General features: G+C 41.2%; 62 protein-coding genes and 1 pseudogene. 56 read left to right on the top strand and 7 right to left on the bottom strand.

The genetic code is table 11. The features are described 5' to 3' along the window. The 12 genes from J2T13_RS18490 to argH all read left to right on the top strand — a co-directional run. Positions 1–315 (top strand): reverse transcriptase domain-containing protein (locus tag J2T13_RS18490; protein ID WP_429373841.1); only part of this gene is annotated, 315 nt, incomplete at its 5' end. Positions 316–655: 340 nt separating this feature from the next. Continuing rightward, positions 656–1,216, top strand: a complete 561-nt coding sequence (gene hpf, locus J2T13_RS18485) for a ribosome hibernation-promoting factor, HPF/YfiA family (RefSeq protein WP_429373840.1) — start codon at positions 656–658, stop codon at positions 1,214–1,216. A 275-nt stretch (positions 1,217–1,491) separates the two neighbouring features. Next, positions 1,492–3,993 carry a preprotein translocase subunit SecA gene (secA, locus tag J2T13_RS18480; protein WP_429373839.1) on the top strand — a complete coding sequence of 834 codons (2,502 nt, stop codon included), beginning with the start codon at positions 1,492–1,494 and terminating at the stop codon, positions 3,991–3,993. Between the two features lie 192 nt (positions 3,994–4,185). Further along, a protein-coding gene (gene prfB / locus J2T13_RS18475; RefSeq protein ID WP_429373838.1) for a peptide chain release factor 2 occupies positions 4,186–5,299 on the top strand; the annotation gives its coding sequence in 2 pieces (ribosomal slippage) (positions 4,186–4,257 and positions 4,259–5,299; 1,113 coding nt in all). Between the two features lie 122 nt (positions 5,300–5,421). Continuing rightward, positions 5,422–6,312: a YitT family protein gene (locus J2T13_RS18470; protein WP_429373844.1), complete on the top strand. Its 891-nt coding sequence runs from the start codon at positions 5,422–5,424 to the stop codon at positions 6,310–6,312. Positions 6,313–6,432: 120 nt separating this feature from the next. Then, entirely contained in the window at positions 6,433–7,488 is a 1,056-nt protein-coding gene (gene argC / locus J2T13_RS18465) for an N-acetyl-gamma-glutamyl-phosphate reductase (protein ID WP_429373837.1), read from the top strand. Positions 7,489–7,508: 20 nt separating this feature from the next. After that, complete coding sequence (argJ, locus tag J2T13_RS18460; RefSeq protein WP_429373836.1) at positions 7,509–8,735, top strand: bifunctional glutamate N-acetyltransferase/amino-acid acetyltransferase ArgJ; 1,227 nt, start codon at positions 7,509–7,511, stop codon at positions 8,733–8,735. A gap of 35 nt (positions 8,736–8,770) precedes the next feature. Continuing rightward, positions 8,771–9,613 carry an acetylglutamate kinase gene (gene argB, locus J2T13_RS18455; protein WP_429373835.1) on the top strand — a complete coding sequence of 281 codons (843 nt, stop codon included), beginning with the start codon at positions 8,771–8,773 and terminating at the stop codon, positions 9,611–9,613. A gap of 77 nt (positions 9,614–9,690) precedes the next feature. Beyond that, a complete protein-coding gene (locus tag J2T13_RS18450; protein ID WP_429373834.1) occupies positions 9,691–10,890 on the top strand; it encodes an acetylornithine transaminase in 1,200 nt (399 codons plus the stop codon). A 258-nt stretch (positions 10,891–11,148) separates the two neighbouring features. Continuing rightward, the gene (argF, locus tag J2T13_RS18445) at positions 11,149–12,108 is read left to right on the top strand and encodes an ornithine carbamoyltransferase (protein ID WP_429373833.1); all 960 of its coding nucleotides are present in this window, start codon (positions 11,149–11,151) and stop codon (positions 12,106–12,108) included. Positions 12,109–12,489: 381 nt separating this feature from the next. Then, positions 12,490–13,728: an argininosuccinate synthase gene (locus J2T13_RS18440; RefSeq protein ID WP_429373832.1), complete on the top strand. Its 1,239-nt coding sequence runs from the start codon at positions 12,490–12,492 to the stop codon at positions 13,726–13,728. A gap of 87 nt (positions 13,729–13,815) precedes the next feature. Beyond that, positions 13,816–15,228 carry an argininosuccinate lyase gene (argH, locus tag J2T13_RS18435; RefSeq protein WP_429373831.1) on the top strand — a complete coding sequence of 471 codons (1,413 nt, stop codon included), beginning with the start codon at positions 13,816–13,818 and terminating at the stop codon, positions 15,226–15,228. Positions 15,229–15,354: 126 nt separating this feature from the next. Here the strand turns inward: argH and J2T13_RS18430 are convergent, their stop codons facing one another. Next, the gene (locus J2T13_RS18430) at positions 15,355–16,800 is read right to left on the bottom strand and encodes a VanW family protein (protein ID WP_429373830.1); all 1,446 of its coding nucleotides are present in this window, start codon (positions 16,798–16,800) and stop codon (positions 15,355–15,357) included. A gap of 255 nt (positions 16,801–17,055) precedes the next feature. On the opposite strand from J2T13_RS18430, the gene ftsE reads away from it, so the two are divergent. The 5 genes from ftsE to J2T13_RS18405 all read left to right on the top strand — a co-directional run bounded on the left by ftsE (position 17,056) and on the right by J2T13_RS18405 (position 23,023). Continuing rightward, entirely contained in the window at positions 17,056–17,742 is a 687-nt protein-coding gene (gene ftsE, locus J2T13_RS18425) for a cell division ATP-binding protein FtsE (RefSeq protein ID WP_429373829.1), read from the top strand. Next, complete coding sequence (gene ftsX, locus J2T13_RS18420; RefSeq protein ID WP_429373828.1) at positions 17,732–18,649, top strand: permease-like cell division protein FtsX; 918 nt, start codon at positions 17,732–17,734, stop codon at positions 18,647–18,649. The genes ftsE and ftsX overlap by 11 nt, the downstream gene beginning before the upstream one ends. Before the next feature lie 77 nt (positions 18,650–18,726). After that, positions 18,727–20,052, top strand: a complete 1,326-nt coding sequence (locus tag J2T13_RS18415; RefSeq protein WP_429373827.1) for a murein hydrolase activator EnvC family protein — start codon at positions 18,727–18,729, stop codon at positions 20,050–20,052. A 117-nt stretch (positions 20,053–20,169) separates the two neighbouring features. Further along, positions 20,170–21,636 (top strand): S41 family peptidase, encoded by a 1,467-nt coding sequence (locus tag J2T13_RS18410; protein WP_429373826.1) that lies wholly within the window; start codon positions 20,170–20,172, stop codon positions 21,634–21,636. A gap of 52 nt (positions 21,637–21,688) precedes the next feature. Continuing rightward, positions 21,689–23,023 (top strand): PDZ domain-containing protein, encoded by a 1,335-nt coding sequence (locus tag J2T13_RS18405; RefSeq protein ID WP_429373825.1) that lies wholly within the window; start codon positions 21,689–21,691, stop codon positions 23,021–23,023. Positions 23,024–23,031: 8 nt separating this feature from the next. On the opposite strand, the gene J2T13_RS18400 is transcribed toward J2T13_RS18405, so the two are convergent. Together J2T13_RS18400 and J2T13_RS18395 are read right to left on the bottom strand one after the other, a co-directional pair. Next, a complete protein-coding gene (locus J2T13_RS18400; RefSeq protein ID WP_429373843.1) occupies positions 23,032–23,700 on the bottom strand; it encodes a response regulator transcription factor in 669 nt (222 codons plus the stop codon). Positions 23,701–23,718: 18 nt separating this feature from the next. After that, entirely contained in the window at positions 23,719–24,714 is a 996-nt protein-coding gene (locus J2T13_RS18395; RefSeq protein WP_429373824.1) for a sensor histidine kinase, read from the bottom strand. 344 nt (positions 24,715–25,058) lie between these two features. On the opposite strand from J2T13_RS18395, the gene J2T13_RS18390 reads away from it, so the two are divergent. From J2T13_RS18390 to J2T13_RS18380, 3 genes are read left to right on the top strand one after another with little or no spacing between them, the layout of a single operon-like run. After that, positions 25,059–26,000: an ABC transporter ATP-binding protein gene (locus J2T13_RS18390; protein ID WP_429373823.1), complete on the top strand. Its 942-nt coding sequence runs from the start codon at positions 25,059–25,061 to the stop codon at positions 25,998–26,000. 18 nt (positions 26,001–26,018) lie between these two features. Continuing rightward, positions 26,019–27,203: an ABC transporter permease gene (locus J2T13_RS18385; RefSeq protein WP_429373822.1), complete on the top strand. Its 1,185-nt coding sequence runs from the start codon at positions 26,019–26,021 to the stop codon at positions 27,201–27,203. Further along, positions 27,196–28,353: an ABC transporter permease gene (locus J2T13_RS18380; RefSeq protein WP_429373821.1), complete on the top strand. Its 1,158-nt coding sequence runs from the start codon at positions 27,196–27,198 to the stop codon at positions 28,351–28,353. Before J2T13_RS18385 ends, J2T13_RS18380 begins: the two co-directional genes overlap by 8 nt. Positions 28,354–28,491: 138 nt before the next feature. On the opposite strand, the gene J2T13_RS18375 is transcribed toward J2T13_RS18380, so the two are convergent. After that, entirely contained in the window at positions 28,492–29,364 is an 873-nt protein-coding gene (locus J2T13_RS18375; RefSeq protein WP_429373820.1) for a flagellar motor protein MotB, read from the bottom strand. Beyond that, complete coding sequence (locus J2T13_RS18370) at positions 29,348–30,142, bottom strand: flagellar motor protein (protein WP_429373819.1); 795 nt, start codon at positions 30,140–30,142, stop codon at positions 29,348–29,350. The genes J2T13_RS18375 and J2T13_RS18370 overlap by 17 nt, the downstream gene beginning before the upstream one ends. A gap of 175 nt (positions 30,143–30,317) precedes the next feature. On the opposite strand from J2T13_RS18370, the gene uvrB reads away from it, so the two are divergent. From uvrB to galU, 7 genes are all read left to right on the top strand, one after another. Then, a complete protein-coding gene (gene uvrB, locus J2T13_RS18365) occupies positions 30,318–32,309 on the top strand; it encodes an excinuclease ABC subunit UvrB (protein WP_429373818.1) in 1,992 nt (663 codons plus the stop codon). A 110-nt stretch (positions 32,310–32,419) separates the two neighbouring features. Further along, complete coding sequence (gene uvrA / locus J2T13_RS18360; RefSeq protein ID WP_429373817.1) at positions 32,420–35,290, top strand: excinuclease ABC subunit UvrA; 2,871 nt, start codon at positions 32,420–32,422, stop codon at positions 35,288–35,290. A gap of 356 nt (positions 35,291–35,646) precedes the next feature. Next, complete coding sequence (locus tag J2T13_RS18355) at positions 35,647–35,865, top strand: hypothetical protein (protein ID WP_429373816.1); 219 nt, start codon at positions 35,647–35,649, stop codon at positions 35,863–35,865. Positions 35,866–36,197: 332 nt separating this feature from the next. Continuing rightward, entirely contained in the window at positions 36,198–37,295 is a 1,098-nt protein-coding gene (locus J2T13_RS18350; protein WP_429373815.1) for a S1C family serine protease, read from the top strand. Next, positions 37,292–39,223, top strand: a complete 1,932-nt coding sequence (locus tag J2T13_RS18345; protein ID WP_429373814.1) for a stalk domain-containing protein — start codon at positions 37,292–37,294, stop codon at positions 39,221–39,223. Before J2T13_RS18350 ends, J2T13_RS18345 begins: the two co-directional genes overlap by 4 nt. A 156-nt stretch (positions 39,224–39,379) precedes the next feature. Continuing rightward, positions 39,380–41,896, top strand: a complete 2,517-nt coding sequence (locus J2T13_RS18340; protein ID WP_429373813.1) for a DUF3656 domain-containing U32 family peptidase — start codon at positions 39,380–39,382, stop codon at positions 41,894–41,896. A 267-nt stretch (positions 41,897–42,163) separates the two neighbouring features. Then, complete coding sequence (gene galU, locus J2T13_RS18335) at positions 42,164–43,054, top strand: UTP--glucose-1-phosphate uridylyltransferase GalU (protein ID WP_429373812.1); 891 nt, start codon at positions 42,164–42,166, stop codon at positions 43,052–43,054. A gap of 114 nt (positions 43,055–43,168) precedes the next feature. Here the strand turns inward: galU and J2T13_RS18330 are convergent, their stop codons facing one another. Then, a complete protein-coding gene (locus tag J2T13_RS18330) occupies positions 43,169–45,634 on the bottom strand; it encodes an O-antigen ligase family protein (RefSeq protein WP_429373811.1) in 2,466 nt (821 codons plus the stop codon). Between the two features lie 125 nt (positions 45,635–45,759). Between J2T13_RS18330 and J2T13_RS18325 the strand changes: the two genes are divergently transcribed. The 25 genes and pseudogenes from J2T13_RS18325 (at position 45,760) to ligA (ending at position 80,117) form a co-directional block, all read left to right on the top strand. Beyond that, positions 45,760–47,124: an ABC transporter permease gene (locus tag J2T13_RS18325; protein ID WP_429373810.1), complete on the top strand. Its 1,365-nt coding sequence runs from the start codon at positions 45,760–45,762 to the stop codon at positions 47,122–47,124. A 21-nt stretch (positions 47,125–47,145) separates the two neighbouring features. Beyond that, positions 47,146–48,369, top strand: a complete 1,224-nt coding sequence (locus J2T13_RS18320; RefSeq protein WP_429373809.1) for an ABC transporter ATP-binding protein — start codon at positions 47,146–47,148, stop codon at positions 48,367–48,369. A 29-nt stretch (positions 48,370–48,398) separates the two neighbouring features. Beyond that, positions 48,399–51,419 carry a glycosyltransferase gene (locus tag J2T13_RS18315; protein ID WP_429373808.1) on the top strand — a complete coding sequence of 1,007 codons (3,021 nt, stop codon included), beginning with the start codon at positions 48,399–48,401 and terminating at the stop codon, positions 51,417–51,419. Between the two features lie 5 nt (positions 51,420–51,424). After that, positions 51,425–52,690 carry a hypothetical protein gene (locus J2T13_RS18310; RefSeq protein WP_429373807.1) on the top strand — a complete coding sequence of 422 codons (1,266 nt, stop codon included), beginning with the start codon at positions 51,425–51,427 and terminating at the stop codon, positions 52,688–52,690. 271 nt (positions 52,691–52,961) lie between these two features. Then, the gene (locus tag J2T13_RS18305; protein WP_429373806.1) at positions 52,962–54,593 is read left to right on the top strand and encodes a hypothetical protein; all 1,632 of its coding nucleotides are present in this window, start codon (positions 52,962–52,964) and stop codon (positions 54,591–54,593) included. A gap of 134 nt (positions 54,594–54,727) precedes the next feature. Further along, positions 54,728–56,288 (top strand): annotated as a pseudogene (locus tag J2T13_RS18300) (IS3 family transposase). 248 nt (positions 56,289–56,536) lie between these two features. After that, positions 56,537–59,182 (top strand): LamG-like jellyroll fold domain-containing protein, encoded by a 2,646-nt coding sequence (locus tag J2T13_RS18295; RefSeq protein WP_429373805.1) that lies wholly within the window; start codon positions 56,537–56,539, stop codon positions 59,180–59,182. Positions 59,183–59,211: 29 nt separating this feature from the next. Continuing rightward, complete coding sequence (locus J2T13_RS18290) at positions 59,212–59,595, top strand: GtrA family protein (RefSeq protein ID WP_429373804.1); 384 nt, start codon at positions 59,212–59,214, stop codon at positions 59,593–59,595. Positions 59,596–59,606: 11 nt separating this feature from the next. After that, complete coding sequence (gene rfbH, locus J2T13_RS18285; protein ID WP_429373803.1) at positions 59,607–61,166, top strand: lipopolysaccharide biosynthesis protein RfbH; 1,560 nt, start codon at positions 59,607–59,609, stop codon at positions 61,164–61,166. A 19-nt stretch (positions 61,167–61,185) separates the two neighbouring features. Further along, entirely contained in the window at positions 61,186–61,983 is a 798-nt protein-coding gene (gene rfbF, locus J2T13_RS18280; protein ID WP_429373802.1) for a glucose-1-phosphate cytidylyltransferase, read from the top strand. Next, a complete protein-coding gene (gene rfbG, locus J2T13_RS18275) occupies positions 61,980–63,050 on the top strand; it encodes a CDP-glucose 4,6-dehydratase (protein WP_429373801.1) in 1,071 nt (356 codons plus the stop codon). Before rfbF ends, rfbG begins: the two co-directional genes overlap by 4 nt. Before the next feature lie 15 nt (positions 63,051–63,065). Then, on the top strand, positions 63,066–64,832 hold the full coding sequence (locus J2T13_RS18270; RefSeq protein ID WP_429373800.1) for a thiamine pyrophosphate-binding protein: 1,767 nt from the start codon (positions 63,066–63,068) through the stop codon (positions 64,830–64,832). 15 nt (positions 64,833–64,847) lie between these two features. Next, a complete protein-coding gene (locus tag J2T13_RS18265; protein ID WP_429373799.1) occupies positions 64,848–65,801 on the top strand; it encodes an NAD-dependent epimerase/dehydratase family protein in 954 nt (317 codons plus the stop codon). Next, complete coding sequence (locus J2T13_RS18260) at positions 65,794–66,789, top strand: glycosyltransferase (RefSeq protein WP_429373798.1); 996 nt, start codon at positions 65,794–65,796, stop codon at positions 66,787–66,789. Before J2T13_RS18265 ends, J2T13_RS18260 begins: the two co-directional genes overlap by 8 nt. Positions 66,790–66,807: 18 nt before the next feature. Then, positions 66,808–67,551 (top strand): sugar phosphate nucleotidyltransferase, encoded by a 744-nt coding sequence (locus J2T13_RS18255; RefSeq protein WP_429373797.1) that lies wholly within the window; start codon positions 66,808–66,810, stop codon positions 67,549–67,551. Positions 67,552–67,572: 21 nt separating this feature from the next. Next, positions 67,573–68,121: a dTDP-4-dehydrorhamnose 3,5-epimerase gene (gene rfbC / locus J2T13_RS18250; protein ID WP_429373796.1), complete on the top strand. Its 549-nt coding sequence runs from the start codon at positions 67,573–67,575 to the stop codon at positions 68,119–68,121. 15 nt (positions 68,122–68,136) lie between these two features. Next, on the top strand, positions 68,137–69,159 hold the full coding sequence (gene rfbB, locus J2T13_RS18245; RefSeq protein ID WP_429373795.1) for a dTDP-glucose 4,6-dehydratase: 1,023 nt from the start codon (positions 68,137–68,139) through the stop codon (positions 69,157–69,159). After that, on the top strand, positions 69,156–70,028 hold the full coding sequence (gene rfbD, locus J2T13_RS18240; RefSeq protein WP_429373794.1) for a dTDP-4-dehydrorhamnose reductase: 873 nt from the start codon (positions 69,156–69,158) through the stop codon (positions 70,026–70,028). The genes rfbB and rfbD overlap by 4 nt, the downstream gene beginning before the upstream one ends. 90 nt (positions 70,029–70,118) lie before the next feature. Next, positions 70,119–71,075, top strand: a complete 957-nt coding sequence (locus J2T13_RS18235; RefSeq protein WP_429373793.1) for a glycosyltransferase family 2 protein — start codon at positions 70,119–70,121, stop codon at positions 71,073–71,075. Positions 71,076–71,263: 188 nt separating this feature from the next. Further along, on the top strand, positions 71,264–72,181 hold the full coding sequence (locus tag J2T13_RS18230) for a glycosyltransferase family 2 protein (RefSeq protein ID WP_429373792.1): 918 nt from the start codon (positions 71,264–71,266) through the stop codon (positions 72,179–72,181). Continuing rightward, positions 72,178–73,584: an undecaprenyl-phosphate glucose phosphotransferase gene (locus J2T13_RS18225; RefSeq protein ID WP_429373791.1), complete on the top strand. Its 1,407-nt coding sequence runs from the start codon at positions 72,178–72,180 to the stop codon at positions 73,582–73,584. The genes J2T13_RS18230 and J2T13_RS18225 overlap by 4 nt, the downstream gene beginning before the upstream one ends. Before the next feature lie 117 nt (positions 73,585–73,701). Then, positions 73,702–74,580, top strand: a complete 879-nt coding sequence (locus J2T13_RS18220) for a phosphatidylinositol-specific phospholipase C/glycerophosphodiester phosphodiesterase family protein (RefSeq protein WP_429373790.1) — start codon at positions 73,702–73,704, stop codon at positions 74,578–74,580. A 289-nt stretch (positions 74,581–74,869) separates the two neighbouring features. Beyond that, positions 74,870–75,547, top strand: coding sequence for a heptaprenylglyceryl phosphate synthase (locus J2T13_RS18215; protein WP_429373842.1), 678 nt, complete (start codon positions 74,870–74,872; stop codon positions 75,545–75,547). Positions 75,548–75,731: 184 nt separating this feature from the next. After that, positions 75,732–78,053 (top strand): DNA helicase PcrA, encoded by a 2,322-nt coding sequence (gene pcrA / locus J2T13_RS18210; protein WP_429373789.1) that lies wholly within the window; start codon positions 75,732–75,734, stop codon positions 78,051–78,053. A 51-nt stretch (positions 78,054–78,104) separates the two neighbouring features. Continuing rightward, positions 78,105–80,117: an NAD-dependent DNA ligase LigA gene (gene ligA, locus J2T13_RS18205; protein ID WP_429373788.1), complete on the top strand. Its 2,013-nt coding sequence runs from the start codon at positions 78,105–78,107 to the stop codon at positions 80,115–80,117. A 55-nt stretch (positions 80,118–80,172) separates the two neighbouring features. Here the strand turns inward: ligA and J2T13_RS18200 are convergent, their stop codons facing one another. Beyond that, positions 80,173–81,429 (bottom strand): molybdopterin-dependent oxidoreductase, encoded by a 1,257-nt coding sequence (locus J2T13_RS18200; RefSeq protein ID WP_429373787.1) that lies wholly within the window; start codon positions 81,427–81,429, stop codon positions 80,173–80,175. Between the two features lie 252 nt (positions 81,430–81,681). Here J2T13_RS18200 and J2T13_RS18195 point away from each other — a divergent pair, with 252 nt between their 5' ends. Genes J2T13_RS18195 through J2T13_RS18180 form a run of 4 tightly spaced genes read left to right on the top strand, consistent with a single transcriptional unit; the run spans position 81,682 to position 85,287 of the window. Beyond that, positions 81,682–82,641, top strand: coding sequence for a metal ABC transporter solute-binding protein, Zn/Mn family (locus tag J2T13_RS18195; protein WP_429373786.1), 960 nt, complete (start codon positions 81,682–81,684; stop codon positions 82,639–82,641). A gap of 19 nt (positions 82,642–82,660) precedes the next feature. Next, complete coding sequence (locus J2T13_RS18190; RefSeq protein WP_429373785.1) at positions 82,661–83,455, top strand: metal ABC transporter ATP-binding protein; 795 nt, start codon at positions 82,661–82,663, stop codon at positions 83,453–83,455. Between the two features lie 6 nt (positions 83,456–83,461). Next, complete coding sequence (locus tag J2T13_RS18185) at positions 83,462–84,415, top strand: metal ABC transporter permease (RefSeq protein WP_429373784.1); 954 nt, start codon at positions 83,462–83,464, stop codon at positions 84,413–84,415. Beyond that, positions 84,415–85,287, top strand: a complete 873-nt coding sequence (locus J2T13_RS18180; protein ID WP_429373783.1) for a metal ABC transporter permease — start codon at positions 84,415–84,417, stop codon at positions 85,285–85,287. Before J2T13_RS18185 ends, J2T13_RS18180 begins: the two co-directional genes overlap by 1 nt. The last annotated feature ends 503 nt before the right edge of the window (positions 85,288–85,790 follow it).

Genomic DNA, 85,790 nt, shown 5'->3' with positions numbered 1-85,790 from the left:
GGGAAGTACCATCCCGAGCCTGTAAGACGGCAGTACATTCCGAAGAAGGATGGAAAACAACGCCCACTCGGCATTCCTACCATACGTGATCGAGTCATGCAAATGGCAACAAAGCTCATAATTGAACCCATCTTCGAAGCTGATTTTCAAGGATCCTCCTTTGGTTTTCGACCGAGGCGAAGTGCTAAGCAGGCGCTAGATCGTATCCTACAGTCAGTTAAGACTAGCCAAGTTAGATTGGTATATTTTACAACGATTAACACGATGGTACGCCAAGAAGAGACAACGAAGAAGATGGATGAGCTCATTTCATGAAGTGAAGTTTATAGCCAAACAGTGTGGATTAAAAACACTATTGTAATCTGCATGCGCATGAAAGAAGAACATCGGAAAGCCGTATGAAGGAAAACTTCACGTACGGTTTGATGAGGAGGGGCTGAAATAATATTCAGTCCTTCACTCTAGCAAATGTTTCTTTTGACCTAGGATTGGTTAAGAGTCATAATACCCTAGTCGATATTCTCTAAATAAGGCATTAAATAAGCTGAGATTAGGGCGAACTGTACAAGCTTTATCATTTTAACGTTTGCAAAATTGCCTTTTTACTTAGCGATAACAAATGTGATATAATGGAATTGCAAAGGAGGAGTGCCCTATGAATTTCAATATTCGAGGTCAACAGATTGATGTGACAGAAGCTTTGAGGGATTATGCAGAGAAGAAGCTCAATCGACTTGAAAAGTATTTCGATTCACCCCTTACCTCAGATGGTTTAGTAACGTTAGGTACAATTCGAGGTTTGCACACGGTGGAGGTAACGATTCCATTGCCAGGAGTAATGCTTCGTGCAGAAGACCGCAGTGAAGATATGTATGCATCTCTTGATGCTGTGGTGGACAAGTTGGAGCGCCAGATTCGTAAACATAAGACAAAGATTAACCGTAAGTTTCGCCAAGAAGGTAGCTTGAAGACTTTGTTTGTTGAAGGTTCAGCAGTTAATGGTGGAGTAGCGACGGGTGAGTATGAAGAAGATCTTGAATTAGAAGTAGTACGTACAAAGCGTTTCTTCTTGAAGCCTATGGATGTGGAAGAAGCGATTCTACAAATGAATATGATTGGTCATACTTTCTTCGTATTCTCTAATATTGATAGTAAAGAAGTAAATGTAGTCTATAAACGTGATGATGGTAAGTATGGTCTAATTGAGCAAGATTAATCATATGCTCACATTAAATTTAAATGTAGAAATTCATATTTTTGTAAACAATGATGTTCATGAGCCTCTATCCGTGCAACGGATAGGGCTCTTTGCGCGTATATATAGAAGGACTGTAATGCGAATACGATGAAAATGGAAACATGTTGTGTTGCGGCATCTGTTGCAAACTGTTACAATTTATGCAAAACCATAATCATTGAATCAATTTCATTATTAACCCTTGGAGTTATGAAGTTGGTTCTACCATCTGTTTTGCACGAAAGGGGTTAATCATGTTAGGACTTGTAAAGAAGATTTTCGGAGATGTTAATGAACGTGATGTCAAACGTCTAATGAAGACGGTTGATGTAATCAACCAAATGGAACCGGAGTTTGTGAAACTCTCGGAAGAGCAATTGAAAGCGAAGACGGATGAGTTCCGTGCTCGCCTGGAGAAGGGTGAGACACCAGAGGATATCCTACCAGAAGCATTTTCTACGGTACGTGAGGCATCCAAACGTACTCTCGGCATGCGCCACTTTGATGTTCAATTAGTTGGAGGTATAGCACTTCACGAAGGCAGAATTGCTGAGATGAAGACAGGTGAAGGTAAAACCCTAGTAGGTACTCTTCCTGTATACCTGAACGCGCTTCTAGGACAAGGTGTGCATGTGGTTACAGTCAATGATTATCTAGCACAACGCGATAGTCAGCAAATGGGTACCATTTACGAATATTTAGGCCTGACGGTTGGGGTTAACCTGAACGGTATGGATCATGCAGATAAACAAGCGGCTTATGCCTGCGATATAACTTATGGTACGAACAATGAGTTTGGCTTTGACTATTTGCGCGATAATATGGTGCTTTATAAAGAACAAATGGTACAGCGCCCTCTTTATTTCTGCATTATTGATGAAGTCGACTCTATTCTAGTTGATGAAGCACGTACGCCGTTGATCATCTCGGGGCAAGCTCAGAAGTCTACTGAGATGTACTACGCCGCAGATCGCTTTGTGAAGCGTCTAGTAGCCGAAGAAGATTACAACGTAGATATTAAGGTTAAATCAGTAGCTCTTACCGAGAAAGGCGTAACGAAAGCGGAACGTGCCTTCGGAATCGAGAACTTATATGATCATGAGAATGTGACGCTTAACCATCATCTCGTACAGGCGTTGAAGGCGAATGTTATTATGCGCCTTGATGTAGATTACGTGGTGGCGGAAGAAGAAGTCATGATCGTAGATGAATTCACAGGTCGTCTGATGGCAGGCCGTCGTTATAGTGATGGTCTACACCAAGCGATTGAAGCCAAGGAAGGCATTGAAGTTCAGAATGAGAGTATGACGCTCGCGACGATTACTTTCCAGAACTATTTCCGTATGTATCGCAAGCTGGCAGGAATGACAGGTACAGCGAAGACAGAGGAAGAAGAGTTCAAGAAGATTTATGGCTTGGAAGTTCTACAAGTTCCTACGAATAAAGTGAACCAACGTGATGATATGCCTGATGTGGTATACAAGAGCGAGAAGGGCAAATTCACGGCAGTTGTCGAAGAGATTGTTGAACGCCATAAGAAGAATCAACCGGTATTGGTAGGTACCATATCGATTGAGAACTCTGAGCTTGTATCTGAAATGTTGAAACGCAAAGGCGTGAAGCATCAGGTGCTAAATGCGAAGTATCATGCTGAAGAAGCTGAGATTATCTCGGGTGCAGGTCAGGCGGGTGCAGTGACCATTGCAACGAACATGGCTGGACGTGGTACTGATATTCTACTTGGTGAAGGAGTCCTTGAAGTAGGAGGTCTTCATATTATGGGTACAGAGCGCCATGAGTCACGCCGTATCGATAACCAGCTCCGTGGACGTGCAGGTCGTCAAGGGGATCCCGGTTCTACTCAATTCTATCTATCCTTAGGTGATGAATTGATGAAGCGTTTTGGTGCAGATAATGTTCTGGCTATGATGGATCGTCTAGGGTTCGAAGAAGATCAACCGATTGAGAGTAAGATGATCTCGCGTGCTGTAGAATCAGCCCAAAAACGTGTAGAAGGTAATAACTTCGATGTACGTAAGAATGTGCTTCAGTATGATGATGTGATGAACCAGCAGCGTGAGATTATTTATAAACAACGTCGTGAAATTATGGAATCTGAGGATATTAAAGATATCGTAATGGAAATGATCAAGCCAGTGATTAAGCGTGTCGTAGCAGCACACTGTGTGGATGATATTCCAGAGAACTGGGAGCTTCAAGAAGTAGCTGATTACGTGAATAGTAAGCTATTAGATGAAGATGCCGTGACACGTGATGATCTCTGGAACAAGGAACCAGAGGAGATTGTCGAGTATATCTATGGTCGTGTCGTAACGAAATATGATGGGCGTGAAGAGCGCATTGGTCCTGAGCTTGTACGTGAGTTCGAGAAAGTTATCGTGCTCCGTTCTGTTGATAGCAAATGGATGGATCATATTGATGCTATGGATCAGCTTCGTCAAGGTATTCACCTACGTGCATACGGTGGAACAGACCCGTTGCGTGAATATCAATTTGAAGGTTTTGAAATGTTTAATGAGATGACTGCTAACATTCAAGAAGAAGTCTCGACTTATGTAATGAAGGCACAGATTGAAGGTAATCAAGAGCGCCAACCTGTCATTGAGGAGAGCAAGATCTCCACGAATGGTGAACCTGTGGAGAAGAATCCAGTCCATGTTGGGCAACAGATTGGACGTAATGATCCATGTCCTTGTGGTAGCGGTAAGAAGTTCAAACAATGTCATGGGGAATAATTTCTAAATCTTCTTGTATAAAGGTTGCTTTCTAAACATACGGTAAATGAACTCCCTTGACCCTGAGGAGGTGAGAGATCCCTACACATTCTTAATTAGAGAATGAATGGGTCCTCAATCCCTTCAAGGTTAAGGGAGTTTATGTCGAATGAGTTCAACATTATGTAGTTGATAACGAGGTGGATGATAAATATGATCGATGCAAGTATAAAGCATGATCTACATGAGATTAGTAGTAAATTAACCAACCTTAGGGGGTCTCTTTGACTTAGATCTGAAACAGGAAATGATCTTGAACTTTGAAGAGAAGATGGCGGTACCTAATTTCTGGGACGATACAGAGAAGGCGCAAAGCCTGATTGCAGAACTGAATGCTGTCAAATCTTCTATAGATGAGTATGAGAAGTTACAACTGGAGTATGATGATGTAGCGATGATGGTTGAACTGGCGGATGAAGAGGAAGATGAATCGCTCGTTGATGAAATTGTTCAGACTGTGAAGGCTATTATGAAGAGGCTTAACGATTTCGAGCTTGGGTTATTGTTAAGTGGCCCCTATGATAAGTCTAATGCCATTCTGGAGCTTCATCCAGGTGCTGGGGGTACGGAGTCTCAGGATTGGGGCGAAATGTTGCTCAGGATGTATACACGTTGGGCGGAGAAGAATGGCTTCAAGGTGGAGACAATGGACTATCTTGCAGGTGATGAGGCTGGAATTAAGAGTGTAACCTTGCTGATCAAGGGATTTAATGCTTATGGCTACCTCAAGGCTGAGAAGGGCGTACATCGTCTAGTCCGGATATCACCGTTCGATTCATCGGGACGACGTCATACCTCTTTTGTCTCCTGTGATGTGGTACCAGAGATTACAGAGGATACAGAGGTTGAGATTCGTACAGAGGATTTGAAGATTGATACTTACCGTGCTACGGGAGCCGGGGGACAGCATATCAATACAACAGATTCAGCCGTACGGATCACACATATTCCTTCAGGAGTTGTGGTGACGAGTCAGGCTGAACGTTCTCAGATCAAGAATAGAAACTGGGCGATGACAGCCCTTCGTTCGAAGCTTGTTGAGCGTAAGTTAGAAGAACAAGCCAAGGAGCTAGCAGAGATTCGTGGTGAACAATCTGACATTGCATGGGGCAGCCAGATTCGTTCTTACGTGTTCCATCCCTATAGTATGGTAAAGGATCACCGCACATCAGTAGAGACAGGTAACATTGGCGCTGTGATGGATGGGGATCTGAATGCTTTTATCGATGGATATCTGCGCAGCCAGCTTAAAGTGGAAAGTGAATAATATATTAGGTATTCCTACACGCTATACGTGTAGGAATTTTTTGTGAGATATAAGGTAGTAAAAAGGAATGGAATTGTCCTTAAGGTTCGTTACCTTAGAAATGAAAGGGGAGCATCATGACAATGGCACAAGGTACACATAATCGGAGGTCAAAAACAATATTACCTATAAATGGACCCGTGAGGCATGTAATGGATACGCTGTTTATTATCATAGGTTCATTTATTATAGCCCTGGGATTTAATTTATTCTTTCTACCCAATGGGATAGCTTCTGGAGGGGTATCAGGGATTTCGGTCCTTATTGAAGCACTATGGCCGGGCTTCGAACCGGCTTACATACAGTGGGGACTTAATATACCTTTATTTATTGTGGGATTTCTACTGCTTGGTAAGAACTACGGTATTCGCTCCTTGCTAGGAAGCGTTCTTCTACCGTTATTTGTCCTAATGACAAAGGACTGGCCCATTCCTACGGCTAACCCTTTACTTGCCTCCATCTATGGAGGAATTGGTGTAGGACTGGGAATTGGACTTGTATATCGTGGTCGTGGTTCTACAGGTGGACTTACGATTATGGCACAAGTAATTCAGAAAATCACGGGACTCAGTTTCTCACTATGTGTGGTGATCCTAGATGGAACGGTTATCGTCTTGGCAGCATTTGTGATGTCGATGGAGCAGGCGCTGTATGCCTTAGTAGGATTATATGTGACTGGCAAAGTAATTGATGCATTGGAACTAGGATTCAATTATGCGAAGGTCGCTTACATTATCTCAGATCATATAGAGCCCATTAGTGAGGCCATTCTAAAAGATTTAGATAGAGGACTTACGAAGCTAAATGGGCGTGGAGGTTACACGGGGGATGATCGTACGGTTCTGATGGTAGTCGTTGGACAGAATGAGGTCACGAGATTGAAGACATTAGTAAAGTCTGTCGACCCAGGTGCCTTTGTCGTTATTAGTAATGCGCATGAGGTACTTGGTGAAGGGTTTAGTCGGCAGGTGTAAATAACAGAGGATTAAGAATTGGGCCCTAAAGTTGTTGTATTTATATGAATAAAGACGTATAATAATACATAATTATTAGAGGGTTTCGATTGATGTGGATCAGAGAGGGGTCACGGGGAAATGGCAGTGGATACAAAGGTACGGGTGGCAATCGTAGGTTCTACAGGTTATGGAGGCGTCGAGTTAATTCGCTTGCTTCAGGGTCATCCTAATGTGGTCATTACCTCCGTAATTTCATCTTCTAATGCAGGTGTAGCAGCATCGGAGGGATTCCCTCATCTAACGGGGATTATGGTACAGAATTTGGACGGAGTAGATGTACAGGAAATGGCACTTAAGGCTGACGTAGTATTTATGGCCACACCTGCAGGGGTAAGTACCGCATTAGTTCCCCAATTACTTGAGGTAGGGCTGAAGGTGATTGATCTATCCGGTGATTTCAGATTAAAGGATGGGGCTACGTATGAAGAATGGTATAAACGACCTGCAGCAGACGCAGCGTTGCTCCAACAGGCTGTATACGGTTTAAGTGAAGTATATGGAGCGGAAGTCGTAGGTCAAGATCTTATTTCGAATCCAGGATGCTATCCAACGGCAACATTGCTTGGGCTTATTCCAGCAATATCGGCGGGTTGGATTGATCCTTCCAGTATTATTATAGATGCTAAATCAGGTGTTTCAGGAGCAGGCCGAGGTACAAGTCTGATGGTCCATTATGCAGAGATTAATGAGAATCTCAAAGCATATAAATTAAATAAGCATCAGCATATTCCTGAAATTGAACAGGTGCTGAGCCAAGTGGCAGGAGAGAAGGTTACAGTAACCTTTTCTACGCATTTAACACCCATGACGAGGGGAATTATGAGTACAATGTATGCCAATATAGTGGGGGATTATACAGAGGATGATTTCATTGCGCTGTATCGTCAGTATTATGAGGGACGTTCTTTCGTACGTGTTCGTGATCAGGGGATTTATCCAGCAACGAAAGAAGTGTCTGGTTCTAACTACTGTGATATCGGATTCGCGGCAGATGCAAGGACAGGAAGGGTTACAATCGTTTCTGTGATTGATAATGTAGTCAAGGGTGCTTCTGGCCAAGCGATACAAAATTTGAATCTGATGATGGGATGGGAGGAAAATCTCGGCTTGCGTTACACACCCGTGTACCCATAAGAGCAGGGAAATAACATATCATGGACAAGAGAACTTATACCGTCATTGAAGGCGGATCTATTATAACACCGCAAGGTTTTCGCTCAGGTGGAATACATTGCGGATTGAAAAAAACAGAGCGTTATGATCTCGGTGCGATTGTGTGCGAGGTAGAAGCAACGGCTGCAGCCGTGTATACGACAAGTGCATTTCAAGCGGCACCTTTGAAAGTGACGCGTGAAAGTCTCGCAGACGGTAAGCTACGAGCTATCATCGTGAATAGCGGCAACGCTAATGCCTGTACAGGGCAGCAAGGAGAAGCTGATGCCTATGCAATGCGGGCAACCGCTGCTCGCTCCCTTGGTGTTGCGGAGCAAGATGTGGCTGTCGCGTCAACCGGTGTGATCGGCGAATTGCTCAAGATGGACTGTGTAACATCAGGGATTGAAGCATTGCCACCTAGACTTAGCGGAACTGAAAGTGGTGCAGATGATTTCTCTCAATCGATCCTTACTACGGATTTAGTGAAGAAGGAAGCTTGTGTATCCGTAGTCGTTGATGGTAAGGAAATTACGATTGCAGGAGCAGCGAAGGGATCAGGAATGATTCATCCCAATATGGCTACGATGCTTGCCTTCATGACGACTGATGCTAAGATCGATCAGGCTTCATTGCAACAATTAATGCGCCAAGCGACAGATCTAACATTTAATATGATTACAGTCGATGGGGATACGAGTACGAATGATATGTTAGTCACGATGGCAAGTGGTCTAGCGGGTAATGAGACGCTACATGCGTCTCATGCGGATTGGGATATTTTTGCCAAGGCATTTACTTATGTCTGTCAGAGTCTAGCTAAAGCCATTGCTCGTGATGGCGAGGGTGCTACGAAGTTAGTAGAGGTACTCGTGACAGGTGCAATAAGTGAACCTTCCGCGCGCGCGATTGCCAAGACGGTTGTAGGCTCTAGTCTAGTGAAGTCGGCAGTATTTGGAGCAGATGCCAACTGGGGACGAATTATTGCTGCTGTAGGGCGGGCTGGAGAGCCAGTTAATCCAGATAACGTAGATATAAGATTAGGAGATATAACAATGCTAAGAGAATCACGTCCGATTGCTTTCGATGAGGATGAGGCATTGGTATATTTGAAAGGTGATACGGTACGAATATTCGTAGACTTGCATAACGGAGAAGGTCAAGCAACTGCATGGGGCTGTGATTTAACATATGACTATGTACGGATTAATGCCGCATACCGGACGTAAAGTGTTAACACTGTAATAAGGGGGAGAGCTTGCTTATGGGAACGGGAATAGAGAATCAACAAGAGAAGGGTCATCATGAGGTTGTGAGCCGAGGTAACTTTGTGATGAAGTGTGGTGGAAGTACACTTGCAGCTCTGCCTGATTCTTTCTTTGATGATTTAAGACAATTGCAGCAGAATGGGCTGCAACCTGTCATCGTTCATGGTGGAGGCCCTGCAATCTCAAATAACCTATCTAAGCTCGGAATCGAGAGCGAGTTCGTAAATGGTCTTCGTAAGACGACCGAGGATGTGCTTGATGTCGTGGAAATGGTCCTAGCGGGTAGCATTAACAAGCAGATTGTGCGACGAATTCAGAATGTAGGCGGTCGTGCACTGGGTCTTTCGGGAGTGGATGGTTCACTCATTCAGGCGAAACCTGTTGCGAATAGTATTGAAGTTGGTTTTGTGGGTGATGTGACGTATGTAGAGTCTAGTATTATTGAAGGTGTACTTCATATGGGCTATATTCCAGTTATTGCACCCATTGGCATTGATGACGTAGGACAACGATATAACATCAATGCAGATACAGCTGCTGGCGCTGTGGCATCTCACTTAGGCGTAAGTCGTATGATCGTCGTAACGGATGTACCGGGTATTATGAAGACCGTGAATGGTGAGTTGGTTGTGCTTGGCTCAATCACCGTACAGGAGATTGAAGAGATGATTGCTACAGGTGAAATCTACGGGGGAATGATCCCCAAAGTACGTGCCGCTATGAGTTGTATCCACGGGAATGTGCAAGAAGTGGTCATTGTTGACGGAAGTACCCCGCAAGTTCTTAGTCGTGTAATGCAGGGAGATGTACTTGGAACTCGAATTATAAAGGAAATATAAAAGTGATTAAGACCCTAAATACAAAGTCAGGTCATGATTACGATGGCTGAGTTTGTTCATAGACTGGAGTGAAAAGAATGAGTAATAGTAATGAAGTGCAAAGTTCCTTATTTCCAACGTATGCTAGATATCCAATTAGTCTAGTCAAAGGTCAAGGAAGCTGGTTGTGGGATGATCAAGGAAATAAGTATTTAGACTTCATGAGTGGGCTAGCAGTAACAAATCTTGGTCATGCACCTGAGAAGGTAAAAGAAAAGTTGAAATTGCAGCTTGATGAATTGTGGCATGTATCTAACCTTTTTCAAATTCCGAATCAAGAGAAGGCCGCTGCCTTGCTGACAGCTAATTCATGCGCAGATGCGGTGTTCTTTTGCAATAGTGGTGCCGAAGCGAACGAAGCAGCCATTAAATTATCTCGTCGCTATCATCAGAAGGTCAAAGGGTCAGATCGGTATGAGGTCATTACATTCGAGCAATCTTTCCATGGGCGTACGTTAGCTACATTAACAGCGACAGGTCAGGCTAAGGTGAAAGAAGGGTTCTTGCCTCTTCCTGCAGGCTTTATAACAGTACCATTGCACGATCTAGAAGCTTTGAAGGCAGCGATTAGTGATCATACAGCAGCGATTATGATTGAAATGGTATTGGCTGAAGGTGGTGTGCATCCAGTCCAACCTGAGTTCATCAAGGCTGTAGCTGCATTATGTAAGGAGCAAGGGATACTACTTATTGTAGATGAAGTTCAGACAGGGATGGGGCGTACCGGTAAATGGTTTGCTCACGAGCACTACGGTATCGAACCCGATATCTTTACCGTTGCCAAAGGAATTGCTAGCGGATTCCCAGCGGGTGCTATGCTCGGCAAGGAGTATCTACGCGAAGCATTCACCCCGGGAAGTCATGCAACAACTTTCGGTGGAACACCTATTGCAACTGCTGCCATTATTGCTACAATTGAAACGATGCTTGAAGACCGTCTTCCTGAGCGTGCGGCGACGATCAGTCAATATTTAATGAGTCAGCTGAATGAGAAGTTAGCAGGTATACCGTTTGTAAATGAAATACGTGGATTAGGGTTGATCGTAGGCATCGAATGCCAAGAGCCAGTCAATGAAATCGTGTTAGAGGGTCAGAAGCGGGGACTATTATTCGTAACAGCAGGGCCCAATGTCATTCGTTTGCTTCCGAACCTATACGTAACCGAGGAAGAAATCGACCAAGCACTTGAAATTTTAGTAGGTCTTATTCACGATCATACAGCGGTGAAGAAGGCTTAAGAAGGATTAGTAATAGTTATTATGGTGATCTTAGATAATGGACTATACAGATTGTAGCTTCGAAACCGGAATCGTTCTGTAGAAGCGTAGCGTTCGCCTACAAGTTTTCCTTTGGAAAGCTACTTCGAAAGCATACGCTTTGTCTCCGGATTACTACCCTATGGGGTAGTAAAATCAAAGAAATCTGGAGACAACAGCGATCGTAAGAATGATCCGCCTGCGTAGCGGTCTCGATCCAATAAGGAGGACAATTATATCATGGTGCAGAATGAAACATTGGAGACAACAATCAATCTCAAGGGTCGTGACTTCATCGAATTGGATGATTTCACATCTGAGGAGATTCAATATTTGATCGATTTAGCAATCGAAATTAAGCGTAAACAGAAGAACGGTGAGGTATACCAACCGCTTTTGGGCAAGACGATTGGACTTATTTTTGAGAAGTCTTCGACACGCACACGGGTATCCTTTGAAGTTGGAGCGTTTCAATTAGGAGCTCATGCACTCTTTTTAAGTAAAAATGATATTCAGCTAGGTCGTGGGGAAATTATTAGCGATACAGCACAAGTGTTGTCACGTTATCTAGATGGTATTATGATTAGAACGTTTGGTCATGAGAATGTGATCGACTTAGCTCGCTATGCGACCGTCCCTGTTATTAACGGATTGAGCGATTTGGCACATCCGTGTCAAGTTCTTGCGGACTATCAGACCATATATGAGCACAAAGGTAAGCTAAAGGGTCTGAAGCTGGCATATATCGGTGATGGCAACAATATGGCACATTCCTTGATGATTGGTGGAGCTAAGCTGGGTGTAGATGTATATGTGGCAACTCCTAAAGGCTATGAGCCTGATGCTACAGTAGTCAAGGATTGTCTTGAAATTGCCGCTCAGACGGGTGCGAAGATAGTGGTTACGCAAAGTGCTGAGGAAGCAGTGAAAGATGCAGATGTGATCTATACTGATGTGTGGGCGAGTATGGGCTTTGAAGAGGAGCAGAAAATCCGTGAAGCGGCTTTTGCAAACTATCAAGTGAATGAGCAACTGGTGAAAGGTGCTAAGAGTGATTATCTCTTCTTGCACTGTCTACCTGCACACCGCGGTGAAGAAGTAAGTGAAGGTGTGATTGATGGAGGCCATTCTGTTATATTTGATCAAGCAGAGAATCGTCTGCATGCACAGAAGGCATTGATGGCTGCTTTGATGGGATAAGAGATCCATAGTATAGTAATCACAGGGTCGGGGGCGGACCTGACCCAAATTGGGTTGAGGTTAGAGAATAGGACTCTAAATTAGGTTCAATGCAATAATCAGTGTTTGACGTATTTAGGATTCACCCAAACGGACACAGAAGCCCTTATTTGTGAGTTTTAGGGTCGATTAGCTTTTTAACGGACTCAGAAGCTCTTATTTACTCATAATTGGCCTAAAACACATAGAATGATGTGAAATAAGGTCTGTGGTGTCCGTAGGGATCCAGAATCAGGGTAATTACAGTAAATAAGGTCTCTGGTGTCCGTTCAATCGATGTCAAGCACTGATTTTGTTGTTGAGTCGAAATTATATGAAGACACATTGAAGGGAAGTTATAGCATGGCTAAGGAAAAAATTGTACTGGCCTATTCTGGGGGATTGGATACATCGATCATTCTGAAATGGCTTAAAGAAACATACGACGCGGAGATTATTGCTTTTACAGCAGATGTGGGTCAAAAGGAAGAATTGGATGGTTTGGAGGAGAAAGCTCTTGCTACAGGTGCTTCCAAAGTATACATTGATGATCTGCGTGACGAATTCGCTAACGATTTCATTTATCCGATGTTCCAATCGGGTGCTTTGTATGAAGGTCAATACCTACTAGGCACAAGTATTGCACGTCCGCTGATCGCGAAGCGTATGGTGGATATCGCACGCGCGGAAGGTGCTACTATGATTGCTCACGGAGCAACAGGTAAAGGGAATGACCAAGTTCGCTTCGAGCTTGGTGTAGCTGCACTTGCCCCTGATATTAAGGTCATTGCTCCATGGCGTCTGGAAGAATTCCGTAATGATTTCCCAGGACGTGCGGAGATGATTGCTTTTGCTGAGAAACATGATATCCCCGTAACGGCTTCCGCAGCGAAGTCATATTCAATGGACCGTAATTTACTTCATATCAGCTATGAGAGTGGCGTGCTTGAGGACCCTTGGTTTGACGCAAGCACACCTGAGAATAAAGACATGTTCCTACTGAGTGTGTCCCCTGAGGATGCCCCAGACGAAGCGGAATATTTAGAACTGGAATTTGCACAGGGAGATTGTGTAGCTCTGAACGGGGAGAAACTAACACCACTTCAAGTGATGGAGAAGTTAAATGAGCTTGGTGGCAAGCATGGTATTGGCCGTGTGGATATGGTGGAGAACCGTTTCGTAGGCATGAAGAGCCGCGGGATCTATGAGACACCGGGTGGATCAATTCTATTCACGGCTCACCGCAAAATGGAGTCGATCACGATGGACCGTGAGGTTATGAACCTGCGTGATAGCTTAATCACTCGTTATAGTACACTTGTGTATAATGGCTTCTGGTTTGCACCAGAACGTCTTACACTTCAAGCGTTAGTTAAAGAGAGTCAGAGTAACGTAACAGGCACGGTGCGTGTTAAACTGTACAAAGGAAACATCATTGGAGCTGGCGTGAAGAGCCCAGTTAGCTTATATAATCCAGAAATCGCGACGATGGAAGCCGATCCAACACAGGCTTACGATCAAGGGGATGCAACAGGTTTTATTCATTTAAATGCTTTGCGCCTTAAAGTAGCAGCTGGAGTACAACAACAAAACAAATCATAACGGAGCTAAAGGGCAAGCTTTAGGACCGTTCCTTATCAATTCAGAGAAGGAACGGTTTTACGCTGTCACAAGAAGGGAGAGATCACAATGAGTAAACTTTGGGGAGGACGCTTTACGAAGCAGACCAACCATTTAGTAGAAGAATATACAGCGTCAATCGGCTTCGATCAGGCACTTGCAGAGGAAGATATTCAAGGTAGTCTAGCGCATGTCACGATGTTGGGTAAGTGTGGTATTCTTCCGCAGGAGGATGTCGCTACAATTAAAGCGGGTCTTGAAAAGGTACTGCACAAAATTAATCAAGGTGAGATTGAATTCTCCGTTTCTGATGAAGACATCCACATGAATATTGAGAAGAATCTCATTGATGAGATTGGACCTGTAGGGGGCAAGTTGCATACAGGTCGTAGTCGGAATGACCAAGTGGCTACGGATATGCACCTTTACCTACGCAAGCGCGTGGTGGAACTGGTAAGCATGTTACATACCTTACAGGTAGCTCTAATTGGACAGGCTAAAGATAACTTGGATACGATTGTTCCAGGGTATACTCATCTTCAGCGTGCACAGCCGATTCTGTTCTCACACCATCTTATGGCCTATGTATCCATGTTCCAACGTGATGCGGAGCGGGTCATGGATAGTTATAAGCGCATTAATGTACTACCATTAGGCGCAGGGGCATTAGCGGGAACAACCTTCCCAATCGATCGCCATTTTGTGGCAGAGCAGCTTCAGTTCGATAAGGTGTATGAGAATAGTCTGGATGCGGTCAGCGATCGTGATTTCATTCTGGAATTTCTGGCAGATGCCTCTATTATCATGATGCACTTGTCCCGTCTCTCTGAGGAATTAGTGTTGTGGAGTAGTACGGAGTTCAATTTCATTGAACTTGATGATGCTTTCTGTACGGGGAGTAGCATTATGCCACAGAAGAAAAACCCAGATGTACCAGAGCTTGTACGGGGTAAAACAGGTCGGGTATACGGTAACCTAATGGGGCTCTTAACCGTATTGAAATCATTGCCGTTGGCTTACAATAAGGATATGCAGGAAGATAAAGAAGGCATGTTCGATACCGTAGCTACACTTGAAGGAGCACTTCAGTTATTTGCGCCAATGATCTCTACAATGAAGGTTAACAAAGGACGCATGCGTGAAGCTGTGAACAAGGACTTCTCAAACGCTACGGATATTGCTGATTTCCTTGTGGGTAAGGGTCTTCCTTTCCGTCAAGCACATGAGGTTATTGGTAAAACGGTTCTATATTGTATTCAGAACAATAAATATCTATTAGATTTAAGCTTGGATGAATTCATGCAATTCTCACCGCTGTTTGACGACAGCATCTATGGTGTTCTTCAGCCAGAGACGGTCGTTAATGCGCGTAATGTATATGGAGGAACAGCAACGGGTCAAGTGACAGCGGCAATCTCACGAAGTGAGGAAACGTTGCAAGTGACAGAACAATGGGTGAATGAGCACGGCATCCAGATCTAAACAGCTTATCCAATGATATATGGGGTGTGAAAAGCAGTCACTGATGATGGACCCTATTCTGCCACCACAAAATTAAACAAGGATTAACCGGCATTCCTTATGGGAGTGCCGGTTTTTTTACTTTTCTTACAGATCAGGTCCGCGTACCCCATCTTCAACAATGGATTTCGCTGGAGGTGAGGGAGCCATACCTTTATTGTTAACATCAGGATGAACCGCGATGAGGCGGCTCTGTGGTCGATAGGTATCGCGGGAGATTCTTTTCTTATCGACAACGACACCCTTAACCTTTTTGACTTGAAAGGTTTCGACAATATATCCTGTCTTGCCATCCTGGAGTACTTCCTGACTACCAACAGCTAAAGTCGCGTTCTGCACATATTTGTTCGAGGCGGGTAAAGTTTCTACTGTGATAGATTCGATTAAATATTGGGTATCCTCACGGAACGTTCCATAAAATTTGACTGTGAGCATGTTCTCCTGAACCGTTGCATGAATGAGTAAATATTTGCCTGTATTATTCTTGAAGCGAAAATTAATAGAGCCACTAGCAAATGTCGCATCTTGGCCTAAAGGTAAATAACTGACGGGAATAGAATGGTTACGGCGTTCTACAATCTCCATTCCCGTAAGGATAGCAGCATGATAGATCGTACTCGATACTTGGCAGATTCCGCCTCCAATACCGGGTGCCAATTTCCCATTGATAATTACGGGGGCTTCCTGAAACCCGTACTTGGTTTCCGCTTGCTTGATCACTTTGCTATAGTCGAATTCTTCGCCTGGTTTAATGATCATGCCGTTCACCGCTTGTGCCGCTGAATTCACATTGAATATTCTTCCAGGACTACTTGAGAAGAGACTTGTGGAAAACTCAGTGATTTTACGTTCAATACCTTCCTTCTTCAAGCTATTTACCGTTACGATGGGTCTTTTAATGATTACGGGCAGCTGAAGGGTAAGAGGTGACGCTGTTATCTGTGCGTTCGTAATTAAGGTGAAGTCCTTAGGTATAATCGAGGTTAAGTTTCTTAATAGCTTATTCCAATCTAGACGGCTCGCTGATATTTCAGGTGTATAAATGATCTGATCTTTTTCCGATATACGGCGTGATGCATCGATGATAGGCCCAAAATATTGTTTTTCCCAAGCAGGATTGAGCTTTGACTTTAGTAGTCCAGTATCTAAGTGCGATGTAATCGTCCAGTTAGGCTGGAAATTCCAACGATTCGAGATGCGTGCAAGCCAACTTCCTTCCTGTAGCTGCGCAATGGCCTCTCGGAAGGTATCTGCTTCATATCGTACTCCAGCTTCTGATAGCGTGAATACTAGGTCGGGGATGTTCTGATGTTCTGCTTCATATCGTACAGGGAGATGCTCTAGTTGCGTTAACTTGTTATTGAGTTGTTTGAGTACGTCATCAGTTTGCATGCCACCTACATGCCACCCTGCCACCTGAACGCCTTTGGGGATGGTGGGTTGGTTCACATAGAGATGGAACCACCCGAAGAGTAGTGACCCGATCAGCAGGATTGTAGCGGTAGCAATGAGGCTTAAGTGTATTTTTTTCAAATGAAGTTCCCACCTTTTTCTGCTTATATTTCTGTAATAAATGGTTGCGGTCTTTGAAGGATGAATGTTAAATCTGTTTCATTTGGGTGTACCTTTTCATGTATATGTGTAAGAAATAGAAAACTTTCGGGTACTCAAAAGGTAACAAATTTGTTACAATACTAAATAGTGTGAAAAAAATTTACTTTTTTAAAGGTATATTGAGGTAACATGTCGAAATTATATTGGCTAATTATGTAATTAGGAAGTGATAATGTGATTGAAATGCAGGATGTATGGAAGACATATAAGAATGGAACACATGCGCTTCAGGGCGTTTCAGTAAAGATCGACCGTAACGAGTTTGTCTATGTTGTTGGGCCATCTGGCGCAGGTAAATCGACATTTATGAAACTTATTTATAGAGAAGAGGTTCCGACGAAGGGTCAAATATCCGTGAATGGATTCAATATCGGAAAGCTGAAGCAGCGCAAAATCCCCTATGTAAGGCGGAATATAGGTGTTGTATTTCAGGATTTTCGGTTATTACCACGAATGACAGCCTACGAGAATGTGGCTTTTGCAATGGAAGTTATTGAGGCTCCCAAGAAATTGGTGAAGAAGCGAGTTATGGAAGTACTTGATTTAGTTGGACTTAAGAGCAAAGCGGGCCGTGAACCTGACCAGCTCTCAGGTGGAGAGCAGCAAAGAATTGCGATTGCGAGAGCCATCGTGAACAATCCAGCTGTGATTATAGCGGACGAGCCTACAGGAAACCTTGACCCTGAGACGTCATGGGGGATCATGCAGTTGCTTGATGAGATTAACTTTCGGGGTACAACCATTGTTATGGCTACCCACAATAAAGATATCGTGAACCGAATGCGGAAACGCGTTATCGCCATTGAACAGGGGAACATCGTTAGAGATCAGTTGAGAGGAGATTACGGGTATGAGTTTTAGCACCTTCTTGCGGCATCTGCGAGAAGGATGCAAGAACGTATTCCGTAACGGATGGATGTCTATCGCGTCTATCACCTCGATCGTCGTATCTCTTTTTGTATTGGGTGTATTTATTCTACTAGTGCTCAACGTTAATCAATTAGCAGATGAAGCAGATAGTCAGGTACAGATTAGTGCATACCTGAACTTGGATGTAGATGAAAAAATGCGCGAAACCATTAAGAAAGAAATTGGACAAATGCCAGAGGTTAGTAAAATCGAAATCATTCTTAAAGAGCAGGGGCTGAAGGAATTCAGTGCAAGCCTAGGAGAAGATGGTGAAGCTCTTCTTGAAGGATTCGATAAAGATAACAATCCATTGCCTGATCGAATTAAAATAGAGGTCATTGAACCTACAACGGTTCCGCATGTGGCGGAGAAGATAGAGGCTTTAAATGAACTGCATGCAGAGCAACCGATTCTGAAGGTGAAGTTTGGTGAAGGTACGATAGAAACACTGTTCAAAATAACACGTGCTGTACGTAATGTAGGTTTTATATTTGTTGCAGGACTTGGACTGATGTCCATGTTTCTGATTTCTAACACTATTCGAGTGACTATTCTGGCCCGCCGCCGTGAGATCGGCATTATGAAGCTGGTCGGAGCGACCAATTATTTCATTCGCTGGCCATTTTTTATAGAAGGAGCCCTCATAGGTTTTCTAGGTTCAGCAGTTACGATTGGGCTGTTATTCCTTGGTTATAGTCAGTTGACGGGAGCCATTAGCGGAGATATTGCATTTACAGGCTTGAAATTACTTCCTTTGGCGCAAATTTGGCCGTTATTTGGTGGCTTATTGTTATCATTAGGGGTATTGATAGGGATTTGGGGAAGCACCGTCTCGATTCGTAAATTTTTGAAGGTATAACTGAAACATCACGGATTAGTTCAGCTGACGTTGACGACATACACGTAAGAAATTTGGAAAAGGATGGGGAATGGAATTTGAAGAAAATTGCTTCTTTAATAGCCGCCATGATAATGGTAACTATGATATTTCAACCGAATGATGGGTATGCCAAACAAAAAACGGTACAGGAAGTCGAACATGAACTGAACGTTCTACAGCAGCAAGCTAAGAAAACGGCTGCGGAACAAAAGAAAGTGGCAGCTCAGAAAGAAAAAGCGCAACACTATAAGAATAAAACTACGAACAATTTGGAATATGTATTAGAACAGATTACTATAGTTAGCAATAAGCTTAAGAAAACATCAATGGAAATTGAAGATACGAAAGAAAAGCTAACTACCGCAACAACTGAACTGAAGGCGGCTGAAGAGCGTATAGTCTCACGTGAGACTATGATTGAATCTCGTGTAAGACTGATGTATACAGACGGGGCAGTCTCTTATGTGGAAGTGTTATTGTCATCTAGTAGCTTTTCGGATTTCTTAGATCGTGCGGATACGCTAAAAACAATTGTGGACCAGGATCAGAGTTTACTGGATGAGCACAAGAAGGATAAAGCGCTAGTGGTCGATAAGAAGAAGGAACTTGAATTACAGTATGTTAAGGCGGAAGGACTCTATTCGGAAATGGAGAGCCAAAAGAGTATACTGGATGATAAGGAACAGGAGAAGGAAGAGTTGATTGCTATGTATGATGAACAAATACAAGAATCAGATGAACTCAATGAAGAGCAAGAACTGAAGCTAGTGACACTTGCGACTCAGCGTTCGGCTCTTCTGCAAGAGAAGAACAAACTAGTGGCAGCCGAAGAAGCTGCACGTGTGAAAGCTGCGAAAGAAGCGGCTGCCAAGAGAGAAGCGGCTGCCAGAGAGGCTGCAGCTAGGGAAGCAGCCTCTAAAGCCTCAAGGTCAACGACTAGTGGCAATTCTTCAACAGCAAATTCATCCGCTAATTTTATTGGGAATGGCGGTCCGTTACTTTTACCTGTAGGTAATTCTCGAGTTTCCTCTGGATTTGGTCCTCGGACGCATCCTGTGACAGGACAAGTAGGTAAGATGCATACAGGGATAGATTTCGCAGTACCGCAAGGAACGTCTGTATACGCTGCGGAGTCAGGAACAGTCATCATGGCAGAATGGTTCAGTGGATATGGGAATGCTGTTATTATTGATCATGGTGGCGGTATGTGGACATTGTATGGTCACCTTCGTAATGGCGGGTTTAATGTTAAGGAAGGGGATCGTGTCAACCGTGGAGATAAAATTGCGGAATCAGGATCAACGGGACAGAGTACAGGTCCTCATTTACACTTTGAAGTTCGTATCAATGGAAGCACTGTGAATCCTGCACCTTATCTATAAGCAACTAAATTCGTTATAGGTGCGCATAAATATTCCAACCCAGCCCAACATATACTAGTATAGTTATGAATGTTCTAACCCGATTTACCCTCATAAGAAAAGGCGGTGGAAATAACTGTGTTAAAAAAACGAACAGCTGCACTCCTTGTGGTAATCGCCTTGATCTGTGGTAGTGTGCTAACCGTCTTCCTTACGGGCTCAAGCTTTGCAGGACAAGCTACAAGCGGAGAAGGTATACTTGCCAGCATCAGCTCTGGGGGCTTGAAGCAGGAGGAGTCTAAGAAGCTAGGAGCTGCATTAGACCTCATTCAAGCCAATTATTATAAGGATATTGATCGGACTAAACTAGTGGATGGTGCCATCAATGGTATGATGCAATCACTGGAAGATCCGTATTCCACTTATATGGGACAAGAAACAGCGAAGCAATTCGAAGAAAGCATTGAAGGTTCATTTAGTGGCATTGGTGCTGAAGTTTCCTCTCAGGATGGTTATGTGGTCGTTGTATCTCCAATTAAAGGATCACCTGCAGAGAAAGCGGGTATCCATGCTAAGGATATCTTGTTATCGGTGAATGGGGAGTCGCTTAAAGGACTTGATTTAAATGAGGCTGTGGCAAAGATCCGGGGTCCAAAAGGATCGAAAGCAACGGTCGAAGTGAAACGTGAAGGTGTATCAGAGACGATTGAATTTGCTATCGTTCGTGATGATGTGGATCTTGAGACGGTCAATGCGCATTTGGAGAAGAATGGTGTAGGGGTCATCGAGATTACTCAGTTCTCCCTCAATACAGCAGAGCGCTTCAAGACAGAGTTAACAAAGCTTGAGAAGCAAGGAATAAAGGGACTTGTGATAGACGTTCGGAATAACCCAGGTGGCGTTCTATCTGTCGTTATTGACATCGCAGAACAGTTCGTGCCGAAAGGTGAACTGATTGTTCAAGTTGAAGACAAGAAGGGTAAGCGTGATAAGAGCTTGTCGAGTGGATCAACGAAGTCTTATCCTGTAACCCTGTTAATGAATAAAGGGAGTGCCAGCGCATCTGAGATTCTGGCAGGAGCACTGCAACAATCTGCAGGCGTTATACTGATGGGTGAGAATTCATTCGGTAAGGGTACGGTTCAGACGAGCTTTGATAAGCAGATGGGCGATGGTAGTCTGCTTAAGATCACAATTGCTAAGTGGTTAACACCAGATGGTACTTGGATTCATGAGAAGGGGATTAAACCTGATGTAGCGGTATCTCAACCGGATTACTTCTCCGTGGCCCCCATTAATAAAGAGAAAGACTTGAAATTTAACATGAATAATAGTGATGTGAAAAGTGCTCAAGTCATGTTAGATGGTCTTGGATATAAGCCGGGTCGTAAAGATGGTTATTTCGACAAAGGTACAGAGGAAGCCGTGAAGGGCTTCCAAACGAAAGAGAAGATTAAGGCAACGGGTATTATCGATGCTAAGACGGGGACGGCACTAGAAGCGGCCCTGATTGTACGCATTCAAGACCCACTGTATGACACCCAAATGAAGCAAGGGATTGCAGAGATTCAGAAGGAATTAAAGGCTTCTGCGTCGAACAAGTAAGAAGGCTGAACGTTAGCCTTCTTTTTTTCTATGAGAGGAGCGTGATTGAATCTTGAGTGTAGCTTTGGAAATGTTGTGGAAAGTGACGGACGGATGGCTACAATTATTAATTCAGCCGTTTTATTATATTTCAATCCTTTTTGTTATGTTGTTCTATCGTCGTCAGGTAGGGTTGGAGCGAAAGATGTTTCATGTAAGGATGCATAGCTGGGGGTTACAAACTTGGCGAACCGTTATTGGAGGTCTGGCTGGAGCAGTCGGAGTTTCACTCGTTATGGCATTTGTAGGTATTAACTTAACCCAAGCCGGAGTGATCTGCATTTGGGTTGTAAGTCTACTATTGGTATTATTACGAGTACGTTATTTATGTTTTGCGTATTCGGCAGGACTGCTAGGTATCGTGCAATTTATCATTCATTTCTTTCCTTCATGGGAGCCTATTGGATGGTTGGGATTGTCCGTGGATACAGTAAGATCACTTGATATACCGGCATTGTTAACATTGGCAGCAATTCTTCATCTGGCTGAAGCTATACTTGTGAAGGTACAGGGAGCTAGCTTAGCAAGCCCATTATATATTGAAAGTAAGCGTGGAAAGATTGTAGGGGGATATGAGATGCGGGCCTTCTGGCCACTACCCTTATTTCTACTCATTCCAGCGCAGACCTCAGGTTCCGTGTTACCGTGGACACCTCTGTTGGGAGGAGAGGGTTGGAGTGGCGGATTTAGCTTAATGGTATTACCTATTGTTATCGGATTTGGTGAGATGACACAGAGTATGTTAACACGTGAGAAAGCATCCGTTACAAGCAAGAGGTTAATACTGTATTCTGTAATCTTACTGACGTTGAGTTTGCTCTCAGCATGGTGGAGCCCGCTTATGATCGTTGCAGCGTTGGCTAGTATATTGTTACACGAGGCATTATCATGGTTCAGTCGTTATCAGGAGCAACAGCGAAACTCACTCTTCGTCCACCCTCCGCAGGGGCTACGAGTTCTCTTCATTGTGGCAGATAGTCCTGCACAGGATCTTGGTATTCTCCCTGGAGAAACGATATTGAAAGTGAACGGTGTGGTTCTCCGCACAACAGAGCAACTACATACGGCACTGCGTATGAATTCTGCCTTTTGTAAAATAGAAGTACAGAACTTGGCTGGGCAGAGTAAATATTTACAGCGCGCTATCTATGCAGGAGATCATCACCAATTGGGTGTTATTCTAGCCCCAGATCAGGCTTTAACGACTGTGGCAAGCTTGAGACCCGTTAGCATTTATCAGATTATCGGTATGAAGTTAAATACTCGCCGTCGTTCCGATCCGGTGGAATATAATCCACCTCCATTGGTAGAGCCGAAGAAAGAGCGGGAATCTACTTTTAAATTATAGGCGCAGGATTAATCATTAGGATGTTTAAGATAAAGTATAGCAATCTGTGTACGATCTCTAAGTTCCAGTTTACTCAAAATGTCCGTTATATAGTTCTTTACTGTACCTTCGCTCAGAAATAATTTCTGGGCGATTTCTTTATTTGATAATCCTTCGGATATGTAGCTTATGATGCTCATTTCTGTTGTGGTCAACCCGTAACGAATCCATCTTTCCGTATTAGGACGATTAGAGATGGGTTGAACGGTTGGTTCCGGTGGTCGGAGAAAGGTGGTAAGTTTACGAGCTATATCAGGATGAATGAGCATGTCCCCATCATGGATGGTTTTGATTCCTTGTATGATGCGATCGGGGGCGATATTCTTCAGTAGGTATCCGCTGGCGCCATTCTGTAACGCTTGAATAATAAACTCATCATCATCGAAGGTAGTTAGCATAAGCACACGGGTACCGGGGAATTGCCTCTTGATCTCTTTAGTTCCTTCTACTCCATCACAGACAGGCATACGAATGTCCATTAATATAACGTTGACTTGTAACCCCGCCTGCATCATCTCGACAGCCTCTAAGCCATGGCTTGCTGTTCCTACGACTTCAATGTCTGAATCTATTGATAGTAACATTTTGAGACTTTCACGAATAAAAGCATCATCATCCACAATAAGTAAAGAAATCATTGCTTTCACCACTCTTTTCTATAATAATTCATGATTTCGGTAAACAGGTAGCTTCGTTATAACCGTAAATGGATGTTCCCATTGAATATGTATGTCTCCCCCTCTAAGTTTAGTTCGCTCCTGCATTCCCTTCAGTCCCATCCCCTGCTGTCGATGACTCGTTGAAGGTATTGTGACGATCTCTCCATTATTGCTAACAGACATAGATACTTCATGATCGTCGAATACCAATAATATCTTTACTGAAGTAGCAAGGCCGTGTCGAAGGGCGTTGGTAAGCGCTTCTTGAGCATTTTTATAGAGTACAAGTTGAATGCTTGGGTAGAGTGGAAAGGGAACACCTTCACAGATGAGGCTTGTATGAATGCCTGTTTCGCGGCCTATGTTTTCTAGAAGTCGATCTAGGGCATATTCTTCAGTTAAGGAGGTAGCGGGCCTCATCTGTTTGACGGTGTTACGCATATCGTCCATACTAGCGGCCACTTGATCTCTAATTTGAAGCATGAGCTCTATGCCGCGCGTAGTATCCGTAGGAAGGGTATGAATAGCCGCTTCCATCATCATTTTAACCCTGATCAGTCTATGGCCAATATCATCATGAAGTTGTCTGGATATCCGATTCCGTTCTCCAGATAGGGCCGCTGCCTCTACCTGTTGATTGAATTGTACAAGTCGAGTTCGATTCTCATCAAGTTCGTAGTATTGCTCACGAAGCTCATCGTAGAGTTGAATCATCTCTTCGCGGCTATCTGCGATGTGCTGTAAATATAATAACAAGAGGGAGGTAATCAAGAAGATTGCGTTGACGCTGAATGTCCACTCAGGCTGCCCAAAGCCTAGAGCTAGGTTTAATAACAACAAATGAAGACCCAGCATAACGAAACGAAGTATGCGACCTGGCATTGTAATATAGGAGCAAAGTGAAGATAACGATATAAATAACATGATGTTGCCATAGCGAGTACATAACCATGTGGAGAATAGAATCTCTAAGAAGAACAATGCTCTCATCATAGGAGGATAATGTACAAATCTACTCAACACGGCGAGACTCAAAAATAAGAGGAAGAATAGTGTATAAACGCCGTAATTTTCATAGGAGTATATATAGATAGAGAGACAAGCAGGAATGACAATTAAGCTGTAGCGCAACATATTTAGATGAGTAGACAAGGCATATGACATCCTTTGATTACAACAGGATTTGGCTTACTTCGCTTCATTATAACACAGGGGTGAAGGGGTTCAGCAGGTGACTTTGGTCACCTTCTATTCATGACTTTTTGTACCTTACTTCCCACAGTATTTCACTTACAATGAGGACAAAGGAAAAAGGATGAAAGGGAGGATGAATACTTATGGCATTCGTAGAATTGAACAATGTAGTGAAGCGATATGGCAGTAAAGTACCTGTAGATCATTTGAACTTAAATATACAGATTGGGGAGATATTTGGGCTATTAGGCCCCAACGGTGCAGGTAAGAGTACAACCATAAATATGATGTGTGGACTTATGAAGATTGATCAAGGAGATATACTGGTAGATGGAATTTCTGTGAAAGAAAGACCTTTGGAAGTGAAGCGACGCATTGGACTTGTTCCGCAAGATTTGGCGCTGTATGAGTCGATGTCAGCATCAGATAATGTTTCTTTTTTTGCGAAATTATATGGCCTGAGAGGGAAGTTACTACAAGAGAGAGTGGAAGAAGCGCTGGAGTTCGTCGGCCTGCAGGACCGAGCTAAGGAGAAGCCTGCTACATTCTCTGGTGGGATGAAAAGAAGGCTTAATATCGCATGTGCCATTATGCATCATCCAAAGTTGATTATTATGGACGAACCCACGGTCGGTATTGATCCGCAGTCACGGAATCATATTCTAGAGTCGGTACGGACGTTAAATAAGATGGGATCGACGATTATTTATACCAGTCATTACATGGAAGAGGTAGCGGCTATTAGTGACCGTGTGGCTATCATGGACCAAGGACATGTTATCGCATGTGGGACACAACAGGAGTTACGTGACCGTGTGTCGAGTGAAGAGAAGATTGTCATTAAGGCCGCACTTATTGAACCGACTGTCATTGATGAGCTACAACTTCATCCTCGCTTCTCTAAAGTTTCATTAAATGAAGAGAAGGATACGTTAGAACTTTATGTAGCGTCCTCTCAGCATGACTTACAGGATATTCTTTTTATATGTGCCAAACATGAGGTAGCCATTCAATCGCTAGTGTGTGAGAAGTCTGATCTTGAGACTCTTTTTCTAAATTTGACGGGACGTACACTACGTGATTAGAGGGGAGATCGACAGGTTATGAATATTTGGATTATTGCGATGTGCGAATTAAGAAGAATGCTCAGGGCGCGAGCGGTACTTCTGAATCTATTTGTGCTACCTTTGATTTTGATTTTTATTCTAGGGTCTGCACTGGCGTCTTTCTTTCATAATGATAAAGGGGACATTACGCCCGATCCGGTTAGGGTAGCTATTGTCGGAAATGAGGTAGATGGACCGATATCTACAGCGTTTAATACTTTTATAAGCTCCCCTGAACTATCAACGATAATCATACAGAAGCAAGTAAGTAGCAAGGCCGCTGCAGAGAAATTATTACGCGCTGGAGAAGCTGACTATGCCGTTATTATTCCTACGGATTTCAACGACGAGATAATAAAGGGTCAGGAAGCAAAGCTTGAGCTAATGCTCGGAAACGATCGCGTGAACAATTTAGTGGCTGGCACCATATTCGACTCGTTCTTAGATGCAATTAATCATCAACAGGCGTTAGCAGGTACACTAGGAGAATATGTACCGAAGCAAGAGCAAGCAACGGAGGCTAGCTCTACAACAAGTAGTCCGACATACGTTAATATTGGGAAGTTGACTAATAACAGTACATCCTATTCTGCGTCGCAGTATTATGCAGGAGCCATGATGATCATGTTTCTCTTGTATGCAGGGGGTACTGCAAGCGAAAGCCTATTTAATGAAAAGGACAATCGCACGCTCTATCGATTACAATCGCTGCCCATTTCCGCATCTCACATTTTCTTAGGGAAAATGTTGGGTAGCAGCATGGTAGCTATTGTTCAAGCAGGGGTCATCATCACCGTATCTTCACTAGTATACGGCGTAGATTGGGGTAGTAATCCGCTATTATTAACCATCGTATGTATTCTGTTAGTCTTCATATCTATGGCCATAGCATGTTTAGTAGCGTTAAGTGTTAAGACGAGCGCAAGTGCGAATAGTATCATGCAGGTTCTTATTATAGGGATGACCTTCCTCAGTGGGGGATTCACACCCATTCCGGGGGAGTTTATTCAGAAGCTAGGACAATTCACCGTTAACCATTGGGGAATACAAGGTATTCTTCGCATCATGTTACATTCAGATCCATCTGAGATTGTTCCAAGTATCCTTGCGCTAACTAGTATATGTGCTGCCTTGGTAGCCGCTACTTTTGTTGTCTATCGAAAGGTGGGTTATCATGAATAGCTTAACGATTGCATGGCATATGACTCGACGTATTATAGGTACCCGCAAAAAATTCATGGGTTTTATTATTTTACCCTGTATTGTTGTATCCTTAGCAGTAGCTTTACTAGGTGGAGAAAGCGCGCTGAGCGTGGATATTTCTTATGTTAATCTGGATACGGGTCCTGCAGGTCAACATCTTCTGGATGAGTTATCTAGAAATAATGACTATGTACTGAAACTAGAGAGTGGAGAGGAAGAGCTCAAGGAAGCCGTTATACAGCAAAAGGCAACGTTGGGGCTAATTATTCCTGCTAATTTTAGTGATGATTTACTTCAGGGTAATCCTAAGCAAGTCAATATGTTTCAATTGTCAGCGAATGAAGCCACTTACACGGTAAAGAGTATTATAAATGCCATGATGACTCAGTTAACGGAGACGGCCACAATCATTGCCAATCAACCATCCCCTACTGGAAGTGTCTTGGAGCTTTTCGAACAAAACCTGAATGAAGTTAGTAAGCATAAAGTTGGAGCAGAGCGAATTGATTATAACTTATATGCCAAGCCTGGATTAAATAATGTGACAGGTTTTACGTTGATGTTCATGATGGGGCTTGTGACGAGTACAGTTAAAATGATTCTGGATGATCGCAAGCATCGAACGATGGCACGAGTGTTTACTGCACCTGTGCGCTCCTATGAGATTGCACTTGGGAATATGATGGGCAGTTTCTTTGTAGGCGTTCTACAAATTTTAGTCATTCTAAGCCTAAGTCGCTGGGTACTAAAGTACGATTATGAAGTGCCCTTCTTTACCCACTTCCTAATTCTAGCTGCATTCATGTTTGTGGCAATGGGTATCGCTAGTGCAGTTGCTGGATTAATTCGTAATCCTGATCAAGCAGCTATGCTCAACGCCATGATTATTACGCCGACGTGCATGCTGGGTGGATGTTTCTGGCCATTGTCGTTCATGCCTGACTATATGCAGAAGATTGCGAACTTCATTCCTCAGAAGTGGGCGATTGAAGCTGTTGAAAGAATTTCCGCGGGAGGTCATTTGACTGATATTTGGCTACCACTTTCTATACTAGGTCTGATGGCCATTATTTTATTAGCAATCGGGTCAGTAATTCTAAGACCAAGTGAAGCGGGTAAGGCGATGTAAGCTTCTTAAAGAATAGGGTTAATCGAAAAGAAAGGCTGTCTCCTGAGCAAAAATGCTCGGGGGACAGCCTTTCTCGGCTATTTGGGTATATGCTGCGTATCTAATGACCTAATACTAAGGCTGTCATAGCAGATTCGGTTATTCCTCTTGTAATTGACGAAGCACGATGATTTCGACACGTCGATTAGTTTGGCGACCAAGTTCTGTGGAATTATCTCCGACAGGGCGAGTATCCGCATATCCTGCATATTGAAATCCATCTGGACTAAGCTTCTCTTTATCAAGGAAAAATCTTAGAATGGATAAGGCGCGGTCACCGGATAATTCCCAATTATCTCGATACTTAGGAGAGTGAATAATTGGCATGTTATCTGTATGACCTTCAATACTCACCGTTGTGTCTAAATCGTGGAACAGACTAGCTAGCTTAGATAGAGCAGGTTCAGAGCCAGCCTTAAGATCTGCCTTACCTGTATCGAAGACGAATCGATCACTAAGTGTAATGGAGATCCCTTGCGGTTTATCTGCTATGAATATTTGATCTCCAAGTGCATTATCTGAGACATATTTGGAGATGACAGACATTAAACTTTGTAACTCTTGTTCCTGTTCTCGAAAGGCTTGTTCACGTTCGGTCAACTCTTTAGGTCCATCTGAAACTGCGGAATCTTCTGAATCTGCAGAATTTCCTGAGTTGGATGGCTCTTGTTTGGTTATAGGTGTGGTGTTCTGGTTCGGCTCTACATCTGGGTTCTTGTGGGTATACTTGTCCGCAGTGCCTGTTAGCCCGGATCCTTGTTCTAGAATGGAGTCGCCAGATTTAAATGTTAACTGTAACGACTCATTCACACTGTCGAATTTTTCTGTATCTAGATGGCTCATGGCGTACATCATGACAAAAAAGATTAGCAGTAGCGTAATTAAATCTGCATATGTAATGAGCCAGCGATCGCGGTTATTCTCATTATTACTAGCTCTACGCCGAGCTTGGCGATCAGATATTTTTCTCATCAAAATCCCCCTTGAATAGAGGCATAGGCTGGACTTCCATAGAAACAAAGGAGCCTAACTTTTTGCGTACAATGAGGGGATGATCTCCATTCTGAATAGAGAGTATTCCATGAAGCAGCGACTCCATATTTTGAATTTCATCGGCACTTCGGGATTTAATTTTGGAAGCAATGGGCAAAAAGATAATATTGGCACTAGCAACACCATACAGGGTAGCAGTAAACGCTATGGCAATGGAGGGCCCGAGATCTGTAGGGGTTGAAAGATTACCAAGGACGTGGATTAATCCCATAACGGTCCCAATAATACCCATAGTCGGGGCATAGCCACCCGCAGCTTCAAAAATTTTGGCATATCCCTCATGTTTCTGTTCTACTGCGTTAATATCCATCTCTAAAATTTGCTTAACGACCTCGGGGTCGGTTCCATCAACGACCATTTGAATCCCTTCACGAAGAAATGGATCGGGATGATTCTGAGACTTGCGTTCTAAGGCGAGGACGCCACTTCGTCTCGCTGTAGTAGCCATATCAACAACATCCTCGACAAGTTGATTCATATCGGCAGTATGGCGACTGAAGGCAAATTGTAAGGCATGTGGAACGGTCTTGAGTCTAGCCGCTGTGAAGCTGATAATAACGGCGGCGAATGTACCACCAAATACGATGAGTGCTGCTGTTTTTTGGAATAAACCTGTAACTTGTCCTCCTTCCCATAAAAAACCTCCTATAAGGGCTCCAAGCCCTGCTAGGATACCAATAAGGGTTGTGATATCCATTCTTGTGAATCACTCCGATCTATATATAAACTTAGGGTTTGCATCGAATATCTGATCCGAGTATAATGGAGGGGAACAGACATTCTTATATATATTATTTTTTCCCAATGAATTAGATATCGGGAAAGTTCGACATATACTTTACTATTTTAGATGATAAGGGTGAGATTGGGCAATGAGCGATATTGTGATGAGCAATAAATTATTTGAGATCGAGTCGGAATTCTCTCCTCAAGGCGACCAGCCCAATGCGATAGCTGAACTGGTGAAGGGAATTACTGAAGGGAAGAAAGAGCAGACGTTGTTAGGGGCTACAGGGACAGGAAAGACGTTTACCATTGCGCAGGTGATTGCCAAGTTGAATCGACCAACATTAGTTATTGCACATAATAAGACGTTGGCTGCACAGTTAGCTAGTGAGTTTAAAGAGTTCTTTCCTAACAACTCCGTTGATTATTTCGTTAGTTACTACGATTATTATCAACCTGAGGCTTACATTCCTTCTTCTGATACCTTTATTGAGAAGGACTCAAGCATTAATGATGAGATCGATAAGCTTCGTCACTCAGCAACGAGTTCTCTATTTGAGCGGCGTGATGTCATTATCGTTGCTAGTGTATCTTGTATTTATGGTTTAGGATCACCACGTGAGTATTCTGATTTATTATTATCCCTGCGGGTAGGGATGGAGAAGCCACGAAGTGAGATTCTGTCAAGGTTGGTTGATATTCAGTATCAGCGTAATGATATTAGTTTCACACGGGGTACATTTCGAGTACGTGGCGATGTTATAGAAATTTTCCCAGCCTCTAAAGGCGAGCATGCTGTTCGGGTTGAGTTATTCGGTGATGAGGTCGAGAGAATAACAGAAATTGATGTTCTTACAGGAGAATTAGTTGGCGAACGTGATCATATAGCGATCTTTCCTGCTTCTCACTTCGTAACGAAGGAAGAGTCAATGAAACTGGCGCTCGTCAACATTGAGCGTGAGCTAGAAGAACGACTAGCTGTGATGCGTTCCGAAGGGAAACTCTTAGAAGCTCAAAGACTAGAACAGCGCACACGCTATGATATTGAAATGATGAATGAGGTCGGATTCTGCTCAGGAATCGAGAACTACTCGGGACCGTTAACGTTCCGGGAACCAGGCGCGACTCCTTATACGTTGATGGACTATTTTCCAGATGATATGTTGATTGTCGTTGATGAATCACATGTGACACTTCCTCAGATTCGGGGGATGTACAATGGTGACCGGGCACGGAAGACGGTTCTTGTAGAGCATGGTTTTCGTTTACCTTCAGCGTTAGACAATCGGCCACTGAGATTCGAGGAGTTCGAAGATAAGGTGAAGCAAATTGTCTATGTATCAGCAACCCCAGGACCTTATGAGTTAGAGCATTGTCCAACCATGGTGCAGCAAATTATTCGTCCTACGGGGCTACTTGATCCTATTATTGAAGTTCGTCCCACGAAGGGTCAGATTGATGATCTCATCCATGAAATTGGACTAAGGATTGAACGCGATGAGCGCGTCCTTGTTACAACGCTCACGAAGAAGATGTCGGAGGATTTAACCGATTATTTGAAGGAGATTGGTATTAAGGTCAGATATCTACACTCCGATATTAAGACGTTGGAGCGAATATCTATTCTAAGGGATCTTCGGCTAGGTACGTTTCATGTGCTTGTGGGTATTAACCTATTAAGAGAAGGTCTAGATTTACCTGAGGTATCTCTTGTTGCTATTCTAGACGCTGATAAGGAAGGGTTCTTGCGCTCAGAGCGCTCCTTAATTCAGACAAGTGGACGTGCTGCGCGCAATTCGGAAGGTCGAGTGATTATGTACGGTGACCGAATAACGGATTCTATGAATAAAGCGATATCTGAGACGGCTCGCAGACGTGTTATACAGGAAGCTTACAATGTGAAGCATGGAATTACACCACAAAGTATCCGTAAGAAAATACGCGATGTCATTGAGGCTACGAAAGTAGCTGAATCTAAAGTGGATTATCTGACAGGCGCTATGGAGAAGATGTCGAAGAAAGATCGACAATCACTCATCAAGCGGCTTGAGGTAGAAATGAAGGAAGCTGCGAAGAGCTTACAGTTCGAACGAGCGGCTGAGTTACGGGATGCCTTGATGGAATTGAAAGCAGAATGATTTTAGACTCTAATATATAATCAGTATTTGCTGAAAATAGGAACTAGAAATATAATCTATGCCGATCATAGATCGTAGCGGTATCAAGACTCTAAGGAGATGATTGTAAGTTGGCGATAGACAGCATTATTATCAAGGGCGCCAGAGCCCACAATTTGAAGAATATTGATATTACGATTCCAAGAGACCGATTTGTAGTATTGACAGGACTCAGCGGTTCAGGTAAATCTTCACTCGCATTTGATACGATTTATGCGGAAGGTCAGCGTCGATATGTGGAGTCACTATCTGCTTACGCTCGTCAATTCCTAGGGCAGATGGAGAAGCCAGATGTGGATTCTATTGAAGGATTATCACCAGCGATATCGATTGATCAGAAGACCACCAGTCGTAATCCGCGGTCTACAGTAGGAACAGTAACAGAAGTATACGATTACTTACGTTTATTGTTCGCTCGGGTAGGGCATCCACATTGTCCAGAGCATGGAACAGAAATTACTTCTCAGACGGTTGAGCAAATGGTGGATCGGATTATGCAGTATCCGGAGAAGACACGGATGCAATTGCTGGCTCCTGTTATTTCGGGTCGTAAGGGTGAACATAAGACAGTTTTTGCAGATATTAGTAAGCAAGGGTTCGTTCGCGTTCGGGTCGATGGAGAATTACGTGATTTATCAGAGAACATTGAGTTGGAGAAGAATAAGAAACATACCATTGAAGTTGTTGTAGATCGTATTGTTATCAAAGAAGATGTGGAATCGAGATTAGCGGATTCAATTGAAATAGCCCTAAAGATCTCTGGCGGTCAATTATTAGTAGATGTTATGGAACAGGAAGAGCTTCGTTTTAGCTCGAACTTCGCTTGTCCGATTTGTGGATTTAGCATAGAGGAGCTATCACCACGGATGTTCTCTTTTAACAGTCCATTTGGTGCTTGCCCTGAATGTGATGGTCTGGGTGTGAAAATGATTGTCGATCAAGATCTGTTGGTTCCTGATATGGATAAATCGATTGAAGAGGGCGCGTTCCTAGCCTGGACGGGTAGTACATCGAATTATTATCCTCAATTTCTGCAATCGGTTTGTGAACATTTCAAGATTCCTCGGAATGTACCTGTAAGTCAACTTAGTTCAGAACACATGAACAAGATATTACATGGGACAGGAGACCAGAAAATTCGCTTTCGTTATGAGAATGATTTCGGACAGCGTAAAGAAGCTCTTGTAGTGTTTGAAGGAATCATTCCAAATCTAGAGCGTAGATATCGGGATACAGCTTCAGACGGTATTCGTGAATTTATTGAAGGATTCATGAGCGCTAAACCATGTGAAGTATGTAAGGGTCATCGTCTTAAGAAAGAGACACTAGCGGTGACAATCAATGATCATAACATCGCGCATGTCACTAGCCTGTCCATTGGTGAAGCCATGCAGTTGTTCGATGGTCTTGTGTTGAGTGAGCGGGAACGTACCATAGCTAATATGATCCTCAAGGAGATTAATAGCCGGTTAGGTTTCCTGGTCAATGTCGGCTTAGACTATCTCTCCTTAAGTCGTGCAGCAGGCACATTATCAGGAGGCGAGGCCCAGCGTATTCGTCTTGCTACGCAGATTGGCTCTAGCTTGATGGGTGTATTGTACATTCTGGATGAGCCAAGTATTGGGTTACATCAGCGTGATAATGATCGATTGATCTCTACACTTCAGCATATGCGAGATTTAGGCAATACGTTGATTGTGGTGGAACATGATGAGGATACGATGATGGCAGCAGATTATATTATCGATATTGGTCCAGGGGCGGGAATCCACGGTGGTGAAATTATCGCACAGGGAACACCTCAAGAAATTATGGATAGTCCGAATTCTTTAACAGGACAGTACTTAAGTGGCCGTAAGTTTATTCCAGTTAGCTCTAAGCGGAGAAAACCAGATAATCGCTGGTTGGAGATCAAAGGTGCCCAAGAGAATAACCTTAAGAATATTAATGTCAAAATTCCAATAGGTGTATTCACTGCAGTTACAGGTGTATCGGGTTCAGGAAAATCAACGCTTATTAACGAAATTCTATATAAAAAGCTTGCACGTGAGTTAAATAGAGCTGTTAAATTACGTCCCGGTAAACATAAAGAAATTAAGGGACTAGAACACCTGGAGAAGGTCATTGATATCGATCAATCCCCGATTGGACGTACACCACGTTCTAATCCAGCCACGTATACAGGTGTGTTTGATGATATAAGAGATATCTATGCTCAGACGAATGAAGCTAAGATTCGTGGCTACAAGAAGGGGCGGTTCAGTTTTAATGTTAAAGGGGGCCGTTGTGAAGCTTGCCGCGGTGACGGAATTATTAAGATTGAGATGCATTTCCTCCCAGATGTATACGTTCCGTGTGAAGTGTGCAAAGGCAAGCGATACAATCGTGAGACATTAGAAGTGAAGTATAAGAATAAAAGTATATCAGATGTGTTGGAGATGACAATTGAAGATGCTACTGAATTCTTCAAGAACATTCCACGGATCCATCGTAAAATAGAAACATTACTCGATGTGGGATTGGGGTATGTCCATATGGGTCAACCTGCAACAACACTCTCCGGTGGTGAAGCACAACGTGTGAAGCTAGCCTCAGAGCTTTATCGTCGTAGCACAGGCAAGACAATGTATATACTCGATGAGCCGACGACAGGTCTGCATGTAGACGATATTTCCAGATTACTTACGGTCTTGCACCGACTAGTCGATGCAGGGGATTCTGTCCTTGTGATCGAGCATAATCTGGATGTCATCAAGACAGCGGACTACTTGATTGACCTAGGCCCTGAAGGTGGTAATGGTGGTGGGACAATTATTGCTACAGGTACACCAGAGCAGATTATCAAGGTTGAAGAATCATATACAGGTAAATATCTGAAGCCGGTCCTTGAACGAGACACGGCACGTAGTCAAGCGCTTGAGGCACTTGAAGTGCATAGCTAAATTTTTAAACGCTCCACTAGCTTTCACACGAGTACCTCAACATAGGTATCGGGAAAAGCGAGTATGGTCCATAAATTGATTTGCCATCCAGATAAGGATGGCAAATTAATTTTTATATGCCTTATAAGGTAGTCTCTAAATCGTGACTAGTGTTTACTGAGTTTGAGTTGCAATAAACGAAATCACTCAAATCAATGAGTAAAATCACTATATCGGTTCAATATCAAGCTGTTTAGAAGAAGTTTTTGCGACAAATTTGTTTTTTTCGCACATAAATGCTTGCATAAGGCCGTAGTCGAGGATAACATATATATAGATGTAATATCACGTAAGGTTCTATAGGGGAGGTTCAATTTATGTTTTTAGCAGAAGCAGAGACAGTAGCGGTAGAAACAACATCCAACTTTAATACGTTTGATATTTTTATGATTGCGTTTACGGTGCTTATTTTGATTGGATTGATTCGTTTGTTAGCGGAACCTATCAAGAACAAATTCGCGATTGGATTCACTGTCGTTAGTCTTTTGGTATTTCTGTACTCGGATTACGCTATGATTTTAGGTTGGCTAAGCTAGATTAAACGATTATCAATGAATTAGGAATACATATAAAGACACCTTACTGCGGGGCAGTTAAAGGGGTCTTTTTTGTTATGCACAAATAGAATTCTATACTGATTGAAGCGAAGAGAGCCATTCATCCGTGCAGCAGTAATCGATCAACACTATACATCTGCCTAGTACTGATTTAATTGTTGAGTCATATTAAAATTAACAAATATAGGGCTTTCAGCAATTGCCCAATTATATGAGGGTGTGATACATTTGGACTAATCCTTATACAACATAGAGATAGAATACATAGCTTAAAAGATAAGGAGTACATAGAGAGGCTTGGGTGAGGATGAATGAGTAGGATGGGGAAAAGGATTGTCGTTGTGCTGTTGTGTAGTCTTATGTTGACGAGTGGGGCAACCGCGGTTGAGGCGAAATCTAAAGTAACGACAACAACAGTTAAAAGTAAAGATATAACAATCATTGATCCAGTACCCCAGATTGTAAAGGACATATCACCTTCCGTCGTAGGTATAATTGGGAAAGTGACAAATGGTAGTCAGAATGGTAGTCAGAATGATAGTGCAGATCGATATAATTTAGCACATGGTACAGGAGTCATTATGAAGTCCAATGGATGGATTGTAACTAACGCTCATGTTATCGAAGGTCTGAGTAATCCAGTGGTTGTTACTTCGGATGGAGAAACTTACAGAATAACAGATACTCGTGTAGATGTAGTCAGTGATATAGCGCTAATCAAAATCAATGCGAAGTCGCTTAAAGTGGCGAAGTTTGCCAAATCAGCTCAAGATACGCAGGTAGGGGAAAAGGTGATTGCTATCGGAACTCCAATCTCTTTCTCACTACGAAATTCTGCAACGGTAGGTATTGTGAGTGGACTGAATCGTGCTATAAATGCTTCATACAGATTGCTTCAGACGGATACAGCTATCAATCCCGGTAATAGTGGGGGACCCCTTGTCAATATGAAGGGAGAGGTAATTGGAATTAACTCCATGAAATTCGCAGCGGTTGGTGTTGAGAATATGGGTTTCTCCATCCCATCAGAGACGGTTCAATATATCACGAGTCAGTTGTTAAAGCACGGGGAAGTGAAACGGGCAAGTCTTGGATTGGAACTGAAGGAGAGCTTTTCAGCTATTGTTGGCATGCCAACGGATGATCCTCTGACGATAACTAAAGTGCTATTACCACAAGCTATAAAAGCAGGAATTCAAGAGGGTGATTACCTGTATAGCATCGATGGAGTTACGGTAACTTCCGTGGTTGATATTAACGAGCTTTTTAAGAAATATGTGTCTGGACAAACGGTTAAGCTGCTGATGCAAAGTGATGGAGATATCGTCATTCGTAAGCTGGTATTAAGTAGCAGGGATCTAATCCTTGATGAAGTAGAGGAAGTTGTAACCGCTGGAGTTGAAATATGATAGAGATGAGAGGACGTAGAGAGTTGAGAATATTACGTACATGGGTGTGTGGTGTGCTAAGTCTCTTAGTATTAATGACGAGCATGGTACTTCCCGTATTTGCGGATCAGAGTGACATGCAAGAGTTGAAGCTAAGAGTAGGAAGTAGCAAGGCAAGTATTAACGGTGAGCAATTATCTATAGCCATACCCTATACCTATCATGGAGTTGCAATGGTGCCCGTAGGTGTCTTCAAAAAAGCCTTTGGAAGTCAGGTTAAATTAGAGAAAGCAAACGTCGTAAAGGTGTTATACGGACCGCACACGGTAAGTATGACCATTGACGAGAAGATTGCCTGGATAGATGGTAAAAAGTTTAAACTCACAGCGGCTCCAACGATCGTGTCTGGAACATTAATGGTGCCACTTCGCTTAGTTGCACAGGGAATCGGTGCGAAGGTGAGCAGTCATGCGGATGGGACGCTAGTGATTAGTCTTGCGGCTAAGGAAGACAAGGCCGACTCGGAAGCAACAGGAATTGATAGTGATGAAGACAAGACGAAAGTCGGAAATAGTTACTACGAATGGACAATAGATTACCCTGCCGAGCTTATTGTGGGTTCAGCTGGGGAATTTGAGAATATTGCTACATTTAGCGATGTAGAGGAAGCATATTATGTTGAGGTGCATGCAGACAAGCAGGATGTGGAACTTCAAGCAGATGAGTTACTTCAACTATTAGTCGAAGGGACTAGGGATACAGGAGAAATCATTTTGGACCGCGAGTCGTTCCCAAATGCTAAAATTCCTTACGCTAGTATTATTATTAAAGATAGTGATGATATCCTATGGGAATGTCGAGCCTATTATCACAATGAACGGCTATATGAAGTATATCTTGCTGATTTGGATGCGAGCCACTATAAGGATTTAAGTAAGTATTCAGCATTTCTAAATTCCTTCCAACCCGAGTTTAATAAGCATGATATAACCGTTAAGGATCTCTCAAGCGTGGTTGATGGGATGCGCGAAGTTTATAACAACGATTACGGTATTTCTCTAAACGTACCGGCCGATTGGAGTATGAACAATTCGAGCATGTACTATTCAAGTGAAGAGGGAAGTTATCTGAAGTTAAATGTGACATCTGTTCCTAAAGGTTCTACGCTTGAGGAATGGAGCGCACAGATGAAGAAGTGGATGGAAGAGACTTTTGTCTCTGAATCTTATAAGGTAGTTGATACTTATCCCATGGAGTTGTCGGGTGACGAGGCCCTAGTCAACGAGGTGAAGTATAATTACGGAGATGGTTGGGTAACGGAGTATGAAGTGATGCTGCAGAAGGATGGGTACCGTTACTATGTGGAATATTCGGTATCTGATGATCAGACTGCTGATCTCGCTAAGTTCAAGGACATTATTAAGTCCATTGAGATAGAGTATGAGGTCGTAACGGAAACCTTCGGACGGATGGAGGAGGATCCTTATCTGATCAATAAGTTGAAGACGACTACGAAGAGCTCCAAGGCTTTTCAGTATAAAATCAATATTCCGCAGTACTGGATGGCTTACGAAGATCAATTCGAAATTTCACCTGTAGAATATGAGTTTACGGGTGGACGATTTATAATTACAGCAGAGAAGAACAGTTCGGTTGAAGCTGCTGTTAGCAAGCTTAAAACTTATTATAATGAAGCAATGAAGGACCAGAAAGATTTGAAAGTCCAAAGTATTGAGAATACGACGTTCGCAGGTGTACCTGCTACAATGATTAAATTACATCAGAGTATGAATGGAATTCCGTATACAGGAAGCCAAGTTATTTTTGGTACTCAGGGTGTGACATATACCATTACAACTTCGCTGAATGATTCGAATGCAACAGAACTACAGAAGAGTATACTTGAAGCTACATTGAAGTCTTTTGTATTGAATAAGCAGTTTAATTAGGTTGTAAGAGCAGTCCCTAGGGGCTGCTCTTTGTTGTTATCAGACAGTTGTAATCATTGGGAAAGGTAGAAGCTTGGTATGATATTTGGTACAATGAGTAGAATGGATTAAAAGTCCACCGTCCTAAGGGATGGTTTGGGAGGATATAGATAATAGATGAAGAGTCAAGGATTACAAAGGGGAGACGTTGAACTACTGGCGCCAGCCGGAGATTGGGACTGTATGCGTGCAGCGGTGGCGAATGGTGCGGATGCTGTCTTCTTCGGTGTGGAGAAGTTTAACGCTCGAGCACGTGCGAACAATTTCCGTATGGATGAACTGCCTGAGATTATGGCGTTTCTGCATAGTTATGGTGTTAAGGGGTTCCTGACGTTCAATATTCTTGTGTTTGAGAATGAGTTGAGTGATGCCAAAGAACTGGTCGATGCGTGTATTGACGGCGGAGTAGATGCGATTATTGTACAGGATTTGGGACTTGTCAAAATGGTGCGTGAAATTTCACCAGATTTCCCGATCCACGGTTCAACGCAAATGACGATTACTTCACCAGAAGCGGTGGAGTTTACGAAGCCATGGGAACTTGAACGGGTAGTACTTGGCCGTGAGAACAACTTAAAGCAGATTAAGAAAATTGGGGATCAAGCTAAACTGCCTATGGAAGTATTTGTTCATGGAGCGCTATGTGTCTCTTACTCGGGCCAATGCTTAACTTCGGAAGTATGGGGCGGACGTTCAGCGAATCGAGGGGAATGTGCACAAGCTTGCCGTTTGCCGTATGACTTGATGGTTGATGGTGTGCAAAAACCTATGGGCGATGTTACTTATCTACTATCTCCGAAGGATTTAGCAGCGATTGATATTATGCCGGAGCTGATTGAAGCAGGTGTGACCTCTTTCAAAATCGAAGGACGTTTAAAGACTCCTGAATATGTTGCCAATGTGGTCAGCAAGTATCGCAAAGCGATTGATCGTTATTTCGAAGGTGATTCTACGCCTCCAAGTAAGGAAGAAATAAGAGAACTTGAGCAAAGTTTCTCTCGTGGTCTTACCCATGGTTTCCTTGATGGTACGAACAATAAGAAGCTTGTGGATGGGACGTTCCCGAAAAGTCGTGGAGTATATCTAGGACGGGTAGAGCAGATCTTGCGAGATGGCGTAGTCTGCCGTATTGATGCACCCTTGAAGAAGGGTGACGGCATTGTGTTCGACGCTGGCGATCCAACGCAGAAGGAACAAGGCGGCCGCGTCTACGATATCCGTCGTAAAGGTGTGAAGCTAGAAGGTGAAGCGGGCGAGGGCTGGATCATTGATATCATCCCAGGGCGCAATGATGTTAATCTACAGAGATTGAACATCGGTGACCGCGTCTGGAAGACCAATGACCCTGCACTGGATAGACGGCTTCGTCAAACGTTCGAGACAGAGAAACCTTACCGGGTATTCCCAGTTCATGTGAAAGCTGTAGGCCATCTTGGCGGCCTGCTGACAACATGGTGGACTGATGTTCAGAAGGGGACAACAGTTCGTGTGGATTCGGAGATGGAGCTGGAAGCTGCGCAGAAGCGGCCGATGGATTATGCTCTGCTGGAAGAACAATTCGGCCGCCTAGGCGGAACGGTATTCCAGCTTGAGCAGCTTGACGTCCAACTGCAAGGGGACGTCATTGTCCCTATGCGTGAGCTGAACAGCATCCGCCGCCGTGCGGTGGAATTGCTCGCAGGCGAGCGTCCGAAGCCGCCGGTATACGTGAAGCGTGCGGCTTCGGTGTATGGCGATGCTACGCGAAGCGCATCGCAGCCCGTACAGCGCGGCCAAGCGGAGCTGACCGTGCTGTGCCGCAGCCTGCCGCAGGTGCAGGCTGCTCTCGAAGCAGGCGTAGGAATGATCTACGCTGACTTCGAGTTCATTAAGCAGTTCCCAGCAGCGGTGGAAGCCGTTCGTGCAGCGGGTAAGAAGATTGCGTTAGCAACGCCACGTATTCACATGCCAGGAGAGAATGGATACCATAACAACATTCTGCGCTTACAGCCAGATGCTGTGCTAGTACGTAATACAGGGGCGTTGTATTTCTATCTACGTCATCGTCAGGAACAACCCGATGCCTACCATCCAGAGATCATTGGTGATTTCTCTCTGAATATTGCCAACCACAAGACGGCAGATCTCTTCATTGAATCCGGATGTGATATGATCACGCCATCCTATGACCTGAACATTCAGCAAATGGTGGATATGTTGGGGAGGGCTAACTCGACCAAGATGGAGATCGTTATCCATCAGCATATGCCAATGTTCCATACCGAACACTGCGTATATTGTACCTTCCTTAGTGAAGGCACAGACTTCACGAACTGTGGACGTCCTTGTGAAGAACACCATGTATCCTTACAAGACCGTATTGGGATGTCACATCCCGTTCGTGTAGACGAAGGTTGCCGGAACACGGTCTATAACGCGGTTGAACAATCGGGTGCTGAATATTTGGCTAACTTTATGGAGCTTGGTGTAGCCAAATACCGTATCGAATTCCTTGAGGAAACCGAAGATCAGGTGCATGAAGTGATAGATCTTTACAAACGTGCATTGCTTGGAGAAATCAGTGGAACGCAAGTATGGCGGACCCTAAAGGCTACGAATCAGCTCGGTGTAACTCGTGGGCAGTTAGTGAAATAAAAACATGTTGTCGACTTTTTGAATTCGTACTAATAAAGGTTGGTTCATCCTATGATTAGGGTGAATCAACCTTTTTATTATGCTGAGAGTTAACTTTTAATAAAGATGGCAACGTGGTTATATATCCCAATACATTGACTTGTGTTATATTGCATAGAAAGCATGATGTCACTTGAGGGAGCTCTATTGTTGATAATAAATTATCTTGTCATCTGGATGGACTACTTATAAATGAAAATAGATTAGTAGAGATTAAGGAGGTTTCTCATGAAAATTCGTAAAGCCATTATTCCGGCTGCGGGATTAGGAACACGATTCTTACCTGCCACCAAGGCTATGCCTAAGGAAATGCTACCGATCGTGGACAAGCCCACTATTCAATATATTGTTGAGGAAGCTGTTGCCTCAGGCATTGAAGACATTATTATCGTCACGGGAAAAGGAAAACGAGCAATCGAGGATCATTTCGATACCTCCTTCGAACTTGAATATAATCTGTCCGTTCAATCCAAGTGGCAGTTACTCAACGAGGTTCGCAAATCGTCCGAAATGGCCGACATTCATTACATAAGGCAACAAGAACCCAAGGGACTGGGTCATGCGATCTGGTGTGCTCGGAAGTTTATTGGTAATGAGCCCTTTGCAGTGTTGTTAGGAGACGATATTGTGGAATCTGAGGTTCCCTGTCTTAAGCAAATGATGAATGTGTATGAGCAGTACCGTTCTTCCATTGTGGGGGTACAACCCGTTCCATGGGATGAAGTGTCCAGGTACGGTATTGTGGATGGTACATCTTTGGAGGAACGGGTCTACAGAGCTAATCGGCTCATGGAGAAACCGAAGCAAGAGGATGCACCCTCTAACCTAGCGATATTAGGGAGATATATTCTCACGCCACGTATCTTTGATTTACTAGGCGAGCAAGGTGCTGGGGTGAATGGTGAAATTCAGCTCACGGATGCCATTTCTAGACTCGGAGAGATAGAGAGAATACTCGCTTATAACTTCGAGGGTCAGCGGCATGATGTAGGGGAGAAACTAGGCTTTATTGAGACCTCGATTCACTATGCATTGCAACATGAGGAGTTAAGGGAAGAGTTGCTGAAGTATATGAAGGAAACGATTCATCAAATGGAGCACGCACATAGTAAAAGCTAGTTTCGTGGAGACGACTCGAGTGCGTTCGGTGTTGTCCATTCTCTATAGCAAAGGCTACCCTCCTGTTTACAGGAGGGTAGCCTTTTTAGTAGATTTAAATGGCAGCTATCAGATCTAAAAGTCTATCTTTATGAGAGCTTCAATCTGCTCTTTCTCAGTAGGATCAATCTGCAGCAGACGATCCAATACGGCTTGATCATTCAACCCCTGTTTCATCATAGCGGCTACATACCAATGTGCAATCTCTCGGTTGACTGGCTCTGTTAAGTCTTCCACTAAACCAATGTTAAGGGTCTGTGCAGCCTTCTCGGGCTGATTCATGAAGAAATGCATTTTACCCGTGTTTAGAATCATCTCCGGCGTATTTGCAAAGGCTGCCCCAGCCATTTGTCCTTCAGGAAGAGTAGTAAGGTGTACAAGACCTGCTTGAACCTTATCGAAGGCCTGTATTCCTGCTGTAAAGTATTTATCCCTAGAAGCTATATCCTGCTTGCCAAGGGCGTCGTAACCTAGTTTGAATCCTTGGGAGATAATACGTTCATACCATGCAATATCCCAATTGAAGTTCTCAGAATTAGTTACTAAGAGGTCGAATGCTTGCGCTTGTTCGCCTTTTAATTGATGCAGAGCGATTAAGCGGTTGATCATAGTCTTGTTATAGGGTTCGTATTTAAGTCCCTCAACTAATAAAGTATACGCTGAGTTATAGTGATCTTCGTTATGTGATTGTAAGTAGACTTGTTGATAAAGTGAAGATAATAATAGTAACGATTCAGGATGATTCTTACGAATGTCCAGAGCTTTCTCCAGTGGTGCCTTAATTTCCTCGAAAGACGTACTCGTCTGAACTACTTTCCTTCCCTCTAGTCCAGCGTTGCTGGCTTGAACATATCGGAGTGAAGTGAATAGCACTACCACGGCACATATTCCGATAACCAGACTATATAGGGTACTAACGCCACTACCACGTAAGCGTAATGCTTGGAAACGAACGGGTTTACTCTCCATAACAGAAGCCATACCCCCGAGTCCAAGGTACACGAGAATGCCAATAAACATATAACTCATATTAAAGTCTAGAAGACTATGCAATAGAATAGACATCACGAGTATGAGATATAAGAAATGAGACTCCCGACCTTCTTCATTCTCTCTCATATAACTCCGAATATACTTATAGAAAATGAAGATCAAGAATGACATGAAGACGATAAATCCAAGGATACCGACCTCTACTAAATACTGTAGAAAGAAGTTATGTGCTTGTCGACTCGTATAAGGATTGTTCTGATACTTCTCATACAACTCAGCCCAGGCCCCACCACCCGCACCTAGTACAGGATAGTCTTTAACAACTTTCATAGCATCTTTATAGAATGTGATCCGTTCAAGGACACTGTGCTGTTGAAAGTTAATATTCTCTAGACGCGTACTCATATTGTCAGGGAGAATGTTACGTACACTCGTGCCGATGAAGAGAAAAGCAAGAACACCTATCACGACCACGGAACCTAAGGGAATCCACAGGCTCGAAGCTTTGCGATCCGACCAAGTTTGAAGACTGCGCACTAGAAGAGGAGCAATATACTTTTGAATAGCCCATGCTAGTAGTGCAACAACAATAGATGCCGCAAGTAAAGTTCCCCATGCTTTAGCAGCTACGCCGCCTTCGTACGTTGTATTCAACTGTAATCCAAGATCAGTTACCGTTTTGGAGATTAACAAGGAGGCCACTCCGGCTATACCGCAGTAGACTAGCCAGAGGATCTGTTTGGCTGGCTTCAAGAATAATAGTAGAAGCACGAACACGACGGGAAGCATAATCAGTCCCCCACGTGAGAGCGTAAGCAGAATCGATACAATAATAGGGACTAACATAAATCCATGAAAAGCTTGTCCAACCCATTTCTTAGATCGAATCAGAGCAAATATGGCGACGAATAGAAAGGCCATCAGAAAGGCAGCGTATGTGTTGGCATACTGAAACACCGATGTCAGACGCAGACCGTTAGAGTCCGTCATGACAGCGTCCGTATACTTACCGTTCATCATCCCATTAGAAAACCACACTACGAGTTTCCCTGCGAACTTCCCTTGTCCAAACCAATTGAGAAAACCGAAGCCTATAATTAGATAGGAAATAGTTATAATCGCAATTTGGATTACTTTATTAGCAAACTTATCACGTAGTAAGAATAAGCCCACGATGAACATGATCGCGTATGAAGACATAATGATGACCATATTCATTGCATAAGAATGAGAGGCAGCATTGAAGAGTGCGAGTACATATGTAATAGGAAGTAACAACACATAGATAGCCATCCAATTTCGTTGATCTTCAAATGTAATACTCTTGTAGAAGTTTGCAATCCAGATCAATAGAATCACACAGGCAATAGCGGATGCCCAGAACAACGGCTTCTCAAATTGAAGGATCTGTCCGTTAAATAACGCCACTTGAAATGGCGACCATGCTAAATATAGAATGATAGAGGCTAGTAATACCCATGATAATAAAGGTGTTTTAGCGACACCACTCGACCTATTAGGCTGTTTACCGTATACTTGTTTAGACAAAGTTTTCAATCTCCTTTAAGTGTAGATACGAGATATTTTAACATAGGGGCTAGAAATAAAACAGAACACCATGCATTACTTAGGTGAAATTCCCGGGTTTGCTATTGGAATGAAGGAGTATTTAAATGAAATTCAAAAAAACAATACTTGCTGTGATAGGACTTATGCTAGTAGTTCTTTTCTTTAATATGTTTATATCCTATCAAAAAAGTGAATCTAAACTAAGTCTTCAATTCCAATTGAATTCCGATAAAATTGATGATTACCAGTTGTTTTATATTACAATGGAAGGCCAGGATTGGACTGAGGAACAATCTTTTCATCAAGCTTATGAGACATTAGGAGCTTGGCAGACTATTCAATACACCTTACCCAAGAATGTGCATTCTCTTAGATTAGATTTGGGTAATCAAAAGGCGCAAGTTAGTATTAAAGACGTTCAGTTAATAGGAAACTCCAAAATAAGAATTTCTCTTAACGAAATCATGAATAAGCAACATGAAGTGAAGGTAATAAGCCAGAGGGACCAACAATTGGAATTAGATGTAACTGAAAAAGATCCATATCTAGTGTTAGATATAAAACCACGGATTGATGCATCATTAGAAGGTAGTAGCATTCTCAATAATATTTTCCTATCACTTGCTAGCATTTTAACTACTCTAGTAAGTTTATATATTATAAATTCCGCAAAAGACATATATAGATTTTTAAAAGAGATATATAAAGGAAGAAGGTTAATTTTCAGTCTAGCTAAAAATGACTTTAAAACTAAATACGCTTCTTCCTACCTGGGGATAGTGTGGGGGTTCATACAGCCGCTGCTTACCATTATTACATATTGGTTTGTATTTCAGGTGGGATTACGAAGCGGTAGTGTATCGGATGTCCCCTTTATATTATGGTTTATAGTCGCAATAATCCCGTGGTTCTTCTTCTCTGAAGCCTTATCAAGTGCCACAAATGTGTATTCTGAATACAGTTATCTTGTGAAGAAAGTTGTATTTAAAATTGAATTGTTACCCGTAGTTAAGATTACATCTGTCTTATTCGTGCATTTATTTTTTATTGTATTTATATTTGTGATGTACACTGGATATGGATACAATCCGAATATTTATAATATTCAACTGATCTATTATTTGATCTGTACAATTGCACTTGCCTTTTCGGTTTCATTATTGACATCTGCTATTGTGCTATTTTTTAAGGATTTAAATCAAATCATCATAATAATTCTGCAAATTGGATTTTGGTTCACGCCAATCGGATGGCCATATACCATGCTTTCTGATTTTTGGAGTACTATTTTTAAATTAAATCCAATGTTCTATATTGTGGAGGGCTATAGAGATACTTTCATTAGGCAGGTAGTCTTTGTAGATCACCCATATTATACGTTATACTTTTGGATGTTTTGTGTAACTACACTTGTGATTGGAATTAAAAGTTTCAATAAGTTGAAACCTCATTTTGCAGATGTAATATAAGTTGAAAAGGTGGAGTAGAGTTTGGATGAGATAATCGAAATTCAAGATGTTGTGAAGTCGTATAAACTATACGATAAACCCTTAGACCGTCTAAAAGAAGTGATCTCTCCAACTCATAAAACGTATCATAAGGAGTTCAAAGCTCTTAACGGCATTTCATTTAAGGTGGAGAAGGGCGATGCACTTGGGATTCTAGGGAAGAATGGATCAGGGAAATCAACCTTATTAAAAATAATAACTGGGGTCTTATCTCCGACAAGTGGGACTATTCAAGTAAAGGGTAAAATATCAGCCATATTGGAGCTAGGAGCAGGATTTAATCCGGAGTATAGTGGCAAAGAAAATGTATATCTAAATGGTCTAATGATGGGGTTTACCCGTGAAGAAATCGATATTAAAATGGACAGCATTATTGAATTTGCAGATATCGGTGAATTTATTGAACAACCTGTTAAAATTTACTCCAGTGGTATGTTTGCCAGGTTAGCTTTTGCAGTTTCTATAAATGTAGAGCCGGATATACTGATCGTAGATGAAGCCCTTGCTGTGGGTGATGTGCGATTCCAAACGAAATGTATTGATAAAATGAAGGAATTAAAGAGCAAAGGAACAACAATATTGTTTGTATCCCACGCAACGGAACAGGTAAAGAGGTTCTGCAATAAAGCAGTATGGCTTAAGGATGGCGTAGTACAAGCTTCAGGTGAATCATCTGAAGTTGCTGATCTATATGAAGATTTCATGAAATATAATACAGATCTTACTGTGAATACTGAACTTTCAACTGAACAGAACCAACCTGAAATCTCACAACCAGAGGATTTTGTCAAACCTAATAACCCCGATATACTATCATCAATTACAAAAGTGAACCTGAATAGCAATAACTTAAAAACCTTTGATGAACTAGAAGTTGAAGTGGAATATGAAGTCTATGAAAATGTTATAGATGACTTATTATTGGGTGTTGCGATATATACGCCAGATCGCCAATATATATTCGGACCTAATACGCACTTAGAGAAGATTGATATTCCGAATAGATTAGGTAGACATAGAGTGAAATATATTATTTCTAGCCTATCGTTACTTAGTGGAACCTTCTGCATCGATGTGGGGTTATTTAACAATGAAGGTATAGTATGTCTTGATTATAAGCAAGAAGTAAGTGTTTTCAAGATCTCAAACAAGTATTTTTCTGAAGGTCTTTTATATATGGAGCATAAATGGAAAATAATTAACTAAAAAATATAATTAAAATGGAGAGTTGTAAAATGATTGTGCCATTTGACCAATATCAAAGATATAAACATGCCTCAGAATTAATCGATGCTGTACGTGAAAGCAACAGTACATATTCAATTTTAGAAGTTGGGGCAAATGAACATAAAAATTTGGAGAGGTTTCTACCGAATGACAAAATAACATATCTGGATATTGTTGTTCCAGACAAATTCAAAGGAGATTCAGCTTATATTCAGGGGGATGCAACAGAAATGCCCCTAGCTAATGAACAGTTTGATTTTATTATTTCTCTTGATGTATTTGAACATATACCTCAATCGAAACGAATTAGTTTTCTGGATGAATTAAGAAGAGTCTCTCGATTTGGATTTATTTTAGCAGCGCCATTTAATACTGAAGGTGTATCGGAGTCGGAAAATAGAGCTAACACATATTTCAAGACTTTATACGGTTATGAGTATCCATGGCTAGAAGAACACGTTACAAACGGACTTCCAGATAAGGATGTAGTTTCCGAATATTTTAAAAGTAAAGATTGGAATCACTATAACTTTTCTCATGGGTCGCTCGAAATTTGGGAGAAGATGACTAAATTACACTTTCTGGCTGCAGGAAGGGAGGCTCTTTATGATTTTAGATTTACTATAGATGAATATTATAATAATCACATTTATAGTAGCGATTATAATGGTTCGTGCTATAGGAATTTCTTTTTTGTTACGAAGCCCAATAAATCTGAGATGATTGAGCAGGTTGCAAGATTAATAACTCAAAGGGAAAAATATGAGATTGGCCAATCTAGAATTGATGAATTGAATAGTCTGGAAAGGGATATTAATAACCTTAGTAGTTTTCAACTTATCAATACTGAAATTAATCATAAGAATAATAAACTAGAAGAAAAGAAGTCTGAATTAGAAAGATTAGAGCTAAAAATCAAAGAAAGTAGTGCGCAACTTGAACTTGAAGACAAAAATCTACAATTACAACAAAAAAATGGTGAAATAGTAGGATATATTCAATTGGTTGAAAATTTAACTCGAATAAATGAGGACCTTCAATCTCAAATTAATGAAATGGCTAAAATTCATGGTGAACTTGAAGTTGATAATGAAATATTAAATCAAAATATGCTTCAATTAGATATCTGTGTGACTGAACAACTAGAATATATTCATAAACTAGAGCATGTTTCTCAAGAATTAAGATTGAAAAACCGAATGAAAAAAGTAGTTCCTAAGAAAATTAGAATATATCTGAAAAGGAATAAGGCTATATTTCAAGCATTGAAAAAAAACCCGGCATTAGCTAAGAAAACAATTAGAGAAATAAGAAAAAATGGATTTCGAGCTGCAAATAATAAAATACACTCTAAAATGACCTCAACTGAAGCAACTTCTTCATATAAGGAAGAAAACTTTAATTATTTAAATGTTGAACAAATTAAATCTGAAATTGCAGAATTAGCTTACAAACCACTAGTATCAATCGTGATGCCAGTCTATAATGTTGATCCAATATGGTTGAAACTCGCAATTAAGTCGGTAGAAGAGCAAATATATGAATCATGGGAGCTATGTATTGTAGATGATTGTTCCACAAGCGAACATACGAGATCCTTCCTCAGAAAAATCGATAATCCAAAAATTATATTGAAAATGTTGGAAACAAATCAAGGCATATCTGGAGCTACTAATGAGGCAGTTTCATTGGCTAATGGTGAATATATCGCATTGTTAGATAATGATGACGAAATTACCAAAGATGCTATATTTGAAGTTGTAAAGGCTATTAATGAATCCGATGCAGATATTCTATATTCGGACGAAGATAAAATAGATACCGAAGGAAACAGAAAGTATCCTTTTCATAAACCGGATTGGTCACCTGACCTATTAAGATCGCAAATGTATATTGGTCATTTTCTTGTATTTAAAAAGACACTATTTAATTCAATTGGTGGATTTAGAAAAGAGTTTGATGGAAGCCAAGACTATGATTTGATGTTGAGATTAAGCGAAATAGCAAAACGAATTCATCACATACCCAAAGTACTATACTCTTGGAGAGAGTTAGAAACATCAACAGCATTAAACCCTCATTCTAAGCCCTATGCTCATCATGCCGGATTAAAGGCTTTAAATGAACATTTAATAAGGGTGTTCGGGGAAGGAAACGCTCATGCGGATGAGAGCGAATATTTATTTGTCTTTGATAGCAGATACAATGTTGGCTCCAATAAAGCAAGTATTATTATTCCTACAAAGGATCATATTGAGTTATTGGAAGCTTGTGTTACTAGTATATTAGAGAAAACAGATTATGATAATTACGAAATTATTATAATCAATAATAACTCTATTGAAGAAAAGACCTTTAAATGGTTTGACTCACAACGTGATAATCCAAAAATAAAGATTGTTGATGCAAACTATGATTTTAACTGGTCCAAACTTAATAATCATGGAATTAGAGAAGCTACAGGGGATGTGTTTGTATTTCTGAATAATGATACACAAGTGATTAGTAAGGATTGGCTGTTAAGGTTATTAGAGAAAGCAATTCGTTCTGATGTTGGAACGGTCGGGGGATTATTGCTATATGAAGATAACACTATACAGCATGCTGGAGTAGTTATCGGTTTGGGAGGATGGGCAGATCATATCTTTAAGGGAATGCAGCCTAATCATTACGGATCACCCTTTGTTTCTCCAATGCTAACAAGAAATGTTATTGCCTCAACAGGAGCGTGCTTAGCAATCTCTAAGAATACAATTAACAAAATCGGTATGTTCAATGAAGACTTTATAATTTGCGGAAGTGATGTTGAAATATCACTGAGGGCAATACAAAATGGACTTTACAATATATATGATCCATACGTTGTGCTTTGTCATCTAGAATCAAAATCTCGGGATTCATATATCCCACCTATTGATTTTGAAATGTCTCAATTGCATTATGGCCCCTACTTGAAAAAGGGTGATCCATATTTTAATAAAAATTTAGACTTAAATAGTCTCAAACCTATGCTACGTCAAGGAGATTAAATGATATGTCGAAGTTTATTGATTTTGTGATTCGGAAAGCTAGAGGTAGTAATACCCTTAAGAGAGCATACAAATCAACGGTTAGTTCATATTTGAATACACACGTTAGTGAAATAACGCCGTTTAATCCAATACACTCCTCTTTAGAAGGAAAGCGGATTAATTTGTTGGTCCCATCGATCAATAAGGAACACGTGTTCGGCGGGATATCTACAGCAATACATTTTTATGACGAATTAGTGTTAGCTAGTGAAGGGTATGCTCGTCGTATTATCACAACCGATGCATCTCCTGAGAGTGATGATGTAAATAATTTCCGAGATTATACCTTAGTAACTTCAGAAATAGATGAAGATTATCCTTCACAAATTGTTCCTTTTAATGATAGATACAACAAAACAATCCCGGTGGGAAAAGAGGATATTTTCATTGCTACATCTTGGTGGTCTGCATACTTCGCTCAAAGGATTGTGAAATGGCAGTCTGAATATTATAAACAAGATATCAAGAAAGTTATCTATTTCATTCAGGATTTTGAACCGGGGTTTTATCCCTGGTCAAGCCAATACTCCCTCGCGGAGAGTACCTATAAGTATAGAGGCCCACAAATTGCGATATTTAATTCGAGTTTGTTAATGGACTTTATTGTAAATCAGGGCTATTCCTTTACAGAGAAGTATTTTTTTGAACCAAGATTAAATACGTCTCTAAAAGAGAAATTAGTTCCTGTTATAGACATGAATAAACAAAAAAAAATATTGATTTATGGTCGTCCATCTGTGCCACGAAATGCGTTCACATTAATTATTGAAGCACTAAGAGCTTGGGTGTGGATTCATCCGAATGCGTCAGAGTGGGAAATCATTTCTGCAGGAGAGAATCATAATGACATCGATATCGGTAATGGAGTAACGATAAAATCTAAAGGGAAAATGTCTTTAGACGAGTATGCTGAAGAGTTAAAGTCAAGCTCAGTGGGACTTTCATTAATGATTTCACCACATCCCAGTTACCCGCCATTGGAGATGGCTCACTTCGGTGTCATGGTATTAACCAATAACTATGCTAATAAAGATTTGTCTGAGTTACATAGTAACATTATCTCACTAGAAGATATTAGTACTGATGTAATTGCAAATGCTCTCTCAGATTTATGTGGAAAATATGAACTAGATCACAATATTGGAACAAGAAGCTTATCATCCATGGAGAGTTATATGACTAATGAGAAGCAGTTTGATTTTATTGATGAAATAATTCAAAAACTATAAAGAATCTAAAGAGTTATAACTTCAATAAATATCGGGTAACACCTTTCTTGCTGAGCATAGTATTTTCTACTTCAACTAAGGTTTGTTTTATATTTTGTTGAGTTTAATAATAATTCAAAAGAATTGTAGTATATATTAAGCACTTTAGGTAAAAGGGGTTCTTTGGAATATGGGGAAATTAGCTGATCTATTCAAGAAGAATAGGAGCACCGTGCTTATTTTTGTGTTCAGTTTTTTATTGATTGTATTATATGGGAGAAGTACTAGTTTTATGGATGAAGCAGATAATATGTTAGGAGCGCTATCTGTTTCACAAGGGAATGATATTTATAAGGGTTTTTTTTCACAACATACTCCTTTTGTATATTACTTTATGTCAATATTCGCAATAATAGGTGTGCATGATTATGAAGCTTTTAGACTTTGTATGAGTTTTGTGATATTCGGTCTATGGGTGTTTATGTATCTTCGTTATTCTAAGTATTTTAATCCATTTGTTTTTAAAATTTTCGTTCTCTTGTATGCATTAACTATTAATATAACCTGGGCACACATGATATTAAGTGATGTCTTTTATGGTTTTTCACTTTTGTTTTTATTTTTAGAAACATTAATTTTCGTTAGAACGAATTCTTTAACAATAAAAAGTATGGTTATTATTTCTATAAGTGTGTTTGTTTCTGTTATGTCTGCATTTGTGAGTGTTTATTCTATATTTGCATTGTTATTTTCATTATTTATATACGAGGTTTTTAAAAGAACAATAATAAAAAATATAAAGGTTTATATGAAGCTTATCGGATTTATGACTGTGCCTTTCATTATTTTGTTTCTATGGTATTGGGGTACTGATAATTTGTATAATTTTTATTTTCAGGCATATAAGTTAAATAGGGTACACTATAGTAATTATACTGGGATTGGTAATAGTGTTATTGGTCTTTTCAAAGTGACATTTACTGCGTGGATTGATCATATAACATATTATTTAACAGTACTGTCAAAGGAAAGTTTATTCAGTAGTTTATTAGTCCTTTTTAACTTACTATTTTGTTACTATCACTTTAAAAGGGATAAAGCACTTTCAATAATAATCTTTATTTTTTTAGCATTTACGGGTATAAGAGGCTATATAGGATTCCATGCAATTCCATATTATATGGTAACCTTCTTTAATTGTTCTTTTATAATTAGTGAATACTTGAGGAATAAAGAAAATAATATCATGGAAGGGTATAAGAGAAGTCTTCTTAAAATATGTATTTTCTTATTAGTGATATGCTCATTAAATAGTTATCTTCCGAATGTGGGTAGTAACCTCACAAAACCAAAAGGAACAATGGCTGCGTACTATTATGATGACTATATAAATAAATTAACTAAAAAGAGTGATAAAATATGGATATCAAATTTATCGCCACAAACATATATTAATACTAATAGGATGCCTGCGTTAAGAACCTATATTTTAGTTCCTTGGTTTATGGATGCTTTTAAAAATGAAATTATGGAAGATATAATCATTACTAGACCTAAACTAGTCATTTTTGAAAAGGAGAGTGATGTATGGGGACATAAATATTCTATTTTTGCAAAGGACATTTTGGATTATCTGAACGTTGAATATAAACCTCTAAATGAAAACGATAATATTGAAAGGAATATATACATTAGAAATGATTTTTATAAAGAAGCAAATGAAATATTATGGCCGAATTCCACTGGGGTAGAGAATGGAATGCTGGTTACAAACGGAATAAATATTTATTTAATAGAAGACAATACCAAGAGACACATAACAACCCCAGAGGTTTTTGAAAGATTAGGATATGATTGGAGTAAGGTTGTTGAAAAAGATGATGAATCACTAAAGTTGGTAAAGACAGGTGCTCCTATTGAATGAAACAATTTCATTCGAGTGTGAATTGGAGAACACGTAGACAATGGAGATTGTAGTAGCCCCCCTGTGTCATAATAGTTGTCGTACCTCTCAATAGAATGTATTGTAATTAAAAGAGAGAATGAGGTGGAGCGACAATGGCTAGATATAGTAACGAACTCAAACAACAGATTATGCTGCGGATGATGCCCCCAAATAATGAATCGGTAAATCAGATCGCGAGGGACAGTGGACTATCAGAAGGCACCCTATATAAGTGGCAAAAGGAAGCCCGATCCAACGGATTTGTTATACCTGGTGGCGAAAAGGAGTCGGAGAAGTGGAGTGCCCGAGATAAGTTTGCCATTGTGGTAGAGACATCCACGTTAAGTGAGATTGAGTTGTCCGAGTACTGCCGTGCGAAAGGATTGTTTGTCGAGCAAGTAGAAGCCTGGCGTGACGCGTGTATGCAAGCCAACGGAGGCGTTGCCGAACAAGCAACAAGACTGGAAAAGGAACTACGTAACAAAGAACGGGAGAACAAGAATCTTGCCCGTGAATTAAAAAGAAAAGATGCCGCATTAGCCGAAACCGCAGCCCTACTGGTGTTGCGAAAAAAGGCCCGAGAGATCTGGGGGGACCCCGAGGAAGAATGATTCCTGCCTCAGATCGTCAAGTTGCTATGACACTCATTGGGGAAGCTGTACGAGCAGGAGCACGGGAACGGCTGGCGTGTCAGGAGCTTGCCATTACTCAACGAACGTTACAGCGCTGGCGCAGTGACCGATCCCCGCTGGAAGATCAACGACCCCATGCGATCAAGCGAGCACCTTCGCATAAGCTAAGTGAACCCAAGGTCCAGCAGATCGTTGAAGTGATTAACCAAGCCGAGTTTAAGAGTTTACCACCGAGTCAGATTGTGCCAAGACTTGCAGATCAAGGCATCTATCTCGGTTCAGAGTCTACCTTTTATCGCGTCATGCACAAACATGGGCAACAGCAACATCGTGGAGGTAGCCAGAAACCCAGCTCCAAGCCCATTACGAGTCACTGTGCTACCAAACCCAATGAAGTATGGATGTGGGATATTAGCTGGCTACAGGGTCCGGTCAAGGGAATGTTTTATTATCTCTATCTCTCCTAGATTTATATAGTCGCAAAATTGTAGGTTGGGAGATTTGGGATGAGGAATCTTCTGAATATGCAAGCCAGCTCATGCGCAGAACCGTACTGAGTGAGCAATGTTCCGTGCGAAAAAGTCCTCTTATTTTACATTCGGACAATGGTAGCCCGATGAAAGGCGCAACTCTACTTGAAACCTTATACAGTCTAGGTATTATCCCATCCCGAAGTAGACCGCGAGTAAGCAACGACAATCCGTATGCGGAGTCTATTTTCAGAACGTGTAAATACCGACCGAACTACCCTCTTAAGGGATTTGGTTCGAGGGATGAAGCTCGGGAATGGACCTTACGATTTGTCCGTTGGTACAACTCGGAGCATCGCCACAGTGGATTGAACTTCTTGCCCCCGAATCAAAGACATATGGGTCTTTCCGAGGAGATCTTTGAGAAGAGAAAGCAGGTCTATGAGGCAGCAAAAGCGAAAAATCCTAGCCGTTGGTCTGGAAATACGCGCAACTGGAAACTGGATAAGCAGGTATGGCTCAATCCCGAAAAAGATGGGGTTATGGATACCGATGAGGAGCAATCCAGATAACTACATAAATTGTATGGAATCACGACAACTGTCTTGACAACTACCGTAGCTCAGAGAATTCATTAAAGAGAACTATTTGAAGTCAGTGTAGGATGTTCAAAATGTCTCACGATTCAATCGATATTCATTCGGGGTCGAATCGTGAGACTGCTCAGATACCCCATTATTCCTTCGGGCAAGCTTTAAATGGGTTCTAGGCAGAAGGCTTTACAGATTATGACAGAATCAATACTAAGGAGTATACTAGCATGTACAATGAACGGAAATTATTTATAGCTTCTTTTTTTACTGTGCTTTTCTCAGTTGTTTTTATTTATTTAATAGGGATATCAATTAATCAAGATATTCCGAGTAGTGTATTATCTAACATTAAATTATTGTTTTCAGTAGATTCAGATTCGTTTTCACCAGAACCAGGAGAAAGAAAGATATTCATTTTATCTGTACTTTGCTTACCAATAATAATCAGTTTATTTTATTTGATCATTAACAAGTTTCTAATAAGATTTCCAATACTTTCATCGAGAATATTGTATTACATTGTCTACTCGTTAGCTAATATAATGATAATTTATTTTATTTTTCTATACTTTAAGCAAAGTGACAATGCTTTTTTTGTTAGTGATTTCTTTATAATGGAAAATCCAATATTATTTGTCGCAGTGGTCCTTTTTATTGGATTGGTAGGATATTATATTAAAAAGATGGTTTACATAGATGAAAATTTCGTCAATGGATTTAATAAAATTACTACAGTAATTATAAACTCATTAGTTTCATTTTTAATTATTTTTGTTGGGTTTTCAAATGTATATTCAATATATTCGCTCACAGATTCAGCAGAATATACAAGTCATTTTAATGCAGTATTCCATTCTATGGCTTTAGTTCATATGGGAGAGAGTATTTTAGTGGATATTACAAATCAATATGGGTTATACCCCCATATATTAGAACCTATATTTAAGGTAATTGGGTTAAATGTCTTTAGTTTCACATTAATTATGAGTATGCTAGTATCTCTTTCTTTATATTTTTTATATAAGGTTCTAGATAAATTAATTACTAATAAGATATATTCTTTATTAGCGTTTTCATTTGTTTTATTTTATGGTTACGTTCATTTCAAAATTGTGAATCCCGACTCATATTTTCAATATTATCCAATAAGGACCCTTTTCCCCACGTTATTAATGTATTATTCGCTTAAATATTTTGAAAGTAAGAGTTACTTTAAGTACTACCTATTTACATTTATATCATCTATAGCTCTATTATGGAATTTAGATTCAGGACTAATTGTCTTTATAACTTGGATATTGGTACAGTTGTTTGATGAAGCACTAAATTGGAAAGGTTGGATTTTATTTGCAAAAAATTGTTTCAAACATTTAGTAGTGTCAATAGGTGCACTTATTAGTATCCTATTAATATTCACTTTGTATATTTATCTTAGGTCAGGAACTATACCAAATTTAATTGAATTCTTTAATTATCAAATTTATTTTTATGGGTATGGATTCTTCATGTTGCCTATGAAGATGATACATCCTTGGAATTTGGTTGCACTCATATATATTCTTGGACTCTTGTTTTCTCTGAATGCTGTCGTAAGAAAAGAGAATACCTTATTAGTAAGAGTGATTTTTCTATTGTCTATTCTGGGGGTAGGGTTGTTTAGCTATTATCAAGGTAGAAGCCATGATAATGTTTTAACACTAGTATGGTATCCAGCATTGATGCTACTAGTATTATATATATACATGTTATATTGTAAAGTTCAAAAAAAGATTGTTGAAGGTGAAAGTAGAAATTGGATGCAACAAATTGTTTTGTTAAGTCTAATATTATGTACTGTGTCTTCATTATTTGCTCTTGCTAAAAGTAGTACGACAATCTATCAGTTAATAGAAGAGCGTTGGTCATCGACATTCGAAAAAGGGGATTCTCCCATTATATCAGGTGCAGACTTTATAAGAGAAAACACAACTGAAGGAGAAGAGACTTTAATATTATCATACCACTCAGGGGTAGATTACTTGTATTCAAAAACTATCCCAGTAATTGATGTTCCGGGGATGTCTGAAATGTTTCTAAATAACGAATACAATAAAATCAATGAAGAAATAGTGAATAGTTCATTGCAAAAGGTCTTCGTAGATAGAAACTTCATAAGCAATACACAGCTAAATTTTAAATCGAATGCAAAGATTCTAACTTTGTTATATGAAAATTTTAGGATTGTAGATAGAAGTGATGCTGATAATGTATTGATGTTTAGTCGAAGATCTAACAATTCACAAGAATCAAACCTAACATTGTTACCTAATCTTCAAAGCAATCAGCATTACCTTATCCAAGATAGCATTTTCGTGGTTGAATCTTTAAGTAATCGTTTTGTGGGTATTAAGGAAAACTTACCCCCTGTTATTTTAAGTCAAGAGTTTTCTATTGAAGTTACATTGAAACCCAATCGTATTCAGAATCAATATTCAGCTGTGATTGGAAACCATCCTGGAGTTGGATTTCAAGGCTTCGTAATTCAACAAGAAAATGAGAATCAAAATGTGTATACTTTCACCTATGGAAATGGAATTCAATGGTCGGCACCATCGAAGTTCCCATTAGAAGCAGGTGAATGGAACTACTTGACAGTTGTATTCAATAAAGGGGCTATTAAAATATACAATAATAGTGAGTTGATATCAGCAACGATCGGATCAACACTGGATCATATTGAAAATAGCAAGATGCCATTATCAATAGGTAACTGGATAAGTATGGATAGGGGGTTTAATGGTGACATTAGTGAATTCAAAATAAGTGACATTGTCTTGACCGATCAAGATATATTAGATAATTGGAAGGCGATGAAAGCACAATTACCAAAATAGTATTAAATAAATCAGAATATTGGTGATCTATGAAGAATCAATCGATAAAATTTATTATAGTAGGCGTATTAAATACCATTGTGGGTTTCCTTGTATACGCTGGATACATTCATTTCATTCGCAACAATTACTTAGAAGCGCTTATTTGTTCACATGTTATTGGTGTTGCTCATAGTTATCTATGGAATAATAGGTGGACTTTTCAACAAAGAAAGTATAATGCAAGAAGTGCTGTGAAATTTGTGTCGATATATGTTGTCACTTTTTTTGTTAATTTGTTTCTATTGGCGATATTAGTTGATACAATAGAACTGGATAAATTAATCGCTCAGGCGATAGCTCTATTCTTAACTACGTTAGTGAGCTTTTTTGGTCATAAATACTGGAGTTTTAAAGCCTCCAAAAATTCATAAGGGGTGTAGTAATGTTGAAGCAAGGGAATATTGTAATAGTACAAAAAACACAAGAATATGCATTGATTTGCGGTACGGAAGCGAATCTGATTCAAGCTTATACTCTGTCTAGTCTCAGCCCTGAAACATTTCAAGAGAAATATCACTTTGCTATCAATTATTCGGATTTGAAAGAACCCTTCTATTTAGATATTCGAGATAAATTTAGTGTAACACCTGATAAGGTGAAGTTTTTCACTGAAATTAACAAGGATGAATATGAGAAAATAGTGAGACTGGATATTTTGTCGAAAGTCGAAAACTATTATGAATTGTTCCATTCAGATAGAAACAAAAATTTCGACAAGGATAGCTCTTCTGTTGTTTACGGTGGAAGAGTATTTGATGAAAGAGAAATGAGAAATCTAGTAGATTCGTCTTTAGATTTTTGGTTAACGGCAGGACGATATCATAAGCAGTTTGAGAAGGATTATGCAGAGTTTCTAGGCGTACGATATGCGCTGTTAACTAACTCAGGATCATCAGCTAACTTGTTGGCTTTCTCTGCTCTAACTTCTCCTAAACTGAAAGAGAGACGAGTAATGCCTGGCGATGAAGTAATTACAGTAGCTGCAGGTTTTCCTACGACTGTAGCTCCAATTATTCAGAACGGGGCTATCCCGGTCTTTATTGATGTAGAGTTAGGTACATATAACATCATGGTGGATCGAATTGAAGATGCTATTACACCAAAGACTAAAGCTATTATGGTGGCTCACACGATGGGTAATCCCTTTGAATTGGATAAAGTAATGGCTCTAGCTAATAAATATAATCTATGGTTAATTGAAGACAACTGTGATGCATTAGGATCAACCTTTAATGGACAATTGACTGGAACTCATGGACATATCGGAACATCGAGCTTTTATCCTCCACATCACATGACTATGGGTGAAGGTGGAGCTGTTTATACAAATAATGCCTTATTAAAAACGATTGTAGAATCTTTCCGTGATTGGGGGAGAGATTGCTGGTGCCCTTCCGGATGCGACAATACGTGTAATAAGCGTTTTGGTTGGGAACTGGGCTCTTTGCCGTACGGTTATGACCATAAATATACATATTCACATATAGGATACAATTTAAGGGTTACAGATATGCAAGCAGCTGTTGGCGTTGAGCAATTAAAGAAAGTCCCTGCTTTTACTCAAGCTAGAAAAGATAACTTCAACCGTTTATATCATGGGTTAAAAGATTTAGATCAATACTTTATCTTGCCAAGGGCAACCGTAAATTCGGATCCAAGTTGGTTTGGATTTATATTGACGGTACGTGATGGTGTCAAATTTACTAAGAATGAAATTGTCAGTTTTCTTGAAGCTAACCGAATTCAAACACGTATGCTTTTTGCAGGGAATCTGATTCGTCAACCTGCATATCAGGATGCGAATTACCGAATTCATGGAGACTTAACGAATACGGATAAAATTCTACATGATACTTTCCTAGTTGGAGTCTATCCTGGTCTAACAAACGAAATGATTGACTATGTCATTGAAAAGATCAGACAATTTGTTCTTACAAAATAGCTAACTAGGAGGTTCTCTTATGAAAGTAGTTATCCTTGCAGGTGGGTATGGAACTCGAATCAGCGAAGAATCACATCTTAGACCGAAGCCAATGATTGAAATTGGAGGAAAGCCGATTTTGTGGCATATTATGAAGCAATACTCACAGTATGGTTTCAATGACTTTATTATATGTTTAGGCTACAAAGGATTCTTTATTAAAGAGTATTTTGCACATTATTTTCTACACGAATCAGACGTGACCTTTGATTTCAAAAAAGACAATCAACTGGTTACGCATCATCATACTGCTGAGCCTTGGAAAGTGACTCTCGTAAATACTGGAGTAGAAACGATGACAGGTGGTAGAGTGAAAAGGATTCAAAATTATATAGGGAATGAACCATTCATGATGACTTACGGTGACGGTGTTTCTGATGTCAACATAGCAGAACTTGTTGACAATCATAAACTTCATGGTAGATTGGCCACGGTTACTACGGTACAGCCTAGCGGAAGATTTGGAGCATTGGATATTACAGCGAGTAATGAGGTTAAGGGTTTTCAAGAGAAGCCGAAAGGTGATGGATCTTGGATTAACGCAGGTTTCTTTGTTTTACAACCAGAAGTCTTCAACTATATCTCGGATGATAGTACGATATTTGAGAAGGATCCTTTAGAAGGACTAGCACGTGATGGTGAATTAATGTGCCACAGACATCAAGGATTTTGGCAACCTATGGATACATTAAGAGATAAGAATCATTTAGAGGAACTTTGGAAATCAGGGGAGGCTCCTTGGAAGACTTGGGATAGGGAGTCGGTGATTTTGAAATGATAGAGAAGTCATTTTGGAAAGATAAAAGGGTCTTTTTAACTGGGCATACAGGTTTTAAGGGTTCATGGCTCTGCCTTTGGTTATCCTCAATGGGTGCTAAAGTTACTGGTTACTCACTCGAACCATCTACACAACCAAGTTTATATGAACTATGTCAAATACAAAGTTTAATCCATAGAAGTATTATAGCTGACATAAGAGAGAAGGAAACACTCCAAGCGGCCATGCTAGAATCACAACCTGAAATTGTTATTCATATGGCTGCTCAACCCCTTGTGCGAGAATCTTATAAGAATCCTGTAGATACCTATTCGATAAACGTTATGGGAACAGTGAACCTTTTTGAAGCAGTGAGAGCATGTGAAAGTGTTGTAGCTGTTGTTAATGTGACGACTGACAAATGCTATGATAATAAGGAATGGGCTTGGGGTTATAGAGAAAATGAACCACTCGGAGGATATGATCCTTACTCAAGTAGCAAGGCGTGTTCTGAATTGGTTACAAGTGCCTACCGAAATTCTTTTTTTAATGAACTGAATGATGGACGGTCTGTGGCCGTTGCCTCAGCTAGAGCGGGTAATGTCATCGGAGGTGGGGATTGGGCAGCAGATCGCCTTATTCCTGACTGTGTTAGATCTATAGTATCCGGGGAATTGATTAAGTTAAGAAATCCATATTCGATTAGGCCGTGGCAACATGTTCTGGAACCATTAGGTGGGTACCTACTGCTAGCTCAGAAACTTTATGAGAATGGATCGGAATATGCGAGTGCATGGAATTTCGGGCCAAACGATGAAGATGCTAAACCTGTTGAATGGATTGTGAAATCAATGTGCCAAAAGTGGGGCGCAGGAGTGAATTATGAAATAGACAAAGATCCACAACCACACGAAGCTCAATATCTTAAACTAGATTGTTCAAAGGCTAAGAATGAGTTGAATTGGAACCCTAGATGGAATTTAGAACAGGCTATTGATAGGATTATCGAATTCACTCTAGGATTTCAAAAGAATGAAAATCTGCGAGAAATTTGTTTTAAGCAAATCGATCAATATCAAATATCATAGTTAGGAGATTACAAAATGAAGCTTTCGGATTATGTAATAGATTGTATACAAAAAGAAGGCGTCTCCCATGTATTTGAATTCATAGGCGGAGCAATCGTTCATCTATTGGATTCTATCTCTTCTAGAGATGATATTGAATGTATATCTGTTCGACATGAACAAGCAGGAGCGTTTGCGGCAGAAGCATATGCAAGAATGAATGGGAAACTTGGTGTAGCTATGGCTACAAGTGGGCCAGGAGCATTAAATTTAGTGACAGGCATTGGAAGTTGCTATTTTGATTCAGTACCGTGTCTATTTATTACAGGGCAGGTAAATACGTATGAATATAAGTTTGATAGACCTATTCGCCAAATAGGTTTCCAAGAGACGGATATTATAAGCGTGGCTAAATCTTTGACCAAGTATGCAGAATTAGTGACAGATCCTTTGAAAATTAGATATCACATGGAAAAAGCCATTTATATAGCGCAATCTGGACGTCCAGGTCCTGTTCTCTTAGACATTCCAATGAATATTCAACGAGCAGACATCGATGTTGAGAATTTGGAAAGTTTCTTTGATAGTTCAGAGTATCTTGATAGTGTAACCAATTACTCTGTTGAAGAAGAAAAGGCTAATAATATAATTCACTTGTTGGAAAGTGCACAAAGACCACTAGTTTTGGCGGGTGGTGGTATTAGGGTTGGGAATGCAGTTGAAGAATTAAATGAATTTTTGAACAAGACAGGGATTCCAGTGGTTAGTTCCTTAATGGGATTAGATGTAATAGCCCATAATAATCCACAATATTGCGGCTTGATCGGTTCTTATGGAAATCGTTATAGCAATATTACATTAGCAAATTGTGATTTATTGATCATATTAGGTTCTAGATTGGATAGTAGACAAACAGGAACTAGACCTGATACTTTCGCTAGAGCTGCAACAAAAATACATGTTGATGTCGATGCGCTTGAGCTTAATAGTAAAGTTCAGGTAGATATTTCATTTCAATCCGATTTAAAGGGATTTTTGGTTGGTATGAATGAAAGGTTAGAGGATTATGTGAAGCCAGATATTAGTCAATGGTTCGAAAAAATCGATAATCTAAAAGGAAAATATCCAACCTATTCATTCACTCCGAAGAATCAGGAAATTGAACCAAATCGGTTTATCCATTTGCTTTCTTCTAAAAGCGAACAAATTGGAACCATATGTCTAGATGTCGGACAACATCAAATGTGGGCTTCTCAATCATTCAGACTTTCTGAGACTCAAAGATTATTAAATTCAGGCGGAATGGGTGCAATGGGATTTTCATTGCCAGCAGCGATCGGTGCTGCGTTAGCTTCTGATAAAGATGTATTAGTTATTGCTGGTGATGGTGGGATTCAATTAAATATACAAGAACTTGATACTATAACTAGGTTGAATTTACCTATAAAGATCGTTGTCCTAAACAATAGTTCTTTAGGAATGGTTAGACAATTTCAAGATTTGTACATGGATGGCAGACAACAATCTACGGTTAATAAGAATCCGTCGTTTATTAATATTTTCAATGCGTACGAAATACCTTCTTTCCAAATGGTTTCTATGGATGATACAGATCAGTTAGATCAATTTTTGAATGTTACTGGACCCGCATTTTTAGAAGTGAAATTAGAAAAAAATACAGAGGTTCACCCTAAGTTGGTTGTTAATAGACCTATTGAAGATATGTTCCCCTACTTGGGACGCGAAGAATTGAAACAAAATATGTTGATAGATCTTGTTGAAGAAATGGAAATTCCAAAATAAAGGAGCTCTAGGATCATGTTGAATAGTTCCGTGAGAAAGATAGCTATATTAGGAGCTACAGGACACATAGCGAAAAATTTGATCTTAGGACTATGTCATACCAATGAATTTGAGATATACCTATATGCTAGAACTCAAGGGAAGTTAGTTTCTTTCCTATCAGAATTTAATTTGTTAAATAATGTTAAGATAGTGGAGTTCGAAGATTTGAATAGTTTTTATTACGATGTAATAATTAATTGTGTTGGTATGGGTAATCCAAATGAGTTATTGGAGAACCCATTTAAGGTGTTTCAGGTCACGGAAGAATACGATAATTTTGTACTGAACTATTTGTATAATTCTAAAGAAACGTTGTCCATTAATTTAAGCAGCGGAGCAGCATATGGAACGAATTTCTTGGAGCCTGCTTCAAATTCGAAATGTTTGAATTTAGACTTGAATAACTTAACAACCAAGGATTACTATGGAATCAGTAAGTTGAATATGGAAGCTAAGCATCGTAGTTTAGTAAACAATTCCATTATAGATCTACGTGTGTTTAGTTTTTTTAGTTGTCATATCGATCTTCAATCTAGGTTTTTGTTAACCGATATTATCAAATGTGTGACGTCAGGGGAAGTGTTGGAAACATCGTCTGATAATATAATCCGTGACTATGTTCATCCTAATGATTTTGTGGATTTGGTAGAATTGTGTATAAAGAAACATTTTATTAATGAAGTGTTTGACGTTTACTCGCTGAAGCCTATTTCTAAATTTGAGATTTTGGATTACTTTACATCAAATCACGGACTGAAAATTAATATCAAGTCTAATGGGAGTGTTCATTCTGTAACGGGTTCTAAAAGTAATTATTATTCTTTGAAGAAAAATGCTCAACACATCGGATATTCTCCTAAGTATAATTCACTTCAAAGTATATCTGATGGGTATAATTCATTGAAAATGAGGAAGTTAAATGAGTAAAATTAGTATTGTTACTCCTTGTTATAATGAGGAGGAAAATGTCGCAGAACTATATCGACAAGTGAAAGAAATAATTGAGAATCTTGGAGCATATGATTATGAACATATTTTTATAGATAATGCTTCAAAGGACAATACCGTTCCTATCTTAAAAGGAATCGCGGCTAAAGATAAGAATATTAAGATTATAGTCAATTCACGGAACTTTGGACATATTCGTTCTCCTTACCATGCATTACTTCAAGCCGATGGTGATGCAGTTATTTTGTTAGTTGCAGATCTACAAGATCCACCTGAGATGATTAAGGATTTCATTAAAAAGTGGGAAGAAGGATATAAAGTTGTTCTGGGTGTGAAAACGCAAAGCCAAGAGAGCCCAGCCATGTTTGCAATTCGGAAGATGTATTATAACTTTATTAATCGTGTTTCAGATATTGAACTGACGAAGAATAATACTGGATTTGGATTATATGATAAACAAATAATAGAAATTCTCAAGGAAATCAACGACCCTTATCCATATTTCAGGGGTTTAATCTCTGACATCGGGTTTGAAAGTTATAAGATTGAGTACGTGCAACCTGTTAGAAAAAGAGGGATCACCAAGAATAATTTTTATACGTTATATGATATAGCTATGCTAGGTATTACTAATCATTCTAAGATTCCGTTAAGATTAGCAGCAATGCTTGGATTCTTGATGTCGGCAGTTAGTCTGCTAGTGGCTTTAGGATATTTGGTGGCAAAAGTTATCTTTTGGAACTCATTTTTATTAGGAACAGCTCCACTTATCATCGGGCTATTTTTGTTTTCTTCAGTGCAATTATTCTTTATTGGAATAATTGGAGAGTACATAGGGTCTATTCATACGCAGATTCTGAAAAGACCGCTTGTTGTTGAGAAGGAGCGTATTAATTTTAGTGCCACTACGGAGAGCTCGAGCGCTTTAGTAAACAAGAGGGATCAGGTTTATAGTAATCAAATTTGAGTAGTAAGGAGGTATTTTATGAAAGGCATAATCCTAGCAGGCGGAACAGGCTCACGTCTATATCCATTAACGAAAGTAACGAATAAGCATCTTCTTCCCGTAGGTAAATATCCGATGATTTTTCACTCGGTCTATAAACTTAAGCAAGCTGGTATTAATGACATTCTAATCGTGACAGGAAAAGACCACATGGGTGACGTTGTTAATCTTCTGGGCAGCGGCAGAGATATGGGAGTATCCTTTACCTATAAGGTGCAGGATGAAGCTGGAGGTATTGCACAAGCACTTGATCTAGCTGAACATTTCGTTGGGGAAGATCAGATGGTCGTGATCTTAGGAGACAATGTATTTGAAGACGATATATATCCTTATGTGCAGAACTTCCAACAGCAGAAGAGTGGCGCGAAAATACTAATCCAAGAAGTACAAGATCCTAAGCGATTTGGAGTGCCTGAACTTCAAGGAGAATGCATTATTTCTATTGATGAGAAACCAGAGCATCCGAAGTCTAATTATGCGGTAACAGGAATTTATATGTTCGATAATAATGTGTTTGATATTGTGAAGACTTTAAAACCATCTAACCGTGGCGAGTTGGAAATCACAGACGTTAATAATGCATATATCAATCGTAATGAGCTTACCTTTGATATTCTGCAAGGATGGTGGACGGATGCTGGTACTCATGCTTCATTAGCACGAGCTAACGAATTGTCGCAGGACTTGAACTTTGGAGAAGCATTCGGCAAATTAAAACTATAAAGACAGGGAGGAACTCTACGTATGAAAGTCACTCCTCTTAAATTACAGGGTGCGAGTTTAATAGAACCAGCTGTCCATGGTGATAGCCGTGGTTATTTCATGGAAAGCTATAATGATGCTCTATTACAACAACAGGGAATTAATTATAACTTTATTCAAGATAATCAGTCTCTCTCCGCAGAACCAGGGGTTCTACGTGGACTTCACTACCAACTTAATCCGAAGGCTCAAACGAAGCTGCTTCGTGTACTCTCTGGAGCAATTTACGATGTAATCGTGGATATTCGTCGGCATTCACCAACCTTCGGTCAATGGGTGGGAGTCATTTTAAGCGAACATAATCACCGTCAACTATTAGTACCCAAGGGTTTCGCACATGGTTTTTGTACGTTGGTCCCGAATACACAAGTATTCTATAAAGTGGACGAGTATTATTCCCCAGAGAACGATAGAGGAATACTTTGGAACGATCCAGCGCTTGGTATTGATTGGCCTACATCAAGTCCGATTCTTTCGGACAAAGATCAACGCCATCCGCTACTTCAAGATGCGGAACTTAATTTTGAGTAGGGGGCAAACCTTTAAATGAAACTTCTTGTTACCGGTGGTGCGGGATTTATCGGTAGTAATTTCGTTATCTATATGTTGCAGCAGCATCCGAATTACCAAATTGTAAATGTGGACGCATTGACATACGCAGGGAATCTGGAGAATCTTAAGTCTGTTGAGAATCATCCGAATTATTCCTTTGTAAAGGCGGACATTACAGATGGTCAGGCCATTGACCAAATATTTCAACAAGGTATAGATGTGGTTGTGAACTTTGCAGCGGAGTCGCATGTAGACCGAAGTATTCTCGAGCCAGAAGTCTTTGTAAAGACCAATGTGTTGGGTACACAGGTATTGCTTGATGCTTCTAAGAAATATGGCGTAACGAAGTATGTGCAAGTATCTACGGATGAAGTGTATGGTTCGCTTGGCGAGACGGGTCTCTTCATGGAGAGTACGCCTTTAGAGCCGAATAGTCCGTATTCCGCTAGTAAAGCGGGTGGAGATTTATTAGTTCGGGCGTATCATGAGACATTCGGACTGCCTGTGAACATCACTCGTTGTTCTAATAACTATGGACCGTACCAATTTCCTGAGAAGCTTATTCCATTAATTATTTCTCGTGCATTGAGTGATCAGGCTTTACCGATATATGGTGATGGACTAAATATCCGTGACTGGCTTTATGTAGAAGACCACTGTAGTGCGATTGATCTTGTTATTCATCAAGGACGTGTGGGTGAAGTGTACAATATTGGGGGAAACAATGAGCGGACGAATCTCCATATTGTAAAGACGATTCTACAAGAGTTGAATAAACCAGAATCTCTCATCACCTACGTGGAGGATCGATTAGGGCATGATCGTCGCTACGGAATAGATCCAACGAAGCTTACACAAGAGTTAGGCTGGAAGCCGAAGCATAATTTCGAGACTGGAATTAAAGAGACGATCCAATGGTATCTGAATCATAAAGATTGGTGGACACGTATTCAATCGGGAGAGTACCAACAGTATCAGATCACACAGTATGGAGAGCGCCTAGGGGATTCTCTATGAAGGCACTTGTAACAGGCGCTACGGGTCAATTGGGAACGGATGTCGTCAATATACTGCGTAGCAAGGGTCATGATGTGCTTGCGTGTGATCGGAACGAGCTGGATATTACGGATCAGACACAATGCCAAGATGTGGTTAGTCAATATCGGCCAGATGTGGTTATCCACTGTGCGGCATATACAGCGGTTGATCTGGCTGAGACAGATATAGACGGTGCTTACAAAGTGAACGCTGTAGGCACGAGAAATATAGCGGTGGCAGCAGAAAGCATTGGGGCGAAACTGATTTATATCAGTACGGATTATGTCTTTGATGGTACTAGTAAAGAACCGTATCAAGAGTATGATAATACGAATCCCCAAAGTATATACGGCAAGTCTAAGCGTGCAGGAGAAGTATTGGTGCAGAGCCTTTCCTCAAAGTATTTCATCGTACGCACATCGTGGGTATATGGTATTCATGGGAATAACTTTGTTAAAACTATGCTACGTCTAGGTCAAGACAAGCCTTCTCTAAGAGTTGTACATGACCAGAAAGGCTCTCCAACCTATACGGTTGATCTGGCCAACTTCCTATTAGAGCTTATGCAGACGGAAAAGTACGGTGTTTACCACGCATCTAATAGTGGTGCGTGTACATGGTATGAGTTTACACAGGCTATCTTTGAAGAGGCTCGTTCGTTGGGAATTAACATTATTGCTCAGCCAGAACCTTGTACGACAGTTGAATTTCCGCGTCCGGCTCACCGTCCAGCTAATTCGGTCATGGAACACTTATCCATCCGAGGTAACGGTTTTCAGGACTTACGGCCATGGAGGGCAGGACTTACAGACTTCTTACAGCAATGGAGTGTAATTGAAATTAAATAGATATGCCAATGAATCCCTCGATCTCTTCCCAATTGATCGGGGGATTCAGTTATAATAGTAAGTAAAACTAATTATAAAGGATAGGCTCCCATGAATAGTTCTGTTAGTGTACATATCGTAACTTATAATAGTGCTAAAGATATCTCTACATGCTTACAAGCATTACAAGTACAAACTTATCCTATACAGCAAATAATCGTGATTGATAATGCTTCATCTGATGATACGATACAGCAAGTGAAAACTCACTCCCATCTGTTATGTGACATTATTGAACTTTTGGAGAATGAAGTTAACGTTGGTTTTGCTCCTGCTCATAATCAAGCTATATTATTATCTTCGACTGACTATGTACTTGTGCTGAATCCAGATGTGACATTACATCCTGATTATATCAAGCTCCTGATTGAGCAGATGGAGAAGCAATCCGACATAGGAAGTGCGACTGGTAAATTACTGCTCAGTTCTAATCCAGACGTCGTAGATAGCACAGGCCTAATTATGAATAAGCATTATCGGGCTTTCGACCGTGGAGCGGGGGAACTCGCTATGCAGTGGAGTGAATCTGGAGAAGTATTTGGCGTGTCTGGAGCGGCTGCACTCTACTCTCGAAATATGATTGAGGATATCAGCATACATGATGAATTCTTCGATAGTGATTTCTTTGCATATAAAGAGGATGTAGATGTCGCATGGCGTGCACAACTACTAGGATGGAAGTCTTATTATCTAGCAGAAGCGATTGGGTATCATGCTAGAGGATGGAAGCAAGGAGGGCGGTATAGTCAGCCTCTTTTCATACGAAGGGCATCATACATCAATCGTTATAAAATGATGTACAAGAACATGGAACGCTCTAGCAGCATAGTGAAATCCATTATACGTATCATACCTTATGAAATCGCTAGTAATGGATATTTTCTACTACGTGAACCAAAAGTGCTCGGGTCTTGGTTAGGTTTCTTCAAGCAGTTACCTCAATTGAGAACGAAACGTAAAGATATTCTGTCCAAGAGTCTGTCCAAGAGACAAGCGCCCCTTGAGTGAAGTAAGGGCGCTTGTCTCTGTCTCATTAATATTGAGACTATATCCTCCGCATATTCCCTCTTTCTCAACACATAACGATAGTAGTTTTGTATTAATATCTGTAATTCTATTGCTTATTTCTCCTACATTACGTCCCTTATGTTATAATGTCGATAGATTACTATATTTGTCAGGAAGTGCTATTCATAATGGATTTAAGTATTCTTATTGTTAATTACAATACATGCAAGCTGACGCTGGACTGCCTGCAGTCCGTATTTGCTTCGAATACAGGTTATACCTTTGAAGTGATTGTCGTAGACAATCATTCTATCGATTCATCTATCGACAGAATCTCGGAAGAGTTTCCTCAAGTGACACTAATCGCTAATCAAGACAATACAGGATTCGCTAAAGCGAACAACCAAGGGATGGCGATTGCAAAGGGACGTTATACGCTACTTCTGAATTCAGATACGATCGTGCAGGGAGATACGCTACAGACGATGATCTCCTTCATGGATGAGAATCCTACTGTAGGAGCATCAGGGTGCAAAGTGATTCTGCCAGATGGATCGCTCGACAAGGCGTGCAAACGAGGTTTTCCGACACCGTCTGCATCTTTTTATTATGCCTTTGGTTTTAGTAAATTCTTTCCCGATCGTCCGAAGTTTAATCAATATCAGCTTGGACATCTGGATCCGGATGAGGAATATCCCGTGGACTGTTTGGTGGGGGCCTTCATGATGGTTCGACGAGATACCATCGCGCAGGTGGGCGGTCTTGATGAGACCTTTTTCATGTATGGGGAAGATATAGATTGGTGTTATCGCATGAAGCAAGCAGGCTGGGGTATACATTACTATCCTCGCACATTCATTATTCACTATAAAGGTGGCAGTGCCCGCCGTAGGCCTACACGAATTATTTATGAGTTCCACCGGGCCATGGCTGTCTTCCATCGCAAACATTACAGAAAACAATACCATTGGATGACTAACGGAACCATATATATAGGTATAGGGCTGAAATTCACATTAGCGTTGCTGAAGAATAAGCTTCGAACTCGTCAGCCAGAACAACTACCCAAACCAGCAGCAGATCATCAGGTAGAGGTGAATTCATGATCCGCAGAAGTCAGGGTTTTTTAACCCAACTGTACATAGCTACCGATTTAATTGTTATTCAATGTTCTTTCTTAATAGCATGGTGGCTGAAATTCGAAAGTGGCTGGATTCCATATGAGAAGCCGCTGCCAATTCAGACGTATACGTTATGGAGTATGGTGTATGGAGGTATAGCTATTCTATCAGGTATTGTTCTGACGTTGTACTCACCCAAGCGAAAGAAACGATTCTCCGATGAATTTGTCAAAATATTTCAAGTGCATCTCATCAGTATGTTCATGTTACTTAGTGTGATGTTTATATTTAAAGAGGTTGATATTTCTCGGGTGTATCTAGCGATCTATCTAGGGTTTAATATCTCATTGATCATACTTTATCGTTATGCCCTTAAAATCTCACTTAAGCACTTTCGTCAAAAAGGCTACAACCGACAGTTCGTATTGATCGTGGGAGCGGGTACCCTAGGCAAAAGATTCTACAACAATCTGAGGCAGTATCCTGAATTAGGTTATGAGGTCGTCGGCTTTTTAGACGATAATCAGGAATGGGATAATGCAGATGAACAGAATTTTAAGCCCATTCTCGGAAAGTTGGATAATCTTGAAGACATCCTTAGTCAAGAACTCATAGATGAAGTTGTTCTAGCTCTACCGCTTGACGCACATTCAAAGTATACGAATATTATCGTACTGTGTGAAAAAGCTGGTGTACGAACACTTATCATACCGGATTTCTTTGACTACTTACCCGCTCGTCCATACTTCGACAACTTTGCGGGTATGCCTATGATTAACGTGAGAGATATCCCACTGGATGTCGCTGGGAATCGTATATTCAAAAGGTTGTTCGATATCGTATTCTCGTTATTTGCTATTATCATAACTTCACCTGTCATGCTGTTTGTGATATTAGGGGTCAAGTTAACGTCTTCGGGTCCTGTTATATTCAAGCAAGAACGTGTGGGGCTTAATCGCCGCCCCTTTATGATGTTTAAATTTCGCTCCATGAATATACAACCAGAAGGAGCAGTGGATACAGGCTGGACCGTAGAGAACGATCCACGACGTACTCGTTTTGGTTCATTTATACGATCAACAAGTCTAGATGAACTACCGCAATTTTTCAATGTGTTGTTTGGACATATGAGCGTGGTAGGGCCTAGACCTGAAAGACCTTACTTTGTCGAGCAATTTCGTGAGGCTATTCCTAAATATATGGTTAAGCATCATGTACGACCAGGGATTACAGGCTTAGCCCAGAGCGAGGGTCTACGCGGTGATACATCGATAGAGGACCGTATTAGTCATGATATTTTCTATATTGAGAATTGGTCTATTCTATTAGATGTTAGAATTATTCTGAAAACCATTCGGAATGGAATTAGTAATAAGAATGCATATTAAAACTTAAATATTCCCATCCCAATGAATACCTCGTTTTGTCCCAGACAAAACGGGGTATTAGTATTTAATACAAACTCAAGAATCGTTGTATTCTACTTACTAAGGATGTGTCCCCCTATGAAACGAATCATCGCTCTCCTATTATTAATAGGAATTGCAAGTGGATTAATGGTTATATCGAATAGAGAAACTAGTAGCGCCCCCAGTAGTTTCTCCGACTATAAGCTTATATCGCATGCCATGGGAGGCATACAGGAGCAGGCGTATACGAATTCATATGAAGCATTTATTGCGAATTACGAACAAGGAAATCGAATTTTTGAAGTGGATCTTCTCTTCACGGATGATGGTCATCTCGTAGCGCGCCATGAATGGTCGCAGTATATGACAGAGCTATTAGAACAGGATGAGCAACTACCTGACGCGCGCCAAGCCGCCCAACTTTCATATCAGGAATTTAAGGATAGTGAAATATTGGGGAAATATAAGGCGCTGGACTGGGATGATATTCTGGATCTGATGGAGAAGTATCCCGACATCTATATAGTGACGGATACGAAGGAACAAGAGGCGTCTGGATTATTGAAACAATTCAAGGTGTTGGTAGAGGAAGCAGAGAAGCATAACCCATTGTTATTACAGCGTATTATTCCCCAGATCTATAATCAGCCCATGCTGGATACCGTGACAAGTGTATATGATTTTCACTCCATTATTTACACGTTATATGAATCGAAAGATAGTGATCAAGAGGTGATAGATTTTGCCAAAAAACATGATCGTATCCGTGCCATAACGATGCCGGAGCATCGTGTAACAGATACCTTTATTGCTGGGCTCGACAATGCAGGATTGGACACTTATGTGCATACGATTAACGATACAGAACAAATGGAGAAATACGAGAAGATGGGTGTACACGGATTCTATACAGATGATCTGGCAGAGAGAGAGGTATCCTCAACCCAACCATGGTATGTATTAGGAGCTAAATGAATTTTTGATGAAGTCTATTCCTTCATACATAAAATAAGTGTAATATTTTCACGGTTGTCTTAGTCATGGTTATCATATATCCCATATTCGCCTATAAGACCTGCTCTCCAGAGAGTTCAGGTCTTTTCTTCATCGATAAACGAGCTGTGCTTTGGGACAACATTCGTTTACCTTGACTTTTCCAAATGTTCGCATATCATACGAACAAAAATTGACACTGCTCCCTTGCTGTCATAGACTAGATTTAGAGCTTTATGATGTGACGTGGAGGGTTGAAGATTTGAAACAAATGATGAAAGCCTGGAAGCATGTATTTAAGCTTGATCCAGACCGTGAGATCGATGATCAGAATCTGGATGCGATATGTCTGTCGGGAACGGACGCGATTATGGTAGGTGGCTCGACAGGTGTAACTTTTGAGAACACGGTAGATCTTTTGTCGCGTATACGGCGTTATGAATTGCCTTGTGTACAAGAGGTATCGGATATGGAATCCATCGTGCCTGGATTTGATCTATATATGATCCCGATGGTATTGAATAGTTCCGATCCAGCTTGGATTGTAGGTCATCAACAGCAAGCGATTGATCGTTATGGCTATATGATTCCATGGGAGCTTCTTGTAACGGAAGGTTATATTGTGCTGAATCCAGATTCGGCTGTGGCGCGGCTTACAGATGCAAATACGTCGCTAGATATTTCTGGTGCAGTAGCCTATGCGCAGATTGCGGATAAGCTGATGTCGTTGCCGATTGTCTATTTGGAATATAGCGGGATGTTTGGCGATATGGAGCTTGTTAGAACGGTGAAAAATAAGCTCAATCAGGCGCAGCTCGTATACGGTGGTGGAATTACAGATTATGCTAAGGCTAAGCAAGCAGCAGCTGTCAGCGATACGATCATCGTGGGCAATATTGTTTACGAGGACTTAGAGCAAGCTTTACTAACCGTATCTGCGGTGCATTAGCAGCCAACGCACAGTTCTGACCAACGCACTGTTGACGCACTATAAACGCTTTAAAATGCACTATAAACGATCTATAAACACACTATACACGCATATGAACGCTTTATGAACGCACAATAAGCACTCTATTAAAGCACTTAATTATTTATAACATGAACCTATATTTGGAAGGAGCATAACCTCGATGCAACCGATTGACATATATGAAGCAATCTCAAAACTCAATCCACCGCAGCAACAGGCTGTTGAAGCAACGGACAAGCCTTTATTGATTATGGCAGGAGCGGGAAGTGGTAAGACAAGGGTATTAACACATCGGATTGCATACTTGATTGCAACACGCAAAGCTCCACCGTGGGCTATTTTGGCGATTACCTTTACGAACAAAGCAGCAAGAGAAATGCAAGAACGCGTATCGAAGTTAGTGGGAAGAGAAGGAAGAGATATTTGGGTGTCAACCTTTCACTCGATGTGTGTACGTATTCTGCGTAAAGATATCGAGAGAATTGGATTCTCATCCAGCTTCTCCATTCTAGATTCTACGGACCAACTTTCCGTTATCCGTGGTTGTATGAAGGAACTAAATATCGATACTAAGAAATTTGAGCCTAAAGCGATCCAAGCCCTCGTGAGCTCAGCTAAGAATGAATTGCTTACCCCTGCGGAGTACGAGCAGAAGTCTGGCGATTATTTCGAGGAATTAGCAGCTAAGGTGTATCGAATGTATCAGAGAAGACTGAAGAACAATAACTCTCTCGATTTTGATGACTTGATCATGACTACGATTCAACTATTTAAAGAAGTCCCAGAAGTGCTCGATTTCTATCAAAAGAAATTCCAATATGTTCATGTCGATGAATATCAGGATACGAACAAAGCCCAATATATGCTTTGTAAGATGTTGGCTGAAGGCCATCACCGCATTTGTGTCGTTGGGGATAGTGATCAGTCGATCTATCGCTGGCGTGGAGCAGATATTAGTAATATTCTTAACTTTGAAGAGGATTACCCTGAGGCGCGCACGATCTACTTGGAACAGAACTATCGTTCGACCTCGAATATCCTGAATGCGGCTAATGAAGTGATTAGTTTGAATACAGGACGTAAACCGAAGAAGCTGTGGACAGATAAAGGCGAAGGCCCGAAGATCAAAGTGTATCGTGCGGATTCCGAACATGATGAAGGGTATTTCGTAACCTCAGAGATTACTAAGAATGTGAAGAATGGTCAGTCCTATCAGAAGCATGCCATTCTGTATCGTACGAATGCTCAGTCCCGGGTTATAGAGGAAATTCTGATCAAGTCAGATATTCCCTATCAGATTGTAGGAGGAATTAAGTTCTACGATCGTAAAGAGATCAAGGATCTGCTCGGTTATTTGAAGCTGCTATCTAATCCAGACGATGACATTAGTTTAACTAGAATTATTAACGTCCCGAAGAGAGCTATTGGGGATACGACAGTAGCCAAGCTAGCGGCAGCCGCTTCCGAGAAGGGAACTTCTATCTTCCGTGTACTACAGTTTGTAGATGACCTTGGTTTTGCTGGCCGGACACGTAACGCACTCGTTGGTTTTTACGATATGATTGCTTCTTTACATCAAATGGTCGAATATTTGTCTGTTACCGAATTAACGGAGAAAATACTTGAACTATCAGAATATCGTCGTGAACTTGAGAATGAAAAAACACTTGAATCTCGTTCGAGATTGGAGAATATTGAGGAATTCCTGTCTGTAACGATGGAATTTGAGAAGAACAATGAGGATAAGTCGCTTGTTTCCTTTTTGACAGATTTAGCGTTGATTGCAGATATCGATAAAGTGAATGATGATCCTGAGGAAGAGACCGATGCTGTTATTCTCATGACGATGCATAGTGCCAAAGGACTTGAATTTCCGGTCGTGTTCATTGTGGGGATGGAGGAAGGTGTATTTCCACACAGCCGTGCTTTTATGGACAATGAAGAGCTGGAGGAAGAACGTCGCCTTGCTTATGTTGGGATTACACGTGCGGAGCAACAACTGTTCCTTTCCTGTGCTAAGATGCGAACCTTATTTGGACGGACAACAGCGAATGCACCTTCGCGCTTCCTAGAAGAAATCCCAGAAGAGTTGAAGGAAGACACCGTAATGGAGAATGACCGCTATAAACGAGGCACGAATGGCGGAGGTTCATACGGAGGACGTGGTCTAGGTAGTGGTGGAGGAAGTAACTTTGGACGTAGTGCATCGAATTCATCTCTAAGCGGATCGACCGCTTCAGCGGCAAAGGGTAAAGTCACAGTCACCACATCTACGCCACAACGAGTGGTGGAAGCAGGAAGTGCATCGGATCCAGCCACACTCAAAGCAGGAGATAAAGTATCTCATGGCAAATGGGGCATCGGCGTCATTGTCTCGATCAAAGGAAGTGGCAACGATACGGAGCTCCAGATCGCATTTCCAGCCCCTGTAGGTGTGAAACGTCTGTTAGCTGGCTTTGCCCCAATTACTAAAGTAGAGTAAGTCGTGAATACAACGATAACGGATTAAATTGAATAGTGGAGGATGGCCTGTATGGATTCTATGCATACCATGGAGCAGCTCGTAGGCGAACTTAACAAGTATAATTACCATTACTATACGATGGACAAGCCGCTGGTAAGCGATAAAGAGTACGATGTACTGTACGATCAATTAGTTCAGTTGGAGAAGGAAAGTGGGATCATTCTACCTGATTCCCCAACCCAACGGGTGGGCGGCGAATTGCTCAAAGGCTTCGAACCCCACCGTCATCTTGCGCCGCTCTGGAGTCTAGATAAGGCGCAGAATATAGAACAACTTCGTGTGTGGCATACGCGAGCAGAGAAACTGGTTGCCGACTATAACGTTAAGAATCCAGATAGTCCTCTTCCGAATCTACGTTATGCGGTAGAACTGAAATTCGACGGATTGACGCTTAACTTAACTTACAAAGATGGTTCGCTTGTACAAGCGGCTACACGTGGAAACGGAACTGTAGGCGAAGGGATCCTGGCTCAGGTGAGAACCATTAAGTCGGTACCGCTAACGATTCCGTTTAAGGAAGGCACCGTTGAGGTGCAGGGCGAGGGTATCATGAACTTGTCGGTACTCAGTGATTATAATGCCAGAGCGGCAGAGCCGCTGAAGAATGCGCGTAATGCGGCTGCTGGAGCTCTACGCAACCTGAATCCCAAGGCGACGGCAGATAGACGGCTAAGTGCTTTCTTCTATAATGTAGGCTATGCCAATCGTATTGATTTTGCAGATCACCAAGAGATGATGGATTTTCTGCGTGACAATCGCTTTAAGGTTAATCCTTTTATCACCTATTTCGAACAGTTCGACGATGTGACAGAGGAATTGGCCAGCATTGTCGAACGCCGAGCAGGTCTGGATTATTTAATCGATGGGGCTGTTATCAAAATTGTTGATATTCCTACGCGAGAAGCCCTGGGATATACAGATAAATTTCCACGTTGGGCGGTAGCCTACAAGTTTGAAGCAGAAGAGACGACGACAGTTCTTGAGTCGGTATCCTGGGAAGTAGGTCGGACAGGTAAAATCACCCCAGTAGCCAGAGTGGAAGCTGTAGAACTCGCCGGAGTAACCGTACAGAACTGTACTCTGAACAATATTGGAGATATTGAGCGGAAGAATCTGAAATATGCATTAGGTGCACGTGTATTTATTAGAAGATCTAACGATGTTATCCCTGAAATCCTCGGTAAAGTAACAGAGGAGAATGATGGAGAAGAGATCGTCTTTCCTTCAGCATGTCCGTCATGTGGGTTTCCATTAGAGCAGAAGGGGGCTCATCTCTTCTGTAACAATCGACTTGAGTGTAAGCCACAATTGATTGGGCGTATTACACACTTTGCCTCTCGTGATGCGATGGATATTGATACTTTTAGTGTCATGACAGCAGAGCTACTGCATAATGAACTTCAGGTTAAAGAACCTGCTGATCTTTATACTTTAGCTTTTGACGACCTAGTGCAACTAGATCGGTTTGGTGAGAAGAAAGCGAAGAACTTATTGCAGGCATTGGAGAAGAGTAAGGGACGTGATCTTGCATCTTTCCTGTTCGCGCTGGGCATTCCGAATACAGGAAAAGCCACGACGCGTATGTTGGCTGATCATTACCGAGATTTACACGCTGTCATGGCAGCGACTGTAGACGAGTTAGTGGCTTTGCCAGATGTAGGTGGCATTGTAGCCGAAAGTATCGTGAACTTTTTCGCGGATCCGTTCATGCGGACGGGTATTGAGCGAATGTTGGCCTTAGGTGTAGAGGCGAAAGCCCCTGAAGCGCCACGTGTGATTTCCACAGACTCTTTCTTCAGTGGGAAGACGGTCGTACTAACGGGAACATTACACCAACTTACGCGTGATGAAGCTGCAGATCGGATTGAGGCACTTGGCGGAAAAGTGAGCGGTAGCGTATCTTCCAAGACCCATCTTGTCGTTGCGGGTGAGAAGGCAGGAAGCAAGCTAACGAAAGCGAAGCAACTTGGTATACAAGTGATTGAGGATGAGGATGAATTCATCCGGTTACTTGAATCTTAGGTTCACCTCTATTATAAAAGCAGCAGCCCAGATTATAAGGGCTGCTGCTTTTTTTTTAATAGTTCATTTTATTTGTCTTGGCTACCCAAGCATCTGTATCATAACCTCGTTCTTCCCAATAACCAATATGATCCCCTTGGATGAGTTCTATGCGATTCAACCATTTCACAGATTTGTAAGCATACATCCGTGGCACGATCAATCGAACAGGGCCTCCAAGATCACTTGGGATTGGCTTGCCATCATGTAGAACAGCGACCAGCACATCATCCATCTCAGCTTGTTTTAACGTGAGTGAGTCGGTATAGACATCATCACCAGAATAGAACTTTACGGTTGTGGCTTCAGATTTCACCCCCGCTTCTTTCAGTAACGTCCTGCGAGGAATACCTTCCCAAGTATTGTTATATACAGACCAACCCGTCACACAGTGGAAATCACTAACTTGTACGGTGCGGCTGAGTGTAACGAACTCTTCCCAATTCCACAGTGATGAACGATCCACTAAGCCATCTAGTGTGAAGAACCAATTACTATTATCAAAAGAGGGAATAGGTGTAACCGTATAGACTCTAAAGGAATTTTGGGCACCCCCACCAATAGGCGGTAAAGAATCGGCGGCTGGGGTTGGTGCAGGAAGGAGCCGGTTGGCATCCTGATTGATTAAATCCTCTGTCGTTGAACCGGAGAAGCTCAAGCTGCGACCGAACCATTTTACAAATGATGGACCTAATGTCACAACAATGCCCACGCCAATGGCAGAACGAAGGAATTCACGTCTCGTATAGAAAGGTTGTGGTGAGCCAGGAATAGATTGTTGTTCTGTGGCTTTTCCTGTTTTTATCGTTCGCCTATGGGGTTGTTTGAGCCACTGCGTACGCGTTATAGAGTGATAGATAATATAAGGTAGTCCTATCCAAGTTAGTAAATCATGTACGATAAGTGCAGGATTAGCCCACATCGGTCCAAGTATTCGGAACTGCCATAGCACCACACCTGAGATGAACCAGCCTACTAATAAGGAGAGCACGAGGATGACGTTAAATTTTTGCCACGGTTTACCTTTGAGTTGCCGCCAATGCTTGTTAACAAGAAATAAGTAATACACGACAGGAATAAGGAGAATGAGTCCCACGACGATATGAAGCCATTTCAGCCATACACGCCCTTCACCAAGCAGCTCTCTCCAGAACCCACCGAGTAGTATTAATCCACTAAAGGCTAGTACGGCAACAATAATCGCATTCCAATAATGAATGGAGGAGAGTTTGCGACCGAATCCTTTTCTTAACTGCGTAAGCCATTGTCTCAACCCAAATCCCCCTTCAAGGTGATTCACCCCATTAGTTCAGAGATATTTGTCTCTATTATACCTTTTCATAGGTTTCTTTTAAAATAGCGCAGGTTCATCCTAAAAAAATTTTAGGCGAAGTGGGTAAAGGGGTTGCAATTTGTGTTGTTATGCCATAAAATTTGCACTAGGGAAACATTATTGGTTCGTACTAAAAATAAGTCTCTAATAAAACATAGTTAGTCCTATGAAAAATAAAAAGGAGCTGAAAAAATGAATGTAAGAGTTAACCGTGGTCCATTCGTTCGAGGGTTGATGACCCTATCTATGTTATGTATGTTGTTTGTGCTTGCAGGCTGCGGATCAGAAGACAATGAAGCGGGAGCCAAGGAAGGTAAAATTAAAATCACAGCTACGATCGGAATGATTAGTGACATCGTGCGTGAAATTGGAGGCGAGCATGTCGAAGTCACAGGACTCATGGGCCCTGGTGTTGATCCCCATCTCTACAAAGCATCTCAAGGTGATATTCGTAAGCTAGACCAAGCGGACATTGTATTCTACAACGGACTGCATCTAGAAGGTAAGATGACGGATATATTGGAGAAAATGGGTGCTAAAAAAACAGTTGTCGCGGTCTCTGAGGACATTGATAAATCGAAGTTACGCTCAGGTAAAGATACAGGTGGGACAGAATATGATCCTCATATCTGGTTCGATGTGAAATTGTGGATGCAAGCATCTCAGAAGGTCGTAGATACGTTAAAAGAGTCAGACCCGGATCATGCGGATGATTACACTTTGAATGGTGAAGCGTACTTAGCCCAGCTCACAGCATTAGATCAAGAGGTCCGAGAATCCATTAATGAAATTCCGGAAGCGACGCGAGTACTTGTAACCGCCCACGATGCTTTTGGATACTATGGTGAAGCCTACAATATTAAGGTGATGGGCCTTCAAGGAATAAGTACAGCAGCGGAGTACGGCTCTAAAGATGTAAGTGTGTTACGCGATTTCCTTATCGATAATAAAATCAAAGCCGTTTTCGTAGAATCAAGCATTCCACCTAAATCAATGGAGGCCATTATTGCTGGGGCTTTAGAGAAGGGACATCAGGTACGGATCGGTGGTGAATTGTATTCTGATGCGATGGGGGCAGAGGGCAGTGAGTCGGATCATTACATCGGAATGATTCGGCATAATACCAAAGTCATTGCGGAAGCACTGAAATAACGAAGAGGAGGAATCTCTCATGGGAAAAGTGTTGAATAAAGCGGATAGATTTATAGATGCGCCGCTTGAGGTCCAAGGATTGACGGTTGCTTACCATAAGAAAGCCGTGTTAGAACAAGTCTCTTTTTCTGTTACACAAGGAAGTCTGATTGGACTAATTGGCCCTAATGGTGCAGGTAAATCCACCTTACTTAAGGCCATCCTTGGTCTCGTTCCTACAGTATCTGGTCAGGTCAAAATATACGGCAAGTCCTATAAGGAACAGCGTAAACGAATAGGATACGTGCCTCAACGTGAGTCTGTGGATTGGGATTTTCCTACAAATGCACTGGATGTGGTGATGATGGGCAGATACGGACATCTGGGGTGGATTCGCAGACCGGGTAATAAGGAGCGAGAAATGGCCCTCGATTGCCTTCATAAAGTAGGCATGGGCGAATATGCCAATCGGCAGATTAGTCAACTATCAGGTGGCCAGCAACAACGCGTATTTCTAGCAAGAGCACTTGTTCAGGATGCAGACTTATACTTCATGGATGAGCCGTTTGCAGGTGTAGATGCGACGACGGAAAAGGCTATTATTGTCCTTTTGGAACAATTGAAAAAAGAAGGCAAAACGGTGCTAGTCGTCCATCATGATCTTTCAACAGTTCAAGAGTATTTTGACCATGTCTTATTATTAAATGGTGAGTTAGTGGCTTCAGGTCCTGTCCAAGAGGTATTTACGCCAGACTTACTTCAGCAGACATACGGAGGACGGATCGCTGTCCTTCAGGGTAGTGGGGACTCGGTCCTACTTAAGAACGGTGGGTGATCAACAATGATGAATAGTCTAATCGAATTTTGGCAGGATCCTAATAGTCGTTGGATTATGTTCGGTTGTATGTTGCTTGGACTGAGCAACGGGGTCATTGGGTCGTTCTCCTACCTACGTAAACAAAGCTTGCTTGGTGATACATTGGCTCATGCTGCTTTGCCGGGTATCTGTATCGCATTCTTGCTTACAGGAACTAAATCCATCGGATTATTTCTAGTGGGTGCATTAGTGGCGGGGGTCATTGCTACCTTTGGCATCCAATGGATTACGAAGTATTCACGGATTAAGCAAGATACTGCAATGGGAATTGTCCTTTCCTTCTTCTTCGGCATAGGTATTCTTTTGTTGACCAAAATCCAGCACAGTGGCAGTGGGAGCCAAAGTGGTCTAGACAAATACTTATTTGGTCAGGCAGCCTCTATGGTTGCGGAAGATGTGTACCTGATGATGGGTGTTTCTATCTTACTAATCATTATCTGCTACTTCCTATTTAAAGAATTCAAGCTCATTAGCTTTGATGCCGGTTTTGCTAGGGGGATGGGACTACCTGTGGGTGTATTAGAGCAGATGCTATTATTTCTGACCGTCGTTGCCGTTGTTGTTGGGATTCAAGCTGTAGGTGTCGTTCTAGTCGCAGCATTATTAATTACACCTGCAGTAACGGCTCGCTTTTGGACGGATCGTCTAAGTGTTATGGTGATCCTCTCAGGAATTATTGGCGCTTTGAGCGGAGTTATGGGTACTTACTTCAGTTCTACAGTCTCTAATTTACCTACAGGTCCAGTCGCGGTGTTAGTTGCGTCAGTGTTGTTTCTATTCTCTGCATTGGCAGCGCCTCGTAGGGGCTGGGCTAGCAAGTGGATTCGACAATACAGAATGCGTTCATCTTATAAAGACATTAAGAAGAGTAGAGTTCAGCATGGCGAGTTAGAAACGAATAAGGGGAGGGGGATGTAATGACAGATTTTTGGATTCTCCTAACAGCTATCCTAGTATCGACCTCATGTGCGATTCTCGGATGTTTTCTAGTCCTTCGTAAAATGGCACTAATCGGTGATGCGATTAGCCATGCTGTACTTCCTGGTATTGCAATTGCCTTTCTGATCAGTGGTTCCCGTGATTCCGTGTTTATGCTTCTAGGGGCAGCAGCATTTGGTCTCTTAGCAGTATTACTCATTCAGAAACTACAGAATAGCGGACTACAAGCAGATGCCTCTATTGGTATTGTGTTTACAGCGTTGTTTGCTATAGGCGTTATCATTATTAGTATGAATGCACAGAATATCGATCTTGACCTTGATTGTGTCTTGTTCGGAGAGATCGCCTATGTCCAGTGGGATACACTATCAATGAATGGCATCGATATTGGACCGAGAGCGGTATGGATCCTCGGAGTAACACTGATCTTAATACTGGTGCTTATGAGTTTGTTCTATAAACAGTTCAAGATTTGTGCTTTTGATCCGGCATTAGCTGCTGCTTGTGGTATTCCTGTTATGCTCTTCCATTATATGTTGATGGGAATGGTATCTTTAACTTCGGTGGCATCGTTTGAAAGTGTGGGTGCTATATTGGTAGTAGGCATGCTCATTATTCCTGCTGCGACAGCTTATCTATTGACCGACCGTTTAAGCTACATGTTATTGTATAGTGTGTTAATAGGTGTGGTCTGTTCTGTACTGGGATACTACACAGCATTCTGGTTAGATGCTTCTATTGCTGGGTGTATGGTGACCGTTGCGGGTTGCCTGTTCATACTTGCTTTTATCTTCTCACCTTCACATGGACTGCTAAGTCGCAGAATCAGCCGCAAACAACTTGCTGCATAATAAATCTGTCCTCTGCTTATAGCAGGGGGCATTACTTTGTATATATCTATCAATCTACTTATCAATTCTAGTCTTTGAGATTAGTCTATACAGTAAACTAGTTTTTTTTGAAAAAAAGCTTGCACAGCCTATCAAAACATGATATATTATTTGATGTCGCCTCGGACATTAGATTTTGAAATAAAAATCTTATGGAAAAAAAGAGTTGACATTGAATACGTGAAAATGATATAATATTATTCTGGCTCAAACGAGATTGTTCGTGAGACAGAACAATAAGTTCCTTGAAAACTGAACAAATGGATGATGTAATTTTTAAAAACGAAAGAACATTTATGTTCTTGTCAGTTTGTTTCAAAATGAGCATATCGCTCTTTTCATTCGATGGATGTTGGATCGCTGCAAAGTTGATCTGGCATTCATCTCCAGATGATTCCGAAATTGTTGCAAAGCAATTTAGAAATCATCTCTATTGGAGAGTTTGATCCTGGCTCAGGACGAAC

This window comes from Paenibacillus sp. DS2015 (assembly GCF_050433705.1).
GTDB lineage: Bacteria > Bacillota > Bacilli > Paenibacillales > Paenibacillaceae > Paenibacillus_AQ.
Note: the sequence above shows the minus strand (reverse complement) of the source record. Positions and strands in the feature narration are given on the sequence as shown.

Bases quoted from the DNA above. Each gene is read 5' to 3' on its own strand.
- J2T13_RS18305 (WP_429373806.1), top strand. From the start codon at position 52,962: ATGGATGAAGCAGATAATATGTTAGGAGCGCTATCTGTTTCACAAGGG.
- rfbD (WP_429373794.1), top strand. From the start codon at position 69,156: ATGAAGGCACTTGTAACAGGCGCTACGGGTCAATTGGGAACGGATGTC.
- J2T13_RS18270 (WP_429373800.1), top strand. From the start codon at position 63,066: ATGAAGCTTTCGGATTATGTAATAGATTGTATACAAAAAGAAGGCGTC.
- J2T13_RS18290 (WP_429373804.1), top strand. From the start codon at position 59,212: ATGAAGAATCAATCGATAAAATTTATTATAGTAGGCGTATTAAATACC.
- argJ (WP_429373836.1), top strand. From the start codon at position 7,509: ATGGACAAGAGAACTTATACCGTCATTGAAGGCGGATCTATTATAACA.
- rfbB (WP_429373795.1), top strand. From the start codon at position 68,137: ATGAAACTTCTTGTTACCGGTGGTGCGGGATTTATCGGTAGTAATTTC.
- J2T13_RS18355 (WP_429373816.1), top strand. From the start codon at position 35,647: ATGTTTTTAGCAGAAGCAGAGACAGTAGCGGTAGAAACAACATCCAAC.
- J2T13_RS18225 (WP_429373791.1), top strand. From the start codon at position 72,178: ATGATCCGCAGAAGTCAGGGTTTTTTAACCCAACTGTACATAGCTACC.
- J2T13_RS18215 (WP_429373842.1), top strand. From the start codon at position 74,870: ATGATGAAAGCCTGGAAGCATGTATTTAAGCTTGATCCAGACCGTGAG.
- ligA (WP_429373788.1), top strand. From the start codon at position 78,105: ATGGATTCTATGCATACCATGGAGCAGCTCGTAGGCGAACTTAACAAG.
- J2T13_RS18350 (WP_429373815.1), top strand. From the start codon at position 36,198: ATGAGTAGGATGGGGAAAAGGATTGTCGTTGTGCTGTTGTGTAGTCTT.
- J2T13_RS18395 (WP_429373824.1), bottom strand. From the start codon at position 24,714: ATGATGAGAGCATTGTTCTTCTTAGAGATTCTATTCTCCACATGGTTA.
- argF (WP_429373833.1), top strand. From the start codon at position 11,149: ATGGTGCAGAATGAAACATTGGAGACAACAATCAATCTCAAGGGTCGT.
- J2T13_RS18470 (WP_429373844.1), top strand. From the start codon at position 5,422: ATGGCACAAGGTACACATAATCGGAGGTCAAAAACAATATTACCTATA.
- J2T13_RS18235 (WP_429373793.1), top strand. From the start codon at position 70,119: ATGAATAGTTCTGTTAGTGTACATATCGTAACTTATAATAGTGCTAAA.
- J2T13_RS18255 (WP_429373797.1), top strand. From the start codon at position 66,808: ATGAAAGGCATAATCCTAGCAGGCGGAACAGGCTCACGTCTATATCCA.
- J2T13_RS18295 (WP_429373805.1), top strand. From the start codon at position 56,537: ATGTACAATGAACGGAAATTATTTATAGCTTCTTTTTTTACTGTGCTT.
- J2T13_RS18190 (WP_429373785.1), top strand. From the start codon at position 82,661: ATGGGAAAAGTGTTGAATAAAGCGGATAGATTTATAGATGCGCCGCTT.
- hpf (WP_429373840.1), top strand. From the start codon at position 656: ATGAATTTCAATATTCGAGGTCAACAGATTGATGTGACAGAAGCTTTG.
- J2T13_RS18310 (WP_429373807.1), top strand. From the start codon at position 51,425: ATGTCGAAGTTTATTGATTTTGTGATTCGGAAAGCTAGAGGTAGTAAT.
- J2T13_RS18375 (WP_429373820.1), bottom strand. From the start codon at position 29,364: ATGAGAAAAATATCTGATCGCCAAGCTCGGCGTAGAGCTAGTAATAAT.
- argH (WP_429373831.1), top strand. From the start codon at position 13,816: ATGAGTAAACTTTGGGGAGGACGCTTTACGAAGCAGACCAACCATTTA.
- J2T13_RS18195 (WP_429373786.1), top strand. From the start codon at position 81,682: ATGAATGTAAGAGTTAACCGTGGTCCATTCGTTCGAGGGTTGATGACC.
- J2T13_RS18345 (WP_429373814.1), top strand. From the start codon at position 37,292: ATGATAGAGATGAGAGGACGTAGAGAGTTGAGAATATTACGTACATGG.
- J2T13_RS18185 (WP_429373784.1), top strand. From the start codon at position 83,462: ATGATGAATAGTCTAATCGAATTTTGGCAGGATCCTAATAGTCGTTGG.
- uvrB (WP_429373818.1), top strand. From the start codon at position 30,318: ATGAGCGATATTGTGATGAGCAATAAATTATTTGAGATCGAGTCGGAA.
- rfbF (WP_429373802.1), top strand. From the start codon at position 61,186: ATGAAAGTAGTTATCCTTGCAGGTGGGTATGGAACTCGAATCAGCGAA.
- J2T13_RS18180 (WP_429373783.1), top strand. From the start codon at position 84,415: ATGACAGATTTTTGGATTCTCCTAACAGCTATCCTAGTATCGACCTCA.
- pcrA (WP_429373789.1), top strand. From the start codon at position 75,732: ATGCAACCGATTGACATATATGAAGCAATCTCAAAACTCAATCCACCG.
- J2T13_RS18220 (WP_429373790.1), top strand. From the start codon at position 73,702: ATGAAACGAATCATCGCTCTCCTATTATTAATAGGAATTGCAAGTGGA.
- ftsX (WP_429373828.1), top strand. From the start codon at position 17,732: ATGAGTTTTAGCACCTTCTTGCGGCATCTGCGAGAAGGATGCAAGAAC.
- J2T13_RS18230 (WP_429373792.1), top strand. From the start codon at position 71,264: ATGGATTTAAGTATTCTTATTGTTAATTACAATACATGCAAGCTGACG.
- J2T13_RS18380 (WP_429373821.1), top strand. From the start codon at position 27,196: ATGAATAGCTTAACGATTGCATGGCATATGACTCGACGTATTATAGGT.
- rfbC (WP_429373796.1), top strand. From the start codon at position 67,573: ATGAAAGTCACTCCTCTTAAATTACAGGGTGCGAGTTTAATAGAACCA.
- J2T13_RS18400 (WP_429373843.1), bottom strand. From the start codon at position 23,700: ATGATTTCTTTACTTATTGTGGATGATGATGCTTTTATTCGTGAAAGT.
- J2T13_RS18325 (WP_429373810.1), top strand. From the start codon at position 45,760: ATGAAATTCAAAAAAACAATACTTGCTGTGATAGGACTTATGCTAGTA.
- argB (WP_429373835.1), top strand. From the start codon at position 8,771: ATGGGAACGGGAATAGAGAATCAACAAGAGAAGGGTCATCATGAGGTT.
- J2T13_RS18450 (WP_429373834.1), top strand. From the start codon at position 9,691: ATGAGTAATAGTAATGAAGTGCAAAGTTCCTTATTTCCAACGTATGCT.
- argC (WP_429373837.1), top strand. From the start codon at position 6,433: ATGGCAGTGGATACAAAGGTACGGGTGGCAATCGTAGGTTCTACAGGT.
- J2T13_RS18440 (WP_429373832.1), top strand. From the start codon at position 12,490: ATGGCTAAGGAAAAAATTGTACTGGCCTATTCTGGGGGATTGGATACA.
- rfbG (WP_429373801.1), top strand. From the start codon at position 61,980: ATGATAGAGAAGTCATTTTGGAAAGATAAAAGGGTCTTTTTAACTGGG.
- J2T13_RS18265 (WP_429373799.1), top strand. From the start codon at position 64,848: ATGTTGAATAGTTCCGTGAGAAAGATAGCTATATTAGGAGCTACAGGA.
- J2T13_RS18390 (WP_429373823.1), top strand. From the start codon at position 25,059: ATGGCATTCGTAGAATTGAACAATGTAGTGAAGCGATATGGCAGTAAA.
- J2T13_RS18315 (WP_429373808.1), top strand. From the start codon at position 48,399: ATGATTGTGCCATTTGACCAATATCAAAGATATAAACATGCCTCAGAA.
- J2T13_RS18370 (WP_429373819.1), bottom strand. From the start codon at position 30,142: ATGGATATCACAACCCTTATTGGTATCCTAGCAGGGCTTGGAGCCCTT.
- rfbH (WP_429373803.1), top strand. From the start codon at position 59,607: ATGTTGAAGCAAGGGAATATTGTAATAGTACAAAAAACACAAGAATAT.
- J2T13_RS18385 (WP_429373822.1), top strand. From the start codon at position 26,019: ATGAATATTTGGATTATTGCGATGTGCGAATTAAGAAGAATGCTCAGG.
- J2T13_RS18340 (WP_429373813.1), top strand. From the start codon at position 39,380: ATGAAGAGTCAAGGATTACAAAGGGGAGACGTTGAACTACTGGCGCCA.
- galU (WP_429373812.1), top strand. From the start codon at position 42,164: ATGAAAATTCGTAAAGCCATTATTCCGGCTGCGGGATTAGGAACACGA.
- secA (WP_429373839.1), top strand. From the start codon at position 1,492: ATGTTAGGACTTGTAAAGAAGATTTTCGGAGATGTTAATGAACGTGAT.
- J2T13_RS18260 (WP_429373798.1), top strand. From the start codon at position 65,794: ATGAGTAAAATTAGTATTGTTACTCCTTGTTATAATGAGGAGGAAAAT.